Raw genomic sequence first — 106,589 nt, forward strand, 5'->3', positions numbered from 1 at the left:
GTGCAGCCCCAGGGCCACCGACCGGGCCAGGACGGCCACGGGCTCGCGGCCGCGCGCCCGGCGCGCGGCCCCCGTGGACGGCACGGGCACGACCGCGAGGGGTGCACCGCACGCGGGGGAGAGCACCGGCCCCAGGCGGGCGACGGCCCGGCGCAGCGCCGGTGCGAGGAGGCGGTCGAGGTCGGCCCGCCCGCGGTCCTTCCAGTGCACGACGACGTCACGCACGGGGCCGGCGTACGGCGTGAGCGCCCACACGGGCACCGGCGGCACGCCGTCGAGCCGGTCCAGGCGGGGCGCGCCGTGCTCGACCCGCGCGAACGGGCCGGCCAGGAGGGCCGCGCACCCGGCGCACCAGGGCACGTCGAGCTCGCCGCAGGGGCAGGTGACGGGCAGCAGGAGGCGAGCGAGCTCGCGGACGGGACGCACCCGACCACCCTGCCCGCCCGCGCGCCTTGCCGCCGGTTGTCCACAGGCCTGTGCGCCCACCCATCCCTCCGGCCGGTCAGTGTCAGTGGTGCGCGGCAGGATGGGGCCGTGCAACCGATCCAGATGTCCTTCGACCAGGCCCGCCGGGTCGCCGTGGCGGCCCAGGGCCTGCATCGCCCGCGCACCGACGGGCCGCGCACCATGCGGCACGTCCAGGGCGTGATCGACCGGCTCGGCCTGTTCCAGATCGACTCGGTGAACGTCCTGGCCCGTGCGCACCTGCTGCCGCTGTTCTCCCGGCTGGGCCCGTACGACACCGACCTGCTGGACCGGGCCACGGTGTCGGGCAGGTACGCCCGGCGCTCGACGCGGGGCGCGGTGGCGGACCGCCGGCTCGTGGAGAGCTGGGCGCACGTCGCGGCCTACGTGCCCCCGCACGCCTGGCCGCTGCTGGCGTTCCGCCGCCGGTGGTTCGCCGAGGAGTACGACTGGCGCGAGCTGGACGGCGTGCGCCTGCCTGACGCGCCGCAGGTCCGCGAGGTGCACGACCTGGTGGCGTCCGAGGGTCCGCTGTCGGCCTCCCAGATCCACGACCGGTTCGTCTCCGAGGGGCGCTCGGTGCGCCGCAAGCGCGGCACCTGGTGGGACTGGAGCACCGAGAAGCGCGTGGTCGAGCACCTGTTCTTCACCGGTGAGGTGGTCTCGGCGGGGCGCAACGCGCAGTTCGAGCGGCTCTACGACCTGCCGGAGCGGGTGCTGCCGCCGTCGGCCCTGGTCGACGTGCCCGAGCTCGAGGCCAAGAAGGCCCTGCTGGAGCTCGGCGCGCGGGCGCAGGGGATCGGCGACGCACGCAGCATCAAGGACTACTACCGGCTCAAGGGGCCGGTCGCGGACCGGGCCCTGGCCGAGCTCGCGGAGGACGGCGTGCTGCTGCCCGCGCGTGTGGCCGGCGGGTCGGAGAAGTGGTTCCTGCACCGTGACGCCGCCCGGCCACGGCGCGCGGCGGGGCAGGCCCTGCTCGCCCCGTTCGACCCGCTGGTCTGGGAGCGCACCCGCCTGGAGCGCCTGTTCGGCATGCGCTACCGGATCGGTATCTACACCCCCGCCGCCCAGCGCACCGACGGGTACTACGTGCTCCCGTTCCTCGAGGACGCGCAGCTCACGGCCCGCGTGGACCTCAAGGCCGACCGGGCGGCCGGCGTGCTGCGGGTCCAGTCGGCGCACGCCGAACCGACGCTGACGGACCACACGCCGGCCCGGCTGGCGCACGAGCTGCACGCCATGGCCAGGTGGCTGGGCCTGGAGGGCGTGACCGTCGAGGACAAGGGCACCCTTTCACCCGCGCTGCGTGCGGAGGCGGCGGTTTCCTGAAACACGCGACAACTAAACTCGGGGCATGGCCACCGCTGCGATCTTCCTGGTAGCCACGGTCGCGGCCGGGCTGGGCGCGGTGCTGCTCCGGCTGCCGCCCCTGGTCGGGTTCCTGGTGGCCGGGTTCGCGCTCCACGCGGCGGGCGTCCAGGAGCCGGCCTACCTCGGGACCATCGCCGACCTGGGCGTGACGCTGCTGCTCTTCGGCATCGGCCTCAAGCTCGACGTCAAGACGCTGCTGCGCAGGGACGTCTGGTTCACCACCGTCGCGCACCTGCTGGTCAGCGTCGCGATCGCGGTGGGCTTCCTCGGCCTGCTCGGCGTGGTCGGCTTCTCGATGCTCGCAGGCGAGGGCCTGGGTGTCCTCGCGCTCCTCGGGCTCGCCCTGTCGTTCTCCTCCACGGTGTTCGTGGTCAAGGTGCTCGACGGCCGCTCCGACCAGTCCGCCCTCTACGGCCGGATCGCCATCGGCGTGCTCGTCATGCAGGACCTGATCGCCGTCGTCTTCCTGTCGGTTGCTTCCGACCACCCGCCGAGCCCGTGGGCGTTCGCCCTCGTGCTGCTTGTCCCGGGTGCCTGGCTGCTGCGCAAGGTGTGGTCGCGGGTGGGCCACGGCGAGCTGCAGGCCCTGTTCGGCGTGGCCGTCGCGCTCGGCCCGGGCTACGCGCTGTTCGAGGCCGTCGGGCTCAAGGGTGACCTCGGCGCGCTCGTGATGGGCATGCTCCTGGCCGGTCACCCCGCCGCGACCGAGCTGTCCCGCAACCTGTTCACCGTCAAGGAGCTGCTGCTGGTCGGCTTCTTCGTCTCGATCGGCTTCTCCGGCGAGCTCACCTGGCAGGCCGCGGTGGTCGGGTTGCTCCTGCTGCTCATGCTGCCGCTGCAGGCGATCGTCACGGCCGTGCTGCTGCGCCTGATGCGCCTGCGCAAACGCACGGCGATCCTGTCCGGGCTGGTGCTGGCCAACTACTCCGAGTTCGGCCTCATCGTCGTCGCGGTCGGCTCCCAGACCGGCCTGCTGCACGACGAGTGGCTCGTCGTGCTCGCCGTCGCCGTCGCCGCCAGCTTCGTGCTGTCCTCCGCGATCAACACGCGCGGCAACGAGTTCGCCATGTCGCTCGCCAAGCGCTTCCCGTCCAAGCCCAACGAGTGGCTGCACCGCGAGGAGCGGCTCATCGACGTGTCCGGCGCGGAGGCGCTGGTGCTCGGCATGGGCCGGGTCGGCCGCGGCGCCGTCCGGCAGCTCCGCGACGACTACGGCCTGGACGTCGTGGGCGTCGAGCACGACCCGACCCGCGTCGCGGCCCTGCGCGGCGAGGGTTTCACCGTGGTGCAGGCCGACGCGACGGACATCGAGTTCTGGGGCCGGGTGCGCAGTGCCGGCGCCGTCCGCCTCGCGATCCTCGCCATGCCGTTCCACGCCGCCAACCTCATCGCGCTGTCCCAGCTGCGGGCGAGCGGCTTCGACGGCACGGTCGCCGCCATCGCCCGGTACGACGACGACGCGGCCGAGCTCGAGCGGCACGGCGCCGACGCGGTGTTCCACCTGTACGGCACGGCCGGCCTGGCCCTCGCCGACGAGGCGGCCGAGGCCGCGCTCGGGTACGACGCCGCCGAGCGGATGCGCGACGCCCAGGCGGAGCGCCGGTCCGCGGCGACGGCCGGCGACGAGCCTGACGAGCCCGACGAACCCGCCGACCGGCCCGCGGACGAGCCCGCGGACGAGCCCGCGGACGAGCCCGCCACCAGCGGCGGCGCGGCCTAGCCGGACCTCACGCCTGGTCCCCAGGCGTCGAGGAGCGCACCGGGAAGGCGTCGTCCTCGGTGTCCAGGAGCGTCGCGTCCACGCAGCGGGTGCGCAGCCCGGCCCGGCCCACCATGTAGGCGGCCACCGGGGACGTCATGAGCTGGAAGATGGCGACGAGCAGGAGCATGGTCGCGGAGCCCTTGTCCTGCAGCCGGAGCGCGACGCCCGCCAGGAGCAGCAGCAGACCCAGGACCTGCGGCTTGGCCACGACGTGCATCCGCGAGAGCAGGTTGTCGAACCGCATCACGCCGACCCCCGCGGAGAACGAGAAGAAGGCGCCGAGCAGCAGGCAGACGGCGGCGGCGACGTCGGTCACGACGGTCATGACACCTCCCCGCCGGCGTTCGTGGTCCCGGCGTCCGACGTCGGCTCGGACTCCGAGCCGGCGACCGCACCACTTCCCGGACCCGGGCCGACCGAGCTAGGCCGCGGCCCGGACCGCTGCGCGGCCGTGCCGTTCTTGGGGGGCTCGACGGCGGCGAAGCGCGCGATCGTCACCGACCCGATGAACCCCACCAGCGAGAGCACCACGAGGATGGGCACGGACTCGGTGCGGCGGGAGATCGCGGCCTCGACCGCGATGGCGCCCACGAGGGCGGTGGTGAGCACGTCGAACGCCACGGTCCGGTCCAGCATGGTCGGCCCGCGCTCGATCCGGACCACCGCGAGCAGCGCGCCCACGGCGAGCAGGGTGGTCGCTACCACCCCGACGGCGAGCATCATCGGCGTTCCTCCTTGTGCAGGGTGTACGGCGCCAGCCCGACCCGGGCCAGCTCGGTGCTCGGCGCGAAGGCGCGCAGCAGGCGGGCCTCCAGGTCGAGGGTGGCGTCCCGGACGCCCTCGGGCCCACCGGACGCCGCGATGTCGAGCACGTGCAGCCGCAGGGTCCGGCTGGGCCGGTCGAGATCGATCACGAGCGTGCCCGGGACCAGGGAGGACAGGCCGGCGGTCGTGGCGATGAACAGGTCGGAGTCCGAGCGCAGCGGCACCGAGACCAGGGCGCCGTGCGGGGTCGGGCCGCCGCGGGCCGTCCGGCGCGGGACCACCGCGGTCCACGCCACCTGGAACGACGCGAGCACCAGGTCCCCGACGAACCGGCCGAGCAGGTGGAGCAGCGGCCCGACCCGCAGGGTCGTGGCCGTGCCGACGGGCGGCAGCGGGAAGGCCAGCGCCACGAGCGCGCCGAGCAGCACACCGGACAGCACGTTCGCCCAGGACAGGTCGCCCCACAGGAGCACCCAGAGCACGGCGCCCACCACCATGGTCGGCCACAGGGTCACGACCCGGCGCGTCCGCCGGCGCCAAGGGCTCTGCGCGGTGTCGGTGTGGTTCACGGCTCCACCTCCACGGTGTCGTCGGTGACCTTGTTCGACTCGCCGGTGCCCCGCTGCGCGCCGTCGGGGAACACGGCCTCGATGTAGGTGTGCCCGTCCATGACGGACTCGGCCGCGCGGTCGGCGTAGTCGTACAGCGGGCCCGCCGCCACGGTGAGCCCCACCCCGACGGCCACCAGCGCCGCCGTCGGCCCCACCATGCCCCAGGGCAGGGACGTCGGATCGGGCAGCTTCTCAGGGCAGGGCTGCCAGAACGCCTTGTTCCAGGCCCGGACCACCGCGTAGAGCGTCAGCAGCGAGGTGACCACCGAGCCCACCACCAGCACCCAGGCCAGCGCCGAACCGTCCACCACGCCGGCCTCCAGCAGGCCCACCTTGCCCAGGAACCCGGACAGCGGCGGGATGCCCGCCAGGTTCATCGCCGGCACGAAGAACAGGATCGCGAGCCCGGGCGCCAGGGTGGCGAGGCCGCCCAGACGGTCCAGCGACGTGGTCCCGGTGCGGCGCTCGATGAGCCCCACGACCAGGAACAGCGCCGTCTGCACGGTGATGTGGTGCACCACGTAGAAGATGGCCGCCGCGGTGCTCGCCTGGGTGGCGAGCGCGACCCCGAAGATCATGTAGCCGATGTGGCTCACGAGCGTGAACGACAGGAGGCGTTTCACGTCGTCCTGCGCGACCGCGCCCAGGATGCCGACGATCATGGTGGCGAGCGCCAGCACGAGCAGCACGGCCTCCAGGGCCTCGTTCTGCGGGAAGAGCAGGGTCTGGGTGCGCAGGATCGCGTACACGCCGACCTTGGTGAGCAGGCCCGCGAACACGGCGGTGACCGGCGCGGGGGCCGTCGGGTACGAGTCCGGGAGCCAGGCGGACAGCGGGAAGATGGCCGCCTTGATGCCGAACGCGAGCAGCAGCAGCCCTTGGATGCCGAGCCGCACGCCGGGGTCGATGTCGGGCAGCCGCTCGGCGAGCTGGGCCATGTTCACGGTGCCGGTGGCGGCGTAGACCAGGCCGACGGCGACGAGGAACACGATCGAGCTGAGCAGCGCGACCACCACGTAGATGCTGCCCGCCCGGATGCGCTCGACGGTCCCGCCCAGCGTGAGCAGGACGTACGAGGCGGCGAGCAGGATCTCGAAGCCGACGTACAGGTTGAACAGGTCGCCGGCGAGGAAGGCGTCCGCCACGCCCGCGGCGAGGATGAGGAACGTCGGGTGGAAGATCGCCACGGGCAGCACGTCGCGGCGCACGTCCTCGTCGGCGTCGGGGTCCTGACCCTCCAGGGCCTTGCGCAGGATCTTGGTGTCCTTGGTGGCGGGCGCCGACCGGTCGGCGCCGTCGGCGATGCCCTGTGCCATCGAGTAGAGCAGGACGCACAGCAGCACCACGCCGCTGACCAGCAGCATGAGCGCCGAGAGCGGGTCGGCAACGAGGTTGACCCCGACGGGCGCGGCCCACCCGCCGACGTCGATGACGACCGGCCCTTCCTTGGCGGCGACCACGAGGCCCGCGGCGGCGGTCACCACCACCGACAGGGCGACCACGGAGATGATCCGCTGCGCCCGCTCGTACCGGTGCAGCGCCAGGGCGAGGCCCGCGGCGAACAGCGGCACCAGCACGGGCAGGGGGACGAGTGTCGCCGTGCTCCACAGGTTCATGCGCCGTCACCCCCGCGGGCACCGGTGCCGGGCCGGGCGACGCCGTCCGGCTCGGACGCGGGGTCCGGGAGCGCGACCTCGTCCCGCACGGCCACCGCCTCCTCGTCCAGCGTGGACCCCGATTCCTCGGCGTCGCTGTCGGCGTACGACGGCGCGTCCGCGACGGCGAGCCGCGCGATGCGGGTGTCCTCCACGTCGTCCTGCACCTCGTCGTGCCCGTGCAGCTGCCAGGAGCGGTAGGCCATGGCCAGCACGAACGCCACCAGCGCGAGCGTGATGACGATGGACGTCAGCACCATGGCCTGGGCCAGCGGGTCGCTCATCGGCTCCGAGGTGGCGCCGGTGATGGGCGGCGCCCCCGCGCGGCCGCCGGCCACGAGGATCGCGAGGTTGGCCCCGTTGCCCATCAGCACGAAGCCGAGCAGGACCCGGGTCAGCGACCGTTCCAGCAGCAGGTAGACGCCGGAGGCGAACAGCACGCCGACGGTCAGCAGCAGCGCCCCCGAGGGCACGGTGTCGAGCACGATCATGCGCGGTCACCTCCCGCGCGCACCTCGACGCGCCGTCGTTCGCCGATCGACCAGGCGAAGGGTTCCGCCTGCCGGTCCAGCTCCGCGCCGAAGGTGCGCAGGATGTCGATGACCAGGCCGATGACCACGAGGAACACTCCGACGTCGAAGAACAGGCTGGTGACCAGGTGGACGTGGCCCAGCACGGGCAGGTGCAGGTCGAGGATCGTGCTCTCGAGCGCCTCCTGCCCGGCGAGCAGCGCCACGAGGCCCACGCCCGCCGAGAGGAACAGGCCGGTGCCGAGCACGAGCCCCGGGTGCACCGGGGCGGCCTCGCCCAGCTCGAACCGGCCGCCCGCCAGGTAGCGGACGGTCAGGGCCAGGCCGGCCACGAGGCCCGCCGCGAACCCGCCGCCCGGCGCGTTGTGCCCGCTGAACAGCAGGAACAGCGCGAACAGGATCATGGGGTGGAAGATCACGCGGGTGAGCACCTCGAACAGCATCGACCGCTGCACGGGGTCGAGCGTGGGCCCGGCGAGCAGCCACCTGCCCCGGCGCGCCGGCTGAGCACCGGCACGGGCACCGGCACCAGTACTGGCACCGTCGCCGGGCTGGACCACCTGCGGGTTGGCGGCCCGGTCGAGGCGCAGCACGTCGCCGCTGCGCTGCCGCAGGAAGACGAGCGACGCGACGCCGGTGGCGGCCACCAGGAGCACCGAGATCTCGCCCACGGTGTCCCACGCGCGGATGTCGACGAGCGTGACGTTGACGATGTTGTGCCCGCCGCCGAAGGTCTCGGCCTCGACCGGGAAGTCGACGGACACCGGCATGTGCACCCGCACCAGGGGGGCGGCGGCCACGAACGCCATGACGACCAGGCCGGTGACCACGCCGATCGCGAGCCGTACCCAGCGGCTGGCCGCGAGCGGGCGGTCGGAGAAGTACGGCGGCAGGCGGCGGAGCACCAGCACCGTGACCACCAGGGTCAGCGTCTCGCACAGCACCTGGGTCAGGGCCAGGTCGGGCGCGCCGTGCAGCAGGAACAGGGCCGCGTTGCCGTAACCGGCCACGCCCGCCAGGATCACCGCCTTGAGCCGGCGCCGGGCCCGCGCGGTCAGCACGGCGGCCAGCACGACGACGAGCACGACGACGAGCTGTGCCGGCCGGTCCCACGGCACCAGGGCGAACGGGCCGAGGTGGAGCACGCCGTCGCGCCCGGCGGCGTCCTGCGCGACCGGGAGGCCGTTCGGCTCGCCCACCAGGCCGAGGGCGAGCGCGAGCCCGGGCCCCACGGCGAGCGTCACGAGGATGACGCCCAGGTAGAAGGGCAAGGACCCGCGCTGGGTGCCGGCCGTGACGTCGCTGGCCAGGCGGTCGAGCTTGCGCATGAAGCGGCGGTAGAGCACGTCGGCGCCGTCGGGGGACCACAGCGAGTCCTGCAGCCGCTCGATCCGCACGCGCTGCCAGAACGCGAGGCCACCGGCCAGGAACACGGCGACGGTGATGGCGAGGGCGGGCGTGAACCCCTCCCAGAGGGCGAGGTGCCCCGGCTCTCCGACGGGGTAGGTGTTGGCGTACGGGGCGAGCAGCTCCTGGCCCACCTGGGGCACGAGAGCCACGACGAGGCCGAGCACCGCCAGGACCAGCGGCGGCGCGACCATCCAGAACGGCTGCGGGTGGATCGTGCCGGGTGCGGCGTCGGGCAGGGCGGCGGGCGTCGTCGTCGGCGTGGTGCCGGGCGGCGCGCCGTGCGCGGTCGCGACCTCCCGTTCCGGGAGCCCGGCCGTGGCCGGCAGGCGCGGCTTGAACGCGCCCCAGAGGAACCGCAGCCCGTACGCGACGGTGAGGGCCGAGCCCACGGCGACCAGGACGGTCATGACCCGGCCGAGCACGTCGCCGTCGTGCTCCCAGGCCACCAGCGCGGCCTCCTTGGCGACGTAGCCGGCGAACGGCGGCAGGCCGATCATCGAGGCGGTCGCGAGCGTGGCGGCCAGGGCGGTGACGGGCAGCCGCCGTCCGACGCCGGCGAGCTTGCGCAGGTCACGGGTGCCCGTCGCCGCGTCCACCACGCCGACCACGAGGAACAGCGACGCCTTGAACATGGCGTGCGCGCCGAGCAGCGCGAGGCCCGCCAGCGCGGTGGCGCGCGTGCCGTAGCCGAGCAGGAGGGTGAGCAGGCCGAGCTGGGAGACCGTGCCGAACGCGAGGACCAGCTTGAGGTCGTGCTGGCGCAGCGCGCGGTACCCGCCCAGCAGGAGCGTGGTGCCGCCCAGCACGAGCACGACCGTGCGCCAGGCCGTGAGGTCCGAGAACGCGGGCGCGAACCGGGCCACCAGGTAGATGCCCGCCTTCACCATGGCGGCCGCGTGCAGGTAGGCGGACACGGGCGTGGGCGCGGCCATCGCGGCGGGCAGCCAGAAGTGCGTGGGCACCAGCGCGGACTTGGTGGCCGCGCCGGCCAGCAGGCAGACGACGGCGACGGTCACCGCGGGCCCGGCCGGCGGGTCGGCGACGACGGCCGACACGCTCCAGGTGCCGGCGGCGACCCCGAGCACCACCACGCCGACGAGCATCGCGAGGCCGCCCGCGGTCGTCACGATCAAGGCCTGCATGGCGGCCCGGCGCGACGACGTGCGGTCGGCGTAGTGGCCGATCAGGAGGTAGGAGAACACCGTGGTGAGCTCCCAGAACACGAACAGCAGGAGCATGTCGTCGGCCGTGACGAGGCCGGCCATCGAGCCCGCGAACGCCACGAGGAACCCGCCGAACCGGCCCAGGCCGCGCGCGTCCTTCGCGAAGTAGGCGCTGCAGTACAGGAGCACGAGGGTGCCGACCGCGCCGACGATCAGCAGCATGAACCAGGACAGCGAGTCGAGCCGCAGGTCGACGGCCAGGCCCAGCGCGGGGATCCACGGCACGTGCTCCGTGGGCGTGCTGCCGGCCAGGACGGCGCCGGTCTGGGACAGGGCGTACGCGGCGGCCCCGGCGGGACCGAGGGCGAGCACCCAGAAGGCGCGTCGACCGAGGCGGTCGACGAGGGCAGGCGCGGCGAGCGCGAGGACGCCGTGAGCGAGGAGTACCGGAAGCACGTCCGTTCCGTCCTGTCAGGGCTCGTGGACAGGACGTCGTGCCAGGGGTACCGGGTGCGAACCCGGGGTCGAGCACTGGACGGCTTGCCGCGCGAGCGCGGGCGGGTGGGCGATGTGACCACTCTATCCGGTGTCGGTCTCCGGTTCGTCACGGGAAACCCATGGCGGGCTCAGGAACCGCATGCTTCCCGTGATCGTTACCCCGAGAGCGAACCCCGTCGGTCCGCGGTCGGCTCTGGGCCACCCGCTCAGGTTTACGGCCTACGATGGGCGACGGCGAAACTCGACGACGACCTGGGAGAACCCGCGTGTCCATCCTCGACAAGGTCCTTCGCATCGGCGAAGGACGTGTCCTGAAGAAGCTGCACAATGTGGCTGAGCAGGTCAATCGCTTGGAGCCCAGCTTCGTCGAGCTCAGCGACACCGAGCTCCGGGAGGAGACGGCCCGGTTCCGGGAGCGTCTCGAGCACGGTGCCACCCTGGACGAGCTCATGCCGGAGGCCTTCGCGGCGATCCGGGAGGCTGCCCGGCGCACGCTCGGCCAGCGGCACTTCGACGTGCAGATCATGGGTGGTGCGGCGCTGCACCTCGGCAACATCGCCGAGATGCGCACCGGTGAGGGCAAGACGCTGGTGGCGACGACCGCCGCGTACCTCAACGCGCTGTCGGGCGACGGCGTGCACGTCATCACCACCAACGACTACCTGGCCAAGTACCAGGGTGACCTGATGGGCCGCGTCTTCCGGTTCATGGGGATGACCACCGGCGTCATCCTGTCGGGGCAGACGCCGGCGCAGCGCCGCGAGATGTACGCCGCGGACATCACCTACGGCACGAACAACGAGTTCGGCTTCGACTACCTGCGCGACAACATGGCGTGGTCGACGGACGACCTGGTGCAGCGCGGGCACAACTTCGCGATCGTCGACGAGGTGGACTCCATCCTCATCGACGAGGCGCGCACCCCGCTGATCATCTCGGGGCCCGCGGCGGGTGACGCGAACCGCTGGTACACCGAGTTCGCGAAGGTCGTGCTGCGGCTGGTGCCGACCGTGGACTACGAGGTCGACGAGAAGAAGCGCACCGTCGGCGTGCTCGAGCCGGGCATCGCGAAGATCGAGGACTACCTCGGCATCGACAACCTGTACGAGTCGCTGAACACGCCGCTGATCGGCTTCCTGAACAACGCCATCAAGGCCAAGGAGCTGTTCAAGCGCGACAAGGACTACGTCGTGCTGAACGGCGAGGTCATGATCGTCGACGAGCACACGGGCCGTATCCTCGCGGGCCGCCGCTACAACGAGGGCATGCACCAGGCCATCGAGGCCAAGGAGGGGGTGGAGATCAAGGCGGAGAACCAGACGCTCGCCACGATCACCCTCCAGAACTACTTCCGCCTGTACGGCAAGCTCTCGGGCATGACCGGTACGGCCGAGACCGAGGCCGCCGAGTTCCAGGGCACCTACAAGCTCGGCGTCGTCCCGATCCCGACGAACAACCCGCCGCAGCGCCTCGACCAGCCCGACCTCGTCTACAAGAACGAGGACGGCAAGTTCAACGCGGTGGTCTCGGACATCGTGGAGCGGCACGCCTACGGGCAGCCGGTCCTGGTGGGTACCACCAGCGTCGAGAAGTCGGAGCTGCTGAGCGCCAAGCTGAAGAAGGCTGGCGTGCCGCACAACGTGCTCAACGCGAAGGAGCACGAGCGCGAGGCCGCGGTCGTCGCGATGGCGGGCCGCAAGGGCGCCGTCACGGTCGCCACCAACATGGCCGGCCGCGGTACCGACATCATGCTCGGCGGCAACGCCGAGTACCTCGCGGTGGCCGAGCTCTCGGAGCGGGGCCTCGACCCGGTCGAGACGCCGGAGGAGTACGAGGCCGCCTGGCCGGAGTCGCTGGAGAAGGCGAAGGCGCGCGTCGCCGCCGAGCACGACGAGGTCAAGGCCGCCGGCGGCCTGTACGTGCTGGGCACGGAGCGGCACGAGTCCCGCCGCATCGACAACCAGCTGCGCGGTCGTTCCGGCCGTCAGGGCGACCCGGGGGAGTCCCGGTTCTACCTGTCGATGCAGGACGACCTGATGCGGCTGTTCAACTCCGGCCTCGCCGAGTCGATGATGAACCGCGCCGGGTTCCCCGACGACATGCCGCTGGAGTCCAAGATGGTCACGCGCGGCATCATGTCCGCGCAGGGCCAGGTGGAGTCCCGCAACTTCGAGATCCGCAAGAACGTCCTCAAGTACGACGACGTCCTGTCCCGCCAGCGCACCGTCATCTACGCCGAGCGCCTGCGCGTGCTGGAGGGCGAGGACCTGCGCGAGCAGGTGCAGCACTTCCTCACGGACACCATCACGGAGTACGTGACCAACGCGACCGCCGAGGGCACGCCCGAGCAGTGGGACCTGGACGCGCTGTGGACGGCGCTCAAGGCCGTCTACCCGGTGTCCCTGACGCCGGAGGAGGTCGCCGAGGAGGCCGGCGGGATCGACCGGCTCGACGGCGACATGCTGCTCGAGGAGATCCTGTCCGACGCGCGGGTGGCCTACCAGGCGCGCGAGGACGAGCTCTCGGCCCCGGCCATGCGCCAGCTCGAGCGCCGCGTGGTGCTCTCCGTGCTGGACCGCAAGTGGCGCGAGCACCTCTACGAGATGGACTACCTCAAGGAGGGCATCGGGCTGCGCGCCATGGCGCAGCGCGACCCGCTGGTCGAGTACCAGCGCGAGGGCTTCCAGCTCTTCCAGGCGATGACCGACGCCATCAAGGAGGAGTCGGTCGGGTTCCTGTTCAACCTCGAGGTCACGGTGCAGCAGCCGGGTGCCGAGCAGGTGGCGGACGGCGGCTCCGAGCTGCCCGCCGCCGGTCCGGTCCCGCCGCGCGGACGCCTGGGCACGGGTCAGCCGGACGCCCCGCCCACCACGCAGATCCCGGTGGTCCAGCCCGCCTCCGCCCCGCAGCAGGGGCAGCCGGCCCAGCCGCCCGCACCGCGGCAGCGCCGCGCGGCGGGCGCCGCGACCGAGCCGATCCTGCTCGCGAAGGGTCTGGACACCCCGAACCGGCAGCAGCCGCTGACGTACTCGGCCCCGAGCGAGGACGGCTCGGGCTCGGCGTTCATGCAGTCGTCGGACGGCGCGCGCCGCCGGGCGTCCCTGCACGGCGAGGCGACGGCCGCCACGAGCGACGGCCGTACGTTCCCGGGCACGCCGCGCAACGCGCAGTGCCCGTGCGGCTCGGGCAAGAAGTACAAGGTCTGCCACGGGATCAACGAGGCCTGACGGGCCCCGTCCGACCCGTTCCGCCGGCCCTCCGCCGAGGCAGTCACCTGGTGACTGCCTCGGCGGTTCCGTTGGACCTGCCGCCGCTGCGACGACCGCCGTCGTGAGACAGGACGCCCGCATGTCGGACGCTCCGGTTACTCTGGTCGCAACGTCCCGACCCGTGCGGAACCGCACCGGGAGCGGACCGTCCCCCGAACACGAAAGCAGGATCGCTGTGCCTGTCCCCGAGCCCGCCCGCGGGCTGCGTGTCGCACTGCTGGGCTGTGGCGTCGTGGGCACCGAGGTGGCCCGCATGCTGCTGGAGCAGGGCACCGATCTCGCCGCCCGCGCGGGCGCCCCGCTGGAGCTCGCCGGCATCGCGGTGCGTGACGCGAGCCGCCCCCGCGACGCCGCCATCCCGTCCGAGCTCCTCACCGAGGACGCCGGGTCGCTGGTGGACGGCGCGGACATCGTCGTCGAGGTGATGGGCGGCACCGAGCCCGCGCGGGCCCTGCTGCTGCGCGCGATCGAGGGCGGCGCCGCCGTCGTCACCGCCAACAAGGCGCTGCTGGCCGCGGACGGCCCCACGCTCTACAAGGCGGCCGACTCCGCGGGCGTCGACATCTACTACGAGGCCGCCGTGGCGGGCGCCATCCCGATCGTGCGGCCCGTGCGGGAGTCCCTCGCGGGCGACCACGTGCGCCGGGTCCTGGGCATCGTCAACGGCACCACCAACTACGTGCTGGACCAGATGGCCACCAGCGGCCTCGACCTCGACCAGGCGGTCAAGCAGGCGCAGGAGCTCGGCTACGCCGAGGCGGACCCCACGGCCGACGTCGAGGGGTACGACGCCGCGGCCAAGGCCGCCATCCTGGCCAGCCTCGCCTTCCACACCCGCGTCTCCGCGGACGACGTGGCCCGCGAGGGCATCACGGGCGTCACGTCCGACGACGTCGCGTGGGCCGCCCGCACAGGGCACACCGTCAAGCTGCTGGCCATCGCCGAGCAGACCGGCGAGGGCGTGTCGGTGCGCGTGCACCCGGCGCTCGTGCCGCTGGAGCACCCGCTGGCCGGCGTGAAGGGCGCGTTCAACGCGGTCTTCGTCGAGGCCGACGCCGCCGGCCCGCTCATGTTCTACGGCCAGGGCGCCGGCGGCCGGCCGACGGCGTCCGCGGTGCTGGGCGACGTCGTCTCGGCGGCGCGCCACCGCGTGCTCGGCGGCAAGGGTCCGCAGGAGTCCACGTACGCGGCCCGCCCGCTGCTCCCGCCGGACGCCGCCGTGACGCGCTACCAGGTCCGCCTGCTCGTCGCCGACCTCCCGGGCGTCCTCGCCCAGGTCGCGGGGGTCGTGGGCGACCACGGCGTCTCCATCGACACCGTGCGCCAGACCGGGCCCTCCGAGGGCACCGCCGAGCTGCTGCTGACCACCCACGCCGCCCGTGAGGCGTCGCTGGCCGCCACCATCGCGGCCGTGCGCACGCTCGAACCGGTCCGTGAGATCACGTCCGTCCTGAGAGTCGAAGGCTGAACCGTGCCCGTACTGCCCGCTGAACCGAACCTTCCCTCCGCCGGCCCGGGCCCCGCGCCCGCCTCGCGCCTCTGGCGCGGTGTGATCGCCGAGTACGCGGACCGGCTGCCCGCCCACCTCCAGCAGAAGATCGTGACGCTGGGCGAGGGCGGCACGCCCCTGGTGCCCGCCCCGGCGCTGTCCGAGCGCACGGGCGCCGAGGTCTACGTCAAGGTCGAGGGCATGAACCCGACCGGCTCGTTCAAGGACCGCGGCATGACGGCCGCGATCTCCGCGGCCGCCGGTCGCGGCGCCCGCGCCGTCGTGTGCGCGTCGACGGGCAACACGTCGGCATCGGCCGCGGCGTACGCGACGCGCGCCGGCATGGTCTGCGCGGTGCTCGTGCCGGAGGGCAAGATCGCCATGGGCAAGCTGAGCCAGGCCGTCGCGCACGGCGCCCGGCTGCTGCAGGTGGACGGCAACTTCGACGACTGCCTCGTGGCGGCCCGCAAGCTCGCCGACACCCACCCCGTCGAGCTCGTGAACTCGGTGAACCCGGACCGGATCGAGGGCCAGAAGACCGCCGCCTTCGAGATCGTGGACGCCCTGGGCGACGCCCCGGACATCCACCTGCTGCCGGTCGGCAACGCCGGGAACATCACGGCCTACTGGAAGGGCTTCACCGAGTACGCCGAGGCGGGCGTCGCGAGCCGCACCCCGGCCATGTGGGGCTTCCAGGCCGCGGGCGCCGCCCCGATCGTCAAGGGCCACCCGATCGACGACCCGGACACGATCGCCACCGCCATCCGCATCGGCAACCCCGCCTCGTGGGAGCTGGCCGAGCAGGCCAGGGACACCTCGGGCGGCGTCATCGAGGCCGTCACGGACGAGCAGATCCTCGCGGCGCACCGGATCCTGTCGGCCGAGGTCGGCGTGTTCGTCGAGCCGGCGTCGGCCGCCGGCGTCGCGGGCCTGCTGGCCCGGCACGAGCGCGGACTCGTACCCGCGGGTGCGCGCATCACCATCACGGTGACCGGCCACGGGCTCAAGGACCCGGGCTGGGCGCTGCGCACGCCCGACGGTGGCGAGGTCGAGCCCGTACGGGTCTCCGCCGACGTCGTCTCGATCGCCGACGCGCTGTCGCTCTGATGCAGCTCGGCGCCGACCACGTGCGGGTCCGGGTGCCCGCGACGAGTGCGAACCTCGGGCCGGGCTTCGACTCCCTGGGCCTCGCGCTCGCCCTGTACGACGAGGTCGAGGTGCGCCTGGTGGCGAGTTCCGACGTGGTCGTGGAGGTCGAGGGCGAGGGCGCCGGGGAGGTCCCCCTGGGGGAGGACCACCTGGTGGTGCGTGCGCTGCGGCGCACGATGGACCTCGCGGGTGCCGTGCCCACCGGCATCCACATGACGTGCCACAACGTGATCCCGCACGGCCGGGGCCTCGGCTCGTCGTCGGCCGCCGTCGTCGCCGGGATCGTCGCCGCGCGCGCCCTGCTGGCCGACCCGCGGGCCATCGACGCCGCCACCGTGCTGGGCCTGGCCACCGAGTTCGAGGGGCACCCCGACAACGCCGCGCCCGCGATCCAGGGCGGCGCCACCGTCGCGTGGACCACCGCCGACGGCCCGCGCGCGGTCGGGCTCGACATCGACCCGGCGATCGAGGCCACCGTGCTGGTGCCCGACGTGCGGCTCGCGACCGCCCGCGCCCGGGCGGCCCTGCCCGCGCGGGTCTCGCACGGCGACGCCGCCTTCACGGCGGGCCGGGCGGCGCTCCTCGTCGAGGCCCTGGCCCGGCGTCCGGAGCTCCTGTTCGACGCCACGGAGGACCGGCTGCACCAGTCGTACCGGGCGGGTGTCCTGGGCGCCTCCAGCGAGCTGCTGCGGGCCCTGCGTGCGGAGGGCGTCCCGGCCACCGTCTCGGGCGCCGGGCCCACCGTCCTGGTGCTCGCCGGACCCGGGCACCGCGCCGCGCGTGACGCCGTCCTGCGGGACCTCGTGGACGAGACCGCGGGCTGGAGCCGGCTGAGCCCGGGGATCGATCTGACGGGTGCGCGTGCCCGGAGGATTACCGGTAACACGGGTGCGCTATCGTCCGGCTCGTCGGGGGCAAAGAGAAGTCATGCCGGACCAGGATCACCAGCAGTACGGGGTGGTAGTATGCAGTGAACCTTCGGGATAGCACTCCTGAGCCATGGTGGCGGGAACACGGATTCAACATCGGTTCCCCACCGCCTACCAAGCGACAGTCTCAGCCGCTCAGCCGTGCCCGTAGCAGGCCGTGATCTACGGCCACCGCATCTCGCGAGAAGGCAGACAACGCCCCCGTCAGCCGTCTTCGTCGTACCACTGATGCGAGGTTTTCCGCGTTCCGGCCGTTCGGCGCCGGGCGCCCACTATCCCGCGGCCCGCGATCAGGCGACCAGCCGCAGTTCGAGGGGGAAGGGTCCTTCGTGACAGACACCACCGATAACGCTCAGTCAGCCACCGGCCGTGCGGCCGGCACCGGAGCACTGAGCAGCATGCGCCTCGCCGAGCTCCAGGCACTCGCCGGAGACCTGGGCGTGAAGGGCACCTCCAGGATGCGCAAGAGCGACCTCGTGGACTCGATCCGCGAGAAGACGGGTGGCGCGACGAAGCGCCCGGCCCGTGCCGCTTCGACCCCGGAGCAGCCCACCATCGACAAGCCTGCCCGTAGCGAGGCGCCGGTCGCCGCCGCCGAGGTCACCACCTCGGGTGTGCGCGCCGCCGCGAGCACGGAAGCCGACAAGGCCGCCCGTCTCGCCCAGCTGGCCGACGCCGTCGCGGCGCCGCGGGAGCAGAACGGCCGCCGTCGCGGCGCCGGACAGGGTGCCGCCGACGGCACCGCCGACAAGTCCGCCGAGGACAAGGCCCGCAACGGCCAGTCCGCCAACGGCCGCACCTCGCGTGCCGGCAACGACCGCGGCGCCGAGCGCGCCGGCGACCGCACCGCTGACCGGTCCGAGCGGGGCACCACCCGGACCGCGGAGCGTGCCGCCGACCGCGGCGCGGACCGCGCCGCCGACCGGGGCACCGCCGGCGACCTCGACGACGACCGCAACTCGCGTCGCCGTCGCGGCCGTGACCGGGGCCGGGACCGCAAGCGCGGCCGCGGCCGCCAGGGTCCGGACGTCGCAGGTCTCGAGAACGTCGAGGTGCGTGAGGACGACGTGCTGCTGCCCGTGGCCGGCATCCTCGACATCCTCGACAACTACGCGTTCGTGCGGACCTCGGGCTACCTGCCCGGCAACAACGACGTCTACGTGTCGCTGAACCAGGTCAAGAAGGCCGGCCTGCGCCGCGGCGACGCCGTCGTCGGCGCCGTGCGCCAGCCGCGCGAGGGCGAGGAGCCGCCGCAGCAGCCGACCGGCCGCAACGCCAAGGTCAACAAGTTCAACGCCCTGGTGCGCCTGGACACGGTGAACGGCATGACGCCGGAGGAGGCGCGGGAGCGCCCCGAGTTCACCAAGCTGACGCCGCTGTACCCGCAGGAGCGCCTGCGCCTGGAGAACCCCGAGGCGACCAAGCTGACGCCACGCGTCATCGACATCGTCGCGCCGATCGGCAAGGGCCAGCGCGGCCTCATCGTCGCGCCGCCCAAGGCCGGCAAGACGCTGATGATGCAGCAGATCGCCAACGCGATCACCGCCAACAACCCTGAGGTCCACCTCATGGTCGTGCTGGTCGACGAGCGTCCGGAGGAGGTCACCGACTTCGAGCGCTCGGTCAAGGGCGAGGTCATCTCCTCGACCTTCGACCGGCACGCCTCCGACCACACGCTGGTCGCCGAGCTCGCCATCGAGCGGGCCAAGCGCCTCGTGGAGCTGGGCCAGGACGTCGTGGTGCTGCTCGACGGCATCACCCGCCTGTCGCGCGCCTACAACCTGGCCGCCCCGGCGTCGGGCCGCATCCTGTCCGGTGGTGTGGACGCCGCCGCGCTCTACCCGCCCAAGAAGTTCTTCGGCGCCGCCCGCAACATCGAGGACGGCGGCTCGCTGACCATCCTCGCGACCGCCCTGGTCGAGACCGGCTCGAAGATGGACGAGGTGATCTTCGAGGAGTTCAAGGGCACCGGCAACATGGAGCTGCGCCTGTCGCGGTCCCTGGCCGAGAAGCGCATCTTCCCGGCGATCGACGTCAACGGTTCGAGCACCCGGCGCGAGGAGATCCTCATGTCGAAGGACGAGCTCGCGATCGTCTACAAGCTGCGCCGCGTCATGGGCGCGCTCGACCAGACGCAGGCCGCCGAGCTGCTGCTCGGTCAGCTCAAGAAGACGAAGACGAACGTCGAGTTCCTGCTGCACGTGCAGAAGACGACGCCGGGTGGTCTCACGGAGGACGACAACGTCGGCGAGACCGTCTGAGCTGGAGGTGAAGCGCAGGGTGGGAGCCGAGGTACGAGGCGCCCGCCCGTAGTGGAACCGCAGGCTCGGACGGCAACAAGCACCGGTCTGAGCCGGAGGTGACGCGCAGGGTGGGAGCCGAGGTACGAGGGACTCGCCCGTAGCGGAACCGCAGGCTCAGACGGCGACAAGCACCGTCTGACCCACGTCACACCCCACTGCCTCGCCGATCCGGGCGAGGTAGTGGCACAATTACTGGCTGGCTCGCTGGTTCACGTCCTCGCGGTTCTGCAGGGCGACCCAGTGGCATCTCACCAAGGAGCAACATGAGGGCTGGAATCCACCCCGAGTACGTCGTCACCCAGGTCACCTGCACCTGCGGCAACACCTTCACGACGCGTAGCACCGAGACGTCCGGCAAGATCAGCGCCGACGTCTGCAGCGCCTGCCACCCGTTCTACACGGGCAAGCAGAAGATCATGGACACCGGTGGCCGCGTGGCCCGGTTCCAGGCGCGCTACGGCAAGAAGGCCGCCGACAAGTAGCGACTCCGCAGCGCCGGTGGTCCGGTCCGACAACCTCTCCAGGGGCAGTCGGACGCCGGACCACCGGCGCTGTTGCTTTGCCCAGACCCACCCCTTCCCGCTGAGTGCGGGATATTCGCCCTCCTGAGGCTCTGAAAAGGGCGAATACCCAGCACTCAACGCCGCCGTCCAGAGGAGAGATCGTGACCGAAGCGTTCGCCGCCGTCGGACCGCTGCTCAGCGAGCACGCCGAGATCGAGACGGCGCTGGCGGACCCCGCCGTGCACGCCGACCCCGGTCGCGCCCGCACGCTGGGCCGCCGGTACGCGGAGCTCAACCAGGTGGTCGGCGCCTACAAGGCGTGGGAGCAGGCGCACGACGACGCCGAGGCCGCCGCCGAGCTCGCGGCCGAGGACGCCTCGTTCGCCGAGGAGCTGCCAGCTCTCCGGGCGGCCGAGACGACCGCCGAGGAGAAGCTGCGCCGGGTCCTGGTGCCGCGCGACCCCGACGACGGCCGCGACGTGATCCTCGAGATCAAGGCCGGCGAGGGCGGGGAGGAGTCCGCGCTGTTCGCGGGCGACCTGCTGCGCATGTACCTGCGGTACGCCGAGCAGCGCGGCTGGTCCACGCAGCTCTTGGAGGCCACGGCGTCCGACCTGGGCGGTTACAAGGACGTGCAGGTGGCCGTCAAGGCCAGGAGCGTCCAGGGCCCCGAGGACGGCGTCTGGCACAGTCTCAAGTACGAGGGCGGGGTGCACCGCGTGCAGCGCGTCCCCGTGACCGAGTCGCAGGGCCGCATCCACACGTCGGCGGCGGGCGTGCTCGTGTTCCCCGAGGTCGACGACCCGGGGGAGCTCGAGATCGACCAGAACGACCTGCGCATCGACGTCTACCGGTCCTCCGGCCCGGGCGGGCAGTCGGTGAACACCACGGACTCCGCCGTGCGCATCACGCACGTGCCCACGGGCATCGTCGTCTCGATGCAGAACGAGAAGTCGCAGCTGCAGAACCGCGAGCAGGCCATGCGCGTGCTGCGGGCCCGGCTGCTCGCCGCGCAGCAGGAGGCCGCGGCCGCCGAGTCCGCCGAGCTGCGCCGCTCGCAGGTGCGCACCGTGGACCGGTCCGAGCGGATCCGCACGTACAACTTCCCCGAGAACCGGATCGCCGACCACCGCACGGGCTACAAGGCCTACAACCTCGACCAGGTGCTCGACGGCGACCTGGGCCCCGTGGTCCGGTCCGCGATCGACGCCGACGAGGCCGCCCGGCTCGCCGAGGCCTCCGGTGTGTAACGCGGCGTCCGGGGCCGTCCCGGCGTCCGGGCGCCGCACGCCCGGTCCGGACGCCGCGGGTCTGGCGGCTTCCGGCGCCGTCGGGCAGGCTTTTGCCGTGATCGGAGGAGCGCGGTGAGCGCGCAGCTGTTGAAGTGGGCCCATGAGGAGCTGGCCGAGGCCGGGGTCGGGTCGCCCCAGGCCGACGCCGAGGCGCTGCTGGCGTACGCGCTCGGGGTGGACCGGGCCGAGCTGGTGCGGCTGACCGTGCTCGGCCGCGAGGTGCCCGACGACGCGGCCGCCGCGTTCGCCCGTCTCGTCGCCCGGCGGGCCGCCCGCGAGCCCCTGCAGCACCTGACCGGCGTCGCGCCGTTCCGGCACCTGGAGCTGGCCGTCGGTCCGGGGGTGTTCGTGCCGCGGCCCGAGACGGAGGAGGTCGCCCAGGTGGCGATCGACGAGGCCGCCAAGGTCGTGGGCGAGCGGGGCGGCGCCGTCGTCGTCGACCTGTGCACCGGGTCCGGGGCCATCGCGCTGGCGGTGGCCACCGAGGTGCCCGGCTCGCGCGTGCACGCCGTCGAGCTGGACAAGGACGCCCACGCGTGGGCGGCGCGCAACGTGGACGCCCTGAGCGCCGTCGCCGCGGGCCTGGACCCCGCCGCGGGGGCGGACCCCGAGTCGGCCCCCGAGCGGATCGTCCGGCTCGTCAAGGGCGACGCCCGCACGGCCCTGTACGGGGTCGACGGGACGGCCGACGTCGTCGTCTCGAACCCGCCGTACGTGCCGTCCGACGCCGTGCCCGTGGACCCGGAGGTCGCCGAGCACGACCCGGCCGTCGCGCTGTACGGGCTGGGACCGGACGGGCTGGAGGTGCCGCGCGGCATCACGGGCGCCGCCGCTCGCCTGCTGCGGTCCGGCGGGCTGTACGTCATGGAGCACGCGGAGGTCCAGGCGGAGGCGGCGCGGGCGATGGTCGCGGCCGCGCGGGACGCCGAGGGCAGGCCCGTGTTCGGGGAACCGGAGACGCGCAAGGACCTCACCGGCCGGTCCCGCATGGTGGTCGCGCGCCGCCTGGATCGTCTGGCGTCCGGATCGTGAAAGACTGGTCCGCGTGAGTGTGCCTGTGCAGCCCGTGCTCGACGCCACCGACCCGCAGTCCTGGGGCCCCGCGATCGACGAGGCAGTGAATGCGATCTCCCGCGGCGGCCTCGTGGTCCTGCCCACCGACACCGTGTACGGCATCGCGGCCGACGCGTTCGACGAGGTCGCGGTGGCGGCCCTGCTCGCGGCCAAGGGCCGCGGCCGGCAGATGCCGCCGCCGGTCCTCGTGGGCGACGTCGCGACGCTCGACGGCCTCGCCACCGACGTGCCCGACGAGGCCCGCAAGCTCGTCGAGGCCTTCTGGCCCGGCGGGTTCACCGTCATCCTGCACGCGCAGCCGTCGCTGCAGTGGGACCTCGGCGACACGGGCGGCACCGTCGCCCTGCGCATGCCGGACCACCCCGCCGCGCTCGCCCTCCTGAAGCGCACCGGTCCGCTGGCCGTCTCCAGTGCGAACAAGTCCGGCAGCCCCGCGGCGCAGGACGTGGCGGACGCCGTGTCCCAGCTCGGCGCGTCGGTCGCCGTCTACCTCGACGGGGGAGAGGCGCCCGGCGGCGTCGCCTCCACGATCGTGGACGCGACCGGACCCGTGCTGCGGGTCGTCCGCGAGGGCGCCGTGTCGCTGGCCGAGCTGCGCAAGATCGCGGACGTCGAAGGCCCTGCGGTGTCGCCGGAGGACGACCCGATCGCGCCCCCGGCCCCCGCCGCGGAGGACGACGAGTGAGGGTGTACCTGCTCCTGATGCTCGTGGCCGCGGCGGTCACGTTCCTGACCACGCCCTTCGCGCGCTGGGTCGCGCTCAAGACCTCGGCCATCTCCGCCGTGCGGGCCCGCGACGTGCACTCGGTGCCCACGCCCCGGCTCGGCGGGCTGGCGATGCTGATCGGCATCGTCGTCTCGGTCATGCTGGCCTCGCAGATGCCGTTCCTGTCCGGGGTCTTCGAGGACCGCCAGGCGTGGGGCATCGTGGGCGGCGCCGCGATCGTGTGCGCGCTGGGCTGGGCGGACGACAAGTGGGACCTCGACTGGGTCACCAAGCTCGCCGGGCAGGTGCTCGCCGCGGGGTTCATGGTCCTGCAGGGCGTCCAGCTCATCACGCTGCCGATCGCCGGCACGACCATCCCGTCGTCGCGCATGTCGCTCGTGGTGACGGTCCTGGCCGTCGTGGTCGCGATGAACGCCGTGAACTTCGTGGACGGCCTCGACGGCCTGGCCGCCGGCATCGTCGCGATCGGCGGGGCCGCCTTCTTCCTCTACACCTACGGGCTCACCCAGCAGGCGACGCCGGAGGACTACTCCTCCCTCGCGTCGCTCATGATGGCGGTGCTCGTGGGCGTCTGCGTGGGCTTCCTGCCCTACAACTTCCACCCGGCAAGCATCTTCATGGGCGACGCCGGGTCCATGCTGATCGGCCTCGTCATGGCCGGCGCGGCGATCACGGTGACCGGCAACGTCACGCCCGACGTGATGACCGGCTCGCAGGCCCTGCCCGCGTTCATCCCGCTGCTCCTGCCGGTGGCGGTGCTCATGCTGCCGCTGCTGGACATGGGGCTCGCGGTGATCCGGCGGCTGGCCGCCGGCAAGTCGCCCATGGCACCCGACCGCATGCACCTGCACCACCGCATGCTGGCCCTCGGCCACTCGCACCGCCGTGCCGTCGTGATCCTCTACGTGTGGACCGCCGTGTTCGCCTTCAGCGCCGCGGCCCTCGTCCAGTGGGACTGGGAGATCGTGCTGATCTGGACCACGGTGTTCGTGGTGCTCGCGCTGCTGGCCACGCTGGGCCCGCTGCGCAACCGCGGCCGGTTCCTGGACGACGACGTCGCGCTGTCGGGGCAGACCCCCAAGGTGCCCGCCGCCGTCGGGGCCGGGCTGACCCCGGCCGCCGCCGTACCGCAGAGCGCCACGGAGGGTGTCGCCGCGAAGACCACCGTCAAGACCAAGGAGACCGTCGAATGACCGAGCAAGCACCGGATGCCCCCGACGCCCCCCGCGGCGCCGCCGAGCAGGCGGTGCTGCGTGCGGCCCTGCGCGACTGCCTGATCCTCGTGGGGGGCCTCGCCGTCCTGGGGTCGCTGGTCGGGCTCCTGGTCGCGGGCCTGCCCGGGCTCTGGGGCGCCCTGATCGGTGCGGCGCTCGCCGCGTTCTTCTGCGCCACGACGGTGTGGTCCATGCTCTACACCGTCGGCAAGGGGCCGGCCGCCATGGGCGCCGTGGTGATGGGCAGCTGGCTCGCCAAGATGGTGGTGCTGATCGTCGTCCTGGTGATCATCACGCAGTTCGACTTCTACGACCGGGTCGTCCTGTTCGTCGTGCTGCTGCTGGGCGCCGTCGGGTCCGCGCTGCTCGACTACCGCGCGGTCCGGAACGGGCGCCTTCCCTACGTCGAGCCCGAGACCCAGCCCGACACCAAGCCCTGACCGGACCCCATGAGCGGCCCACGACCTGACGCGGGGTTGCGCAATAAGTCACAAGGGGCCGTGTCATGCGGTTCTACGGCCAGAACCGCATGGGACATAGGTTAGGCTTACGACGAATCCATGACGGCCAGGCCCGACGGCGCGCCCGTTCCGCCACACAGCGGGAACGCGCGCGGGGCCGAATGACCACCTGGGAGTCCTCCTGTCCACGTATGCGACGTCCGTAATCCTCGCCGCCACTGAAGGCCACGAGGGTGAGGGCGGCTTCCACACGCCGTCGATCGCCGACTTCTTCCCGTCGGGCATCCTCTTCGAAGGCACCATCTTCCAGATCGACCGGCTCTGGATCATCCGGATCATCGCCACCATCGTGCTGCTGTCGGTCTTCCTGATCGCCGCGCGCCGGGCGAAGGTCGTGCCGGGCCGCTTCCAGGCCGGTGTCGAGTACATCCTGGACTTCGTCCGGGTGCAGATCGGCGAGGAGATCCTGGGCAAGGACAACGCGAAGCGTTTCCTGCCCATGCTCACCACGATCTTCGTCACGATCCTGGCGTTCAACCTCACCGGCATCATCCCGGGCCTGAACCTCGCCGCCACCTCGCGCATCGGCGTGCCGCTCCTGCTGGCTCTGTGGGTCTTCGTCACCTACTGGGCCGTCGGCATCCGCAAGCACGGTCTGGGCGGCTACCTGCGGGCGAACCTCTTCCCGCCCGGGGTCCCGTGGCCGATCTACTTCATCCTGACGCCGATCGAGCTGCTGCAGATCCTGATCATCCGGCCGGGCTCGCTGATGGTCCGACTGGTGGCCAACATGGTCGCCGGCCACATCATGCTCGTGCTCTGCTTCGCCGCCACGCAGTTCTTCCTGATCGACTCTGCGGGCAGCGGGCTGATGGTGTTCGGCGCGCTGACGCTGCCGGCCGGCATCTTCATGACGCTCTTCGAGCTGCTGGTCGCGTTCCTGCAGGCGTACATCTTCGCCCTGCTGGCCGCGGTCTACATCAACATGTCGCTGGAGGAGGAGCACTGACGGTGCTCGCTCCTCCGGGCGACGCTGCATAGCTTCACCTGGAAACCCGCGACGGGCGCACCAGCGCCTTCGCACACCACGCGACGCCGGACCAACACCGGTCCGGCGCCCAACGGAAGGAAGACGCAAGTGGACGTCACCACTCTCGCCGAGGTCTCTGGCAACCTGAACGCGATCGGCTACGGCCTGGCCGCGACGGGCCCGGGTATCGGCCTCGGCATCCTGATCGGCAAGACCATCGAGGGCATGGCCCGCCAGCCCGAGGTCGCCGGCCAGCTCCGCGCCACCATGTTCCTGGGTGTCGCGTTCGTCGAGGTGCTCGCGCTCCTCGGGCTCGTCGCCGGCTTCCTGTTCGTCTGATGGCGGCGCACTCGAGCGCCGCCATGCTAGCGGCGCAGACGGAAGAGCCGCAGGGCATCGAGCTGTTCCTGCCCGCCGGCTACGACCTGCTCTGGTCGGCAGTCGTCCTGGTGATCATCGCCGTGGCGTTCTACAAGTTCATCCTGCCGCCCATGAACAAGGTGCTGGACGAGCGTGCCTCCCTCATCGAGGGTGGCATCGAGAAGGCCGAGGCCGCGCAGAAGGCGGCCGACGAGGCGCTGGCCCAGCAGCAGGAGCTGCTGGCCGAGGCCCGTGCCGAGGCGGCGCAGGTCCGCGAGGAGGCGCGTGCCGAGGGCACCGCGATCATCAAGGACCTCAAGGCCAAGGCGAGCGAGGAGGCGGAGCGCGTCACCGAGACGGCGCACCGTCAGATCGAGGCCGAGCGGCAGGCCGCGTCGGTGTCGCTGCGCACCGAGGTCGGCGCGCTGGCGACCGAGCTCGCGTCGAAGATCGTCGGCGAGTCCCTCGAGGACTCGGCCCGGCAGTCGCGCGTGGTCGACCGGTTCCTCGACGAGCTCGAGGCGAGCCAGACCGTGGCAAGCAACAAGGAGGCGTGATGCGGGGATCGAGCGGGGCATCGCTGACGGCGGCGCAGGAGCGCTTCGAGCCGGTGCTGCGTGCCGCGGGTGCGGACGCGCTGACGCTGGGTGAGCAGCTGCTCACCCTGGTGTCGGCGCTCGACGACTCCGCCGCGCTGCGCCGCTCGCTCGCCGACCCCTCCCGCGAGGGCGAGGCCAAGGCCGGCCTGGTGGCCGACCTGCTGGGCGGTTTCGACGAGCGCGTGGTCGACCTGGTGTCCGGGCTCGTCCGGTCGCGCTGGGCGAGCGACGCGGACCTGGCCGACGCCGTCGAGCGTCTCGGCGTGGACGCCGTGCTGGCTTCCGCCGAGGCGCGCGGCGTGCTGGAGGCGGTCGAGGACGAGCTGTTCCGGGTCACCCGGGCACTGGTCGGCCAGCGAGAGGCCAAGCAGGTCCTCTCGGACGCCTCGACCGCTCCGGAGCGCCGTGTGGCGCTCGTGGACGCACTGGTCGGTGGCAAGGTCGACACCGTGACCCAGCGCCTGGCGCAGCGCGCGACGTCGTCGCCGCGTGGCCGTCGCTTCGTGCAGACGATCGGCTGGTTCGGCGAGGTCGCGGCGGAACGCCGCAAGCGTCTCGTCGCCGCCGTGACGAGCGCGACGATGCTGACGCGCGAGCAGGAGGAGCGCCTCGGCGCCATCCTCGAGCGCTCGTACGGCAAGCCCGTCCAGCTGAACGTCACCGTGGACCCTACGGTCGTCGGGGGCATGCGCATCCAGGTCGGCGCGGACGTCGTCGACTCCACCGTCCTGTCGCGCCTTGCTGACGCTCAGCGTCGTCTGGCCGGCTGAAAACGTGAACAAGAACCTTCCGCCGCGGCTCTCGCGGCCACGACAGGAGAAGAGCAATGGCTGAGCTGACGATCCGGCCGGACGAGGTCCGGGCCGCACTGGACAGCTTCGTGAAGTCCTACGAGCCCCAGGAAGCGGTCACCGAGGAGGTGGGTCGCGTCTCGTACGCCGCGGACGGCATCGCCCGCGTCGAGGGCCTCCCCGGTGTGATGGCCAACGAGCTGCTGCGCTTCGAGGACGGCACGCTCGGACTCGCGCAGAACCTGGACGTCCGCGAGATCGGTGTGGTCGTCCTGGGCGAGTTCACCGGCATCGAGGAGGGCCAGGAGGTCCGCCGTACCGGCGAGGTGCTCTCGGTCCCCGTGGGCGAGGGCTACCTCGGCCGCGTGGTCGACCCGCTGGGCGCGCCCATCGACGGCCTGGGCGAGATCGCCACCGAGGGCACCCGTGCCCTGGAGCTGCAGGCGCCCGGCGTCATGCAGCGCAAGTCGGTGCACGAGCCGCTCCAGACCGGCATCAAGGCGATCGACTCGATGATCCCGATCGGCCGTGGTCAGCGTCAGCTGATCATCGGCGACCGCCAGACCGGCAAGACGGCGATCGCGGTCGACACGATCATCAACCAGAAGGCGAACTGGGAGACCGGCGACCCGAACCAGCAGGTGCGCTGCATCTACGTCGCCATCGGCCAGAAGGGCTCGACCATCGCCTCCGTGCGTGGCGCCCTCGAGGAGGCCGGCGCGCTCGAGTACACGACCATCGTCGCGGCTCCGGCGTCCGACCCGGCGGGCTTCAAGTACCTCGCCCCGTACACCGGCTCGGCCATCGGCCAGCACTGGATGTACTCGGGCAAGCACGTGCTGATCATCTTCGACGACCTGTCGAAGCAGGCCGAGGCCTACCGCGCCGTCTCGCTGCTGCTGCGCCGCCCGCCGGGCCGCGAGGCCTACCCGGGCGACGTGTTCTACCTGCACTCCCGTCTGCTCGAGCGCTGTGCCAAGCTCTCGGACGAGCTGGGCGCGGGCTCGATGACCGGTCTGCCGATCATCGAGACCAAGGCGAACGACGTCTCGGCGTACATCCCGACCAACGTCATCTCCATCACGGACGGCCAGATCTTCCTGCAGTCCGACCTGTTCAACGCCGACCAGCGTCCCGCCGTGGACGTCGGTATCTCGGTCTCCCGAGTCGGTGGTGACGCGCAGATCAAGGCCATGAAGAAGGTCTCCGGCACGCTGAAGCTGGAGCTGGCGCAGTTCCGCTCGCTCGAGGCGTTCGCGATGTTCGCGTCCGACCTCGACGCCGCGTCGCGTGCCCAGCTCCAGCGCGGCGCCGTCCTGACGGAGCTGCTCAAGCAGCCCCAGTACTCGCCGTACGCGGTCGAGGACCAGGTCGCCGCGGTGTGGGCCGGTACCAAGGGCAAGCTGGACGACGTCGCGGTCGATGACGTCAAGCGGTTCGAGTCCGAGCTGCTCGACCACCTGCGCCGCAAGACGGACGTGCTCTCCACGATCCGCGAGACCGGCAAGCTGGAGTCCGACACGGAGGACGCGCTCAGCGCCGCCGTCGACGACTTCCGCGCCGGCTTCCAGCGGGGCGACGGCACCGCGCTCGTCGGCGGTGAGGTCGAGGGCGGGCCCGTCGACGTCGAGCAGGCACAGGTCGTCGTCAAGAAGAAGGCCTGACCCGTGGCCGGTGGATCCCAGCGCGTCTTCAAGGCACGGATCAAGTCGACGCAGTCGCTGAAGAAGATGTTCCGCGCGCAGGAGCTCATCGCCGCGTCCCGCATCGGCAAGGCCCGTGCGCGGACGGCGGCTGCGGCCCCCTACGCGCAGGCGATCACCCGTGCGGTCTCGGCGGTCGCCACGCACACCGACATCGATCACCCGCTCACGCGGGAGGTTCCCGGCGCCAAGCGCGCCGCGGTGCTCGTGGTGTCGTCGGACCGTGGCATGGCGGGCTCGTACCCGGCGTCGATCGTCCGTGAGGCGGAGCGGCTGACCCAGCAGCTCGCGGCCGAGGGCAAGGAGGTTCTCCTCTACGTCACCGGTCGTCGGGCGATCTCGTACTACACGTTCCGTGGTCGGGAGACCGTCCGGACGTGGACGTACGGCTCGGAGCGGCCGACGGCCGAGGTCGCGGAGGAGATCGGGCAGGCACTGCTCGAGAAGTTCCTCGCGCCCGAGGACGAGGGCGGCGTGTCGGAGCTGCACGTGGTCTCCACGCAGTTCGTCAACATGGTGACGCAGCGTCCCCACGTGGTGCGGATGCTGCCGCTGGAGGTCGTCGAGGGCGTGGTGGAGGCGGACGAGAACGAGGTCCTGCCGCTCTACGACTTCGAGCCGTCGCCCGAGGCCGTGCTGGACGCACTGCTCCCGCGGTACGTGGACCAGCGCATCTACGCGGCCCTGCTCGACGCGGCCGCGTCGGAGCTCGCCGCCCGCCAGCGCGCCATGCACACGGCGACCGACAACGCCGAGGACCTGATCCGTACGTACACCCGACTGGCCAACCAGGCCCGGCAGGCGGACATCACGCAGGAGATCAGCGAGATCGTCTCCGGTGCCGACGCCCTGGCGTCCTGAACCAACCGAACAGACTCCCCGCCGGAGGACCCTCCGGCCCACCGAAGCGAGGCAACCATGACCGCCACCACCGTGGAATCACCTCACGGCGCGGCCCCGACTGAGCCGGCAACTGGCCGGGTCGCTCGGGTGATCGGCCCCGTCGTGGACATCGAGTTCCCCGAGGACGCGATCCCCGACATCTACAACGCGCTGACCGTCCAGATCGACCTGTCCGGCCAGGGCGAGGACGAGAACACGTTCACCCTGACGCTCGAGGTCGAGCAGCACCTGGGCGACTCCCTGGTGCGTGCGATCGCGCTCAAGCCGACCGACGGCCTGGTCCGCGGCGCCGTGGTCACCGACACGGGCGAGCCGATCAGCGTGCCCGTCGGTGACATCACCAAGGGCAAGGTCTTCAACGTCACCGGCGAGGTCCTGAACCTCCAGGAGGGCGAGAAGTTCGAGGTCACCGAGCGCTGGCCCATCCACCGCAAGCCCCCGGCCTTCGACCAGCTCGAGTCGAAGACCACGATGTTCGAGACGGGCATCAAGTCCATCGACCTGCTGACCCCGTACGTTCAGGGTGGCAAGATCGGCCTCTTCGGTGGTGCGGGCGTCGGCAAGACGGTCCTCATCCAGGAGATGATCCAGCGTGTGGCCCAGGACCACGGTGGTGTGTCGGTGTTCGCCGGTGTCGGCGAGCGCACCCGTGAGGGCAACGACCTGATCGCCGAGATGGACGAGGCGGGCGTGTTCGACAAGACCGCCCTCGTCTTCGGCCAGATGGACGAGCCGCCGGGCACGCGTCTGCGCGTGGCCCTGTCGGCCCTGACGATGGCGGAGTACTTCCGTGACGTGCAGCAGCAGGACGTGCTGCTCTTCATCGACAACATCTTCCGCTTCACGCAGGCCGGTTCCGAGGTCTCCACGCTGCTCGGCCGTATGCCGTCCGCCGTGGGCTACCAGCCGAACCTGGCCGACGAGATGGGCCTCCTGCAGGAGCGCATCACCTCGACGCGTGGTCACTCCATCACGTCGCTGCAGGCCATCTACGTGCCGGCTGACGACTACACCGACCCGGCCCCGGCCACGACGTTCGCCCACCTGGACGCGACGACCGAGCTCTCCCGTGAGATCGCGTCGAAGGGTCTGTACCCGGCGATCGACCCGCTGGCCTCCACCTCGCGCATCCTCGACCCGCGGTACGTGGGCCAGGAGCACTACGATGTGGCCACCGAGGTCAAGTCGATCCTGCAGCGGAACAAGGAGCTGCAGGACATCATCGCCATCCTCGGCGTGGACGAGCTCTCGGAGGAGGACAAGACGGTCGTCGCGCGTGCGCGTCGTATCCAGCAGTTCCTCTCCCAGAACACCTACATGGCCGAGAAGTTCACGGGCGTGGTGGGCTCGACGGTGCCGCTGTCGGAGACCATCGAGGCGTTCAAGAAGATCTGCGCCGGTGAGTTCGACCACATCGCCGAGCAGGCCTTCTACAACATCGGCGGGCTTGAGATGCTCGAGGAGAACTGGGCACGGATCCAGAAGGAGTACGGGGCCTGAGGTCTCGTCCGTCCCCCCGTGCGTGATGCCGCCCCGCCGGACCCCTTAGACTCGGGCAACCCGGCAGGGGCGGCAGTACGCCCGCTACATCGGAAGGAGCTCTCGTGGCAGAGCTGAGCGTGGACCTCGTGTCCCTGGACCGCAAGGTCTGGAGCGGTGCGGCGACCCAGGTGAGCGCGCCGTCTGCGGACGGCCAGATCGGCATCCTGGCGAACCACACGCCGCTGCTGGCGGTGCTTCGCCCCGGCACCATCAAGGTGGAGACCGCCTCGGGCCCGGCCGTGGAGGCCCAGGTCACCGGCGGCTTCATGTCCGTGGACAACAACCTCGTCACCCTCGTGGTCGACGAGATCTCCCTGGTCTGAGGGAGAGCGCGCGTGCCGGGCGTCGTATGGATCGCGATTGCGGTACTCGGGGCGCTCGCGCTCGTGATCGCGGCCGGGATCTCCCGGCTGCGGACCCTCTCCCGCAGGGTCGGTTCGTTCGACTGCAGTGCCCGGGCGACCGGTAACCCCGAGGGTTCCTGGACGCCGGGCATCGCGCAGTACGCGGTGGGCCGGATCGAGTGGTGGCGGTGCTGGTCGCTGTCACCCCGTCCGGCCCGCACGTGGTATCGGGAGCGGCTCACCGTGACGAGCCGCACCCCGCTGGACCCGGACGAGCGTGGTCAGGGCGACCACTACCTCGTCCAGTGCCGGTACGACGGGCTCGACTTCGAGCTCGACCTCGCTGCCGGCGACTACTTCGGCCTCGCCTCCTGGCTCGAGGCCGCTCCTCCCGGACGACAGGATCTGGTTCTCTGATGCGGCTGGTCGTGGCAGACTGCTCCGCCCTCTACACGGGCCGCCTGACCGCGATGCTCCCGCCGGCGACGCGGCTGCTCGTGGTCAAGGCCGACGGCAGCGTGCTGATCCACTCGGACGGCGGCTCGTACAAGCCGCTGAACTGGATGAGCCCCCCGTGCACCCTCACGGTGCGCGAGCCCTCCGAGGAGGCCGCGGAACGCGGCGTCACCGAGGTGTGGACCGTCCAGCACGCCAAGTCGGACGACCGGCTCGAGGTCGAGCTGTTCACCGTGCACCACGACTCCGCCCACGACCTGGGCATCGACCCGGGTCTCGTGAAGGACGGCGTGGAGGCGCACCTGCAGGAGCTGCTCGCCGAGCAGATCGCGCTGCTGGGCGACGGGCACACCCTGGTGCGGCGCGAGTACCCCACGGCCATCGGCCCGGTGGACATCCTCGCGCGGGACGGCTCCGGCTCCACGGTCGCGGTGGAGATCAAGCGCCGCGGCGACATCGACGGCGTCGAGCAGCTCACGCGGTACCTGGAGCTGCTCAACCGCGACCCGCTGCTGGCCCCGGTCCAGGGCGTCTACGCGGCCCAGGAGATCAAGCCGCAGGCGCGCGTCCTGGCGAAGGACCGCGGCATCAAGACCCTCCTGCTGGACTACGACGCCATGCGCGGCGTCGACGACCCCACGTCGCGCCTCTTCTGACCCGCACTCAGCAGGGGTGCGCGGGTGGCAGGATGTCCGTGTGGCTGAATCCCTTGTCGTGCGCGGGCGTCTGGTGCTGGGTTCCTCTGTGGTGGACGACGGCGTTCTCGTCGCCCACGAGGGGCGCGTCGCGTTCGCCGGGTCCGTGGTCGACGCCCTGGAGGCCGGCCACGGCCCTGCGCTCGAGGACGTGCCGCCCGCACCCGGGACGTTCGTGCTGCCGGGTCTCGTGGACCTGCACAACCACGGCGGGGGCGGCGCCTCGTTCCCCGACGTCACGTCGGCCGGCGAGGCGATGGCGGGCGTCCTGGAGCACCGCGCCCACGGCACCACCACCCTGCTCGCGTCGCTCGTGACGGCCCAGCCCGAGGTGCTGCTGCAGCGGGCCGCGGTGCTGGCCGAGCTCGCCGAGGTCGGGGAGATCGAGGGCCTGCACGCGGAGGGGCCGTTCCTCTCGCACCGTCGCCGGGGCGCCCACAACCCGGCTGACCTGCAAGAAGGCAGCGTCGAGCTGGTACGGGACCTGGCCGCGGCCGCCCGCGGGTACCTGCGCACCATGACCGTCGCCCCCGAGGTGCCCGGCGTGACCGGACCCGGCGGCGTCGCCGAGGCGCTGGTCGAGGCGGGCGTGCTGCCCTCCCTCGGCCATACCGACGGCAGCACCGAGCAGGCCGAGGCCCTGATCGAGCAGGTCACCGCGGCGCTGCGGGCCACCGACCACGCGGCGGGCCGGGCACTCGGGCCGATGACCGCGACGCACCTGTTCAACGGCATGCGGCCCCTGCACCACCGCGAGCCGGGCCCCGTCGCGGCCTGCCTGGCGGCGGCGTCCCGGGGCGACATGGTCGTCGAGCTCGTCGGCGACGGCGTGCACCTCGACCCGGCGACCGTGCGCTCGGTGTTCGACATGGTGGGCGCGGACCAGGTGGTGCTGGTGACCGACGCGATGGCGGCGGCGGGCGTGGCCGACGGCCACTACGAGCTGGGCCCGATGTCGGTGGTGGTGCACGAGGGTGTCGCCCGGATCGCCACGCCCCAGGCCGCACCCGGCATGCCGGAGGTGGAGGGGCCGATCGCCGGCGGCACGGCGCACCTGGTCGACGTGGTGCGCTGCGCCGTGGACGGCGGCGTCCCCCTGGTCGACGCGGTGCGTTCCGCGACGGCGGTGCCCGCCCGCGTGCTGGGGCTGGCCGGCGAGGTCGGCACCCTGCAGCCCGGGGCCCGCGCCGACGTGCTGGTCACGGACGCCGACCTGCGGCCCGTGCGGGTGCTGCGCCACGGAGTTGACGTCGATGTCGCCGGGGCGTAACTCGTCGCTGTTAGCGTTCCCGCCATGACGTCTCCCGTTTTCCAGCCCGGCCAGACGGTGGTGCGCCGCGAGATCATGCGGGGCGAGCCGTGGATCGCGATCCCGCAGGTCTGCGTGCAGGACGACGGCGACCTGCTCGTCACCTACACGCCCGGCGGCACCCCGCTGGCGTACCCGGGTTCGGGCACGTTCCCGGTGGGGGAGCACCCCTGGAAGCTCGCCGGCAGCACGCTCTGGCGCGGCCACGGGCGCCTCGAGCTGCACTGGACCGGGGTGGAGCACTCCATCTTCCTGTTCTGGGACGGCCCCGAGCGCGCGTTCCAGGGCTGGTACTTCAACCTCGAGGACGCCCCGCGCCGCACCCCGATGGGATTCGACACGCTCGACCACGAGCTGGACGTCTGGTGGGCGGCCGACGCCGAGACCTACGAGTTCAAGGACGTCGTCGAGTTCGAGGAGACCGGACCCGACCGGTACCCCGGCCGGATGGAGCAGATCCGCGCCGAGGGCGCCCGGATCGCCGGCCTGCTCGACGCCGGCGAGCTCTGGTGGGACAAGGCCTGGGCCGACTGGACGCCGGACACCTCGTGGGAGCCCCGCGAGGTACCGGCCGGCTGGGAGAGCGTGGCGTTCGAGGCGCGGTGAGCGACGCCGCACCGGTACGACCGACTCGCCCGTGGGTACCACCTCAATTCCGGTGCAACCCGGGTCCCGGGCGCTACGGTCGGACCGTGCCCTCTTCCGTGCCGCCCGCCTACCGCGCCGACCCCCGCTGGCCGGTGGTCACGCCTCGCCTCAACCTCCGTCCGGTCGCCCCGGACGACGCGGAGGCGTTCTTCGCCTGGCGCTCGCGCCCCGACGTGGTGCGCTTCATGTACCAGCCGCCGTGGGACCGGCAGACGGCGGACGTGAAGCTCCGTACCTGGTCGAGCGCGCCGTTCGAGGAGCCGGGCGACGTGCTGGTGCTCGCGGTCGAGTCGGACGGCGACGTCGTCGGCGAGACCATGCTCAAGTGGGCGGTCGGCCCCCGGCAGGCCGAGGTGGGCTACGCCCTGCACCCCGACGTCGGGGGGCACGGGCTGGCCACCGAGGCCGTCCGCGCCACCCTGCGGCTGGCCTTCGAGTCCTACGGCTTCCACCGCGTGTTCGCGCGCATCGACGAGGAGAACCTGCCCTCGGTCCGCGTGGTCCAGCGGCTGGGCATGCGGCAGGAGGCCCGCCTCGTGGAGAGCGACGTGCGCGACGGCGTGTGGTCCACCGAGCTGGTCTTCGCCATCCTCGACCGGGAGCACGCCGAGCGCGCGTAGCGGGCCGCCGGCTCAGGGCGAGGGCGGCGGCTGGCTCACGGCGAGCTCGGCACGCACCCGGAGGTCCCCGGCCGACGGCCCGGACGCCACCGTGTACGTGCCCGGCTGCAGCACCATGGCGCCGCCGTGCCGGACCGCGAGGGCGCCCAGGTCCAGCGGCACCTCGACCTCGGCCGACGCGCCCGGGGCGAGCCGCACGCGCGCGTGGCCCAGGAGCTGGCGCCGGGCGGCGGGCACCGGCAGGTCGGGCGACAGCCCGTGCACGGCGACCAGCTCGTCCACGGGGCGCTCGCCGGTGTTGCGCACCGCGACGACGGCGGTCGCCCCGCCGTCCCGCTCCAGCCCGGCCCCGCCGTCGCACACCAGCCGCAGACCCTCGTAGGCGACGGTCGTGTAGCTCAGCCCGTGCCCGAACCAGTACGCGGGCTCGCTCGCCAGGTGCCGGTAGGTGACGCCCTGGCGCGCCACGTCGTAGTCGAACAGGTCACCCGCCTGGGCCTCGGTCGCCGGCCATGTCTGCGCGAGCCGCCCGAAGGGCTCCGTGTCCCCGGACAGCACGTCCACCAGGCCGTTCCCGGCCTCCTGCCCGCCGTGCGCGGCCCAGACCAGGGCCCCGGCGCCGTCGTCCCCGGCCGGCCCGTCCATCACGCCCGGCCCCATCACACCGGGCCCCAGCACGTACGGGTACGACGACGTGACGACCAGCACCGCCGCCGGGCACGCCTCGCGCGCGACCCGCCAGGTCTCGGCCATCTGCTCCGGCAGCGCGAGCGACGTCCGGTCCTCGGTCTCGCGCCCGCCCAGGTGCGGGTCGTTGCCCACGGCCACGAGCACCACGTCCGCGGCCGCCGCCGCCCGCGCCACCTCGGCGTGACCCGAGACGACGGTGCGCCACACGAACCGCTCGGCGTCCACGAGCCGCGTGGCCTCGGCCACGAGCAGCCCGGACCCGAGCTGCACCCGGACCCACCGCCCGCTCCCGACGTGCAGCAGCGACCACGTGCCGTCCGCGTGGTGGTGCCGCCGGAACGACTCCTGCACCACCCAGCCGCCGACCCGCTCGGCGTCGGCGGCAAGGATCCAGCCCGCGCCCGTCAGGAGCCGGCCCGAGGCGGCCGACCGGAGCGTGAGCAGGCCGTCGCCCCAGTCGGTCACGTCCAGGTGGGTCCCCGGCCCGGCGTCCGGCGCCGACACGCTCACCTCGCCGTCGGCGGTGACGGTCACGTACCGGCCGGACGACGTGGCGTGCAGCGCCACCCGGTCCGCGCCGTCGGCGACGTCCACGACGGCGTCGGGGTAGCGGTCCGCCACCGCACGGGCCAGGGAGACGGCGTAGGGCGGGGTGCCGGAGTACCAGTCGGTGAGCACCCGGTCGGCCAGGGGGCCGACGACGGCGATGCGGCCGGGCGTGCCCAGCGGCAGCGTCCCGTCGTTGCGCAGCAGCACCACGGACTTCGCCGCCGCCTCGCGCGCCAGGACCCGGTGCTCGGGCAGGTCGATCGCGTCGGGGCCGATGCCCGCGTACGGGTCGGCGGACCCGTCGAGCTCGCCCGTGCGCAGCCGCAGCTCCAGCAGGCGCAGGGCGGCGGTGTCGACGTCCTCCTGCGTCAGCAGCCCGGCCGCCAGCGCCTCGCGCAGCCGATCCAGCGTGAGCGACGGGTCGGTGTCGTTGTCCGTGAACGAGTCGAGGCCCGCGCGCACGGCCGCGGCGTGCGCCTGCGCGTGGGAGGCGAACGCGCGCTGGACGGTCACCAGGAAGGTGGGTGCGCCGGCGTCCGACACCACGGCCACCGACCCCGGCGCCCACGAGCGCAGCTCGGCCAGCAGGTCGCCCGACGTGTGCGCCGGAACCCCGTTGACCAGGTTGTACGACGGCATCACCGCGCCGGCGACCCCCGCCTCGACCGGCCCGCGGTAGGCGGGCAGCTCGTACTCGTACAGGGTGCGCTCGGACAGGTTCGACGACGTCGCCGAGCGGTCCGTCTCGTTGCCGTACCCGAGGAAGTGCTTGAGGGCCGGGACCGTCTTCCAGACCGTCGGGTGGTCCCCGCGCAGCCCGGCGCAGTACGCCGTCGCGAGGTGGGAGACGAGCCGCGGCTCCTCGCTGTACCCCTCCTCGCCGCGGCCCCAGGCGGGGTGCCGCAGCGGGTTCACCACGGGCGCCCAGACGTTCAGGGACACGGCCGGATCCTGCGCGTGCTTGGCCCGCAGCTCGGTGGACACCAGGTCGCCGAGCCGGCGGAGCAGGTCGGTGTCCCACGTGGCACCCAGCCCGACGGGCTGGGGCAGCACGGTGGCGCGGCCGAGCCACGCGACGCCGTGCAGCGCCTCGGCGCCGGTGTGGAACGCGGCGAGGCCGAGCCGCTCGATCGCGGGCTGGTGCTGGTGCAGCAGGCTCAGCCGCTCGTCGGCGGTGAGGCGGTCCAGCAGGTCACGGGCCCGGTCGGCGAGCGGGGCGGCGGGGTCGCGGAAGAGGGGCTGCGTCTGGTTCGGCACGTCGTCGTGCTCCCTTGCGTCAGGTCGTGCGGGCGGTCTGCGTCCGGTCGAAGAGTAGGCCCAGCCCTCGAAACGGTTCAATGGTCAATTGCCCAATTCGGGGCGAATCATTGCCCCGACTTCTGCGTTTGCCCTACTGTTCTGACAACGATGGAGGTCGAAGCGCTTCGACGTCGAAGCGCCGAGATCCTCGTCGTGTCCGGGCACACAGACGTGCCGCGCTGTCCACAAAGGAGTGAAGAGCCATGACAGCACCCCACCTGACCGGCGGGCTCAGCCGCCGGTCGTTCCTCGGCTTCCTCGCGGTCGGCGCCGGCGTCGTCGGCGTACCGTCCCTGCTCACCGCCTGCACCAGCGGCGCGGCGGGTCCCGCGCAGGGCGGCGCCACCGTGAGCTCGGGCGTGCTGCCCACCTACGTGCCGGTCGAGTACGTCAAGCCGGACTTCCCGTCGGTCAACGGCTCCACCGCCGGCTACGCCTCGATCCCCGACGAGCTGGTCACGGCGTTCGAGACGCCGCCCGGGTCCGGCGGCGCCTACACCGCGATGACGCCGCTCTGGAGCGCCATCCCGAAGACGTCCGGCAACCCCTACTTCGACGCGGTGAGCGAGGCGATGGGCACCACCGTCGAGTTCCAGATCTCCGACGGCAACACCTACGGCGACAAGCTCGCGGCCGTGCTCGCGTCGGCGAAGGACGTGCCGGACTGGGTCTGCGTGCCCACCTGGAACTTCCCGCCGCGGTTCGCCCAGGCCGTCGACGCCCTCTTCGAGGACCTCACGCCGTACCTGTCCGGCGACAACGTCAAGAAGTACAAGAACCTCGCCAACATCCCCACGGACGCCTGGCGCTACGGCGTCTTCAACGACAAGCTCTACGGCCTGCCGTTCCCGGGGGAGCTGGTCCACCTGGCGACGTTCTACCGGGCCGACATCCTCGCCGAGCTCGGCATCACCGAGCAGCCCCGGGACGCCGACGAGTTCATCGAGCTCGCCAAGGAGCTGACCGACCCGGGCAAGAAGCGCTGGGGCTCGGCCGACCAGTGGATCACGGCGAACATGATGTTCGCGGTGCCCCCGGAGAAGGGCTGGAAGCTGGCCGACGACGGCTCGCTGGTCAGCCGCGTCGAGTCCGAGGAGTACCGGGCGGCGCTGGACTGGCAGGCCCGGCTCTACGCGTCGGGCGCGGTGCACCCGACGGCCGTGGCCGACAAGCCCGAGGAGATGAAGCCCCTCTTCGAGGCGGGCGAGATCCTGGTCGTCAACGACGGCGTGGGCGGCTGGCACGAGTCCCTGGGCCGGGTGCTGCCGAGCAACCCGGACTTCGACCCGCGGCCGTTCGACCCGATCGCGCACGACGGCGGCACACCGCGGATCTGGAAGGGCGCGCCGGCCGACATGTTCTCGTTCCTGAAGAAGCGGGACGACAAGGCGCAGATCGAGGAGCTCCTCGCCGCCGCCGACTTCCTCGCCTCGCCGTTCGGGACCACGGAGTTCCAGCTCGTCAACTTCGGCCTCGAGGGCGAGCACTACGAGATCGACGGCGACGGCCTGCCCCGGGCGACGGACGCCGCGGCCGACGACGTGGCGCCGTCGTACATCTTCCTCGTGGACCCACCGAAGGTGAACGCGCAGGTGCAGTACGAGGGCTACGTCGAGGCCTACTGCACGTGGATGGCCGCCGCCTCCGAGTACGTCGAGGAGCCGCTCTTCTACGGCAAGCAGATCACCGAGCCGTCGCAGTTCGCGTCGCTCAGCACGCCGTTCGCGGACCTGGAGAAGGACATCGCGCGCGGCCGCAAGTCCCTGACGGACCTGGACGACGCCGTCGCGACGTGGCGCAGCAGCGGCGGTGAGGAGCTGCGCGCGTTCTACCAGGGCATCCTGGACGAGCAGTGAGCACCCCGAGCTCACCGGCGGACGCCCCGCCCCGGCGCAGGATCCCCTGGACCGTCCGGGCGCGGCGCGACCGCTCGCTGCTGATCATGGTGGCACCGGCCGTGCTGCTGCTGGCCGTGTTCGCCTACGTGCCGATGCTCGGCAACGTGGTGGCCTGGCAGGACTACTCGCCGTACGTCGGCATCCGGGAGAGCCCCTTCATCGGGTGGGCCAACTTCGCGCGCGTCCTGACCAACCCGCTCTTCCTCGACGCCGTGGGGAACACGCTGGTCATCACCGCGTTCCAGCTCGTGTTCTTCTTCCCGGTGCCGATCGTGCTCGCGCTGCTCCTGAACAGCGTGCTGTCACCGGGGCTGCGCACGACCATCCAGTCGATCGTGTACCTGCCGCACTTCTTCTCCTGGGTGATCGTCGTGACGATCTTCCAGCAGATCTTCGGCGGTGCCGGGATGGTGGCGACCAGGCTGCGGGAGGCGGGGTACACGGGCTTCGACCTGATGACCAACCCCGACACGTTCCTGCTGCTGCTGACCGCGCAGTCCGTCTGGAAGGACGCGGGCTGGGGCATCATCATCTTCCTTGCGGCGCTCGCCACCGTGGACCCCCAGCTCTACGAGGCGTCGGTGGTCGACGGCGCGGGCCGGTGGCGGCGGATGTGGCACGTGACCCTCCCCGCGCTGCGCCCGGTGATCATCCTGCTGCTGATCCTGCGGCTGGGCGACGCGCTCACCGTCGGGTTCGAGCAGCTCATCCTCCAGCGCGGTGCCGTCGGCACCGACGTCGCGGAGGTGCTCGACACGTTCGTGTACTACCAGGGCGTCGTGAACGGCGACTGGGCCTTCGCGGCGGCCGCGGGGCTCGTCAAGGGCCTGGTGTCGCTCGCCCTGGTGCTCGGGGCCAACAAGCTCGCCCACCTGGTGGGCGAGGCGGGGGTGTATCAGCGCGCATGAGTGCCGACATCGAGAACGAGACCGGGACGACGACGGCGCGGCCGGCGCCGCCGTCCACGACACCGGCGGTGGACCGCCCGCGGGAGCCCGCGCGGCGCCCGAGCCGGTACCGCGCCCTGCTGCGCGGCCGGAACCGTCCGGTCTGGGAGGAGGACCCCAGCCTGCCGGGGCTCCTGGTCAAGGGGGCGGCGCTGCTGCTCATCGTGGCCACGGTCGTCTACCCGCTGTACACGGTGGTGCTCACCAGCCTGTCGACCCAGGCGGACATCACCCGGTCCGGCGGCCTGGTCACGGTGCCGGGCGGCCTGACGTTCGCGGCCTACGGCCAGATCCTGTCCGGCGGGATCGTCACGCGGGCCACGGTCGTGAGCATCGGCATCACGGTGGTCGGCACGGTGCTGTCGACCACGGTGTCCGTGCTGGCGGCGTACGGCCTGAGCCGGCCGGGCTCCTTCGCCCACCGGCCCGTCCTGTTCGTCTTCCTGATCACCATGTTCTTCGGCGCGGGGATGATCCCGACGTACCTGCTGGTGAGCAACCTGGGGCTGATCGACAGCTACTGGTCGCTCATCCTCCCGGGGGCCGTGAGCGCGTTCAACGTGCTCATCCTGCGGGCGTTCTTCATGGGCATCGACCGGTCCATCACGGACGCGGCCCGGATCGACGGCGCGGGGGACTGGCGCATCCTGGGGCAGATCGTGCTGCCCATGTCCAAGGCCGTGGTGGCGGTGGTCGCGCTGTTCTACGGCGTCGGCTACTGGAACGCGTTCTTCAACGCCATGCTCTACATCAACGACAACGCGAAGTGGCCGCTGCAGCTCGTGCTGCGGTCCTACGTGCTGCAGGGCGTGACGCTGCCGGGCAGCGGCGTCGGCCAGGTCGACGTGGCCGACGGCGCCGTGACCGGCCTGCCGGTCAAGATGGCCGTGATGGTGCTGGCGATCGTGCCGATCCTGGTCGTGTACCCGCTGGTGCAGCGGCACTTCACGAAGGGCGTGATCTTCGGGGCCATCAAGGGATGAGCGGCGGCCCGCTCCCGCCGTCAGCCGTCCTCGGCGGCGGGGCCGGGCGCCGAGCTCTCCCGTTCGGTCAGCACGGGGGCGAGCAGCCGGGTCTCGGACGGCTGCTCGCCCTCGAGGCGTGCCATCACCATGTCCACGGCCACCTTGCCGATGCCCTCGGCGGGCAGGTCGATGCTGGTCATCGGGATGCGCTGGGACAGCGCCACGTCCGTGGGGCACACGGCCACCACGGACATGTCCCGGCCGACCACCCGGCCGCGCTCGGCCAGCCGGGACAGCACGTGGGGCAGGGCGCCCTCGTTGTGCACCACGATGCCGGTGGTGTCCGGGGCCGTGGCCAGCAGCGTGTCCACGGCGGTCGCGGCGCCCGACGGCGACGAGTCGCACGCCTCCACCTTGACCGTCACGCCCGACCCGCGGGCCTGGTCGCGCAGGCCCCGCATCATGCGCTCGGCGTAGGAGGTGTGCCGCCGCAGCACCTCGGGCGGGGAGCCGATGAGCGCCACGTCGGTGTGGCCCGTCTGAGCGAGGTGCCGCACGGCGAGCCGGCCTGCGGCCTCGAAGTCGAGGTCCACGCAGCTCAGCCCCTCGGGGTCCTGCGGCAGGCCGATAAGCACCGTGGGCTGTTTGGCGGCGGCCACCAGGGGCACGCGCGGGTCGTCGGCCTCGATGTCCATCATGACCAGCGCGTCCACCATCGAGCCGCCGGTCACGCGGTCCAGGCCGCTCACGTCGTCCTGCGTCAGCAGCAGCACGTCGTGGTCGAAGTCGCGCGCCCGGGTGACCACGCCCGCCACGAACTGCATGATGACCGGCACGTTCACGCCCACGCGGAGCGGCGCCATCAGCGCGATCACGTTGGTGCGGGAGGAGGCCAGCGCCCGGGCGCCGGCGTGGGGGCGGTAGCCGAGCTTCTCGATGGCGCGCTCGACCCGTGCCCGGGTGGGTGCGGAGATGGGCCGCTTGCCCGAGAGCACGTAGGACACGGTCGAGGTCGACACCCCCGCCGTCCTCGCGACGTCGTCGATCGTAGCCACGGTGCTCCCTTCGGGTCGGTGCCGGTGCAGGTAGCGCGCGGTGCCGGCACACCAGTGTGCCGCATGGTGGGGAAGCGCTTCGACAGAAGACTAGCGTTTCGTACCGAAAGTGCCACTGGACATCCGTGAGAGTCTAGGTTTAGCGTGTTGAAACGCTTCGACGATCCGGACGCAGCAGTTCGGACGTGGACCAAGGAGATGCAATGAGGCACAAGCGGACGATGACGGTCGTGGCGGCGGCGATGGCCGGCGCCATGGCACTGGCCGGCTGCACCGGCCAGGGCGGCGGCGGTGGCGACACCGACGACAGCACGCTCACCATCTGGCACTACGAGAACGAGGACTCGGCGATGGGCAAGGCCTGGGCCAAGGCCATCGAGATCTTCGAGGAGGAGAACCCGGACGTCACGGTCGACGTCGAGAAGCAGACGTTCGAGCAGATCCAGAAGAACGCCAAGATCGTGCTCACGGGCGACGACGTGCCCGACGTCATGGAGTTCAACAAGGGCAACGCGACCGCGGGCCAGCTCGCCGCGCAGGGCCTGCTGACCCCGCTGACCGACGCCGCCACCGAGCGCGGCTGGGACGAGAAGCTGTCCGGCTCGCTCGCGACCACGGCGACCTACGACGAGCAGGGCCTCATGGGCTCCGGCGAGTGGTACGGCGTGCCGAACTACGGCGAGTTCGTGGGCGTCTACTACAACAAGGAGATGCTCGCCGACCTCGGGCTGGAGGTGCCGACCACCCTCGACGAGTTCGAGGACGTGCTGGCCGCCTTCAAGAAGGAGGGCATCACGCCGCTGGCCGAGGCCGGCGCCGAGTACCCGCTCGGCCAGCTCTGGTACGAGCTCGTGCTCGCCTACGGCGACCGCGCCCTGGTGGACGACTACCAGCTCTTCGCGAACGACGTCGACTTCCACAACGACGCGATGACGCAGGCCACCGAGAAGCTCGACGAGTGGATCGAGAAGGGCTACATCGCCTCCGACTCCGCGGCGCTGACCGCCGAGGACATGGGCGTCTCGTTCATCGACGGCACCTACCCGCTCATGGTCAGCGGCTCGTGGTGGTTCGGCCGCCTCGCGGCCGAGACCGAGGCCGACTGGGGCCAGTTCAACTTCCCGGGCAACACGCTGCACACCGGCTCGTCGGGCAACCTCTGGGTGGTCCCGGCCAACGCCGACTCCCCGAGCCTGGCCGAGGAGTTCATCGACATCACGCTGCGCCCCGAGGTGCAGAACGTGCTGGCCACCGAGGGCGGCCTGCCCGTGGCGGGTGACGCCTCCGTGATCGAGGACGAGCGCACGCGCGAGCTCACCGAGAACTTCCAGGCGATCCTGGACGAGGACGGCCTGGCGTACTACCCCGACTGGCCCGTGGCCGGCTACTACGACGTGATCGTCAGCGAGCTGCAGTCCCTGGTCAACCGGTCCAAGACGCCAGCCGAGGTGCTGGACGGGCTGCAGAGCTCGTACGACGAGGGCAAGGCCGACCTGCTCGATGGCTGACACCGCTGTGACCGACCGGCGCGCGCGGGCGGACCAGCGCCCGCGCGCGCCGCGCGGGACGCGCCGCCGTCGGGCGCCGTGGGTGGGGTACCTGCCCTACCTGCTGCCCGGCGCGGTTGCGTTCGGCGTGGTGATCGGCTACCCCCTGCTGACCAACGTGTACTTCAGCCTGTTCAAGTGGCGCGGCGGCATGGCGCCGCTGCGCTGGAACGGGCTGGGCAACTACGTGGACCTGCTGGGCGACGACAAGTTCTGGACGTCGTTCGGCAACTCGCTGGCGATGATCGTCGCGATGGTGCTGGTGCCCACGCTGCTGGGGCTGGTGCTGGCGGCGGTGCTGTTCGACTACCTCGGACGGCGGTTCGGCGAGCGCGTCTCGTCGGTGCTGCGGGCCACGTACTACCTGCCGCAGATCCTGCCCGTCGCCGTGGCGGGTGTGCTGTGGAACTGGATCCTGAACTCCCAGACGGGCGCGCTCAACGTGATCCTGCGGGGCATCGGCATCGAGTCGCCGCCCAACTGGCTGGGCGACCCGAGCACGGCCCTGCCGTCGGTGATGCTCGTGCTGATCTGGGTCCAGATGGGCTACCCCGTGGTCATCTTCATGGCGGCGCTGCAGCGCGTGGACCCGGAGCTGTACGAGGCGGCCGAGCTCGACGGCGCCGGCTGGTGGGACCGGTTCCGGGCCATCACGGTGCCCCAGATCCGCCCCGAGACCTTCGTGGTGACGCTGACCTGCACGGTCGCGGCGCTCAAGGTGTTCGGGCCCATCTACGTGCTGACGCGCGGCGGGCCCGAGAGCTCGACCCTGGTGCCCAGCTACTACTCGTACCTGAACTTCTTCGACAAGTCCCAGGTCGGCTACGGGTCCGCGATCGCCACGGTGCTCACGCTCGTGATCGTCGCCGTGGCCCTGATCATCCTCGGCCTGCAGAACCGGGCCGAACGACGTGAGAGGGAGGGGGTCTGACATGGCCGTCGCCACAGACCTGCGACCCGCCCAGGTGCGGGCCACCGCCGTCGACTCCCGGTACCGGCGCGGCGCGGGCCGCTGGCTCGTGCTGGCCGCCGCGGTCCTGGTGGGCCTCGCGGTGCTCGCGCCGTTCGGGATCATGCTGCTCAACGCGTTCAAGTCGCCGCAGGACTACGCGGCCAACGGGCCGCTGTCCCTGCCGTCGGGCCTCTATCTCGACGGCGTCGTGGCCTTCTGGGAGCGCACCGACTTCCCGGTCAAGCTCTGGAACTCGGTGTTCATCTCGGCCGTCGTGGCCGTGCTGGGCGCGCTGCTGTCGTTGCTGAACGCGTACGCGATCGGCATCGGCCGCGTGAAGGGGCGGCTGTGGATCATCGCCCTGTTCCTGCTGGCGAACATGCTGCCGCAGGAGGCGCTGATCTACCCGCTGTTCACCATGGCGCAGTCCGTGGGCCTGTCGAACTCGCAGTGGTCGGTGATCATCATCTTCACCGTCATCCAGTCGGCGTTCGGCACGTACCTGCTGTCGTCCGTGCTCGGCACGTTCCCGCCCGCGCTGCTGGAGGCGGCCGCCCTGGACGGCGCGAGCCGCTGGCGCATCCTCTGGCAGGTCGTCTTCCCGATCGTGCGGCCCACGCTCTCGGTCCTGATGATCTTCTTCTTCATCTGGACCTGGAACGAGTTCTTCATCCCCCTGGTCATGCTGACCAGCAACGACACCCAGACCATCCCCATCGCCCTGGCGTCCCTGCAGGGCGACCGGATGATGGACGCGCCCACGATCAACGCGGGCTCGCTCGTGTCGCTGGTGCCGGCCGTCATCTTCTTCCTGATCTTCCAGCGCACCCTGACCCGGGGCGTGACCGCGGGGGCGGTCAAGTGACCGCGCCCCGCCGCGCGTCCCGCACGCCCCACGTCGCCGAGCGAGAAGCAACGAGGTTCCAGTCATGAGATTCACCGACGGCTACTGGCAGCTGCGTCCCGGCGTCGAGGTGCTCCGGCCCCGCGACGTCGACTCGGTCGAGGCCGGCGACGAGACCCTGACCGTGTACGCGCCGACCGCGCCGATCACCAAGCGCGGCGACACCCTGAACCGCCCGCTCGTGACCGTCACGTTCGACGCGCCGGCGGACGACGTCATCGGCGTCCGCATCGAGCACCACCAGGGCCGCCGCGACCCCGGCCCGCACTTCGCGGTCAACCGGGAGCCGGGCGTGGTCAAGGTCGTGACCCCCGCCGCTCCGGGCGAAGGCCCCGCCGAGCTGACGTCGGGCGGCCTCACGGCCCGCGTCTCGACCGACGGCGAGTGGCAGGTCGACTTCGTGGCGGGCGGCGAGGTGCTCACCACCTCGTCGGCGCGGAGCGTCGGGCTGGCCAGCACGCCCGAGGGCGACTTCGTGCACGAGCAGCTCGGGCTGAGCGTCGGCGAGCACGTCTACGGGCTGGGCGAGCGGTTCGGCGCGTTCGTGAAGAACGGCCAGAGCGTCGACGTCTGGAACGAGGACGGCGGCACGGCCAGCGAGCAGGCCTACAAGAACGTGCCGTTCTACCTGACCGACCGCGGCTACGGCGTGTTCGTGGCCCATCCCGAGCGGGTGTCGTTCGAGGTGGGTTCCGAGGTGGTCAGCCGCACCCAGTTCTCGGTGCCGGGGCAGACGCTGCAGTACTACGTGATCCACGGGCCCACCCCCGCCGAGATCCTGCGCCGGTACACGGCGCTGACGGGTCGGCCCGCCGTCGTCCCCGCCTGGTCGTACGGGCTGTGGCTCTCCACGTCGTTCACCACGGACTACTCCGAGTCCACGGTCATGAGCTTCGTCGACGGCATGGCCGAGCGGGACATCCCGCTGTCGGTGTTCCACTTCGACTGCTTCTGGATGCGCCAGTTCCACTGGTGCGACTTCGTCTGGGACCCGGCCACGTTCCCGGACCCCGAGGGCATGCTGGCCCGTCTGCACGAGCGCGGCCTGAAGGTCTGCGTCTGGATCAACCCGTACATCGCCCAGCGCTCCCACCTGTTCCGTGAGGGGGCGGAGAAGGGCTACCTGGTGACCACGGCCGACGGCGACGTCTGGCAGTGGGACAAGTGGCAGGCCGGCATGGCGCTGGTCGACTTCACCAACCCCGAGGCCGCCGCCTGGTACCAGGACAAGCTGCGCGTGCTGCTCGACCAGGGCGTGGACTGCTTCAAGACGGACTTCGGGGAGCGCATCCCCACCGACGTCGTCTGGCACGACGGGTCCGACCCGCAGCGCATGCACAACTTCTACGCCTCGCTCTACAACAAGACGGTGTTCGACCTGCTGGAGCAGGAGCGGGGCAGCGGCGAGGCCGTGCTGTTCGCCCGGTCGGCCACGGCGGGCACCCAGGCCTTCCCGGTGCACTGGGGCGGCGACTGCGAGTCCACGTTCGTGTCCATGGCGGAGTCCCTGCGCGGCGGCCTGTCGCTGTCGCTGTCCGGGTTCGGCTACTGGAGCCACGACATCGGCGGGTTCGAGGGCACGCCCGACCCGGCCGTCTTCAAGCGGTGGACGGCGTTCGGCCTGCTCTCCTCGCACTCCCGCCTGCACGGGTCGAGCTCGTACCGCGTGCCGTGGGCGTTCGACGACGAGGCCGTCGACGTCACGCGCAAGTTCACCCGGCTGAAGATGCGGCTCATGCCGTACCTCGGCCGGGCCGGCCACGTGGCCGCCGCGGAGGGCCTGCCCGTCATGCGCCCGATGGCGCTCCAGTTCCCCGGGGACCGGACGGCGGCGTCCGTCGACACCCAGTACATGCTGGGCCCGTCGCTGCTGGTCGCGCCGGTGTTCGGCGAGTCCCGCGCGGAGTACTACCTGCCCGAGGGGGAGTGGACGCGTCTGCCGGAGGTCGCCGCGGAGGGCCTGGCCCCGACGGTCAGCGGGTCCCGCTGGGTGGCCGAGGAGCACGGGTTCGACACCCTGCCGGTGCTGGTGCGGCCCGGGACGGTGCTGCCCGTCGGCGCGCGCGACGACCGGCCCGACTACGCGTGGGCCGAGGGCGTGACGTTACGCTGCACCCGTCTGCCCGAAGGGTTCGACGAAGAGATCCTGGTCCCCGGTGGCACCGGCGCCCCGGCGACGTTCCGTGTGCGGTACGAGTCCGGCGTCGTGCACGTGACCAGTGCTGACGCTCCTGGCGAATGGAGCGTCGAGAACGAAGGCAAGACCGTTCGGGCCACCGGCCCGGGAGAGGTGGCACTGTGAGTGCACGGAGTTTCCCCGGCGATTTCCTCTGGGGATCGGCGACCGCGTCGTACCAGATCGAGGGAGGCGCGACCGAGGGCGGGCGCGGCCCGTCCATCTGGGACACGTTCTCGCACACGCCGGGCCGGACGCTGAACGGCGACACGGGTGACGTCGCCGACGACCACTTCCACCGCTGGCAGGAGGACGTCGAGCACATCAAGAACCTGGGCCTCGGCGCCTACCGGTTCTCGATCGCGTGGCCGCGCGTGCAGCCGGGCGGCTCCGGCGAGTTCAACGCCGAGGGCATCCGGTTCTACTCGGACCTCGTGGACGGGCTGATCGCGGCGGGCGTCAAGCCCGTCGTCACGCTCTACCACTGGGACCTCCCGCAGGAGCTGGAGGACGCCGGCGGCTGGACCAACCGCGAGACCGCCTACGCGTTCGCGCGGTACGCCCGCAAGATGGCCGAGGAGCTGGGCGACCGCATCGACGTCTGGACCACGCTCAACGAGCCGTGGTGCACGGCGTACCTGGGCTACGGCTCGGGCGTGCACGCGCCGGGCCGCACGGAGCCCCTGGCCGCGCTCCAGGCGGTGCACCACCTCAACCTGGCGCACGGCCTCGCCGTCCAGCAGATCCGCGAGGTGCTCGGCGACACCGCCAAGACGTCGATCACGCTGAACCTGCACGTGTTCCGGCCGGACGACCCGTCGTCCGCGGTGGACCAGGGCGCCGTCCGCACGGTGGACGCGCTGGCCAACCGGGCCTTCCTCGGGCCGGTCCTGGAGGGCGCCTACCCCGCGGACCTGCTGGAGAACACCGCCTCGGTGACCGACTGGTCGTTCGTGCAGGACGGCGACCTGGAGGCCATCGCGCAGCCGCTCGACGTGCTGGGCGTCAACTACTACTCGACGGCGCGCGTGCGGCACTTCTCCGGCGAGGGGGAGCGGCAGCAGGCCGACGGGCACAAGGACTCCGCGGGCACGCCGTGGATCGCGGCCGACGACGTCGAGTTCCTGCCGCAGCCCGGCCCGTACACCGCCATGGGCTGGAACATCGAGCCGGCCGGCCTCACGGACCTGCTGGTCTCGCTGCGCGACAGCTACCCCGACCAGCCGCTCATGGTCACCGAGAACGGTGCCGCCTTCGCGGACACCGTCGTGGTCGAGGACGGCGTGGCGCGTGTCCACGACGTCGAGCGCGTCTCGTACCTGCACGACCACGTCGAGGCGCTCGGGCTCGCCCGGGACCAGGGCGTGGACGTGCGCGGGTACTTCGCGTGGTCGCTGCTCGACAACTTCGAGTGGGCCTACGGGTACGACCGCCGGTTCGGCATCATCCGCGTCGACTACGAGACGCTGGAGCGCACCTGGAAGGACTCGGCGCACTGGTACCGCCGTCTGGCGACGACGAACACCCTGCCGACGGTCGACGAGGTGTCGCCGGCCTGACGTTCTGCCCCGCCGGGCCTGGCGCCGCCGGCCCGGCGCCGCCGGCCCGGGGCCGTCGAACGTAGGGATCGTCGCCGCATGCGCCCGTATGCGGCGACGATCCCTACGTTCGTACCCGACGAGTACGGGCACCGGTGATGACGGCGCCGGCGACGGGATACCTTCTGCGCATGAACGAGCACGGTGACGTCCTGGACGACCTCCTCGACCGGACGCGCGCGGCGGGTCGCGTGCCTGCACTGTCCGCGGCCGCCGGCCGCGGGGGAGAGGTGGTCTGGGCCCGGGTGGTCGCGGCCCCCTGGGCGGGTGGTCCGACGGCGGGTGGTCCGACGGTGGGCCGCCCGACGGCGGGCGGCCCGATCGCCGGTGGTCCGACGCCGGAGCACGCGTTCCGCATCGGGTCGATCACCAAGCCGATGGTCGCCGTGGCCGTGCTGCGCCTGGTGTCCGAGGGCGCTGTGGCGCTCGCGGACCCGATCGGCCGGCACCTGCCGGACGCCCCGGCGCCCGACGCCACGATCCGGCACCTGCTCACGCACACCAGCGGGCTCCAGGCCGAGTTCCCGGGCCCGTGGTGGGAGCGGCACGGCGGGCCGACGTGGGACGAGCTGGCCGGGTCCGGCATCGAGCAGCTCTGGGACCCGGGCGAGCGGTACCACTACAGCAACCCCGGGTTCGCCGTGCTGGGCCGCCTGGTCGAGGTGGTCCGCGGCGGCGCCTGGGACAAGGTGCTCCGCGACGAGCTGTGGGAGCCGCTGGGCATGACCGCCACCGGCCGGGTCCCCGTAGGCCCGTACGTCCACGGGTACGCCGTGCACCCGGACGCCGACCTGGTGCACCACGAGCCGGTCGCCGACTACCTCGCGGCGGGTCCCGCGGGCGAGGTGTGGTCCACGCCGTCGGACCTGGTGCGGTTCGGCATGTGGCTCGTCGGCGGCGAGGCCGACCGCGACGCCGGCGAGGCCGTGCTCCCGCTGGAGCTGCGCCGGCACCTGGCGGTCCCGCGAGTGGTGGTCGACGACGCCGGACCCGCCGGCGGCCCGTGGGCCACCGCGCACGGCCTCGGGGTGCGCGTGCGCCAGGACGGCACCGTCCGCACGGTCGGGCACGGCGGCTCGGTGCCGGGGTTCACCGCCGACCTTCGCGCCGACGTCGGCACCGGGGACGTGGTCGCGGTGTGCGGCTCGTCCACGGCCGGGTTCGGCGACGGGACGGGCCTGCTGGCGGCGTTCCAGGGCGACGGGGCGCCCGCGGCATCGCCGGTGCCCGACGAGCCCCGTACGGCGTCACGGACGGGCTCGAACGGGATCGCCGGCACCTGGTACTGGGGGCCTGTCCCGTTCGTCGTGCACGTCGACGCCGCGGGGCGCGTCGACCTGCGCTCCGGGCAGAGCGGGGGCCGCGGCACGCTCTTCGACGTCGTCCGCGGCGAGCTGCGCGGCGTCGAGGGCAGCTACTGGCTGGGCGAGCGGCTCCGGGTGGTCGAGGCGGACGGCGCGCCCGTCGCACTGGACATCGGCACCTTCCACTTCACGCGGGCTCCGTACGACCCCGGCACCGCCGTGCCCGGCGGCGTCGACGACGCCGGCTGGCACCGCCCTGGACCGACCGGGTAGCCGCTCCCGCGGGTGCGGCACCGGCCGCGCACGGGCACCGGTGGGCGCGGCCGCCGGGGGTGGCGGCGAGGTATTCCCGGTGGAGGCTGTCCGTCGTGTGGCGAGCCCGACAAACTCCGTCCGGGTGACACGCCGAAGGGGCGCGACACGCCGTCGGCTCAGATTTTTTTCGGGCTCCGAGAGGCCGCCGTGGAGCCCGTTCGTGCGGTCCCGGCGGCTCCTCCGACGGCGCCCCGGGAACACGTGCGCGCGGCCTCCCAGGCGGTGTCAGAGGCTCGTGGCAGCATGGTCCATGAGCGTCACGAGCGTTCCCGGCGTAGTGCCTACCACGTCCCGAACCACTACATGTCGTGACCGAGCGAGTGTCAGACCCTAGGTGTAGTGTTTGGTGCAGCGGGAGACGCAGACCCGCGAACAAAGCACACCGGCGTAAGTTCACGGGTGTTCTTCGAGGTCAGAGGAGGCGGACATGAGCGTCACGGTCTACAGCAAGCCGGCATGCGTCCAGTGCGACGCGACGTACCGGGCACTGGATCGCAAGGGTGTCGAGTACACGGTCGTCGACATCACGCAGGACGCTGAGGCGCTGGAGATGGTCCGCGGCCTCGGTTACCTCCAGGCACCGGTCGTGGTGGCCGGTGACACCCACTGGTCGGGCTTTCGCCCCGACCAGATCAGCGCGGTCGCCGCGCTTGCTGTGCTGGACAAGAGCGAAGCCGCTTCGGCCTGAGCCGAGCCGCTGCAACGTCGGCAAGGAGGCGTGACGTGGGCTCTCTCGTCTACTTCTCCAGCGTGTCCGAGAACACGCACAGGTTCGTCGAGAAGCTCGCTCTCGAAGAGCTGGGGATATCCGTGCACCGGATCCCGCTCCGCCCGGCCGACGGCTTCCTGCGCGTGGACGAGCCCTACGTCCTCATGGCCCCCACCTACGGTGGCGGCAACGAGGGCGGGGCCGTCCCGCGGCAGGTGAGGAAGTTCCTCAACGACGAACACAACCGGTCGCTCATCCGCGGCGTCATCGCCGCGGGGAACACCAACTTCGGGGCTGCGTACTGCATCACCGGCGACATCATCTCGGCGAAGTGTGATGTCCCGTACCTGTACGCCTTCGAACTTCTGGGAACGGCGCAGGACGTCACGCGCGTCCGCAACGGATTGGGACGATTTTGGCAGCAACAACCACTGAGCCTCTCAGCCTGACTGAGATTCCCCTGGAGTCACTCCAGCTGGACTATCACGCGCTCAACGCCATGCTGAACCTGTACGGGCCGGACGGGAAGATCCAGTTCGAGAAGGACCGCGAGGCGGCCCGTCAGTACTTCCTGCAGCACGTGAACCCGAACACCGTCGACTTCGACACCCTTGAGGCGAAGCTCGAGCACCTTGTCGAGGCCAAGTACTACGACCCGACCGTGCTGGCCAAGTACTCGGGCTCGTTCGTCAAGGAGCTGTTCCAGCTCGCGTACTCCAAGAAGTTCCGCTTCGAGACGTTCCTGGGCGCGTTCAAGTACTACACCTCGTACACGCTCAAGACGTTCGACGGCAAGAAGTACCTGGAGCGCTTCGAGGACCGTGTCGCAATGGTCGCGCTCGGCCTGGCCGACGGCGACGAGCAGACGGCCCGTGACATCGTCGAGGAGGTCATCTCCGGGCGGTTCCAGCCCGCGACGCCGACCTTCCTCAACGTCGGCAAGGCGCAGCGCGGCGAGCCCGTGTCCTGCTTCCTGCTGCGCATCGAGGACAACATGGAGTCGATCGCGCGCGGCATCAACTCCGCGCTGCAGCTCTCCAAGCGTGGCGGCGGCGTGGCCCTGCTCCTGAGCAACATCCGCGAGCACGGCGCACCGATCAAGCACATCGAGAACCAGTCCTCGGGCGTCATCCCCGTGATGAAGCTCCTGGAGGACTCCTTCTCCTACGCGAACCAGCTCGGCGCGCGTCAGGGTGCCGGCGCCGTGTACCTGCACGCGCACCACCCCGACATCATGCGGTTCCTCGACACCAAGCGGGAGAACGCGGACGAGAAGATCCGCATCAAGACCCTCTCCCTCGGCGTCGTCATCCCGGACATCACGTTCGAGCTGGCCAAGAAGAACGCGGACATGCACCTGTTCAGCCCGTACGACGTCGAGCGCGTCTACGGCAAGCCGTTCGCCGACATCTCCATCTCGGAGAAGTACGACGAGCTCGTCGCCGACGACCGCATCCGCAAGACCACGATCAGCGCGCGCGACTTCTTCCAGACGCTCGCCGAGCTGCAGTTCGAGTCCGGGTACCCGTACATCATGTTCGAGGACACGGTGAACAAGGCGAACCCGATCAAGGGCCGCATCACCCACTCGAACCTGTGCTCCGAGATCCTGCAGGTCTCCACCCCGTCGACGTTCAACGAGGACCTCTCGTACAACGAGGTCGGGCGCGACATCTCCTGCAACCTGGGCTCGCTGAACATCGCCAAGGCGATGGACTCGCCGGACTTCGGCCGCACCATCGACACGGCGATCCGTGCGCTGACCGCGGTCAGCGACCAGACCTCGATCGAGTCCGTCCCGTCGATCAAGCTGGCCAACGAGCGTGGCCACGCGATCGGCCTGGGCCAGATGAACCTCCACGGTTACCTCGCCCGGGAGCGCATCTACTACGGCTCCGACGAGGGCATCGACTTCACGAACATCTACTTCTACACCGTGGCCTACCACGCGATCGCGGCGTCGAACCGCCTGTCGATCGAGCGGAAGCAGAAGTTCGGCGGGTTCGAGGACTCCAAGTACGCCACGGGCGAGTACTTCGACAAGTACGTCGAGCAGGAGTGGAAGCCGGCCACGGAGCGCGTCACGCGCCTGTTTGCCGACGCCGGCGTGGCGATCCCGACGCAGGACGACTGGCGCGCGCTCAAGGCCTCGGTCATGGAGCACGGCCTGTACAACCAGAACCTGCAGGCCGTGCCGCCCACGGGTTCGATCAGCTACATCAACAACTCGACGTCGTCGATCCACCCGGTCCCGGCCAAGATCGAGATCCGCAAGGAAGGCAAGCTCGGCCGCGTCTACTACCCGGCGCCGTACATGACGAACGACAACCTGGACTACTACCAGGACGCGTACGAGATCGGGTACGAGAAGATCATCGACACGTACGCCGCGGCGACGCAGCACGTGGACCAGGGCCTCTCGCTGACCCTGTTCTTCCCGGACACGGTGACCACGCGCGACGTCAACAAGGCGCAGATCTACGCGTGGCGCAAGGGCATCAAGACCCTCTACTACATCCGCCTGCGCCAGATGGCACTGGAGGGTACGGAGGTCGAGAACTGCGTCAGCTGCATGCTGTGACAGCAGCCCGCTGACCGGTCCGCACCGCCAGGCTCACCCGTACCACCGTCGCCCCTGAAGGAACTCCCATGTCGCCAACTGGCAAGCTCAAGCTCATCGATCGCGTGACGGCGATCAACTGGAACCGCCTCGAGGACGAGAAGGACCTGGAGGTCTGGGACCGCCTGGTCGGTAACTTCTGGCTGCCCGAGAAGGTGCCGGTGTCCAACGACATCCAGTCGTGGAACACGCTCTCGGAGCACGAGAAGACCATGACGTCGCGGGTGTTCACCGGCCTGACCCTTCTGGACACCATCCAGGGCACGGTCGGCGCGGTGTCGCTCATCCCGGACGCGCTCACCCCGCACGAGGAGGCGGTGTACACCAACATCGCCTTCATGGAGAGCGTGCACGCGAAGAGCTACTCCTCGATCTTCTCCACGCTGCTGTCCACGCCGGAGATCGACGACGCGTTCGAGTGGTCCGAGAGCAACGAGCACCTGCAGAAGAAGGCAGAGATCGTCCTCGACTACTACCGGGGCGACGACCCGCTGAAGCGCAAGGTCGCCTCGACGATGCTCGAGTCGTTCCTGTTCTACTCCGGCTTCTACGCACCGATGTACTGGTCCTCGCGGGCGAAGCTCACGAACACGGCCGACCTGATCCGCCTCATCATCCGCGACGAGGCCGTGCACGGGTACTACATCGGCTACAAGTACCAGAAGGGCCTCGCCAAGCTGACGCAGCCCGAGCAGGACGACCTCAAGGCGTACACGTTCGACCTGCTCTTCGAGCTGTACGAGAACGAGGTCGAGTACACCGACTCGCTCTACGGCGAGCTGGGGCTGACCGAGGACGTCAAGAAGTTCCTGCGGTACAACGGCAACAAGGCCCTGATGAACCTGGGCTACGAGGCGCTGTTCCCCAAGGAGGACACCGACGTCAACCCCGCGATCCTCGCGGCGCTGTCGCCGAACGCGGACGAGAACCACGACTTCTTCTCGGGGTCGGGCTCGTCGTACGTGATCGGCAAGGCCGTGGAGACCGAGGACGACGACTGGGACTTCTGACGCCTCGTCGGAAGGCCGTCGCCCGTGGCGACTGACCAGGGCCCGGGACTGCAGCATGCTGCGGTCCCGGGACTTTGGCGTGCGGGGGCTACGGCGGCCCGGTGTCCGCGTTGGCCGCGATGAGCGCCGCCTCGACCCGGTTGCGGGCACCGGTGGTGCGCAGGATCGAGGTGACGTGCACCTTGACCGTGCCCTCGGCGAGGTGGAGGCGCGCCGCGATCTCCGGGTTCGGCAGTCCCTCGCCGATCAGGGCCAGCACCTCTTGTTCCCGCTGGGTGAGGCGTTCGAACCGCCTCCTGGCCTCCTGCTGAGCGATGAAGCGCGTGCCCAGTCCGGTCTGCAGCAGACGCCGCGACACGGCGGGCGAGAAGAACGCACCGCCCGACGCCGCGGCGCGCACCGCGAGCAGCAGCTCTCGGGGGTCGCCCGACTTCAGCACGAACCCGTCGGCGCCCAGCCGGATGGCCTCCGCGATGTACTCGTCCTCGCCGAACGTCGTGACCATGAGGCACGGGAGGGACCCGGCGGTGCGCCGGATCTCAGCGAGGGTCTCCAGGCCGCTCATCGTGCCCATGCGCACGTCGAGGAGCACGACGCCGGGCCGGTGCGCATGCACCGCGGCCAGCGCCTCCTCGCCCGAGGAGCCCTGCGCGGCGACCCGGATCCCGTCGTCGGTCTCAAGGATCCCGGCCAGCCCGGCGCGTACGAGCGGCTCGTCGTCCGCGAGCACGACTCGCAGCGGAGCGGGAGTGCCTGGGCCGCTCATGACGCACCGCCGACCACGAGGTCCGTCGACCTCACGCGGCCGCCCGTCCAGCAGATCCGGTAGGCGTCGCCGGACGCGTCGGCAAGGAGGTCCGCCGTGACCGCGTAGTGGTCGCACGCCGGGTCGGCGCCGCGGGGTGGAGCGAGCGTGGCCCCGGGCAGCAGAGGGTCGACGTCGGACCGGGTGTCGCCCACCGCGATGCGGACGAAGTCGGTCGGATCGAGCAGCGCACGCCTGGCCTGGAGATGGTCCGCGAGCTGGATCGCACCCGCGACCACGACCAGGGCGGCGGCCGGCACGAGCACCGCGGCCAGCAGCAACGCCCCGCCTCGGCGTCGGGCACGAGTCAGCCCATCGGTGACGGCGTGCGCGCTCTGCGGCGCCGGCGTCGTGCCCGCGAGGCGAGCGGCCGCGTCCGTGCCTTCAGGACGAAGGACTGCATCGCGCACCGACGGGGGATCGGCCGCCGGGCGCAGCTCCGCGCGCAGCACGTAGTCGGAACCGGTCGGCCCGGCCTCGATCGATCCGCCCGCAGCACGGACCTGCCGCCCGAGCGACCGCACCCCGGTGCCCCCACCAGCGTGCGTCGGCCGGTCGTGTGCCTGCCCGGCGTTCGAGGCAGGCAACGGGTTGCGCAGCACCACCACGAGGCGTTCGGCGTCCTCTCTCAGTTCCACACGGACCGGCTGACCCGGCGCGTGCTTGAGCGCGTTCGTCAGGCCCTCCTGGACCACCCGTGCCGCGACGGGCCCGAAGGCGGCGAGGCGCTCGGGCCCGGGCGACCCGCCGAGCTCGACGTCCGCCCCGGCACGGCGGGCCTCCTCGACGAGGGCGTGGAGGCCGACCTCGTCGAGGAGACCTGTCGTGGCCCCCGTGGCAGGTGGGCCGTCGGGCACGCCGGCGCGCAGCGTCTGGACGGACGCACCGAGGCGGGCCACCGCGTCCGAGACCTGCCGCCGTGCCAGCGCGACGGACTCGCGTGCCGACACGTCCGACGCCTGGCGACGCTCGGACTCCGAGCCGACCGCGGCGTCCGCGCCGGTGGCGGCGTCGGGCTCTTTGTCCCGACCGCGCTCCAGCTCGAGCTCCAGCCGGCCCAGGTTGAGGGCGACGAGGCTGAGGGCGTGCCCCAGGTCGTCGTGCAGGCCCTCGGCGAGGTGCAGCCGCTGCCGCGCCAGGTCGGCCTCGGCGCGCAGCCGCCGCGCGTCCTGGTCCCGGACGAGCGCCGTCGCGGCGTCGGCCTCGGCGGCGCGCCGGGCACGCCAGGCCATTGCCACCGACCAGGGCAGCACACCGGTGACGACACCGCGGGCCGCCGTGACGAGCGCGTCGCGCGGGTCGGCCCATCCGGCCAGGACGGCGACGGCGCCGGCTGCCGCGGCGAGGGCCATCGCGAGCACACCCCGGCGGGCTCCACGGTCGGCCAGGCCGAGGGGTGCGGCGACCGCCGCGAGCGGGATCATCCACCAGGGATCGACGCCGGCGAGCACCAGCAGCACGGCGAACGCGGCCGCGAGGAGCAGCCCGACGGCACGGGGAGCGCCGCCGCGGGACGGGGCGGCCGCTGCGGTGGTCCGAGCGCCGGTCCGGGTTGCGGCCTCACAGATCGGTGCGGAGCGCGCGGTGTCGATGGCGGTGGTGTCGGTGGACACTGACGGCGGGGTCACCGGACCATCGTCGTCGACACGCCGGGCGCACGCTTCCAGCCTGGGTCTGATCTTCGGGCGGGCGATGTAGGACCAGGGTCATAGGCAACTCCTGACCCACGTCAGATCCGTGCGGCCCCGGCGGTTCCTAGCGTTTCTCGGCATGACCACCACACGCCATGCACCGCCAGCGCATCGTCCCGCCGGACAGGTCGCCGGCCCCGTGCCTCACGCCGTCCTGCCCGCGGCCCTCAGCGCCCTGCTCGTCCTGTCCGCCGTCGCGCTCCTGGCCTGGCCCGCCCGCGGCTCCCTCTTCGAGGGCATCGCCGGCGGAACCGCCGCATCGCCCCTGGCCGGCCTCGCGGGTCTGGTCGCGGACAAGGGACTGCTGGCGCTCGTCGCCGCCACGGCGGGCCTCGTGCTGCTCACCTGGTTCCGCGACCGCCCGCGGTTCTGGCTGCTCGCCGCGGCCGGGCTGGGCACCGTCGCGGCGTACGTCACGAGCGAGGTGGTGAAGCTGCTGGTCACGGAGGAACGGCCGTGCCGGGCGGTCGACGTCGCCACCGTGCTCGCGTGTCCGGCCCCGGCGGACTGGTCCTGGCCGAGCAACCACTCGACCATCGCGGGCGCACTGGCGGTGGCCTGTCTCCTGGCCGCTCCCCGGCTCTGGCCCCTCGTCGTGCCATTGGCACTGGCCGTGGCGGGCGCCCGTGTCGCCGCGGGCGTCCACTACGTGCACGACGTGGCCTCGGGGCTGGCCCTCGGCGTGCTGGTCACGTGCCTCGTGGGCCTGACCGTGCACGCCGGGGCGCAGCGACTCACAGGAACTCAGCGGCTCACCGGGGCTCAGCGGGTCACGCGTCGATCGACCGGGCGCCCGTCACCGGCGGCTCGGCCGACCAGGGGAAGGTGATCCACAGATCGGTGTCCTTCCACGAGTAGTCAGGCTGGATGATCGTGCGCGGCTTCGTGAAGAGAACGGCGGACCGTGCCTCCGCGCCCTTCTTCTCCAGCATGTCCATGACGAGCGCGAGGGTGCGGCCGGAGTCGGCGACGTCGTCGACCACGAGGACCCTGGCGCCCGGGAGCTCGGACGTGTCCATGAGGGGAGGCAGCACCCGCGGGTCGTCGAGCGTCTTGCCGATGTCCGTGTAGAACTCGACGTTCAGGGTGCCGACACCCTTGGTGCCGAGCGCGTAGGCCATGGCACCGCCGGGCACGAGACCGCCCCGGGCGACGGCGATCACGACCTCGGGCACGAACCCGCTGTCCACCACCTTGTGGGCCAGGTCGCGCACCGCGACGGGAAAGGTCTCCCACGTGAGAACTTCGCGTTCCACGGGAGCGGGCTCAGTGGCCGGCAGGTCGGTCGAGGTCATGGGAAGACCCTACGAGACGTGGCGGGCACCCGGCTCGGGTACCCGCCACGTCAGTGCCGTGATCAGCGGCGATGCGCAGCGTGCGTGCGCCAGATCTCATGCCGGCCCGCGAGCGGGCCGGCGGGGTCAGGCCGCCTTGGCCTCAAGGATGTCGACCACGAACACGAGCGTCGAGTTCGCCGGGATCGCGCCGTTCGCCTGCTCGCCATAGCCCTGGTCCGACGGGACGACGAGCAGCACCTGGCTGCCGACCTTCTGGCCGGCGATGCCGTTGGTCCAGCCGGGGATCACACCGCTCAGCGGGAACGACGTCGGCGTGCCACGGCTCCACGAGGAGTCGAAGGACGTGCCGTCGAGCAGGCAGCCCGCGTACTGCACGGTCACCGTCTGGTCCTTCGTGACCTCGGCGCCGTCACCCTCGACGAGAGGCTGGACCACCAGCTCGGTGGGCGCCTCGTAGTCCGCGGGGATCGTCACGGTCGGCTGGCCGTCGTCGGCGAGCTCGACGGTGGGCAGGCCCTCCTTGGGGGCCACCTCCGTGCCCTCGGCACGCGTCGGGATCTCCTTGGACTCGGTCACCTCGACCATCGTCACCTGGATGGTCTGGTCCATCGCGGTGCTCGCCATGAGGAGGCGCGTGCCGACCTTCTGGCCGATCAGGCGGTCGTTCAGCAGGTCGTACTGCGGGTCGCCGAGCGTGAACGACTCCGGCTTCTTGGTCTCCCAGGTCGAGCCGCTGGTCGAACCGTCCTTGCCCGCGATGACCACGTAGTTGATGGTCACCTGGGCGCCCTCGACGAGCTCCGCGCCGGTGCCCTCGTCCACGACGCGGGACGTCGGGGTCGTGACCTTGAGCGGCGCCTTGAACGTCACCTTCGGTTCCTTGCCGACCGGGCCCGAGACCTCGATCGCGTCGACCGCCTTGACGTCCTCCTCGGACGGGCTGGGCGCGGGCGACGGCTCCGCGGCGGCCGTCACCTCGCAGACGTTTCCGTCCGAGGCAGCGGCGTTGCTGCTCCCGGAGTCGTCGCCGCTCGCGCAGCCGGTGAGCGCGATGGATGCCAGCGCGACGGCTGCCAGGCCGGCAGTGGTGCGGTGCTTCACGAGTAATCCTTCGGTCGGTGTGCGCCTTGCTGGGGACCGCCACACTCTAGCGGGCGGAGATGAGTGCGGCTCCCAGGCATTGTGGTGCGCGATGCGGGCTGTTCCCGAACAGCCTTGAGCCATCCGCTCCGCCCTGCGGAAGAATAGATGGCATGCCGTCGAACCGCCGCTCCAGCAAGCGTCCGTATGCCGCGGGCCATGTTCCCCTCGACGTGGACCGGGCGACGGGCGGGCGTCGCAGCGAGTCGGCGGCGGACGGCGAGTGGGTGGTGCAGCGGATCCGGTCGTCCGACAAGACCTACGTCTGCCCCGCCTGCCGGCAGGAGGTCACGCCGGGCACGGCGCACGTCGTCGCGTGGAAGACGGACGGCTTCGGCGGGCCCGAGGCCGGGCTGGACGCCCGGCGGCACTGGCACACGAGCTGCTGGCAGCGCCGGGCCAACCTGCGCTGAGGCAACGGGCCCGACGGGCCTGCGGCCCGGTGCTGCCGTACAGGCGGCCAGGGTGCTGCGACACACACCCCCACGCCGGCGCGCCCTCCCGTGTGCGGGAGGACAATGGTCCCGATGACCACTGAAGCGACGCCGGACGCGGCCTCCGGCCAGACGACCCACCAGATCCGCTCGCTCTCCGTCCTGCCCGCGCAGCGGGAGGACGTCGAGCTGCACACCGCCGACGGCCTCACGCTCGTGGGCGAGCTCGCCCTGCCGGCGGACGTCGAGCCGGCGGCCAGCCTGCTGACGCTCCACCCGCTGCCCACGCACGGCGGCTTCATGGACTCCCACGTGTACCGCAAGGCCGCGTGGCGCCTGCCCGCGCTGGCCGACCTGGCGGTGCTGCGCTTCAACACGCGGGGCACCTCCTCCCCCCGGGGCACGAGCGAGGGCACGTTCGACGGCGGCGAGGCGGAGAAGTACGACGTCGCGGCCGCGATCGAGTTCGCCGAGTTCCGCGGGCTGCCCCGGCCGTGGCTGGTCGGCTGGTCGTTCGGTACCGAGCTGGTCCTCAAGCACGGCGCCGACCCGAGCGTCGAGGGCGCGATCCTGCTCTCGCCGCCGCTCCACCGCGCGACGGACGAGGACCTGGACCGCTGGGCGGCGTTCGGCAAGCCGCTCGTCGTCCTGGTGCCGGAGCTCGACGACTACCTCCGGCCCGACGAGGCCCGCCGCCGCTTCGCGCGCGTGCCGCAGGCCGAGGTGATCGGCGTCGACGGGGCGAAGCACCTCTGGGTCGGCGAGCCGGCCGTCGCCCGTGCGCTGAACGAGATCGTCGCCCACGTCCTGCCCGACCACCCGCTCCCGCTGCCGACCCACTGGGACGGGCCGCTGGGCGTCTCCTGAGCGACCCCGCCAGGCACCATCACCACCACAGCACCCACCAGAGGAGGACGACGATGACTTCTCGAGCCACCAGGAACCTGGCGACCTTCACGCTGCGCGACGGCGGGGGTGTGCCGCTCGTGCTGCTGCACGGCTTCCCGCTCGACCACCGGATGTGGGCGGCGTGCGCGGAACACCTCCCGCCGGGCGTCCGGGCCATCGCGGTCGACCTGCCCGGTGCCGGGCACAGCGACCTGGACGGGTTCCCGCCGAGCATCGAGCACATCGCCGACGCGGTGTACCTGACGATGACCGACGCGGGGGAGGGCAACGCTGTCGTCGTCGGGCACTCGATGGGCGGGTACGTCGCGCTCGCCCTGGCCGAGCGGCACCCGGGATTCGTGGCAGGTCTGGGCCTGGTGAACACGAAGTCGACGGCGGACACCGAGGAGGCGCGCGCCAAGCGGCTGCGGATCGCCGCCGCGGTCGACGCCACCCAGACCGTGGACGCGGTGCTCGGCATGCCCGCCAACCTGGTCGGCGCCACCAGCACGGAGCACCGCCGGAACCTGTTCCCCGTCCTGGACTCGTGGATCCGCGCCCAGTCGCCGGCGGGTGTCGCCTGGTCGCAGCGCGCGATGGCGTCCCGGCCCGACCGGACCTACGTGCTCGATCGCCTGGACGTGCCGGTCGCCGTCGTGGTGGGGGCCGAGGACTCGATCACGCCGCTGGCCGAGGCCGAGCACATGGTCCGGGCGGCGGGCTCGCCCCTGGGCCCCGCGATGGGCGACGCCGCGCTCACGCTGGTGCCCGGCGCCGGGCACCTGAGCGTCGTCGAGGAACCCCAGGCGGTCGCAGCGGCCCTCGGCCTGCTGCACACGCACGTGGTGGCCCACCACTGACCGGGCGGGACAGAACAGAACGAGGGGCGTGACCCACCGGGTGGTGGGTCACGCCCCTCGTTCTGTCCCGGTCCAGCCGGGGGAGCAGGTCAGCTCGACGCGCCGGCCTTCTCGGAGACGGGTGCCTCGGCGTCGTCGCTCTCCGCGGGGGAGGAGGTCGAGTCGGAGGCGGCCTGGCCGGCCTTCGTGCTGGCCTTGGTGCCCTTGACCGACGGGATCACGACGGTCGCGGTGCCGACGGGCACGGGCGTCGGGTTGCTCGGCGGGATCGAGGCCGGCATCGACCCGTCGGCGTCGGCAGAGTCCGGAACCTCGGGCTCGGCCTCGGTGCCGTCGCCGACGACCGCGAAGCGTGCCTGCTGCGCCGGGGTGGCCCCCGCCATGCTCGCGGCCTTGGCCGCCGGGGCGGGCGTCGCGGCGGGTGCGCCCGGCGCCGCCGGGGTACCGAGCATGCCGCGCAGCTCCTCCAGGTAGGAGTTGATCGAGTCGTGCTGACGCGTGAGGTCCTCGAGCTGGTGCTGCGCGGCGGACCGGCTCGACTCGGCCTCGGCGCGGGCGTCGTCGATGGTCTGCTCCGCGAACTCGCGGGCGTCGGCCACGATCCGGTCCGCGGACTTGCGGGCGTCGGCCACGAGGTCCTTGACGTAGACGTCGGACTCGGAGCGGATCTTCTCGGACTGCTCCAGCGCGACGGCGACCCGCTTCTCGGCCTCGGCCGCGTGCTCCTCGGCCGTCTTGACGAGCTTGGCGGTCTCGGCCTTGGCCGTCTCGTGGCGCTCGGCGAGCTCCTTCTCCACGGCCTCCTTACGCGTGGCGATGTCGAGCTCGGCCTGGGCGAGCGCCGCGCGGGCCTGCTCGCGCAGGTCCTCCATCTCGGTGGTGACGGCGTTGGACGCCTCGGCCGCCTGGCGGCGGGCCTCGGAGAGGATCTGCTCGGACTCGGCGCGGGCGCTGGCGAGCATCGCCGACGAGTCGCGCTCGGCGGTCTCGCGCTGCTCCGTGGTCTCCGCGTTCACCTGGGCGCGGAGCTTGGCGGTCTCGCGCTCGGTGTTGACGCGCAGCTCCGTGGTCTCCCGCTCGACGGTCGAGCGCAGGGTGCCGAGCTCTCGCTCCAGGCTGGCCCGGCGCTCGCTCTCCTCGGCGTTGATCGCGCTGGCGATCTGCGCGGACTCGCGCTCCGCGGAGCCGACGAGCTCCTCGGCGCGGCGCTGCGCGGCGAGCAGGTGGCCCTCCGCCTCGGCGGCCATCGTGGTGCGGATCTCCTCGGCCTCGCGACGAGCGCTGGCGAGCATCTCGGCCACCTCGGACTCGGCGCGGGAGCGCACCTGGCCGCCCGACAGCTTGGCGCGTGCCATGATGTCCGCGGCCTGCTGGTTGGCCTGGTTGATGATGTCCGTCGACTGGTCCTCGGCGGAACGCAGGAGGAGCTCGATGCGGGAACCGAGGCCGGCGTACGACGGCTTCTCGGTCTCGCGCAGGTTGCGCTTGGCATCGTTCAGATCCTGCGTGAGCTGCATGGCACGGCCGTCGGAGGCCTCGACCTGCCGGCGTGCTTCTTCGAGCGCGTGGTTCAGCCGGTCCAGGTGCGCGTGCACCTGGTCGCGGTCGTAGCCACGCATGGCAGTCGGGAAGAGCGAGCGCTCGTCGGACACGGTGCAGACCTCCAGTGTCGGAACTTGGTGAGGCGCGGGTCAGGCTCCCCCCTGGGACGCCGGTTATCGGCCCGTCCGGCGCCCAGAATACGTGCCTTCTGCGGATGTGGATACTCCGCAGCGGGATGCAATCTACGCAATGCGTGGAATACTGCCCGCTGGTCCGGGACCCCTTGACCACCGTGGCGGTTCAGGCAGACCTCGGTGAAGGAAGAGTGAGAGTCCCGGCCGAACCTCACAAGCACACCCGTCATTGGACAGTGCTCTGAGTTCGGTCCCTATGCTGGAACATCCACCTGATCGACGGGCTCGTGCCCATAAATTCGAAGGGAATCGGTGGTGCAACGCTTTTTGGCGATTCTCCTGATCCTGGCCGGCCTCGGCGGGATCGGTTTCGGGATCGCGACGGCAACCGTCCTGCGCGATTCCGACACTGTTGTCGCGACCGCGACCCCCAGCGGCGACGGAACCATGGTCGTGACCGATCCCGGCGTGCTGGGTCTCGTCGACGACCAGGTGACCGTCCGGGCCACCGTCCCCGAGGGACAGAAGGTCACGCTCGCCCTCGGGTCCGACGTCGACGTGCTCGGCTGGGTCGGCAGCGACCCCTACGACTCGGTGACCGGCCTTTCCTCGTGGGAGACGCTCAGCGTCGCGCCGGGCACCCCCGCCGCCACGGACGACGAGGAGGCGGAGGAGGCCCCGGCTGAGAAGCCGACCACCGGTCCGGACCCCGCCGGGTCCGACATGTGGATCTCCGAGACGAGCGGCGAGGGCGTGGCCTCCCTGCGCTGGACCGAGCAGCCCGGCCGTGTCGTGCTGCTGGCAGCGGGCGTCGGCAAGGGTGCTGAGGCACCCACGCTCGAGCTCACCTGGCCGCGCCCCGTCACCACGCCGTACCTGTGGCCCGGCGTGCTGGGCGGTGGCTTCGTCCTCATCCTCGGCGTCTTCATGCTCCTCGGCTCCCGCCGCAAGAAGGGCAAGGGCAAGGGCGGTTCGACGTCCGCGGTGCGGACGCGCCAGTCGTCCCCCGAGCTGCCGCGTCGTGACGCGGTCTTCGGGGTCGACGGCGGCGAGGCGGACCAGCACCCGGAGGAGCCCCGCGGCGGGTTCCCGCCCGCACCGGGCGGAGCGCCCGGGGACGCGCCCGACGGTGGCACGGCGGTCTTCCCGCCGGCGGCCCCGGAGCGTCCGGGCCGCGCACGCCCCGAGCCGGGCACGCCGCGCCCGGGTACCCAGCGACCAGGTGCACCACGCCCGGGCCGGCCTGACCCGGGCACGCCCGAGCCCACCGAGGACCGCACCCAGGCCTGGGGTGCGCCCGCTCCCTTCGGCGGCGCGGCCCCGATCGTCCCGGCACCGGAGCCCGCGCCGGCTCCCGCGCCGGTCGCCGCCCCCGCGGCCTCCATCCGCGGCATGCGGCGCAGCCGGCGCAGCCAGGGTCCTGGCGCGCCCGCCCCGGCAGCGCCTGTGCAGTCCGCGCCCGCGCAGTTCGGCGGCGCCGTCCCCGAGCACACGCAGCCCGCTCCCGCGCGGCCTGCCGCACCGGCTCCGGCCGAGGCCGACACCGCGGCGTCGGGCAAGCCGATGACCCGGCGCGAGATGCGCATGCGAGAGCAGGCGCAGCGCCGTGCGGCGACCGGTGCCATGCCGGCCGTCCCGGCCGCCGAGCCGCAGCCCGAACCCGAGCAGGAGACCCCGAGCAGCCGTGCCGCTGCGTGGCGCCAGACCTGGGGCGTCACGGGGAACGATGACGGAGGTAATCGATGAGACGCACCACGACCCGCTCCATGGCCGTGGTGGCGACCCTGCTCGCCACGGGTCTGCTGGCCGGATGCGCCGAGGAGCTCCCCGTCCCCAAGCCGGAGGCGCCCGTCGCGGCTGCCGTGGTCTCGCAGTCGCAGGAGCGCAAGATCCTGGACAAGGTCTCCGGTGTGGTCGAGGGCGTGACCAAGTCCAGCGACGCCGACTCGCTCGCCGCGCGCCTGTCCGGGCCGGCCCTCGCGATCCGCGAGACGCAGCTCAAGGTCGCCGCCGCCCGCAAGGACAAGGAACCGCTGACGGACCTGGCGATGGAGATGCAGCAGGTGATCCTGCCCTCCGACCAGGAGTGGCCGCGCACCAGCTTTGCGATCACGGTCCAGCCCAAGGACCTCACCACGCCCGTGCTCATGGCCTTCAACCAGTCCAGCGCGCGGGAGCAGTACAAGATGTGGGGCTGGGTCCGCCTGCTGCCCGGCGTCACGATGCCGCAGTTCGCGGAGGCCGACCTCGGCAGTGCCGCGGTCCCGGCGAACGACGAGAGCCTGAAGATGACTCCCCAGTCCGCCGTGGAGCAGTACGCGTCCGTGCTCACGGTGGACAAGGACTCGAAGTACGCCGGCAACTTCGCCGACGACGACCTGCGCCAGTTCTTCCGGGACTACGGCAAGCTGCAGGTCGACGCGATCAACAAGGAGGACTGCAAGGGAGCCTTCGAGGTCGCGTACGAGCCGACCAAGGACCCGGTCAAGTCGGTCCGGACGGCGGACGGCGGCGCCCTCGTGATGGCGGCGATGATCAGCAAGGAGACCATCACCGCCAAGGAGGAGGGCTGCGAGATCGGCCCGCCGACCAAGACGACCCAGGCGCTCTGGGGCGATGCCGACGTGACGAACGTGGTCGAGGTCAACTACAAGGACATGGTGGCGATGTACGTGCCGCCCAAGGACTCCGAGGACCAGGTCAGCCTGGTCGGGTACGAGCACGTGCCGTGGTCGGTCTCGAACGGCTGATCTTTCGCTGACCTGCGCGTCAGCCATGGCTAGGGTGGCCTCCGTGAACTCACGGAGGCCACCCTTTCCGCGTCCCGGGCTCGTGCCGCCCGCGGCGCTCGCCGTCACGTCGCTCCTGCTCGCGGGGTGCACCGCCGAGCTCCCCGTCCCGGTCGCCGACGCCCCGGTCGTCGCCGCGGTGGTCACCGAGGCCCAGGAGCGCAAGATCCTGGACCAGGTGACGGGGGTCGTCGACGGCGCGAAGGGGGCCGACGGCGCGGAGGCGCTGGCAGAGCGGCTGACCGGGCCCGCGCTCGAGCTGCGCCGGGCCGAGCTGCGGATCGCCGCGGCCGGTGACGGCAAGGCCCTGATCGCCATGCCGATGGCGGCGCAGCAGCTCGTCCTGCCCTCCGAGCAGGGCTGGCCGCGCAGCAGCTTCGTCATCACGGAACAGCCGGCCAAGGGCACGCCGATGCTCGCGGCGTTCGAGCAGCCCGCACCCCGCGACCAGTACAAGATGTGGGGCTTCGTCTACCTGGCACCGGGGGTGACGATGCCGCAGTTCGCGGCGGCCGAGCTGGGCAGTCCGACCGTCCCGGCCGACGACCCGAGCCTCAAGGTGACGCCGCAGGAGGTCGTGACGCAGTACGCGTCTGTCCTGAACGTCGACGAGCGGTCGAAGTACGCCGCGAACTTCGGCGACGACAAGCTGCGGCAGACCCTGCGTGATGCCGGCAGGAACCAGCTCGCGGAGATCAGGAAGGCGGACAAGGACGCCAAGGGCACCTTCGAGGTCGGGTACGAGCCGACGAAGGACCCGGTCAAGGCGGTCCGCACGGCCGACGGCGGTGCCGTGGTGCTGGCCGCGCTGCTCAGCCAGGAGACCCTGAAGGCGGAGAAGGGGTGGCAGCTGGCGCCGGCCGCGCCGTCCGCCGCGGCGCTGTGGGGCGACGCGAAGAAGTCCGAGGTGATGAAGGTCGCCTACCGCGACATGGTCGCGCTGTACGTGCCGCCCGCCGACTCGGCGGAGCAGGTGAGCCTGCTGGGCTTCCACCGCGTGCCCTACGCGGTGTCGAACAAGTGAGCCGGTGATCGCCGAGAGCGGAGTCGACGGGTATCGATCGCGTGGTTCATTAGGATTGCCCCCATGAGCAGTACCTCCCCTCAGCCCGGCCCCGCCCGGAGCGCGCAGCCCGAGTTCGCGGTGCGCGGCGCCGTCGACCTGTCCGCCCTCAACCGTCCCCAGGCACCGCCGCCTGGCGAACCCGGTGGCGCACCCGAAGCCGGGGGCTTCGTGGTGGACGTCAGCGAGGCGAACTTCGAGCAGCTCGTCCGCGACTCGGCCACGTACCCGGTCGTGATCCTGCTGTGGATCCCGACGGACCAGGCGAACGCCGAGCTGGGCGCCACCCTGGGCCGTCTCGCCCAGGAGTACGGCGGCCGGTTCCTGCTGGGCCGTGTCGATGCGCAGGCCAACCCGCAGGTCGCCGCCGCGTTCCAGGTGCAGGGCGTGCCGACCGTCGTCGCCGTGCTGCAGGGCCAGCCGCTGCCCCTGTTCCAGGGTGCGGCCGACGAGCAGCAGATCCGCGGCGTGCTCGACCAGGTGCTGGCCGCCGCCGAGCAGAACGGCGTCACGGGCCGGGCCCCGGGCGGCGCCCCCGCCACCGACGAGCCGGCGCCCGAGGTGGAGCCGCCGCTGCCGCCGCTGCACCAGGAGGCGTACGACGCGATCGAGCGCGACGACCTGGAGGGTGCCGCGGCCGCCTACGAGAAGGCGCTGCGCCAGGACCCGAAGGACTCGGACGCCACGGCCGGCCTCGCGCAGGTGCACCTCATGCAGCGCACCCACGACGCCGACCTCACGGCCGTCCGGCAGGCCGCCGCGGCCGCGCCGTCCGACGTCGACGCGGCGCTCGCCGTCGCGGACATGGACATGCTGGGCGGCAAGGTGGACGACGCCTTCGCGCGCCTCCTCGAGCTGCTGCCCGAGGCGGACGCCGACGGCAAGGAGAAGATCCGGGTGCGGCTGCTGGAGCTCTTCGAGATCGCCGGCACCACGGACCCGCGGGTGAGCAAGGCCCGCAAGCGGCTGGCGATCAGCCTGTACTGACCGGTCGGCTGACTCGGCGACTCGACATCGCCGAGTCAGCGGGGTGGTCGGACCCGGCCGCTGACTCGGTGCACCGGCCTTGCCGAGTCAGCGGGGTGGTCGGACCACCCCACTGACTCGACGATGTCGGTGCGGTCGGTCAGTCTGTCTGCTCCGGGATCAGGATCAGGGCGCCCAGGGGCGGGATCCGCATGACGGCCGACCAGGCGCGGCCGTGGTGCGGGACCGGCTCGGCCCGGACGCTGCCCATGTTGCCCACGCCCGAGCCGCCGTAGACGGTGGCGTCGGTGTTCAGCACCTCGCGCCACACGGGTCCGGAGCCGCCCTCGACGGCGTCGACCAGCGGTCCCGTCACGGCCGGCGACGGCCGCAGCGCCGTCTCGACCGGCTCGGCGGGCGGCAGGGTCCCGACGGCTCCGACCCTCGCATCGGCTGCAGCGGCCGAGGCCGCCCACGGCACCTCCGGCAGCGGCAGGCGGTACCCCTCGTGCGGCACCCCCGCGAAGTTCACGACCACGACCACCGGGTCCCCGGAGCGCGACCGGCGCACGTAGGCGAGCACGTTGTGGTCGGCGTCGTCCGACTCGAGCCACTCGAAGCCCGCCGGGTCGAAGTCGAGCTCCCACAGCGCGGGCGTCGCGCGGTAGAGCGCGTTCAGGTCCCGGACCAGGTGCTGCACGCCGGAGTGCCCGGAGTCGCCGAGCAGGTCCCAGCGCAGGCCCTCGGACTCCGCCCACTCCGTGTCCTGCGCGAACTCGCACCCCATGAACAGCAGCTGCTTGCCGGGATGGCTCCACTGGTAGGCCAGGAACGAGCGGACGCCGGCGAGCTGCTGCCACCGGTCGCCGGGCATCTTGCGCAGCAGCGACCCCTTGCCGTGCACCACCTCGTCATGGCTGATCGGCAGCACGAACTGCTCCGTGAACGCGTACACCAGCGAGAACGTCAGCTCGCCGTGGTGGTAGCGGCGGTTGTACGGGTCCTCGGCGAGGTAGCGCAGGGTGTCGTTCATCCAGCCCATGTTCCACTTCAGGCCGAAGCCCAGGCCCCCGCTCGACGTGGGGCCTGTGACCTGGGGGAACGCCGTGGACTCCTCGGCGATCATCATCACGCCGGGCGTGCGCCGGTAGGCCGTCGCGTTCGCCTCCTGGAGGAACGCGATGGCCTCCAGGTTCTCCCGCCCGCCGTGCACGTTGGGCGACCACTCGCCCTCCTTGCGCGAGTAGTCGAGGTAGAGCATCGAGGCGACGGCGTCCACGCGCAGGGCGTCGACGTGGAACTCCTCGAACCAGTACGTGGCGTTGGCGACCAGGAAGTTGCGCACCTCGCGACGGCCGAAGTCGAAGATGAGCGTGCCCCAGTCCTGCTGCTCGCCGCGGTGGGGGTCGGGGTGCTCGTAGAGGGGAGTCCCGTCGAACCGGGCCAGGGCGAACTCGTCGCGCGGGAAGTGCGCGGGCACCCAGTCCAGCACGATGCCGACGCCGGCCTGGTGGAGCCGGTCCACCAGGTACCGGAAGTCGTCGGGCGAGCCGAACCGCGACGTCGGCGCGTAGTAGCTGGTGACCTGGTAGCCCCACGACCCGCCGTACGGGTGCTCCGCGACAGGCAGCAGCTCCACGTGCGTGAAGCCCTGCTCGACCACGTAGTCGGTGAGCTGCTCCGCGAGCTCGCGGTAGCCGAGGCCGGGACGCCACGAGCCCAGGTGCACCTCGTACACGCTCAGCGGCGCGGAGTGCGGGTCGGTCGACGACCGGGCGGCGAGCCACGCTTCGTCCTGCCACTCGTGCGCCGAGGTGGTGACCACGCTGGCGGTGGCGGGCGGCTGCTCCGTCGCCTTGGCGAGGGGGTCGGCCTTGGCGCGCCAGACGCCGTCGGCGCCCAGGATCTCGAACTTGTACCGGAGGCCCGGGCCGACGTCGGGGACGAACAGCTCCCAGACGCCCGTGGCGCCGAGCGACCGCATGGGGTGCGTGCCGCCCCAGCCGTTGTGGTCGCCCACCAGCCGCACGCCGCGCGCGTTGGGTGCCCACACGGCGAAGGCGACGCCGGCGATGTCGCCGGCCGCGCTCGGGTACCGGTGGACGTTGGCGCCGAGCACCTGCCAGAGCTGCTCGTGCCGGCCCTCACCGATCAGGTGCAGGTCCACCTCGCCGAGGGTGGGCAGGAACCGGTACGGGTCGTCCGACGACCAGGTCTCCGTGCCGGACCGGGTCCGGATCCGGTAGTCGGGGGTGTGCCGGGACCCGTCCTCCTCCTCGGCGGCCGGGACGACGGCGGCCCACACCCCCGCACCCTGGTGCGTGGCCGACACCTCGGTGCTCGCCGTGACGACGACCACCTCGTCGGCGAGCGGGCGCAGTGCGCGCACCACGGTCCAGGGCCCGTCCAGGAGGTGCGGGCCGAGCACGGTGTGCGGGTCGTGGTGGGTTCCGGACGCGACAGCGGTCAGGACCTCGAGGTCGACGTCGGGCAGGTCAGCCATGGGTTCACCTTTCCACGTCGGGCGCGTGACGTGCGACACGTACCCGGCGCGTACCGATGCCCAGGTCACGAGCTGAGCACGCGGTCCACGGCGGCGAGCGGGATGTGCGTCCACGCGGGGCGGTGCCGGAACTCGTAGACCACCTCGTACAGCGCCTTGTCCACGGTCAGGGAACGCAGCAGGAGCTCGGCGGTGCCGACGTCGAGGGGGCTGCCCGTCGACGTCGCGCCATCGACCGGGCGCACCGTCTCGCCGTGCGCCTCGCCGCTGGCCTGCCGGTAGCCCTCGAGAAAGCTGATCTGCGCGTGGGACACCCAGTGCGGGTCCGTCGCCTGACCGACGGCGGCGGCGTAGTCCAGCGACCGGAGCAGCCCGGCGACGTCGCGCAGCGGCAGGTCGGGCGCCGTGCGCTCGGACACGGGACGCTGTGGCTCGCCCTCGAAGTCGAGGACCTTCCAGCCGTCCGGCGACCAGAGCGCCTGCCCGAGGTGCAGGTCGCCGTGGATCGGTTGCAGCGGCACGACGTCGCCGCGCTCGACGACCGCGGACAGCCGCGCGCTCAGCGCGTCGTACAGGGCGGTCACGCCCGCGCGGTGCGGGGCCAGGGCGGGGACGTCGGCGAAGGCCTCGGCGGCCCGGCGGCGCAGCACGCCCATGAAGCCGGCCGGTTCGAGCGCCGGTCCGGGGCCCAGGGCGTCGCGCAGGGCGGCGTGCAGGTGCGCGACGACGGCGCCCAGCTCGGCGGCCTGCTCGCCGAAGTCCTCGTCCCGGGCCGCGTACGCGCAGGCCAGCTCGAACCCGTCGGTCGCCTCGTGGACGAGCTCGGAGAGCACCGCGAGGTGCGCCACCGGCCCGGCGTCGCCGCCGTGCGCGTCGCCTGCGGTCCCGGCGGCGCCAGGGGCGGGCAGCTCCACCGCGCCGAGGAAGTGGGGCACGCCGTCCCAGCCGGCCCGGGTCAGGGCCTCAGGGATCACGACGTCGGGGTGCGGCCCCAGGGCGACCGTCCGCAGGATCTTGAGCATCCCGCCGCGGCCCGTCGCGCGCGGCAGGGCCGGGAGCACCACCGACGTGTTCGACTGCTCGCCGGAGATGCGCCTCGCCCCCCGGAGCTCGGCGCAGTCCTCCGGCTCGCACGCGGCGGGCAGGGCGGCGGTGAAGTAGGCGTGCCAGGCCGCGGGGTGCACCCCGCCGTCGTGCACGGTCGCGGTGCCCGACGCCGTGGTGACGGTGCCGATGAGTCCGGCCGCCTCGGTGTCGGCGGTGTCGGCCTCCGGCTCCGCCGTGGGGGTCAGGACCAGCGGGACCTGGATCACCAGCGACTCGTCGCCCGCCGCCAGCCCCGGGCCGACGAGCCGCAGGAGCGCGACCACGACGTCGGCCACCCCGCCGAACGTGACCGTGAGCCACGGCTCGTGCGTCACGCCCTCGGCGGGCACCGGGTACCAGCGCTGCGCGGGCAGCCACGTGTCCAGGAGCCGCAGCACCTCGGGCGGGAGGTGCGCGGCTCCTGGGGAGACGTGGACGGGGCGCGCCGGGCTCACCCCTCTCGCGCCTGCCCGACCGGTTCGCTCGCTCCCGTGGAGCCGTTCGTCCCGGCCGGCACGGGCGGGGCCAGCACCAGCCAGTAGAAGTCGCGTGCGCCCCACGTCATCGTCAGGATGCCGTCGTCGCCGACGCTCGGGAACGCGGCGCCGCCGAAGACGTCCGTCAGCGTCCAGCCGGCGTACCCCGGCAGCTTGATCGTGGACGAGCGCGCCGTGGCCGACAGGTTCGCGGCGATCAGCAGCGTCTCCTCGGCCGACGACCGGGTGAACGCGATGACCGACTCGTCGTTGCAGTCGAGCGCCGTGAAGTCGCCCGTCCCGAACGTGGGGTGCAGGCGCCGGAACGCCAGCATGTTGTGCATCCAGTGCAGCAGCGACGTCGGCTGCGCGAGCTGCGCCTCGACGTTGGTGTGCTGGTAGTGGTGCACCAGCGACTGCACGAGCGGCAGGTACAGCTTGCCGGGGTCGGCCGTGGAGAAGCCCGCGTTCCGGTCCGGCGTCCACTGCATCGGGGTGCGCACCGCGTCGCGGTCGGGCAGCCAGATGTTGTCGCCCATGCCGATCTCGTCGCCGTAGTAGAGGCACGGCGTGCCGGGCATCGACAGCAGCAGCGCGTTGGCCAGCTCGATCTCCTTGCGCGCGTTGTCCAGCAGCGGCGCGAGCCGCCGCCGGATGCCCACGTTCGCCCGCATCCGCGGGTCGGGGGCGTACCAGCCGTACATGCTGGCGCGCTCCTCGGTCGAGACCATCTCCAGCGTGAGCTCGTCGTGGTTGCGCAGGAACGTGCTCCACTGCCCGCGCGCGGGGATCGCGGGGGTGTCCGCGAGGATCTCCAGGAGCTGGCGGGCCCGCTGGTCCCGGATCGCGTAGAAGATGCGGGGCATCACGGGGAAGTGGAAGCACATGTGGCACTCGGGGTCGTCCTCCGTGCCGAAGTACTCCACGACGTCCGCCGGCCACTGGTTCGCCTCGGCCAGCATGATGCGGCCCGGGAACTCCGTGTCGATCATGCGCCGCACCTTGCGCAGGAACCCGTGCGTCTCGGGCAGGTTCTCGCAGTTGGTGCCCTCGGCCTCGAACAGGTACGGCACGGCGTCGAGCCGGAACCCGTCCACGCCGAGCTGCAGCCAGAACCGGGCGACGTCGAGCATGGCCTCCACCACGCGCGGGTTCTCGAAGTTGAGGTCGGGCTGGTGGCTGAAGAACCGGTGCCAGAAGTACTGCCGGCGCACCGGGTCGAACGTCCAGTTCGACGTCTCGGTGTCCACGAAGATGATGCGCGCGTCCTGGTACTGCGAGGCGTCGTCGCTCCACACGTAGAAGTCGCCGTACGGGCCGTTCGGGTCGGCGCGGGACGCCTGGAACCACGGGTGCGCGTCGCTCGTGTGGTTCATGACCAGGTCGATCACCACGCGGATGCCGCGCTCGTGCGCGGCGGCGACCAGGTCGCTGAAGTCCGAGATGGTGCCGAACTGCGGCGAGACGGCGGTGAAGTCGGCCACGTCGTACCCGCCGTCGCGCAGCGGCGACGGGAAGAACGGCGGCAGCCACAGGCAGTCGACGCCGAGCCACTCCAGGTAGTCGAGCCGCTCCACGAGGCCGCGCAGGTCGCCCGACCCGCCGTCACCCGAGTCGGAGAACGACCGGATCATGACCTCGTAGAAGACCGCCTTCTTGTACCACTCGGGGTCGTCGGAGAGCCCCTTGCGCCGGGCGTCCAGGCGCGGCTGCCGCCGCGGCGGCAGGGCCTGGACGGGCACGGGGACCGACGGGGGGTTGGGCACGGACGGCCGGGCCGACGCCGGCGCCGGAGCGGTCGGCGGTGTCGGCTGTGCGGGGTATCCCTCGGGCGGCCCGACGGCGGGGCCACCCGGCCCGAACGTCGTCATGCCGGCCCCACCTGCAGGACGTGGGCCACCCGGACCTGCGGGTCGAGCCGCACCCAGGGATGTGCTCCCCAGCCGTAGGTCTCGCCGGACAACAGGTCGTGCGCCACGTAGAACGGTGCGTTGTCGTCGCCGTCGGGGGCGCTGAGGCCGAGGGCGGAGAGATCCAGGTGCACTACAGACTCCTGCACGTTCCGGGGGTCCAGGTTCAGCACGACCACGATCACGTCGTCGTGCCGCGGGGCACGCCGATCGTTACCCCCTGCTCTCATGGTGCGGCCCGGTGGCGTCGCTGTCGCGCGCGACGCGTGATCGGCCGAGATCCGGCGCGAGTACGCGACCACCTGGTCGTTCGTCGTGGGGTGCACGGTCAGGTTGCGGAGCTGCCGCAGGGCCGGGTGCGCGCGGCGGATCGCGTTCAGCTCGCCCAGCAGCAGGGCGATCCCGTAGTCGTCCGCCCGCGCCCAGTCCCGCGGCCGGTACTCGTACTTCTCGTTGTCGATCTGCTCCTCGACGCCGGGCCGGGGCGTGTTCTCCACCAGCTCGTAGCCGGAGTAGATGCCCCACGTGGGCGAGCCCGTGGCGGCCAGCACCGCGCGCACCGCGAACGCCGAGACGCCGCCCTCGATGAGGTAGGGCGGGAGGATGTCGTGCGTGGTGGGCCAGAACGACGGGCGGAGCACCGAGCCCTGCGGCCCGCTCACCTCGGCCAGGTACTCCTCGACCTCCTCCTTGGTGTTGCGCCAGGTGAAGTACGTGTACGACTGGTGGAAGCCGATGCGGGCCAGCGTCTGCATCATCGCGGGCTTGGTGAACGCCTCCGACAGGAAGATCACCTCGGGGTTGCTCGCGTGCACCTGCGCCAGCAGCCACTCCCAGAAGTCCAGCGGCTTGGTGTGCGGGTTGTCCACGCGGAACAGCGTCACGCCCCGGTCGATCCACGTGCGGATCACGCCGAGCACCGCCGCGTACAGGCCGTCGGGGTCGGTGTCGAAGCTGAGCGGGTAGATGTCCTGGTACTTCTTGGGCGGGTTCTCCGCGTACGCGATCGACCCGTCCGCGCGCACCACGAACCACTCCGGGTGCTCCGTGACCCAGGGATGGTCCGGCGAGCACTGCAGGGCGATGTCGAGCGCCACCTCCAGCCCTTCCGCCCGCGCGGCGGCGACGAAGGCCCGGAAGTCCGCCTCCGTGCCCAGGTCCGGATGGATCGCGTCGTGCCCGCCGTCCGGCGACCCGATCGCGTACGGGCTGCCCGGGTCGCCCGGCGCGGCCTCCAGGGTGTTGTTGCGGCCCTTGCGGAACGTGGTGCCGATGGGGGAGACCGGCGTCAGGTAGACGACGTCGAACCCCATCGCCGCGATGCCCGGCAGGCGCTTCGCCGCCGTCGCGAACGTGCCCGAGACCCACGTGCCGTCCTTCTTCTGGTACGCGCCCTCGGACCGCGGGAACATCTCGTACCAGGAACCCGCCAGCGCGAGCCGCCGCGAGACCCGCAGCGGGTAGGCGTCCGACGACGAGACCAGCTCGCGCAGCGGCGCGCGGCGCAGGGCCTCGACCACCTCGGGCGACGTCGCCGCCGCGAACCGCGCCGGGGCCGGACGGCGGTCGTCGGCCAGGGCCTTGGCGGCCGCCGTCAGCACCCGCGCGTCGCGCGCCGTCCGGCCGTCGGCGACCAGCTGGTCGCCCGGCACCAGGCGGCAGATCCTCTCGAAGAGGCGCACCCCCTCGGCGAGCATGAGCTCCGTGTCGATGTCCGCGGCGATCTTGATCCCGGCGTCGTGCGTCCACGTGGCGTACGGGTCCGACCACGCCTCGACCCGGAAGGACCAGTCGCCCTCGGCGTCGGGCTGCAGCTCGCCGCGGAAGCGGTCCAGCCCGGGCGCGACGTCGGTCATCGGCGCCCACGAGTGGTCCGACCCGTCCGGGGCGACGAGCACGGCCGTCGCGGACACGGCGTCGTGCCCCTCGCGGAAGACCGTGGCCTCGACGGGCACGACCTCCCCGACCACCGCCTTGGCAGGCCAGCGGCCTCCCTCGACGACAGGAGCGACCTCGAGGACGGGGATGCGGCCGATCCGGCCGGGACTCGTGTGCGGGCTCACCGGAACACGCTATCGAGCCTGGCGGGGGACTCGCCTGTGGGGCGCGCCGAGGTCCGGTGAACGTCGTCGGACGGGTCGGTGAAGCCCCCGGCAACAGGTGTGCTCGCCTCCACATGTGCGTAGTGTTCTGCCGGTGAGAGCGATCCGCAGATTCACCGTCCGCACGGTCCTCCCCGAGCAGCTCGCGGCGCTCGACGAGCTGGCCCAGAACCTTCGCTGGTCCTGGCACGCGCCGACGCGCGAGCTGTTCGCGAGCATCGACCCCGACCTCTGGTCCGACGTCCGGGGCGACCCCGTCGCCCTGCTCGCGGCGCTCGGCTCCGACCGCCTCGCGGCGCTCGCGGCCGACGCGGAGTTCACGGGCCGCGTGCGGGCGGCGTCCGACGACCTGCACCGCTACCTGCGGGACCCGCAGTGGTACCAGGGCCAGACCACGACCTCGGGCGGCGAGCTGCCGCACGCGATCGCCTACTTCTCGCCGGAGTTCGGCATCACCTCGGTGCTGCCGCAGTACTCGGGCGGCCTCGGCATCCTGGCGGGCGACCACCTCAAGAGCGCGTCCGACATGGGCGTGCCCATCGTGGGCGTGGGCCTGCTGTACGGCGCCGGCTACTTCCGGCAGTCCCTGACGCGGGACGCCTGGCAGGTGGAGACCTACCCGCTGCTCGACCCGGACGGCCTGCCGCTCGCGGTCCTGCGCGAGGAGGACGGCACGCCCGCCGTCATCTCGCTGGCCCTGCCCGGCGGGCGCACCCTGCACGCGCACGTGTGGGTCGCCGCCGTCGGCCGGGTGCCGCTGCTGCTGCTCGACTCGAACGTGCCGGAGAACGACGACGCGGCCCGCAAGGTGACCGACCGCCTGTACGGCGGCGGGGGAGAGCACCGCCTGCAGCAGGAGCTGTTGCTCGGCGTGGGCGGCGTGCGCGCGCTGCGCGCCTGGTCGCGCCTGACCGGCGCGCCGGAGCCCGAGGTCTACCACACCAACGAGGGCCACGCGGGCTTCCTCGGCGTGGAGCGCATCCGCGAGCTCGTCGGGTCCGGCCTGAACATCGGCGAGGCCCACGAGGCGGTGCGCGCGGCCACGGTCTTCACCACCCACACCCCGGTCCCCGCGGGGATCGACCGGTTCCCGAAGGAGCTGGTCAGCGCCTACTTCGGCGGCGACAACGCGATGCCCGGCGTGCCGCTGGAGACCGTGCTCGCGCTCGGTGCGGAGGACTACGACGGCGGCGACCCCACCGTGTTCAACATGGCGGTGATGGGACTGCGGCTCGGTGGCCGGGCGAACGGCGTCTCGCTGCTGCACGGCCAGGTCTCCCGCGAGATGTTCGAGGGCCTGTGGCCCGGGTTCGACTCGCGCGAGGTGCCGATCACGTCGGTCACCAACGGCGTGCACTCGCCCACCTGGGTGGCGCCGCGGCTGGCCGCCGTGGAGGCCGAGCGCATGGGCCTGGACGAGATCACGGCGCCCGAGGCGTCGTCCGGCTGGCTGGATCCCAGCAAGGTGTCGGACGCCGAGCTGTGGGCCCTGCGCGGCGAGATGCGCGGCGAGCTGGTGGCCGAGGCCCGGCGCCGGGTGCGCAAGTCCTGGCGCGAGCGCGGGGCGTCCCCGGCGGAGCTCGGCTGGGTGGACGACGTGCTGTCGCCCGACGTGCTCACCATCGGCTTCGCGCGGCGCGTGCCCACCTACAAGCGGCTCACGCTCATGCTGCGCGACCAGGAGCGGCTCAAGGCGCTCCTGCTGCACCCCGAGCGGCCGGTGCAGCTCATCGTGGCCGGCAAGTCGCACCCCGCCGACGACTCCGGCAAGCGGCTCATCCAGCAGCTCGTCCGGTTCGCCGACGACCCCGAGGTGCGGCACCGCATCGTGTTCCTGCCGAACTACGACATCGGCATGGCGCAGTCGCTGTACCCGGGCTGCGACGTGTGGCTGAACAACCCGCTGCGGCCCCTGGAGGCGTCCGGCACCTCCGGGATGAAGAGCGCGCTCAACGGCGGCCTGAACCTCTCGATCGAGGACGGCTGGTGGGCCGAGTGGTACGACGGCGAGAACGGCTGGGGCATCCCCACGGCCGACGGCGTCGAGGACGCCGACCGCCGCGACGACCTGGAGGCCGCAGCGCTCTACGACCTGGTGGAGTCCCAGGTGGCGCCCGCCTTCTACAACCGGTCCGCGGACGGCGTGCCGAGCCGCTGGCTGGAGCTGGTGCGGCACACGCTGGCCACGCTCGGCCCCAAGGTGCAGGCCACACGGATGGTCTCGGAGTACGTGCACGGGCTGTACGCCCCCGCGGCGCGGGCCGGGCGCCTGCTAGTCGCCGACGGGTACGCCGCGGCGAAGGACCTCGCGGGCTGGAAGGCCCACGTGCGCGGCTCGTGGCCGCAGGTGCGCGTGGACCATGTCGAGTCGGCGGGCATCGGCGAGGCGGTGCGGGTCGGGGACCGGCTGACGGTGCGCGCCTACGTCTCGCTCGGCCCGCTCTCGCCGGACGATGTGGACGTGCAGGTGGTGCACGGGCGGGTCACCGAGGCCGACGTCATCGACGAGTTCACCGCCGAGTCCCTCGCGCTGGTGGAGTCCTACGAGGCGGGCCGGCACGCGTTCGGCGGTGAGGTGGGCCTGGACACGTCCGGGCCGTTCGGCTACACCGTCCGGATCGTGCCGCGTCACCAGCACCTGGCGAGCGTGGCGGAGCTGGGCCTGGTCGCCAACGCCTGAAACCGGACACCCTTGTCCGAATCACCCGGACCGGTATTGGATGGGCGGGACTCACCCCCTCAGCCAACCGGAGGACAAGATGTCTGACCTGCTCGATTACCCCATCCCGTCGGATCGTGCCATCGAGCCGCCACCGGAGTGGGCCGAGCTGCGCCAGCAGTGCCCTGTGGCCAGGGTGCGCCTCGCCAGCGGTGGCGAGGCCACCCTGCTGACCCGGTACGACGACGTCCGCGCCATGCTGACCGACGGCCGGTTCGGCCGCGTCATCCCGGCGAGCGGCACGGGCGTGGGCTCCCAGGACGACGGCGGCACGTTCAGCAACGACCCGACCGGGGTCATGGCCAACGAGGAGCAGCACCAGGCCTGGCGGCGGCTCGTCAACGCGACGTTCACCGCCAAGCGGGTGCAGGCGATGGCTCCCGGCATCGAGGCGAAGGCCGAGCAGCTCATCGACGACATGCTGGCCGCCGGCGCGAGCGCGGACCTGGTCCCGTCCGTCGCGTTCCCGCTGCCCGTCTGGGCGATCTGCGAGCTGCTGGGCGTGCCGGAGGACGAGCGGGAGCGGTTCCCGTACTGGTCGGACACGGCGCTGAGCACCACGCGGTACACGCAGGAGGAGATCTCGGCGGCGCGCCAGGAGTTCGGTGCGTACATGGCCGCACTGGTCGAGGCCAAGCGGGCCGAGCCGGGCCAGGACCTGATCTCCGAGCTCATCGCGCTCGTGGACCAGAACGACCCGCGGCTGACGGCGCAGACCGTGATCGGCACCAGCATGGCCCTGCTCGTGGCCGGCCACGAGACCACCGCGAGCCACATCGCCAAGATGATGGCGCTGTTCCTGGGCGACCGCTCCCGGTGGGAGCAGCTCGTCGCCGACCCCTCGCTGGTGCGCAGCGCGGTCGAGGAGTCGCTGCGGTTCGACCCCAACGCGGGCTTCGGCATGGTGCGCTGGGTGGACGAGGAGATCGAGATCGCCGGGGAGACCGTCCCCGCGGGCACCACCGTGGTGTGCAGCCTGGCGGCGGCGAACCGGGACGAGGGCACGTTCGAGGGCGCGGACGAGATGGACCTGGGGCGCCGTCCGAACCCCCACCTCTCGTTCGGCGCGGGCTCGTACTCGTGCCTCGGCCAGTCGCTGGCGCGCACCGAGCTGCAGATCGTGCTCGCCGCCCTGGTGCGCAAGGTGCCGAGCCTGGAGCTGGCGGTGCCCGTCGAGTCGGTGCCGCGCAAGGAGGGTCTCCTCGTGGCCGGATTCGACGAACTGCCCGTCAAGTGGGGAGAGTGACCCCCATGAAGATCAACGTGGACCGCGACGCCTGCTGTGGCGCCGGCCAGTGCGTCCTGCTCGCACCCGACGTGTTCGACCAGGACGAGGAGGGCATCGTCGTGCTGCTCGACGAGCGGCCGTCCGCCGAGCACGACTTCGCGGTGCAGGAGGCCGTGAGCATGTGCCCGACCGGTGTCATCTGGGTGGACCGGAACGCCTGACGGGCCTCGGGGGGATCGGCTTGGCGGCCTCGATGTCGGAGGCCGGCACGTCGACCTCCCGGGGCTCCCCGCGGCCGGGCACCGGGTCGGTGCGCAGCCGCAGCCCGGCGTCGGACACCCCGACGACGAAGCCGATGAGGTCCGTCCAGCGGTGAGCCGTGCCGCCGTCGGACCGCACGGGGCCGGACGGCGCGAGCCGGCGCCGCACCACCACGCGGGTGCCGGGGCGCAGGTCTCGCCACCCGCCGGGCGCGGCCGGTGTAGCGAATGTCACGTCCGTTCTCCTTCCGCTGCGTGAGACCGGTGGGGATCAGGGGGCATCCCGAGAGATACTAGGATCGCCCCGCCGGGTCGTACCGCGGTCGGCATCGTGCATGATCCTCAGTCCGGAAGTGGAAGGACACCCTCCAAGTGACCTACGTGATCGCTCAGCCGTGCGTCGACGTCAAGGACCGGGCGTGCATCGAGGAGTGTCCCGTGGACTGCATCTACGAGGGCAGCCGCTCCCTCTACATCCACCCGGACGAGTGCGTGGACTGCGGCGCGTGCGAGCCGGTCTGCCCGGTCGAGGCCATCTACTACGAGGACGACGTCCCCGACGAGTGGAAGGACTACTACCGCGCGAACGTGGAGTTCTTCGACGACCTGGGCTCGCCCGGCGGCGCCGCGAAGATGGGCGTCATCGAGAAGGACGACCCGATGATCGCGGCCCTTCCGCCCCAGGCCTGACGTGGGTCTGCACGACCTCTCGGACCTTCCCTTCGCCTGGGACTCGATCGACGGCATCACGGCGACGGCGAAGGCCCACCCGGGCGGCCTGATCGACCTCTCCATGGGTACGCCCGTGGACCCGACACCCGAGGTCGTGCGGCGGGCGCTCGAGGCCGCGTCGAACGCGCCGGGCTACCCGATGACCGCCGGCACGCCCGCGCTGCGCCAGGCCGTCGCCGACTGGTTCGCCCGGCGCCGCGGGGTGCCGGGTCTCGACCCGGCGGCGGTGGTGCCGACCGTCGGCTCCAAGGAACTCGTGGGTCTGCTGCCCTCCCTGCTGCACCTGGGCCCCGGCGACGTGGTGGTGCACCCCGCCGTGGCCTACCCCACCTACCTCGCGGGTATCCGCGCGGCCGGAGCCACGCCGCTCGCGACCGACGACGTCGCCGACTGGGCCGGCCGGGACGACGTGAGGATGGTCTGGGTCAACAGCCCCGGCAACCCCACCGGCCGGGTGCTCGGCGTCGAAGCCCTGCGCGCCGTGGTCGAGGCCGCGCGCGCCATCGGCGCCGTCGTCGTCTCCGACGAGTGCTACGCCGAGCTGGTGTGGGATTCCCCCTACGATGCCGCGACCGGCACGGGCGGCGTGCCCTCGATCCTCGACTCGCGCGTGTGCGGCGGGTCGCACGAGGGCCTGCTCGCCGCCTACTCCCTCTCCAAGCAGTCCAGCATCGCGGGCTACCGCGCCGCCTTCCTCGCGGGCGACGGCGCCCTGGTCGCCGATCTCACACAGACCCGCAAGCACCTGGGCCTCATCGTGCCCGCGCCGGTGCAGGCCGCCATGACGGCGGCCCTGGCGGACGACGCGCACGTCGCCGCCCAGCGCGAGGCCTACGGCGCCCGGCGCCGGGCGCTGGCCGCCGCGGTCGTCGAGGCAGGGTTCGTCATCGACGGGTCGGAGGCCGGCCTGTACCTCTGGGTGGCGGCGCCGGACGGGCGGCCGGGCCTGGAGGTCGCCGAGTGGTTCGCGGCCCGGGGCATCCTGACCGCGCCGGGCCACCTGTACGGCGACGGCACGCACACGCGGGTGGCGCTGACCTCGACTGACGCGCAGATTGCCGATGCTGTGACACGCATCACGCAGCCTTGACCGATGGATTGGAAAAACTAAAGCAGGGCGCGATACTGTCGTGCCCCAGGTCGACGCTGTCCCGACACCTTTCTTTCACAGCAGCGTCCCTCGTGCGCCACTCAGGAAGGAAGACATGACCTCCACACCGCTGGACGGCTCGAGCCGCGTCGAGCTCGCCGTCGACGGAACCACTCACACCCTGCCTGTCGTCGCTGCCAGCGAGGGCAACGACGGCATCGTCGTGTCGTCGCTGCTCAAGGACACGGGTCTGGTCACGGTCGACCCCGGCTTCATGAACACGGCGTCGTGCGAGTCCTCGATCACGTACATCGACGGCGACGCCGGCATCCTGCGCTACCGCGGGTACCCCATCGACCAGCTCGCCGAGGCCTCCGGCTTCCTCGAGGTGGCCTACCTGCTCATCTACGGCGAGCTGCCGAGCACCGCGGAGCTGGACGCGTTCACCGAGCGCGTCAACCGGCACACCCTGGTGCACGAGGACTTCCGCACGTTCATGGGAACGTTCCCGCGCAACGCGCACCCGATGGCGGTGCTCGCCTCCGCGGTGAACGCGCTGTCCACGTTCTACCCGGAGTCGCTCGACCCGGCGGACGACGAGCAGGTCGACCTGGCCACCGTGCTGCTGCTCGCCAAGACGCGCACCATCACGTCCTACCTGCACCGGCGCCGCGTGGGCGAGCCCCTGCTGTACCCGGACTACTCGCGCGGCTACGTCGAGGACTTCCTGCGCATGACGTTCGCGACGCCGTACGAGGCCTACGAGGCCGACCCGGTGATCGTGGACGCGCTGGAGAAGCTGCTCGTGCTGCACGCGGACCACGAGCAGAACTGCTCCACGTCCACGGTGCGAGTGGTCGGCTCGTCCAACGCGACCTTGTACGCCTCGGTGGCCGCGGGCGTGAACGCGCTCTCGGGCCCGGCGCACGGCGGGGCCAACGAGGCCGTGCTGACCATGCTGGAGAAGATCCGCTCGGGTGGCGAGACCGTCGAGACCTTCATGGAGAAGGTCAAGAACAAGCAGGACGGCGTGCGCCTGATGGGCTTCGGCCACCGCGTGTACAAGTCCTACGACCCGCGCGCCGCGATCGTGAAGAAGTCGGCGGACGAGGTGCTCGACAAGCTCGGCGCCAAGGACGAGCTGCTCGACATCGCGCGCGGGCTGGAGGAGATCGCCCTCTCGGACGACTACTTCGTGGAGCGCAAGCTCTACCCGAACGTCGACTTCTACACGGGCCTCATCTACAAGGCCATGGGCTTCGAGCCGGCCATGTTCACGCCGCTGTTCGCGCTGGGCCGGATGCCCGGCTGGATCGCCCAGTGGCGCGAGATGATCAAGGACCCGCAGACCAAGATCGGGCGCCCGCGCCAGGTCTACACCGGCGCCACCGAGCGCCCGTACGTCCCCGCGAACCAGCGCTAGCACGTACGACGGCGGCGACGTCGCCGTCCTGATGTCACGAGGCCCCCTGGCCTGGTGGAGCCGTCCGGCCCACCACGGCGAGGGGGTCTGCGTCATGTCCGGGCTGCCGGACGCCGGCGGCGGCCGCCCCGGATAGCCTGCTGCCATGCCCGAGAAACCGCCGTTCAGCCCGACGATCGCCCTGCTGACGATCGGCCGGGTCTGGGACGCCGCGTTCGCGGACGCGCTCAAGCCGCTCGGCCTCACGACCCGCAAGTACGGCCTGCTGGGACACATCCGCGCCACGCCGGGGGTCTCGTTCAGCGAGCTGGCCCGCCGCTCGCGCATCACTGTGCAGAGCGCGCACACCGCCGTGGCCGCGTTCGCGGCGGACGGCCTGGTCGAGGACACCACGGCGCGCGCGGGCGCCGCGTCGCGCCTTCGGGTGACCGCGGCCGGCGAGCGGCTGCTGGGCCAGGCGGCGGAGCGGGTCGCCGTGCTCGACGCCCGGTTCGCCGAGGAGTACCCCGTGCTCACCGAGGCGCTGCGGCGGCAGATCGAGGAGCACATGGCGCGGAGCCGGTGACGCGGAGCCGGTGACGCGGGGCCGGCGAAACGGAACGGCTGGTCCGTTCCGGGGCCACGCCAACCTTCAGGTGGTCTGAAGCATGGCCATCCTTCAGTTAGGCTGAAGGTATGGAGAATCTGCTGCTGTCCGCGCACGTGCTCGCGGGCATCCTGTTCGTCGGCCCGGTGGCGGTGACCACCAGCCTGTTCCCGCGTTTCGCGCCGCTGTCGGCCGGCGCGGCCGATCCCGCCGCGGGCCCGGCCGGAGACCCCGCGGAGCCGGATGCCCGGTCCGGGCGCAGCGCCTCGGTGGCGCGGATGCTGCACGGCGTGACCCGGGTCTACGGCGTGCTGGCCCTCGTCGTACCCGTGATCGGCCTCGTGCTCGCGGCCGTCCAGGGACGCCTCGGCGAGATCTGGGTGGTCGTGGCGATGGTGCTCACCGCCGTCGCGGGCGGCCTGCTCGCGCTGCGGATCGCGCCGGGCCAGCGCGCGGCCCTCGACGCGCCGGGCGACGCCGCCCGGCTGCGTGCCCTCACCCTGCTGACCGGTGTGTTCAACCTGCTGTGGGCCGCCGTCGTCGTGCTCATGGTCGTGCGGCCGGGGTCGGTATGAGGCCGCTGCTGCGCACGCTGGAGGTGCTCTCGGTGCTGGAGCTCGTGAGCATCGTGCTCCTGCTCGGCAACCTCGCCACGGTGCACGTCGACGGCGTCGCGTCGGCGCTCGGCCCGGCGCACGGCGCGCTCTATCTCGCGGTGGCGGTCACGGCGCTGCTCGGGGAGGGGCTCCTGCCCCGAACGCGGCTCCTGGCGCTCGTCCCGGTGCTCGGCGGCGTCTTCACCCTGGTCAACGTGCGGCGGGAGGCGCGGCGATGAGCATCCGCCACTACGTCCGGCGGCCGCCGGAGGTGAGTGCCGCCGAGGCGATGCGGCTCGTCAGCGAAGGTGCCCTCGTGGTCGACGTGCGCCGGGAGCGCGAGTGGCGCGACCACCGCGTCCCGGGGGCGCTGCACCTGCCGCTGACCGAGCTGGAGGCGCGGGCCGACGAGCTGCCCGACGACCGGGTGCTGATCGCCTTCTGCACGGGTGGTCTGCTCTCCCGGGGCGCGGCCAACCTGCTGACCGAGCTCGGGTTCGACGCGGTGAGCCTCGCGCGCGGCCTCCTGGGATGGCGCGCCGCGGGCGGAGCGCTGGAGGGCGAGCGCGCCGGCTGAGCGGCGTGACCGGATCGTTGCCCGGGGCGCCCCTAGTTTCGTCGTGCGTGTCACAGGGCCGGGCTACCTTGGCCCCGTGAGTCGAGCCACCCTCCTTGCCCGCCGGTCCACGGCGCACCGTGGGCTGCTCGCGCTCGTCTGGCTGCTGGTGGCCGTGCTGACCGGCGCCCTGGGCGTGACGGTCGGCTGGACGCAGGCCGCGGCGACGGCGGGAGCACGCGACGGGCTGGCCGCGGCCGAGCCCTCAGGGCGGGCGCTGCAGCTCGCCACCCGTCTCGCGGACGGTGCCGAGGCCGACGCCCAGGACGCGCGTGTGCAGGAGGTGCTCGCGGACCTGCTCGACGGCGTGCCGCACCGGGTCGCCTACGACGTGCGGACCGAGGCGCAGTACACGACGGACGCCGACGGGCACGACCTCGGCCGCTGGTCGGTGGCGCTCCTGCCGGCGCCCTCGCGGCAGGAGGCCCTGTCGGGCGCGGGGGCGAGCGGCGTCACCCTGGTCGACGGCGCCTGGCCGGCCGCCGCGGACGAGGCGGCGGTCCAGGCCGACGCCGCGGAGGCCGCCGGGCTGGCGGTCGGCGACCGGGTCCGGATCGGCGTCGACCCCGAGGACCCCGCGGGCACCGGTACGGCGGTCACGATCACCGCGACCTGGCGCGTCACCGCGCCCGACGACGCGGGCTGGCTCGGTGACCCGAGCGTGCTCACCGGGTCGGACGGCGCGTACCCCGGTCCCGTCGTGGTGAGCGAGGAGGTGGTCGCCGGGCTGGACACGGACCCGTTCGCGCGCTGGACGGTGGTGCCCGACGGCGCCGCGCTCACCCCCGAGGACCTGCCCGCCCTGGCGGCGCTGACGTCCGAGGTCGACCGCATCCTCGGCGAGGACACGGACGTCGCGCCCCGCGGGCTGACCGTCACCGGGACGCTCGACGTGATCGCGGCCGACCTGGGGGCCGGGCTGCGTGCCGCGGACGGCGTCGCGCTCGTCCCGTTGTGCCTGCTGGCCCTCGTCGGCCTCGTCGCGCTGGTCCAGGTGGCCCGGCTGCTGGCGGCCACCCGGGAGGGGGAGGTCGCGCTCCTGGTCTCCCGCGGTGCCGCGCCCGGCACCGTGACGGCCGCGGCCGCGGTGGAGGGCGCGCTGCTCGCGCTGACCGCGGCGGCGGCGGGCGGGGTCGCCGCCTGGGCGGCCCTGCGTGCGGTCGTCGGCTCCGAGGCGGGCGCGGCGGTCTCCGTCAGGACGCCCCTGGCCGTGGCCCTCGCGGTCGCGGTGGCGGCGACCGCGACGCTCGTCCTGGTGGCGGCACTGCAGGTGCAGGCAGCGGTGCGGCGCCAGGTGACCGACCGCTCGGGACGCGTACGTCAGGTCGCGGCGCTCGGCACCGTGGTGCTGACCGTGGCCGCCGCCGCGGTCAGCGTGACCCAGCTGCTGCGCTACGGGTCGCCGCTCGTGTCCACGCCCGGCGGCCTGCGCACCGACCCGGCCGCCGCCGCCGCACCCGCGCTCGCGCTGGCGGCGCTCGCCGTGGCGGCCATGGCGGTGCTCGGCCCGGCCACACGGTTGTGGGCGGGGCTGGCCGGACGGTCGCGCGGCGTCGTCGGGCCGCTGGCCGCGCGGCAGGTGGCGCGCCGGATCGTCGTCTACGTGGTGCCCGTGGTCCTACTCGTGCTCGCGGGCGGGGCCGCGACCCTGGCCGGCGGCTACACGGGTACCGCGGAGCGCCTGCGCGCCGACGTCGACGTGCTCGCCAACGGCGCCGACGTGCGCGTCACGGCACCCGAGAGCGGGCGCCTCGACCCGGCGCCGTTCCTCCCGGGCACGACGGGTCCGGGCAGCACCGCCCGCGCCGCGGCGCCCGTGCTGTCCGGGACGGCCTACTCCGACGGCCTGCCGGTCGCGATGCTGGCGCTGCCCGCCGCCGCCGTGCCGAACGTGGTGCGCGCGCCGGAGGAGGTGCTCGACACCGCGGCGCTGGCCGACGACCTCGCGAACGACGCCTTCGCCGGCGCCCCCACCCTGGTCGGCGACGCCCGCGACATCGGCGTCACCGTGCGCGGCCGGATCCACGAGACCGTCGAGACGGACCTGGTGGGCTGGGCGCCGCGGCACCAGCTCGATCTGTCGTTCGTGCTCGCCGCCACCGACGGGACTCTGGCCACCGTCGACCTCGGGCGGCTCACGGAGGGTGACGGCGGCGACGGCACCCTCGGCGAGCGCGAGGTCGCGCAGGAGCTGAGGGGCGAGGTCCCCGCGCCGCCGCCGGGCCAGACGTGGCGGATCGCGGCACTGGACGTGGACACCCGACCCGGGTGGTCGATCGCGGAGGTGACGCTCGCCGTCGACGGCATCACGGCGGGCGGGCTGCGCGTCGACCAGCCGGTGTGGACGCCGTCCGCGACCTTCGACGGCCCGACGGGCCTGGAGCTGACCCAGGGGGAGGCCGCGTTCAGCATGGCCCTCGGCGACGGCGTCTCGGGCGCGAACCGGCTGCGTCTCCTGACGACCCCGGACGCCGGCCCCGTCCCGCTCCTGGCCTCGTCCTCGCTGGTCGAGTCGCTCGGCGTCGCCACGGGCGACGTCTTCGAGCTCACCCTCGGCGCGACGCGCCTCCCCGTGGAGGTCGTGGCGTCGTCCGGCACCGTGCCCGGGGCGCTCGAACCGTACGCCGTCCTGGTGGACCGCGCGGCCCTCGCCGCCGTGCTCGTGCGCGACGTGAACGACCCCGCGCTCACGAACGAGGTGTGGCTCGCGGCCGGGCCGCCCGGTGCCGCCGCGCCGGCAGGGGCCGTGGCTTCTCTCGCCCAGCAGGCGACGGACGCCGCGGAGGCCGCCGGCCGCAGCAGCCGGGAACGGCCGACCGTGACGACACCGGGCTACGGCTCCACCGACACGTCGGTGCCGGTACGCGTCTCGTTCTGGCTCGCCGCGGCCGGGGCGGCCGTGCTCGCGCTGGCGGGCGTGCTGGCCGTCGCGGTGGCCACCCTCCGGGAACGGCGCGGCGAGGTCATCGTCCTGCGCGCCGTGGGGCTCGGCCCGGCGGCACAGGGCCGGGCGCGGGCCGCGGAGCTCGTGACCGTCGGGATCGTGGCGCTCGCCGTCGGCGCGGTCGCCGGCTGGGCCGTGGCCCGGCTGGTCGCGGGCGGCCTGGCCGCCGCGACCCTGACCGGGATCGACGCGGCGCCGCCCGCGCGGTTCCTCCTCGCGACCGGGGGCACCGGCCTGGTGCTCGCCGCCGCCGTGGCCGGGCTGGTCCTGGTCGCGGTCGGGGTGGGCGGGCGCGTCACCGCGCAGGCCCGCGACACCACCTACCGCGAGGAGGTCCGCTGATGGGCGCACTGTCCGGGCTCGGCCTGCTCGCGCGGCGACAGCTGCGCACCTCCTGGGGTGCGACGGCCGCGCTGGGCGTGGTCGCGTTCCTCGCTGCCGGGGTGCTGTCGACGGCGCCGCGCGCCGTCGCGACCATGCACGCGGACCAGGTCGTCTACGAGACCGCGACGGCCTCGGGCCCGGCCCGGGACGTGATCTCGGTGGCGGGCTCGATCCCCGGCCAGGCGCCGACGGGAGGCTTCTACGACCCGGGCAGCATCGGGAGCGGCGTGCCGGAGGAGCCGGACTGGACGCCGTTCGTCGAGAACCTGGACGCCGTGCGCGCCGAGACCCCCGACCCGCTGCGCTCGGTGATGGGCGCTCCGCTCTTCCACGTGACCTCGACCGAACCCGCGTACACCGCCCCGGAACGCAGCTCCGACCTGGCCGAGGCCAAGGTCTTCCTCCGTACGGCCCCGGACCTGGCCGAGCACGCCGAGCTGGTCGAGGGGCGCTGGCCCACCGCGACCGCGGGGCCCGTGTTCGTGGGGGACGAGCAGTCGATCAGCCAGCCCACGGAGCGGGCGCCGGCGTTCGAGGTCGCCGTGTCGCGCGCCGTCGCCGAGACCTACGGGTGGGAGCTCGGCGGCCGGTACGACAACCTGTCCGGCTCCGGCGTGATCGCCCTGGCCGGCCGGTACCCGTCCCTCGTCGTGACCGGGATCTTCGAGACCGGCGACCCCGACGCCGACTACTGGCTGCACCACGCCCTGGGGGCCAGGGCCTCGGTGATCGCCGACCCGAACCGCGGCCTGCTCGGCACCGCGACCGCCTACGTGGACCCGGCCATGATCACGCCGCTGACTCTCGGCGTGGCCGAGACCCGCGTCTGGTACACGGTGAGCACCGACGGCCTGACCGCCGCCGACGTGCCCGTGCTGCTGGCCCAGATGAACGGCCAGTCGGCGAGGACGTTCCTCGTCCCGGCCGGCCCCGACGACCCCACGCCGCTCCAGCTGCGGCCCACCAGCCGGCTCACCGAGATCCTGGAGAGCCTGCTCGCGCAGCGCACCGGGGTCGACGCGATCGTCGCCGTCCTCGCCGTCGGTCCGCTCGGCGCCACCGTCGCCGTGCTGGCGCTGGGGGCGCGGCTCGTCGTCGACCGGCGGCGGTCCGCGCTCGCCCTGCTGCGCGCGCGTGGCGCGTCCGGCACCCAGGTGCGGCTGCTCATGGGTGGCGAGGGACTCGCCGTCGGGCTCGGCTCGGCGGCCGCCGGGTTCGCGGCGGGTCTCGTGCTCTCGGCCGCCGTCGGCGTCGACGCCCCCGTCACCGTCGCCCAGGTCCTGCTCGCGGTGGCCGCGGGCCTCGCCCCGGCGGTGGCTCTCGTGCTCGCCACGTCTCCCGCCGGCCTGCGTCCCACGCGGGCCGACCTCGCGCCGCGCTCGCGCAGCCGGGTGCGCTGGGTGCTGGAGGTGCTCGTCGTCGCGGGCGCCGCGCTCGCCGCCTGGCTGCTGCTCTCGCGCGGGGTCGTGGCCGGCTCGGGCTCGGGCGCCGGGGCCGGCGTCGACCCGCTCGTCGCCGCGGCGCCCCTGCTGGTCTCCCTGGCGCTCACGCTGCTCGCCGTCCGTGCCTATCCCTGGCTCGCGCTCGCGGCCGAACGGGCGCTCGCACCGCGGCGCGACCTGGTCCCGTTCCTCGGCGCCGCGCGCGCCACGCGCGACCCGGCCGGCGGCCCCGTCCCGGCGGTCGCGCTCGTGCTCGCGGTGGCCGTCGCGGCGACCTCGGCGGTGCTGTACTCCACGGTCTCCGGCGGCGTGGTCCGCGAGGCATGGCGCGCGACCGGCGCTGACCTGCGTGTTTCCGGGCCGGTCGTCGACGAGCCGGTGGCGGAGCAGATCGCCGCGTTCGACGGCGTCGCCGCCGTGTCGCCGGTGGGCGACGTCGGCGACGGCCTGCTCCAGGGCGCGGGTTCCTCGCCCCGGGTCGAGGTGTGGACGGTGGACGCGGCGGAGCTGGTGGTGGCGCAGCAGGACGTCGAGGGCGCCCCCGAGACGCTGGACGGGCTGGCCGGGTCGGGCGGTGCGGACGGCGACGGGGCGCTGCCCGTGATCCTCACCCCCGGCGCGGCGGGCCCCGGCGTCGGACCGGGCACCACCGGGGTCACCCTCACGACGCAGGAGGGGAACGTGCCCGTCCGGATCGTCGACGTGGTCGACGAGCTGCCGGGCCTGCCGGCGGGCCGCTCGCTCGTGCTGGCGGACGCCGACCGCCTCGCCGAGGCCACGGGCGACGTCAGCTACGCGCGCCTTGCACTCGTGGGCCTGACCGACGACGCCGACCGCGCCGCCGTGACGGCCGAGATCTCGCGGCTGCTGCCGTCGTCTGTCGTGGAGGACCCGGACCAGGAGGCCGACGCCGTCCTCGCGGCGCCCGTCTCCGGCGGGCTGGCCATCGCGTTCGTGCTGGCCGTGCTCCTCGCGGGGCTGCTGTGCGCGGGGGCCGTGGTGATGACGCTGATGCTCGCCGCCCCCGCGCGGGCCCGGCTGCTGGCCGTGCTGCAGACCCTCGGCCTCTCGCCCCGGCTCGGCCGCGGGCTGGTCGGCTGGGAGATCGGACCCTGGGCGGTGGTGGCGCTCGTGGTGGGCGCCGTGCTCGGCGTGGTGGTGCCGGAGCTGGTGCTGGCCGCCGTGGACGTCACCGCGCTGACCGGCGGCCCCACCCAGCCCGACGCGAGGTACGACCCGCTGCTGCTGGGCGCGGCCGCCGCCGGGTTCGTCGTGGTGGTGCTGGCCGCGGTCGGTGTGGCGGCGGCGCTGAGCCGCCGCGGTGAGGTGGCCGCCCAGCTCCGGATGGGGAGCAACGACTGACATGAGGGAGATCCGATGAGCACGACCATCGAGCTGACGGACGGCGGCGCGCCGCCCGCGGCCGGCCCGGCGGGCGGCGGGGAGATCCGCTGCGCCGACCTGGTGCGCATCTTCGCCACCGACGGCGTGGAGGTGCAGGCGCTGCAGGGCCTCACGCTGACGGTCGAGCCGGGGGAGATCGTCGCCGTCGTGGGCGCGTCCGGGTCGGGCAAGTCCACGCTGCTGACCATCCTGTCGGGCCTGGACACGCCGACCGGCGGGTCCGCGGTGGTGGCGGGCACCGACCTGCTGACGATGGGCCACGCCGAGCGCGTGCGGTACCAGCGCGCCACGGTCGGCTTCGTGTGGCAGCAGACGTCGCGCAACCTGCTGCCCTACCTCACGGCGAGCGAGAACGTGCGCCTCCCGCTCGAGCTGGCAGGCGCGCTCCCGAGGCGGGAGCGCGCGCGTCGCGTCGAGGACCTGCTCGACCTGCTGGAGGTCGGCCACGTGGCCGGGCGGCGGCCCGGCGAGATGTCCGGCGGCGAGCAGCAGCGCACCGCCATCGCGGTGGCCGTGGCGAACAACCCGCGTGTGCTGCTGGCCGACGAGCCCACGGGCGAGCTCGACGAGACCACCTCGGTCGAGGTGCTGGAGGCGCTGCGGGGCGTGAACCGGGAGACGGGGGTGACGACGCTGATCGTGACGCACGACCCGACCGTGTCCGAGCACGTCGCCCGCACCGTCCAGATCCGCGACGGCCGCACGTCGACGGAGACGCTGCGGCGTACGGAGGTCGACGAGCACGGCGCCGAGCGGCACGTCGCGGAGGAGTTCGCCGTGGTCGACCGGGTCGGCCGGCTGCAGCTGCCACAGGACTTCGTGCACGCGCTCGACCTGCGCGACCGCGTGCGGCTGGCGCTGGAACCGGACCACGTGGGCGTGTGGCCGGCGGCGCCCGGCCAGGCCGCGGAGCCGGGTGGGCCCGGCTCGCCGGCCGACCACGACCCGCTGGCCGAACCCGCCCAGGCCCCCACCGAGGAGGACCGATGACCACCACGACCCCGGCCCGCACCGTGCTGCGCGCCCAGGGCCTCAGCCGGGTGTTCGGCACCGGCGCGGGCGAGGTGCACGCGCTGTCGGACGCGACCCTGGAGGTGGCGGCGGGCGAGCTGCTCGTGGTGCGCGGCCCGTCCGGTTCGGGCAAGACGACGCTGCTGAACCTGCTCGGCGGGCTGGACCGGCCGACGTCGGGCAGCGTGTGGCTCGCTGACGCCGAGCTGACCGCGCTGGGGGAGAAGGCCGTGCTCGCGGCCCGGCGCGACCGGATCGGCTACGTGTTCCAGTCGTTCGGCCTGGTGCCCGTGCTGTCCGCGGCCGAGAACGTCGAGGTCCCGCTGCGCCTGCGGCGCACCCCGCAGGGCGAGCGTTCGCGACGGGTGGCGGAGGCGCTGGACGCCGTCGGCCTGACCGGGCACGCGAAGCAGCGGCCGTACGAGCTCTCGGGCGGGCAGCAGCAGCGCGTGGGCATCGCCCGCGCGCTCGTGGCCGACCCGGAGGTGCTGCTCGCGGACGAGCCCACCGGGCAGCTCGACTCGGGCACGGCGGCCGTGGTGATGGACCTGCTGGCCCGGGTGGTGCACGAGCGCGGCGTGGCCGCCGTCGTCTCCACCCACGACCCCGAGCTGATGGCGCGCGCGGACCGCGTGGTGGAGCTGCGTGACGGACAGGTCGCCGCCCAGGCGTCCTAGCGGCAACGTCCGGTCCTCGCCTGGCGGACCAGGTTTCACCCCCTGACACTTGTCGTGCGGTTGCTGGATCCTTTCCACCCACGCAAGGAGAAACGCCATGGCAAGCACTCCTACCGCCCGGCCGAACATGCGACGACACCTGCGAGTGTTCCTGGCGGCAGCCCTCGCGGTGCTCGCCTTCATGGGGGCGGCCCAGCCCGCGTCGGCGGCCTTGGTCGTCCTCAAGAAGGTGGGCAGCCACACGTCGATCTGGACCACCACGAGCTACGTCACGGCCACCGACTACAAGGTGACGGTCTCGGTCATCCCGACCTTCACCCAGCACACGAGGCGCTCGGTGAAGCTGACCACCTTCAAGATCTGCTTCTCGACGACCTACGACCGCGGGCACGCCGGGGCGGCGATCTCCCCGATGATCACCGACAACGGCACGGGCTGGGCCAAGGACTGGCGCTTCCGCTCGTTCCGCAGCGGCGACTGCAGCACCTACACCGTGAACCGCGTGTTCAACAACAACCGCACGGACCACATGTTCCGGATCGAACCGAGGATCAGTCACCCGATCGTGGGCGGCAGCACCACGGCCGGCTACGAGCGCTGACAGACCGAGGCGGTCCTCGGTCGTCTCGCGGACGGCCGAGCACCGCTTCGTCCCGCGTCGGGCCGGTTCGTCCCGTGCCGGCCGCGCGGAGCGCCTCGGGCGCAAGGCCTGGTCGGAGAGGTCATCGCCTCGGGCAACGGGTGAATTTCCTGCTCCGAGCCCTCACGGCACCCGTGTTACGGCCGTGAGAACCACCTGGTCAGAACTGTTACTCGGTGTTACCCGTGTATACCGAGATGGTCACAACTCGGTGGAGTTTCTCGGGTGGTGGTCATCGGCACGTCCAGGGAGCGGTTACGTTATTCCGTGATACCACGGGGCGCAACGAAGCGTCCGCATCGCTCCGGACGGCATCCGCCGTGCCGGGGTGTACTGCTACCCAGGAGGACACGTGACACCTCGTAAGCGACTTGTGGGGCTGGGCGCGTTCGCGCTCGCCTCGTCGCTCGTGCTGACCGCTTGTGGCGGTGGCAACAGCGGCGACGAAGCGACCGGCGACGGCGCCAGCACCGGGATCGTGACGATCAGCAACGGCGAGCCCCAGAACCCGCTCGTCGGGTCGATGACCAACGAGACCGAGGGTGGACTCGTCGTCCAGCAGCTCTACTCGGGCCTCGTCTACTACGACGCCGAGGGCGTCGTGCACAACGAGATCGCCGAGTCGATCGAGTCGGACGACAACCAGACCTGGAACATCACCATCCAGGACGGCTGGGAGTGGTCCGACGGCACGCCGGTCACGGCGGCCAACTTCGTGGACGCGTGGAACTGGGCGGCCTACGGCCCCAACGGCGCCAAGGGCGCCGGGTTCTTCGACCCCATCGAGGGCTTCGCCGAGACGCAGGGCGTTCCTGAGTTCGACGAGGAGGGCAACGTCTCCGGCATGGCCGAGGAGCCGACCGCGGAGACGCTGTCGGGCCTCGAGGTCGTCAGCGACACCGAGTTCACGGTCACGCTGGGCCAGCCGGAGTCCGACTTCCCGATCCGCCTGGGCTACTCGGCGTACTTCCCGCTGCCCGACGCGTACTACGACGACACCGCGGCGTTCGGCGAGAAGCCGGTCACCAACGGTCCGTACGTGCTGGAGAGCTGGGAGCACGAGTCCGAGATCAAGCTGGTCCCGAACGAGGCCTACAACGGCCCGCGCAAGGCCCAGAACGGTGGCCTCGACTTCATCGTCTACACCGACGAGAACACCTCGTACGCCGACCTGCAGGGCGGGAACCTCGACATCCTCGAGAACGTCCCGACCTCGGCGATGAGCACCTTCGAGGAGGACCTGGGTGACGGCGCCATCAGCGAGCCGTCGGCCAGCTTCGCGGCCCTGACCGTGCCCGAGTGGCTCCCCGAGTTCCAGGGCGACGCCGGCCTCAAGCGCCGTCAGGCCCTCTCCATGGCGATCAACCGTGAGCAGATCACGGAGACGATCTTCGCGGGCACCCGCATCCCGGCCACCGACTTCACGTCGCCGGTCATCAACGGCTGGACCGGTGAGATCCCGGGCAACGAGGTCACCACGTACAACGCGGAAGAGGCCAAGAAGCTCTGGGACGAGGCCAACGAGGAAGACCCGCTGCCGGACGACTACGTCCTGACGATCAGCACCAACACGGACTCCGACCACCAGGCGTGGGTCGAGGCCGTGTGCAACGGGTACATCAACGACCTCGACATCAACTGCGAGATGACCGGTTACCCGACGTTCGACGAGGTCCTCAACGAGCGTGACAAGGGCCCGGACGGCAAGGTCGACGGTCTGTTCCGTGCCGGCTGGTCGGCTGACTACCCGTCGCTGCAGAACTACCTCGGCCCGCTCTACAGCAAGGCGGCGCTGGCCGGCTCGAACGACGGCCGGTACGAGAGCGACGAGTTCGACGCGGCGCTCAAGACGGCTGCGGCCGCCACCTCGCTGGACGAGGCCAACGAGCTCTACAACAAGGCGCAGGAGATCCTGTTCAAGGACCTCCCGGGTATCCCGCTGTGGTACTACTCCACGACGGCCGGGCACTCCGAGAACGTGGACAACGTGGAGTTCGGCTGGGACAGCATGCCGCTGCTGTACGAGGTCACCAAGTCGGAGTGACTGTGATCACGTCCGGTCCGCCGGCGTGACTCATCACCCCAGGTGACGGGCGGGGCGCGTGAATCACGCGCCCCGCCCTCCACTGTGCGGAGCCACAACACCGGGTGACGTCCGGGAGAATGTTCCGCAGCCATCAACCAAGGAGACCTACGAATGCTCTGGTACATCGGACGCCGGCTGCTGCAGGTGATCCCCGTGTTCCTCGGCGCCACGCTGTTGCTGTACGGGCTGGTGTTCCTGCGCCCCGGCGATCCCGTGGCCGCGCTGGGCGGCGAACGTGGCCTGTCACCAGCTGCCGAGCTCGCCATCCGCGAGGCGTACCACCTGGATCAGCCGTTCCTCATGCAGTACCTCTACTTCCTCAAGGGTGTCTTCACCTTCGACATGGGCGTCACGTTCACCGGCCGCCCGGTCGTCGAGGTGATCGCCCAGGCCTTCCCGGTGACCTTCCAGCTCGCCCTCATGGCGATCGTCATCGAGACCGTCTTCGGCATCGGCTTCGGGCTCTGGGCCGGCGTCCGCAAGGGCAAGCTGTTCGACTCGACCGTGCTGCTCTGGAGCCTCGTGCTCATCTCGGTGCCGACGTTCGTGATCGGCTTCGTGATGCAGGCCGTCGTGGGTGTCCAGCTCGGCTGGCTGCCGATCACCGCCGGCCGTGACCCTGATTTCATCAGCCTGCTGATGCCCGCGATCGTGCTCGCCACGACATCGTTCGCCTACATCCTGCGACTGACACGGACGTCAGTCGTCGAGAACATCACGGCGGACTTCGTGCGGACCGCTCGGGCCAAGGGCCTGCCGCGCGACAAGGTGATGTCGCGCCACGTGCTGCGCAACTCGCTGATCCCCGTGGTCACGTTCATCGGCATCGACCTGGGCAACCTCATGGCCGGCTCGATCGTGACCGAGGGAATCTTCAACATCAACGGCGTCGGCGGAACCCTCTATCAGGCGATCATCCGCGGCGAGAACGTGACGGTGGTGTCGCTGGCTACCGTGCTCGTCATCGTCTACATCTTCGCCAACCTGCTCGTGGACGTCTTCTACGCCGTCCTGGACCCGAGGATCCGTTATGCCTGAGAACCGCTACGAGAAGACTCCCCGCCCGGGGCAAGAGCACTTCGTCGCGCCTCCGGAAGTAGTCAAGGTCGGCGTGATCGACGCCGTCGACACGTCCGAGACGCCGAGCAGCCTCTGGTCCGACGCCTGGCGCGACATGCGTCACCGGGCGTTGTTCTGGGTGTCCGCGGCGCTGATCGTGTTCGTCATCCTCATGGCGGTGTTCCCGGGGCTGTTCACCTCGACCAGCCCCACGGAGTGCCACCTCGAGGACTCGCTGGGCGGGCCCACCGCGGGCCACATCTTCGGGTTCGACAAGCAGGGCTGTGACATCTATGCCCGAGCGGTCTACGGGGCACGCGCGTCGGTCACGGTGGGCATCCTGTCCACGCTGTTCGTCGTCGTGATCGGTACCCTCATCGGCGCGATCGCCGGCTACTTCGGCGGCCTGCTCGACACGCTCCTGTCCCGGTTCACCGACATCTTCTTCGCCGTGCCGTTCGTGCTCGCCGCGATCGTCATCATGAGCCTGCTGGACGACCGGAACGCGGTCGTCGTCGCTGTCGTGCTGGCGGTGTTCGGGTGGACGTCCATCGCCCGGATCACACGCGGTGCGGTGCTCGGTGTGAAGAACAACGAGTTCGTCACCGCCGCCAAGGCGCTCGGCATGGGCCGGGGCGCGATCCTCGGCAAGCACGTGCTGCCGAACTCGGCCGCGCCGATCATCGTCTACGCGACGGTCGCGCTCGGTACGTTCATCGTCGCGGAGGCCACGCTGAGCTTCCTCGGCATCGGTCTGCCGACGTCGACCGTCTCGTGGGGCGGCGACCTCGCCAAGGCACAGACGTCGATCCGGGTCGCCCCGGAGATCATGATCTACCCGGCGACCGCGCTCGCGCTGACCGTGCTGAGCTTCATCATGATGGGCGACGTCGTACGCGACGCCCTCGACCCGAAGGCGAGGAAGCGATGACCACCACGATCACCCTCACCGACGGGACCACCGAGGACGCCCCGGTGCCCGTCGAGAAGCACGACGACACCACTCCGCTGCTCGAGATCAAGGACCTGCAGATCTCGTTCACCACGGCGACCGGCACGGTCGAGGCCGTCCGCGGCGTGGACCTCACGGTCTACCCGGGGCAGTCCGTGGCGATCGTGGGCGAGTCGGGTTCCGGCAAGTCCACGACGGCGCACGCGATCATCGACCTGCTGCCGGGTACCGGCAAGGTGACCGGCGGGTCCATCTCGTTCGGCGGGCGCGAGCTCGTCGGACTGGGGCGCAAGCAGTTCGAGGACCTGCGCGGCCGGGAGATCGGCCTGGTGCCCCAGGACCCGATGTCCAACCTGAACCCGGTGTGGCGCATCGGCGCACAGATCGACGAGGCGCTGGTGGCCAACGGCTTCCAGGGCGGCAAGGCGGAGCGCACCGCGCGCGTCGCCGAGCTGCTCAGCGAAGCCGGCCTGCCCGACGCCGACCGGCGTGCCCGCCAGTTCCCGCACGAGTTCTCGGGCGGCATGCGGCAGCGCGCGCTCATCGCGATCGGCCTGGCCTCGCGGCCCAAGCTGCTCATCGCGGACGAGCCGACGTCGGCACTCGACGTGACGGTCCAGAAGAAGATCCTGGACCACCTGGAGGGGCTGACCGCGGAGCTCGGCACAGCCGTCCTGTTCATCACGCACGACCTGGGCCTGGCCGCCGAGCGCGCCGAGCACCTCATCGTGATGTACAAGGGCAGGGTCGTGGAGTCCGGCCCGGCGGCGCAGATCCTCAAGGACCCGCAGCACGAGTACACCAAGCGCCTCGTGTCGTCGGCCCCGTCGCTGGCCTCCCGCCGCATCCAGTCCGCGCACGAGCGCGGGCAGGAGGCGGACGACCTGCTCGCGGAGCACGCCGACGAGGCGGAGACGACGGCGCCCGACGTCGTCGTGGCGAAGGACCTGACCAAGGTGTTCCACATCCGTGGTTCCCGGCCGGGTTCGCACACCGACTTCACCGCGGTGGACGGCATCAACTTCACGCTGCCCAAGGGTCACACCCTGGCGCTCGTGGGTGAGTCGGGCTCCGGCAAGTCCACGGCGGCCAACATGGTGCTGGGACTGCTCGACCCGACGTCGGGCACGGTGATGTACGACGGCAAGGACGTCACGAAGATGTCCGCGAAGGAGCAGTTCTCGCTGCGCCGTCGGGTGCAGCCGGTGTTCCAGAACCCGTACGGCTCGCTCGACCCGACCTATTCGATCTACCGGTCGATCGAGGAGCCGCTCGTCCTGCACAAGGTGGGCGACCGCAGGTCCCGCGAGGCGCGGGTGCGCGAGCTGCTCGACATGGTGTCGCTGCCGCAGGCGACGATGCGCCGGTTCCCGAACGAGCTGTCGGGCGGGCAGCGGCAGCGCATCGCGATCGCGCGTGCGCTGGCGCTCAAGCCCGAGGTGCTCGTGCTCGACGAGGCCGTCTCGGCGCTCGACGTGCTGGTCCAGGCGCAGATCCTGACGCTGCTCAACGACCTGCAGGCCGAGCTCGGGCTGTCCTTCCTCTTCATCACGCACGACCTGGCCGTGGTCCGGCAGATCGCCGACCTCGTGGCCGTGATGAAGGACGGCAGGATCGTGGAGCACGCGACCACCGACGAGGTGTTCGACAACCCGCAGCAGGAGTACACGCGGGACCTCCTGGCCGCGATCCCGGGCGCGAGCCTGGAGATCGGCGGCTGACCCTCCGCGGTCCCGTGAACGCGAAGACCCTCAGGCCGCCCCGGCGACCTGAGGGTCTTTCGCGTCGGGGGTGTTCACCGCACAGTGACACGGTCGACACCTGGGGATTTCGATTCGCGGGTAAGATGGTTGGTGCTGCGAGACCGGTCCCCTTCGGGCCAGAGTCCGCGCCCCTGACCTCCCTTCTGGAAATGAGTGCTTCGTGACCGTGCCTGCAACCGCGCCGACCTCGGCCCGTGCGACCCGTTCCGACCTGCGTAACGTCGCGATCGTGGCCCACGTCGACCACGGCAAGACCACGCTCGTGGACGCCATGCTCAGGCAGGCCGGGGCGTTCGAAGCCCGTCAGCACCTCGAGGACCGGGTGATGGACTCCGGCGACCTCGAGCGCGAGAAGGGCATCACGATCCTCGCCAAGAACACCGCGATCCGGTACTCCGGTCCCGCGGCGGCGGCGAACGGTGAGTCCGAGGGCATCACCATCAACGTCATCGACACCCCGGGCCACGCCGACTTCGGTGGCGAGGTCGAGCGCGGCCTGTCGATGGTCGACGGCGTCGTGCTGCTCGTCGACGCGTCCGAGGGCCCGCTGCCCCAGACCCGCTTCGTGCTGCGCAAGGCTCTTGCGGCCAAGCTGCCCGTCATCGTCGTGGTGAACAAGGTGGACCGCCCGGACGCCCGCATCAGCGAGGTCGTCGCGGAGACCACCGACCTGCTGCTCGGCCTCGCCGGCGACCTGTCGGACGAGGTCGAGGACCTCGACCTGGACGCCATCCTCGACGTGCCCGTCGTCTACGCGTCGGCCAAGGCCGGCCGCGCCTCCACCGACCAGCCCGCCGACGGCGGCCTGCCGGACAACGAGGACCTCGAGCCGCTGTTCGCGACCATCCTCGAGAAGATCCCGGCCCCGACCTACGAGGAGGGCGTGCCGCTGCAGGCGCACGTCACCAACCTCGACGCGTCGCCGTTCCTCGGCCGTCTCGCGCTGCTGCGCATCCACAACGGCACCCTGTCCAAGGGCCAGAGCGTCGCGTGGGCCCGCCACGACGGCACCCTGCAGAGCGTGAAGATCACCGAGCTGCTGGAGACCAAGGCGCTCGACCGCGTGCCGACCGACAAGGCCGGCCCCGGCGAGATCGTCGCCGTCGCGGGCATCGCCGACATCATGATCGGCGAGACCCTCACGGACATCGACGACCCGCGCCCGCTGCCGCTCATCACGGTGGACGACCCCGCGATCTCGATGACCATCGGTATCAACACCTCCCCGCTCGCGGGCAAGGGCGGCAAGGGCCACAAGGTCACCGCCCGCCAGGTCAAGGACCGCCTCGACTCCGAGCTCATCGGTAACGTCTCCCTGAAGGTCCTCCCGACCGAGCGTCCCGACGCCTGGGAGGTGCAGGGCCGCGGTGAGCTGGCGCTGGCCATCCTGGTGGAGCAGATGCGCCGCGAGGGCTTCGAGCTCACGGTCGGCAAGCCGCAGGTCGTCACCAAGACGATCGACGGCAAGGTCAACGAGCCGATGGAGCGCATGACCATCGACGTGCCCGAGGAGTACCTCGGCTCGGTCACGCAGCTCCTCGCGCAGCGCAAGGGCCGCATGGAGACCATGACGAACCACGGCACCGGCTGGGTCCGCATGGAGTTCATGGTCCCGGCGCGCGGCCTCATCGGCTTCCGCACGCAGTTCCTGACCGACACCCGCGGTACGGGTATCGCGGCGTCGATCTCCGAGGGCTACGAGCCCTGGCACGGCCCGATTGAGTCGCGCAACACCGGCTCGCTCGTCGCCGACCGCTCCGGCAAGGTGACGCCGTTCGCCATGATCAACCTGCAGGAGCGCGGCTCCTTCTTCGTGGACCCCACGCAGGAGGTGTACGAGGGCATGATCGTCGGCGAGAACTCGCGCAACGAGGACATGGACGTCAACATCACCAAGGAGAAGAAGCTGACGAACATGCGGTCCTCGACCGCCGACAACTTCGAGAACCTGATCCCGCCGCGCAAGCTCACGCTCGAGGAGTCGCTGGAGTTCGCGCAGGAGGACGAGTGCGTCGAGGTGACCCCCGAGGTCGTCCGCATCCGCAAGGTGCTCCTGAACGCCACCGACCGCGCCCGCGCGACGGCACGCGCCAAGCGCGGCTGACCTCCCCGCGTCGCTGAGTGCTGGATCTTCGCCCATGAACAGCCGTTCCGGGGGCGAAGATCCAGCACTCAGTGCTTTTCCCGACGTGGCTCTTGCTGCCGGGGCTCTCTCGGGGGGCCTGCTGGCCGTGCACGCCCATCCCGACGACGAGACGCTGTCGACCGGGGGACTGCTGGCGGCCTTCGCGGCCGCCGGGCTGCCGGCCCGCGTGGTGACCTGCACGCGCGGGGAGCGCGGCGAGGTCATCGCCCTCCCCGGGACGACGTCGGAGGGCCGGGCCGGTCTGGAGGGCGACGGTCCCGCGCTGGGCGCCTACCGGGAGACCGAGCTGGCGCGCGCGCTCGTGGCCCTGGGCGGCGGTGCGGACGGCGCGGTCGAGCGGGTCTTCCTCGACTCGCTCTCGCGGGTGGACGCGCAGGTCAGCCGGGTTGTGGGCGTTGGTTCCCGGCCGGACGGCGACGCGGTCCCCGGACTGGTTGCCGGCGCGGTCTCTGAGCCTGCTGTCCCGGTGCGGTACGAGGACTCCGGGATGGAGTGGGTGGCGCCCGGTGTCGCCGGTCCGGCGCCGGACTCCCCGCCGACGGCGTTCGCGCGGGTTCCGCTCGACGAGCCGGCGGGACGGCTTGCGGTGCTGATCCGCACGACGCGCCCCGCCGTCGTCGCGACGTACGAGCCCGGCGGGGGATATGGGCATCCCGACCACGTGCGGGCCCATGAGGTGACGGTCCGCGCGCTGCGGCTCGCGGCGGACCCGGTCTGGCGGCCGGGCGGCGGTGAGCCGGTGCAGGTGGCCGAGCCAGGCGGCGGCGTCGGACGGCAGGACGAGCCCTGGGCCGGTGCCGAGCTGTGGCAGGCGGTCGCCCTGGCGGACGAGGTGCGTGCGGCGCGGGCGACGCTCGCCGGCCTGCCGGAGGCGACCGCGCTCGCCGCCGCCGAGGGCCTGACCCTGGCGGACCCGCACGAGGACCTCCCGCCGCTCGCGAGGAACGACCTCCCCGGATGGTCGGTAGAACGTCAGGTGATCGGCACCTCGGACCGCCGATCGTCTGACGTTCCACCGATCACGTCGGTGGGCCGCGGGAGCGGCGGGGAGCGGGTCGTGCGGGTGGACGTCGGTGGGGTGCTCGAGCGGGTCGTCGCGGCCATGCGGGCCCACGCCACACAGGTGCAGCACGCGACGGTTCTCGCGCGGCCCGAGGGTTCGGTCGCCGGGTGGTACGCCCTGTCCAACGGGGTGCTGGCGCCGATCCTCACGACCGAGACCTACGTCGTCGTCGATCCCCCCGTCTGACGAGCACGCCGTGCGCCCGCCTCGACGGTGATGGCGACGGTGCGGTCGGTTCGCAGCCGCCGCGCGTCCCCGCTCAGCGCTCCTGGAGGGCGTCGAGGCCGATCGCCATGGCGGTCACGAGCCGGCGGTCGAGCCGCGGGTCCTGGATGGTCACGACGTACCGGTCGCGCAGGCCCCACTTCTTCTCCACGGTGAACGCCGGCCGGCCGTCGATCACGAAGTCGAAGTGGTACGGCAGCCAGGCGATCTCGACGAGTCGCCGGATCACGGCCACGCCGAGGCTCCGCTCGGTCCCGGTGGCCACACCGAGGCCGGGCTGCTCGACGTGCCAGGTGCTGCGCAGCAGCGACTTGGCGAAGTCCTTGCGGAACGTGCCGATCGGGGTGTCGCCCGCGTCGACGACGTCGTACGTGGCGCCCAGGTCGACCACCTGGCGGGCCTTGAACCCGAGCACCGACTCCTGCTTGGTGTCGTCGGTGTAGAGCGTGACCTGCTCACGGAAGGCCATGCGCTTCTGCTGGGCGAACGCGTAGAGGTCACCCTCGGAGCCGTCCGGCCGGGCGCCGCGTACCTCGTACTGGTTGACCAGCATGCGGATCCGCTGTCGAACGATGAGCTGCGTCTGATCCTGGAGCGTATTCACCCGCGGAGTGTTCCACACATGCAGAGTCCTCCCAGGTGGATGCTGGAGAATGCTCGGGTGAACTCATCCCGACGCCCGCTCGGACGGACGATCGTGCGCACTCTTCTGGCCGTCGCGCTCGGCGTCGTGATGGGCGCTCTCGGGACGGTGGTGCACCGGTACGGGGCCGATTCCCTGTACCTCGGACTGATCCTCGCGTTCGCGCTGACGGCCGCGGCTGGCGTGCTCGCGCGCGCCTGGGCCGGTTATGGCACGCTGCTCGGGTTCGGTGTGGGCTGGGTCGGCATCGTGCAGGCCCTGTCGCTGCCGGGCTCCGGGGGCGACGTCGTGGTCCCGGCCGGCGTGCTCGGCATGGTCTGGTCGTACGCGGGGGTGGCGATCCTCGCCGTCGTCGCGTTCCTGCCGGCCTCGTGGTTCGCCGAGGTTCCGGCCCGCCGGGATCGGTCCGCTGCCTGACCTCTGCGGTTCTTCGCAGGGTGCTTCAGGATGGTGGGCAGGATTGATACGAAACCTCCACCTCGAGGCGTCCGGTACGCGGCCTTGGGCAGGATTCTCGCTGGATAGGATGCCCGGCAGGGCGACTCCGTCCAGCGGAATCGCCGCGGGTCAGGTGCGCCCTGGGGGGACGCGGAGAGCCCGCGTCTCGGGTAGTTGCACGGAGCGTGCCGATGGGTCAGCCGACCGAGCGTGACGAACCGCTCGAGCCGACATCAGACGATAACGCCGGGGCTCAACCTGCCCCGGCCGTACCGCCTCGCTTGTACCAGAAACGCCCTGGCAGCGTGCCGCGACAGTCGTCGCAACCCCCGGCACGTCCGTCGGCCGCCCAGGCCGCGCAGCCCGCAGTACCGGCCGGTCGACCGACCGCTCAGCCGGTTCCCCGATCCGCAGACAAGGTCGAACCTGTGACCGCTCCGGAACAGTCCGAGCCCACCAAGGCCCCGTCCGTCCCCGCCGTACCGCCGGCGGGGGTCCCCGCCGCGCGCGCCGACGCCGCGCCCGGCAACGCTCCGGGCGTCGCCTCGGACGTCGAGGCGCGCGCCGTCGGTGCCGCCGAGCCCGCCGGAACGC

General features: G+C 72.1%; 89 protein-coding genes (1 of these 89 only partly in view). 69 read left to right on the top strand and 20 right to left on the bottom strand.

Annotated features, from left to right (window positions below; translation table 11 throughout):
* A protein-coding gene (locus QRN56_RS26355; RefSeq protein WP_285108303.1) for a ComF family protein crosses the window boundary here: on the bottom strand, positions 1-426 show its 5' portion. 318 nt of this gene lie to the left of the window's left edge; only the first 426 of its 744 coding nucleotides appear in the window; it begins with the start codon at positions 424-426; the stop codon falls past the left edge of the window.
* 108 nt (positions 427-534) lie between these two features.
* Here QRN56_RS26355 and QRN56_RS26360 point away from each other — a divergent pair, with 108 nt between their 5' ends.
* Together QRN56_RS26360 and QRN56_RS26365 are read left to right on the top strand one after the other, a co-directional pair.
* Entirely contained in the window at positions 535-1,797 is a 1,263-nt protein-coding gene (locus QRN56_RS26360) for a winged helix-turn-helix domain-containing protein (protein WP_285108304.1), read from the top strand.
* Between the two features lie 25 nt (positions 1,798-1,822).
* Positions 1,823-3,559, top strand: coding sequence for a cation:proton antiporter domain-containing protein (locus QRN56_RS26365; RefSeq protein ID WP_502928843.1), 1,737 nt, complete (start codon positions 1,823-1,825; stop codon positions 3,557-3,559).
* Positions 3,560-3,566: 7 nt separating this feature from the next.
* On the opposite strand, the gene mnhG is transcribed toward QRN56_RS26365, so the two are convergent.
* The 6 genes from mnhG to QRN56_RS26395 are packed head-to-tail and all read right to left on the bottom strand — an operon-like array spanning position 3,567 to position 10,191.
* Positions 3,567-3,926 carry a monovalent cation/H(+) antiporter subunit G gene (gene mnhG / locus QRN56_RS26370; protein ID WP_285108305.1) on the bottom strand — a complete coding sequence of 120 codons (360 nt, stop codon included), beginning with the start codon at positions 3,924-3,926 and terminating at the stop codon, positions 3,567-3,569.
* Positions 3,923-4,324 (bottom strand): MrpF/PhaF family protein, encoded by a 402-nt coding sequence (locus QRN56_RS26375; protein ID WP_350224615.1) that lies wholly within the window; start codon positions 4,322-4,324, stop codon positions 3,923-3,925. Before QRN56_RS26375 ends, mnhG begins: the two co-directional genes overlap by 4 nt.
* Complete coding sequence (locus QRN56_RS26380; RefSeq protein ID WP_285108307.1) at positions 4,321-4,935, bottom strand: Na+/H+ antiporter subunit E; 615 nt, start codon at positions 4,933-4,935, stop codon at positions 4,321-4,323. Before QRN56_RS26380 ends, QRN56_RS26375 begins: the two co-directional genes overlap by 4 nt.
* Positions 4,932-6,593 (bottom strand): Na+/H+ antiporter subunit D, encoded by a 1,662-nt coding sequence (locus QRN56_RS26385; RefSeq protein WP_285108309.1) that lies wholly within the window; start codon positions 6,591-6,593, stop codon positions 4,932-4,934. The genes QRN56_RS26380 and QRN56_RS26385 overlap by 4 nt, the downstream gene beginning before the upstream one ends.
* Positions 6,590-7,123 (bottom strand): Na(+)/H(+) antiporter subunit C, encoded by a 534-nt coding sequence (locus QRN56_RS26390; protein ID WP_285108310.1) that lies wholly within the window; start codon positions 7,121-7,123, stop codon positions 6,590-6,592. Before QRN56_RS26390 ends, QRN56_RS26385 begins: the two co-directional genes overlap by 4 nt.
* Entirely contained in the window at positions 7,120-10,191 is a 3,072-nt protein-coding gene (locus QRN56_RS26395) for a Na+/H+ antiporter subunit A (protein WP_285108312.1), read from the bottom strand. Before QRN56_RS26395 ends, QRN56_RS26390 begins: the two co-directional genes overlap by 4 nt.
* Positions 10,192-10,457: 266 nt before the next feature.
* On the opposite strand from QRN56_RS26395, the gene secA reads away from it, so the two are divergent.
* From secA to QRN56_RS26515, 24 genes are all read left to right on the top strand, one after another.
* A complete protein-coding gene (gene secA, locus QRN56_RS26400) occupies positions 10,458-13,460 on the top strand; it encodes a preprotein translocase subunit SecA (protein WP_285108314.1) in 3,003 nt (1,000 codons plus the stop codon).
* A gap of 217 nt (positions 13,461-13,677) precedes the next feature.
* Positions 13,678-14,970, top strand: a complete 1,293-nt coding sequence (locus tag QRN56_RS26405) for a homoserine dehydrogenase (protein ID WP_285108316.1) — start codon at positions 13,678-13,680, stop codon at positions 14,968-14,970.
* 12 nt (positions 14,971-14,982) lie between these two features.
* Complete coding sequence (gene thrC, locus QRN56_RS26410) at positions 14,983-16,098, top strand: threonine synthase (RefSeq protein WP_285108442.1); 1,116 nt, start codon at positions 14,983-14,985, stop codon at positions 16,096-16,098.
* The gene (thrB, locus tag QRN56_RS26415) at positions 16,098-17,114 is read left to right on the top strand and encodes a homoserine kinase (RefSeq protein ID WP_285108318.1); all 1,017 of its coding nucleotides are present in this window, start codon (positions 16,098-16,100) and stop codon (positions 17,112-17,114) included. Before thrC ends, thrB begins: the two co-directional genes overlap by 1 nt.
* A 284-nt stretch (positions 17,115-17,398) precedes the next feature.
* Entirely contained in the window at positions 17,399-19,330 is a 1,932-nt protein-coding gene (rho, locus tag QRN56_RS26420) for a transcription termination factor Rho (RefSeq protein WP_285108319.1), read from the top strand.
* A 305-nt stretch (positions 19,331-19,635) separates the two neighbouring features.
* Complete coding sequence (gene rpmE, locus QRN56_RS26425) at positions 19,636-19,854, top strand: 50S ribosomal protein L31 (protein WP_119142620.1); 219 nt, start codon at positions 19,636-19,638, stop codon at positions 19,852-19,854.
* A 182-nt stretch (positions 19,855-20,036) separates the two neighbouring features.
* A complete protein-coding gene (gene prfA, locus QRN56_RS26430) occupies positions 20,037-21,125 on the top strand; it encodes a peptide chain release factor 1 (protein ID WP_285108321.1) in 1,089 nt (362 codons plus the stop codon).
* 114 nt (positions 21,126-21,239) lie between these two features.
* The gene (gene prmC, locus QRN56_RS26435) at positions 21,240-22,199 is read left to right on the top strand and encodes a peptide chain release factor N(5)-glutamine methyltransferase (protein ID WP_285108322.1); all 960 of its coding nucleotides are present in this window, start codon (positions 21,240-21,242) and stop codon (positions 22,197-22,199) included.
* 19 nt (positions 22,200-22,218) lie between these two features.
* On the top strand, positions 22,219-22,926 hold the full coding sequence (locus tag QRN56_RS26440) for an L-threonylcarbamoyladenylate synthase (RefSeq protein ID WP_502928848.1): 708 nt from the start codon (positions 22,219-22,221) through the stop codon (positions 22,924-22,926).
* Positions 22,923-24,161, top strand: coding sequence for an MraY family glycosyltransferase (locus tag QRN56_RS26445; protein ID WP_285108325.1), 1,239 nt, complete (start codon positions 22,923-22,925; stop codon positions 24,159-24,161). The genes QRN56_RS26440 and QRN56_RS26445 overlap by 4 nt, the downstream gene beginning before the upstream one ends.
* Entirely contained in the window at positions 24,158-24,622 is a 465-nt protein-coding gene (locus tag QRN56_RS26450) for a Cg1360 family ATP-synthase-associated protein (RefSeq protein ID WP_285108326.1), read from the top strand. Before QRN56_RS26445 ends, QRN56_RS26450 begins: the two co-directional genes overlap by 4 nt.
* Positions 24,623-24,902: 280 nt before the next feature.
* Positions 24,903-25,652: a F0F1 ATP synthase subunit A gene (atpB, locus tag QRN56_RS26455; RefSeq protein WP_502928849.1), complete on the top strand. Its 750-nt coding sequence runs from the start codon at positions 24,903-24,905 to the stop codon at positions 25,650-25,652.
* Positions 25,653-25,781: 129 nt separating this feature from the next.
* Positions 25,782-26,012, top strand: a complete 231-nt coding sequence (locus QRN56_RS26460; RefSeq protein ID WP_285108328.1) for an ATP synthase F0 subunit C — start codon at positions 25,782-25,784, stop codon at positions 26,010-26,012.
* On the top strand, positions 26,012-26,590 hold the full coding sequence (locus QRN56_RS26465) for a F0F1 ATP synthase subunit B (RefSeq protein WP_285108329.1): 579 nt from the start codon (positions 26,012-26,014) through the stop codon (positions 26,588-26,590). The genes QRN56_RS26460 and QRN56_RS26465 overlap by 1 nt, the downstream gene beginning before the upstream one ends.
* Positions 26,590-27,402 (top strand): F0F1 ATP synthase subunit delta, encoded by an 813-nt coding sequence (locus tag QRN56_RS26470; RefSeq protein ID WP_285108330.1) that lies wholly within the window; start codon positions 26,590-26,592, stop codon positions 27,400-27,402. The genes QRN56_RS26465 and QRN56_RS26470 overlap by 1 nt, the downstream gene beginning before the upstream one ends.
* A gap of 56 nt (positions 27,403-27,458) precedes the next feature.
* Complete coding sequence (atpA, locus tag QRN56_RS26475; RefSeq protein WP_285108331.1) at positions 27,459-29,087, top strand: F0F1 ATP synthase subunit alpha; 1,629 nt, start codon at positions 27,459-27,461, stop codon at positions 29,085-29,087.
* A 3-nt stretch (positions 29,088-29,090) separates the two neighbouring features.
* Positions 29,091-29,987 (top strand): F0F1 ATP synthase subunit gamma, encoded by an 897-nt coding sequence (locus tag QRN56_RS26480; RefSeq protein ID WP_285108333.1) that lies wholly within the window; start codon positions 29,091-29,093, stop codon positions 29,985-29,987.
* A gap of 57 nt (positions 29,988-30,044) precedes the next feature.
* The gene (gene atpD, locus QRN56_RS26485) at positions 30,045-31,529 is read left to right on the top strand and encodes a F0F1 ATP synthase subunit beta (RefSeq protein ID WP_285108335.1); all 1,485 of its coding nucleotides are present in this window, start codon (positions 30,045-30,047) and stop codon (positions 31,527-31,529) included.
* Positions 31,530-31,633: 104 nt separating this feature from the next.
* Positions 31,634-31,894, top strand: coding sequence for a F0F1 ATP synthase subunit epsilon (locus tag QRN56_RS26490; protein ID WP_285108336.1), 261 nt, complete (start codon positions 31,634-31,636; stop codon positions 31,892-31,894).
* A 12-nt stretch (positions 31,895-31,906) separates the two neighbouring features.
* The gene (locus QRN56_RS26495; protein WP_020017630.1) at positions 31,907-32,332 is read left to right on the top strand and encodes a DUF2550 domain-containing protein; all 426 of its coding nucleotides are present in this window, start codon (positions 31,907-31,909) and stop codon (positions 32,330-32,332) included.
* Positions 32,332-33,027 carry an endonuclease NucS gene (gene nucS, locus QRN56_RS26500; RefSeq protein ID WP_285108338.1) on the top strand — a complete coding sequence of 232 codons (696 nt, stop codon included), beginning with the start codon at positions 32,332-32,334 and terminating at the stop codon, positions 33,025-33,027. The genes QRN56_RS26495 and nucS overlap by 1 nt, the downstream gene beginning before the upstream one ends.
* A 40-nt stretch (positions 33,028-33,067) precedes the next feature.
* The gene (locus QRN56_RS26505) at positions 33,068-34,336 is read left to right on the top strand and encodes an N-acetylglucosamine-6-phosphate deacetylase (RefSeq protein WP_285108340.1); all 1,269 of its coding nucleotides are present in this window, start codon (positions 33,068-33,070) and stop codon (positions 34,334-34,336) included.
* A gap of 24 nt (positions 34,337-34,360) precedes the next feature.
* A complete protein-coding gene (locus QRN56_RS26510; RefSeq protein ID WP_285108342.1) occupies positions 34,361-34,981 on the top strand; it encodes a ribonuclease FAU-1 family protein in 621 nt (206 codons plus the stop codon).
* A gap of 86 nt (positions 34,982-35,067) precedes the next feature.
* Complete coding sequence (locus QRN56_RS26515) at positions 35,068-35,643, top strand: GNAT family N-acetyltransferase (RefSeq protein WP_285108344.1); 576 nt, start codon at positions 35,068-35,070, stop codon at positions 35,641-35,643.
* A gap of 12 nt (positions 35,644-35,655) precedes the next feature.
* Here QRN56_RS26515 and QRN56_RS26520 read toward each other — a convergent pair whose 3' ends face one another.
* Entirely contained in the window at positions 35,656-38,139 is a 2,484-nt protein-coding gene (locus QRN56_RS26520; protein ID WP_285108346.1) for a glycoside hydrolase family 3 C-terminal domain-containing protein, read from the bottom strand.
* Between the two features lie 245 nt (positions 38,140-38,384).
* Here QRN56_RS26520 and QRN56_RS26525 point away from each other — a divergent pair, with 245 nt between their 5' ends.
* The 3 genes from QRN56_RS26525 to QRN56_RS26535 are packed head-to-tail and all read left to right on the top strand — an operon-like array spanning position 38,385 to position 42,009.
* Entirely contained in the window at positions 38,385-40,037 is a 1,653-nt protein-coding gene (locus QRN56_RS26525; RefSeq protein WP_285108348.1) for an extracellular solute-binding protein, read from the top strand.
* Positions 40,034-40,987, top strand: a complete 954-nt coding sequence (locus QRN56_RS26530; RefSeq protein WP_285108349.1) for an ABC transporter permease — start codon at positions 40,034-40,036, stop codon at positions 40,985-40,987. The genes QRN56_RS26525 and QRN56_RS26530 overlap by 4 nt, the downstream gene beginning before the upstream one ends.
* The gene (locus QRN56_RS26535) at positions 40,984-42,009 is read left to right on the top strand and encodes a carbohydrate ABC transporter permease (protein ID WP_285108351.1); all 1,026 of its coding nucleotides are present in this window, start codon (positions 40,984-40,986) and stop codon (positions 42,007-42,009) included. The genes QRN56_RS26530 and QRN56_RS26535 overlap by 4 nt, the downstream gene beginning before the upstream one ends.
* A gap of 20 nt (positions 42,010-42,029) precedes the next feature.
* Here the strand turns inward: QRN56_RS26535 and QRN56_RS26540 are convergent, their stop codons facing one another.
* The gene (locus tag QRN56_RS26540) at positions 42,030-43,046 is read right to left on the bottom strand and encodes a LacI family DNA-binding transcriptional regulator (protein ID WP_285108353.1); all 1,017 of its coding nucleotides are present in this window, start codon (positions 43,044-43,046) and stop codon (positions 42,030-42,032) included.
* 203 nt (positions 43,047-43,249) lie between these two features.
* Between QRN56_RS26540 and QRN56_RS26545 the strand changes: the two genes are divergently transcribed.
* From QRN56_RS26545 to nrdF, 10 genes are all read left to right on the top strand, one after another.
* Positions 43,250-44,554 (top strand): ABC transporter substrate-binding protein, encoded by a 1,305-nt coding sequence (locus QRN56_RS26545; protein ID WP_285108355.1) that lies wholly within the window; start codon positions 43,250-43,252, stop codon positions 44,552-44,554.
* Positions 44,547-45,524 (top strand): carbohydrate ABC transporter permease, encoded by a 978-nt coding sequence (locus QRN56_RS26550; protein ID WP_502928844.1) that lies wholly within the window; start codon positions 44,547-44,549, stop codon positions 45,522-45,524. Before QRN56_RS26545 ends, QRN56_RS26550 begins: the two co-directional genes overlap by 8 nt.
* A gap of 1 nt (position 45,525) precedes the next feature.
* Positions 45,526-46,410, top strand: coding sequence for a carbohydrate ABC transporter permease (locus tag QRN56_RS26555; protein WP_285108356.1), 885 nt, complete (start codon positions 45,526-45,528; stop codon positions 46,408-46,410).
* A gap of 64 nt (positions 46,411-46,474) precedes the next feature.
* Positions 46,475-48,751 (top strand): alpha-xylosidase, encoded by a 2,277-nt coding sequence (gene yicI / locus QRN56_RS26560; protein WP_285108358.1) that lies wholly within the window; start codon positions 46,475-46,477, stop codon positions 48,749-48,751.
* Positions 48,748-50,184 (top strand): GH1 family beta-glucosidase, encoded by a 1,437-nt coding sequence (locus QRN56_RS26565; protein WP_285108360.1) that lies wholly within the window; start codon positions 48,748-48,750, stop codon positions 50,182-50,184. Before yicI ends, QRN56_RS26565 begins: the two co-directional genes overlap by 4 nt.
* 170 nt (positions 50,185-50,354) lie before the next feature.
* Positions 50,355-51,800, top strand: a complete 1,446-nt coding sequence (locus QRN56_RS26570) for a serine hydrolase domain-containing protein (protein WP_285108361.1) — start codon at positions 50,355-50,357, stop codon at positions 51,798-51,800.
* A gap of 469 nt (positions 51,801-52,269) precedes the next feature.
* Entirely contained in the window at positions 52,270-52,530 is a 261-nt protein-coding gene (gene nrdH, locus QRN56_RS26575; protein WP_285108362.1) for a glutaredoxin-like protein NrdH, read from the top strand.
* 35 nt (positions 52,531-52,565) lie between these two features.
* The gene (gene nrdI / locus QRN56_RS26580) at positions 52,566-53,000 is read left to right on the top strand and encodes a class Ib ribonucleoside-diphosphate reductase assembly flavoprotein NrdI (RefSeq protein WP_285108364.1); all 435 of its coding nucleotides are present in this window, start codon (positions 52,566-52,568) and stop codon (positions 52,998-53,000) included.
* A gap of 50 nt (positions 53,001-53,050) precedes the next feature.
* The gene (gene nrdE / locus QRN56_RS26585) at positions 53,051-55,132 is read left to right on the top strand and encodes a class 1b ribonucleoside-diphosphate reductase subunit alpha (protein WP_502928845.1); all 2,082 of its coding nucleotides are present in this window, start codon (positions 53,051-53,053) and stop codon (positions 55,130-55,132) included.
* A 68-nt stretch (positions 55,133-55,200) separates the two neighbouring features.
* The gene (gene nrdF, locus QRN56_RS26590) at positions 55,201-56,181 is read left to right on the top strand and encodes a class 1b ribonucleoside-diphosphate reductase subunit beta (protein ID WP_285108366.1); all 981 of its coding nucleotides are present in this window, start codon (positions 55,201-55,203) and stop codon (positions 56,179-56,181) included.
* An 88-nt stretch (positions 56,182-56,269) separates the two neighbouring features.
* On the opposite strand, the gene QRN56_RS26595 is transcribed toward nrdF, so the two are convergent.
* Together QRN56_RS26595 and QRN56_RS26600 are read right to left on the bottom strand one after the other, a co-directional pair.
* Positions 56,270-56,911 (bottom strand): response regulator, encoded by a 642-nt coding sequence (locus QRN56_RS26595; RefSeq protein ID WP_285108367.1) that lies wholly within the window; start codon positions 56,909-56,911, stop codon positions 56,270-56,272.
* 32 nt (positions 56,912-56,943) lie between these two features.
* Positions 56,944-58,614: a sensor histidine kinase gene (locus tag QRN56_RS26600; RefSeq protein ID WP_285108368.1), complete on the bottom strand. Its 1,671-nt coding sequence runs from the start codon at positions 58,612-58,614 to the stop codon at positions 56,944-56,946.
* Between the two features lie 202 nt (positions 58,615-58,816).
* Here QRN56_RS26600 and QRN56_RS26605 point away from each other — a divergent pair, with 202 nt between their 5' ends.
* Complete coding sequence (locus QRN56_RS26605; RefSeq protein WP_285108370.1) at positions 58,817-59,506, top strand: phosphatase PAP2 family protein; 690 nt, start codon at positions 58,817-58,819, stop codon at positions 59,504-59,506.
* Here the strand turns inward: QRN56_RS26605 and QRN56_RS26610 are convergent.
* On the bottom strand, positions 59,448-59,972 hold the full coding sequence (locus QRN56_RS26610; RefSeq protein ID WP_285108372.1) for a phosphoribosyltransferase: 525 nt from the start codon (positions 59,970-59,972) through the stop codon (positions 59,448-59,450). The two genes, QRN56_RS26605 and QRN56_RS26610, sit on opposite strands and share 59 nt — an antisense overlap.
* Positions 59,973-60,098: 126 nt before the next feature.
* Entirely contained in the window at positions 60,099-61,076 is a 978-nt protein-coding gene (locus QRN56_RS26615; RefSeq protein WP_285108374.1) for an FKBP-type peptidyl-prolyl cis-trans isomerase, read from the bottom strand.
* Positions 61,077-61,228: 152 nt separating this feature from the next.
* Between QRN56_RS26615 and QRN56_RS26620 the strand changes: the two genes are divergently transcribed.
* The 3 genes from QRN56_RS26620 (at position 61,229) to QRN56_RS26630 (ending at position 63,297) form a co-directional block, all read left to right on the top strand.
* Positions 61,229-61,528, top strand: coding sequence for an Rv1322 family protein (locus QRN56_RS26620; protein WP_285108376.1), 300 nt, complete (start codon positions 61,229-61,231; stop codon positions 61,526-61,528).
* A 114-nt stretch (positions 61,529-61,642) separates the two neighbouring features.
* The gene (locus tag QRN56_RS26625; protein WP_502928846.1) at positions 61,643-62,416 is read left to right on the top strand and encodes an alpha/beta hydrolase; all 774 of its coding nucleotides are present in this window, start codon (positions 61,643-61,645) and stop codon (positions 62,414-62,416) included.
* A gap of 53 nt (positions 62,417-62,469) precedes the next feature.
* Positions 62,470-63,297 carry an alpha/beta fold hydrolase gene (locus QRN56_RS26630; RefSeq protein WP_285108379.1) on the top strand — a complete coding sequence of 276 codons (828 nt, stop codon included), beginning with the start codon at positions 62,470-62,472 and terminating at the stop codon, positions 63,295-63,297.
* Positions 63,298-63,386: 89 nt separating this feature from the next.
* On the opposite strand, the gene QRN56_RS26635 is transcribed toward QRN56_RS26630, so the two are convergent.
* A complete protein-coding gene (locus QRN56_RS26635) occupies positions 63,387-64,949 on the bottom strand; it encodes a DivIVA domain-containing protein (protein WP_285108380.1) in 1,563 nt (520 codons plus the stop codon).
* A gap of 339 nt (positions 64,950-65,288) precedes the next feature.
* Between QRN56_RS26635 and QRN56_RS26640 the strand changes: the two genes are divergently transcribed.
* The 4 genes from QRN56_RS26640 to QRN56_RS26655 all read left to right on the top strand — a co-directional run bounded on the left by QRN56_RS26640 (position 65,289) and on the right by QRN56_RS26655 (position 69,812).
* Positions 65,289-66,719 (top strand): hypothetical protein, encoded by a 1,431-nt coding sequence (locus QRN56_RS26640; protein ID WP_285108381.1) that lies wholly within the window; start codon positions 65,289-65,291, stop codon positions 66,717-66,719.
* Positions 66,716-67,723 carry a DUF8094 domain-containing protein gene (locus QRN56_RS26645; RefSeq protein ID WP_285108383.1) on the top strand — a complete coding sequence of 336 codons (1,008 nt, stop codon included), beginning with the start codon at positions 66,716-66,718 and terminating at the stop codon, positions 67,721-67,723. Before QRN56_RS26640 ends, QRN56_RS26645 begins: the two co-directional genes overlap by 4 nt.
* A 43-nt stretch (positions 67,724-67,766) precedes the next feature.
* Positions 67,767-68,786, top strand: coding sequence for a DUF8094 domain-containing protein (locus QRN56_RS26650; protein ID WP_285108385.1), 1,020 nt, complete (start codon positions 67,767-67,769; stop codon positions 68,784-68,786).
* A 63-nt stretch (positions 68,787-68,849) separates the two neighbouring features.
* A complete protein-coding gene (locus tag QRN56_RS26655) occupies positions 68,850-69,812 on the top strand; it encodes a tetratricopeptide repeat protein (protein ID WP_285108387.1) in 963 nt (320 codons plus the stop codon).
* Positions 69,813-69,951: 139 nt separating this feature from the next.
* Here the strand turns inward: QRN56_RS26655 and glgB are convergent, their stop codons facing one another.
* The 4 genes from glgB to QRN56_RS26675 all read right to left on the bottom strand — a co-directional run bounded on the left by glgB (position 69,952) and on the right by QRN56_RS26675 (position 77,829).
* The gene (gene glgB, locus QRN56_RS26660; RefSeq protein ID WP_285108389.1) at positions 69,952-72,294 is read right to left on the bottom strand and encodes a 1,4-alpha-glucan branching protein GlgB; all 2,343 of its coding nucleotides are present in this window, start codon (positions 72,292-72,294) and stop codon (positions 69,952-69,954) included.
* A gap of 65 nt (positions 72,295-72,359) precedes the next feature.
* Positions 72,360-73,835: a maltokinase N-terminal cap-like domain-containing protein gene (locus QRN56_RS26665; RefSeq protein WP_285108390.1), complete on the bottom strand. Its 1,476-nt coding sequence runs from the start codon at positions 73,833-73,835 to the stop codon at positions 72,360-72,362.
* Positions 73,832-75,727 (bottom strand): maltose alpha-D-glucosyltransferase, encoded by a 1,896-nt coding sequence (treS, locus tag QRN56_RS26670; RefSeq protein WP_285108392.1) that lies wholly within the window; start codon positions 75,725-75,727, stop codon positions 73,832-73,834. Before treS ends, QRN56_RS26665 begins: the two co-directional genes overlap by 4 nt.
* Positions 75,724-77,829 carry an alpha-1,4-glucan--maltose-1-phosphate maltosyltransferase gene (locus QRN56_RS26675; protein ID WP_285108394.1) on the bottom strand — a complete coding sequence of 702 codons (2,106 nt, stop codon included), beginning with the start codon at positions 77,827-77,829 and terminating at the stop codon, positions 75,724-75,726. Before QRN56_RS26675 ends, treS begins: the two co-directional genes overlap by 4 nt.
* A 133-nt stretch (positions 77,830-77,962) precedes the next feature.
* On the opposite strand from QRN56_RS26675, the gene glgP reads away from it, so the two are divergent.
* The 3 genes from glgP (at position 77,963) to QRN56_RS26690 (ending at position 82,036) form a co-directional block, all read left to right on the top strand.
* Positions 77,963-80,548, top strand: coding sequence for an alpha-glucan family phosphorylase (gene glgP, locus QRN56_RS26680; RefSeq protein WP_285108395.1), 2,586 nt, complete (start codon positions 77,963-77,965; stop codon positions 80,546-80,548).
* A 79-nt stretch (positions 80,549-80,627) separates the two neighbouring features.
* Positions 80,628-81,833, top strand: coding sequence for a cytochrome P450 (locus tag QRN56_RS26685; protein WP_285108396.1), 1,206 nt, complete (start codon positions 80,628-80,630; stop codon positions 81,831-81,833).
* A gap of 5 nt (positions 81,834-81,838) precedes the next feature.
* Positions 81,839-82,036 carry a ferredoxin gene (locus QRN56_RS26690; RefSeq protein WP_285108398.1) on the top strand — a complete coding sequence of 66 codons (198 nt, stop codon included), beginning with the start codon at positions 81,839-81,841 and terminating at the stop codon, positions 82,034-82,036.
* Here the strand turns inward: QRN56_RS26690 and QRN56_RS26695 are convergent.
* A complete protein-coding gene (locus tag QRN56_RS26695) occupies positions 82,011-82,310 on the bottom strand; it encodes a DUF6725 family protein (RefSeq protein WP_285108399.1) in 300 nt (99 codons plus the stop codon). The two genes, QRN56_RS26690 and QRN56_RS26695, sit on opposite strands and share 26 nt — an antisense overlap.
* Before the next feature lie 137 nt (positions 82,311-82,447).
* On the opposite strand from QRN56_RS26695, the gene fdxA reads away from it, so the two are divergent.
* The 18 genes from fdxA (at position 82,448) to QRN56_RS26785 (ending at position 104,875) form a co-directional block, all read left to right on the top strand.
* A complete protein-coding gene (gene fdxA / locus QRN56_RS26700) occupies positions 82,448-82,765 on the top strand; it encodes a ferredoxin (RefSeq protein WP_020017584.1) in 318 nt (105 codons plus the stop codon).
* A 1-nt stretch (position 82,766) separates the two neighbouring features.
* Entirely contained in the window at positions 82,767-83,897 is a 1,131-nt protein-coding gene (gene dapC / locus QRN56_RS26705) for a succinyldiaminopimelate transaminase (protein ID WP_285108401.1), read from the top strand.
* 115 nt (positions 83,898-84,012) lie between these two features.
* Positions 84,013-85,320 (top strand): citrate synthase, encoded by a 1,308-nt coding sequence (locus tag QRN56_RS26710; RefSeq protein ID WP_285108403.1) that lies wholly within the window; start codon positions 84,013-84,015, stop codon positions 85,318-85,320.
* A gap of 145 nt (positions 85,321-85,465) precedes the next feature.
* Positions 85,466-85,885 (top strand): MarR family winged helix-turn-helix transcriptional regulator, encoded by a 420-nt coding sequence (locus tag QRN56_RS26715; protein WP_285108405.1) that lies wholly within the window; start codon positions 85,466-85,468, stop codon positions 85,883-85,885.
* Positions 85,886-85,995: 110 nt separating this feature from the next.
* Positions 85,996-86,481 carry a hypothetical protein gene (locus QRN56_RS26720; protein ID WP_285108407.1) on the top strand — a complete coding sequence of 162 codons (486 nt, stop codon included), beginning with the start codon at positions 85,996-85,998 and terminating at the stop codon, positions 86,479-86,481.
* Complete coding sequence (locus QRN56_RS26725) at positions 86,478-86,741, top strand: hypothetical protein (protein WP_285108408.1); 264 nt, start codon at positions 86,478-86,480, stop codon at positions 86,739-86,741. Before QRN56_RS26720 ends, QRN56_RS26725 begins: the two co-directional genes overlap by 4 nt.
* Complete coding sequence (locus QRN56_RS26730; protein ID WP_285108409.1) at positions 86,738-87,079, top strand: rhodanese-like domain-containing protein; 342 nt, start codon at positions 86,738-86,740, stop codon at positions 87,077-87,079. Before QRN56_RS26725 ends, QRN56_RS26730 begins: the two co-directional genes overlap by 4 nt.
* Positions 87,080-87,155: 76 nt before the next feature.
* Positions 87,156-90,404, top strand: a complete 3,249-nt coding sequence (locus QRN56_RS26735; RefSeq protein WP_285108411.1) for an FtsX-like permease family protein — start codon at positions 87,156-87,158, stop codon at positions 90,402-90,404.
* Positions 90,404-93,250, top strand: a complete 2,847-nt coding sequence (locus QRN56_RS26740; protein WP_285108413.1) for an FtsX-like permease family protein — start codon at positions 90,404-90,406, stop codon at positions 93,248-93,250. Before QRN56_RS26735 ends, QRN56_RS26740 begins: the two co-directional genes overlap by 1 nt.
* A 15-nt stretch (positions 93,251-93,265) precedes the next feature.
* On the top strand, positions 93,266-94,282 hold the full coding sequence (locus tag QRN56_RS26745; protein ID WP_285108414.1) for an ABC transporter ATP-binding protein: 1,017 nt from the start codon (positions 93,266-93,268) through the stop codon (positions 94,280-94,282).
* On the top strand, positions 94,279-94,980 hold the full coding sequence (locus tag QRN56_RS26750) for an ABC transporter ATP-binding protein (protein WP_285108415.1): 702 nt from the start codon (positions 94,279-94,281) through the stop codon (positions 94,978-94,980). Before QRN56_RS26745 ends, QRN56_RS26750 begins: the two co-directional genes overlap by 4 nt.
* A gap of 97 nt (positions 94,981-95,077) precedes the next feature.
* The gene (locus QRN56_RS26755) at positions 95,078-95,581 is read left to right on the top strand and encodes a hypothetical protein (RefSeq protein ID WP_285108417.1); all 504 of its coding nucleotides are present in this window, start codon (positions 95,078-95,080) and stop codon (positions 95,579-95,581) included.
* A 391-nt stretch (positions 95,582-95,972) separates the two neighbouring features.
* Entirely contained in the window at positions 95,973-97,664 is a 1,692-nt protein-coding gene (locus QRN56_RS26760) for a peptide ABC transporter substrate-binding protein (RefSeq protein WP_285108419.1), read from the top strand.
* A gap of 153 nt (positions 97,665-97,817) precedes the next feature.
* Positions 97,818-98,744: an ABC transporter permease gene (locus QRN56_RS26765; RefSeq protein ID WP_285108421.1), complete on the top strand. Its 927-nt coding sequence runs from the start codon at positions 97,818-97,820 to the stop codon at positions 98,742-98,744.
* Positions 98,737-99,696, top strand: coding sequence for an ABC transporter permease (locus QRN56_RS26770; RefSeq protein WP_285108422.1), 960 nt, complete (start codon positions 98,737-98,739; stop codon positions 99,694-99,696). The genes QRN56_RS26765 and QRN56_RS26770 overlap by 8 nt, the downstream gene beginning before the upstream one ends.
* Complete coding sequence (locus tag QRN56_RS26775) at positions 99,693-101,438, top strand: dipeptide ABC transporter ATP-binding protein (protein ID WP_285108423.1); 1,746 nt, start codon at positions 99,693-99,695, stop codon at positions 101,436-101,438. Before QRN56_RS26770 ends, QRN56_RS26775 begins: the two co-directional genes overlap by 4 nt.
* Positions 101,439-101,640: 202 nt before the next feature.
* Positions 101,641-103,584 (top strand): translational GTPase TypA, encoded by a 1,944-nt coding sequence (gene typA / locus QRN56_RS26780; protein WP_502928847.1) that lies wholly within the window; start codon positions 101,641-101,643, stop codon positions 103,582-103,584.
* A gap of 85 nt (positions 103,585-103,669) precedes the next feature.
* On the top strand, positions 103,670-104,875 hold the full coding sequence (locus tag QRN56_RS26785) for a PIG-L family deacetylase (protein WP_285108425.1): 1,206 nt from the start codon (positions 103,670-103,672) through the stop codon (positions 104,873-104,875).
* A gap of 73 nt (positions 104,876-104,948) precedes the next feature.
* Here the strand turns inward: QRN56_RS26785 and QRN56_RS26790 are convergent, their stop codons facing one another.
* Positions 104,949-105,518, bottom strand: coding sequence for an LURP-one-related family protein (locus QRN56_RS26790; protein ID WP_285108426.1), 570 nt, complete (start codon positions 105,516-105,518; stop codon positions 104,949-104,951).
* 57 nt (positions 105,519-105,575) lie between these two features.
* Here QRN56_RS26790 and QRN56_RS26795 point away from each other — a divergent pair, with 57 nt between their 5' ends.
* Positions 105,576-105,974: a hypothetical protein gene (locus tag QRN56_RS26795; protein ID WP_285108427.1), complete on the top strand. Its 399-nt coding sequence runs from the start codon at positions 105,576-105,578 to the stop codon at positions 105,972-105,974.
* Positions 105,975-106,589: the final 615 nt, after the last annotated feature.

Origin of the sequence: Promicromonospora sp. MEB111 (genome assembly GCF_030209445.1) — a bacterium.
Lineage (GTDB): Bacteria > Actinomycetota > Actinomycetes > Actinomycetales > Cellulomonadaceae > Promicromonospora.

Coding starts and splice junctions, on each gene's coding strand:
- QRN56_RS26365 (WP_502928843.1), top strand. CDS start 1,823: ATGGCCACCGCTGCGATCTTCCTGGTAGCCACGGTCGCGGCCGGGCTG.
- mnhG (WP_285108305.1), bottom strand. CDS start 3,926: ATGACCGTCGTGACCGACGTCGCCGCCGCCGTCTGCCTGCTGCTCGGC.
- QRN56_RS26375 (WP_350224615.1), bottom strand. CDS start 4,324: ATGATGCTCGCCGTCGGGGTGGTAGCGACCACCCTGCTCGCCGTGGGC.
- QRN56_RS26385 (WP_285108309.1), bottom strand. CDS start 6,593: ATGAACCTGTGGAGCACGGCGACACTCGTCCCCCTGCCCGTGCTGGTG.
- QRN56_RS26390 (WP_285108310.1), bottom strand. CDS start 7,123: ATGATCGTGCTCGACACCGTGCCCTCGGGGGCGCTGCTGCTGACCGTC.
- secA (WP_285108314.1), top strand. CDS start 10,458: ATGGGCGACGGCGAAACTCGACGACGACCTGGGAGAACCCGCGTGTCC.
- thrB (WP_285108318.1), top strand. CDS start 16,098: ATGCAGCTCGGCGCCGACCACGTGCGGGTCCGGGTGCCCGCGACGAGT.
- rpmE (WP_119142620.1), top strand. CDS start 19,636: ATGAGGGCTGGAATCCACCCCGAGTACGTCGTCACCCAGGTCACCTGC.
- QRN56_RS26450 (WP_285108326.1), top strand. CDS start 24,158: ATGACCGAGCAAGCACCGGATGCCCCCGACGCCCCCCGCGGCGCCGCC.
- QRN56_RS26465 (WP_285108329.1), top strand. CDS start 26,012: ATGGCGGCGCACTCGAGCGCCGCCATGCTAGCGGCGCAGACGGAAGAG.
- QRN56_RS26470 (WP_285108330.1), top strand. CDS start 26,590: ATGCGGGGATCGAGCGGGGCATCGCTGACGGCGGCGCAGGAGCGCTTC.
- atpA (WP_285108331.1), top strand. CDS start 27,459: ATGGCTGAGCTGACGATCCGGCCGGACGAGGTCCGGGCCGCACTGGAC.
- atpD (WP_285108335.1), top strand. CDS start 30,045: ATGACCGCCACCACCGTGGAATCACCTCACGGCGCGGCCCCGACTGAG.
- nucS (WP_285108338.1), top strand. CDS start 32,332: ATGCGGCTGGTCGTGGCAGACTGCTCCGCCCTCTACACGGGCCGCCTG.
- QRN56_RS26510 (WP_285108342.1), top strand. CDS start 34,361: ATGACGTCTCCCGTTTTCCAGCCCGGCCAGACGGTGGTGCGCCGCGAG.
- QRN56_RS26525 (WP_285108348.1), top strand. CDS start 38,385: ATGACAGCACCCCACCTGACCGGCGGGCTCAGCCGCCGGTCGTTCCTC.
- QRN56_RS26535 (WP_285108351.1), top strand. CDS start 40,984: ATGAGTGCCGACATCGAGAACGAGACCGGGACGACGACGGCGCGGCCG.
- QRN56_RS26545 (WP_285108355.1), top strand. CDS start 43,250: ATGAGGCACAAGCGGACGATGACGGTCGTGGCGGCGGCGATGGCCGGC.
- QRN56_RS26550 (WP_502928844.1), top strand. CDS start 44,547: ATGGCTGACACCGCTGTGACCGACCGGCGCGCGCGGGCGGACCAGCGC.
- QRN56_RS26555 (WP_285108356.1), top strand. CDS start 45,526: ATGGCCGTCGCCACAGACCTGCGACCCGCCCAGGTGCGGGCCACCGCC.
- yicI (WP_285108358.1), top strand. CDS start 46,475: ATGAGATTCACCGACGGCTACTGGCAGCTGCGTCCCGGCGTCGAGGTG.
- QRN56_RS26570 (WP_285108361.1), top strand. CDS start 50,355: ATGAACGAGCACGGTGACGTCCTGGACGACCTCCTCGACCGGACGCGC.
- nrdH (WP_285108362.1), top strand. CDS start 52,270: ATGAGCGTCACGGTCTACAGCAAGCCGGCATGCGTCCAGTGCGACGCG.
- nrdE (WP_502928845.1), top strand. CDS start 53,051: ATGCTGAACCTGTACGGGCCGGACGGGAAGATCCAGTTCGAGAAGGAC.
- nrdF (WP_285108366.1), top strand. CDS start 55,201: ATGTCGCCAACTGGCAAGCTCAAGCTCATCGATCGCGTGACGGCGATC.
- QRN56_RS26610 (WP_285108372.1), bottom strand. CDS start 59,972: ATGACCTCGACCGACCTGCCGGCCACTGAGCCCGCTCCCGTGGAACGC.
- QRN56_RS26620 (WP_285108376.1), top strand. CDS start 61,229: ATGCCGTCGAACCGCCGCTCCAGCAAGCGTCCGTATGCCGCGGGCCAT.
- QRN56_RS26625 (WP_502928846.1), top strand. CDS start 61,643: ATGACCACTGAAGCGACGCCGGACGCGGCCTCCGGCCAGACGACCCAC.
- QRN56_RS26630 (WP_285108379.1), top strand. CDS start 62,470: ATGACTTCTCGAGCCACCAGGAACCTGGCGACCTTCACGCTGCGCGAC.
- QRN56_RS26645 (WP_285108383.1), top strand. CDS start 66,716: ATGAGACGCACCACGACCCGCTCCATGGCCGTGGTGGCGACCCTGCTC.
- QRN56_RS26655 (WP_285108387.1), top strand. CDS start 68,850: ATGAGCAGTACCTCCCCTCAGCCCGGCCCCGCCCGGAGCGCGCAGCCC.
- glgB (WP_285108389.1), bottom strand. CDS start 72,294: ATGGCTGACCTGCCCGACGTCGACCTCGAGGTCCTGACCGCTGTCGCG.
- treS (WP_285108392.1), bottom strand. CDS start 75,727: ATGACGACGTTCGGGCCGGGTGGCCCCGCCGTCGGGCCGCCCGAGGGA.
- QRN56_RS26685 (WP_285108396.1), top strand. CDS start 80,628: ATGTCTGACCTGCTCGATTACCCCATCCCGTCGGATCGTGCCATCGAG.
- QRN56_RS26690 (WP_285108398.1), top strand. CDS start 81,839: ATGAAGATCAACGTGGACCGCGACGCCTGCTGTGGCGCCGGCCAGTGC.
- QRN56_RS26710 (WP_285108403.1), top strand. CDS start 84,013: ATGACCTCCACACCGCTGGACGGCTCGAGCCGCGTCGAGCTCGCCGTC.
- QRN56_RS26715 (WP_285108405.1), top strand. CDS start 85,466: ATGCCCGAGAAACCGCCGTTCAGCCCGACGATCGCCCTGCTGACGATC.
- QRN56_RS26720 (WP_285108407.1), top strand. CDS start 85,996: ATGGAGAATCTGCTGCTGTCCGCGCACGTGCTCGCGGGCATCCTGTTC.
- QRN56_RS26725 (WP_285108408.1), top strand. CDS start 86,478: ATGAGGCCGCTGCTGCGCACGCTGGAGGTGCTCTCGGTGCTGGAGCTC.
- QRN56_RS26730 (WP_285108409.1), top strand. CDS start 86,738: ATGAGCATCCGCCACTACGTCCGGCGGCCGCCGGAGGTGAGTGCCGCC.
- QRN56_RS26740 (WP_285108413.1), top strand. CDS start 90,404: ATGGGCGCACTGTCCGGGCTCGGCCTGCTCGCGCGGCGACAGCTGCGC.
- QRN56_RS26745 (WP_285108414.1), top strand. CDS start 93,266: ATGAGCACGACCATCGAGCTGACGGACGGCGGCGCGCCGCCCGCGGCC.
- QRN56_RS26750 (WP_285108415.1), top strand. CDS start 94,279: ATGACCACCACGACCCCGGCCCGCACCGTGCTGCGCGCCCAGGGCCTC.
- QRN56_RS26755 (WP_285108417.1), top strand. CDS start 95,078: ATGGCAAGCACTCCTACCGCCCGGCCGAACATGCGACGACACCTGCGA.
- QRN56_RS26765 (WP_285108421.1), top strand. CDS start 97,818: ATGCTCTGGTACATCGGACGCCGGCTGCTGCAGGTGATCCCCGTGTTC.
- QRN56_RS26770 (WP_285108422.1), top strand. CDS start 98,737: ATGCCTGAGAACCGCTACGAGAAGACTCCCCGCCCGGGGCAAGAGCAC.
- QRN56_RS26775 (WP_285108423.1), top strand. CDS start 99,693: ATGACCACCACGATCACCCTCACCGACGGGACCACCGAGGACGCCCCG.